This is a genomic window from Uliginosibacterium gangwonense DSM 18521 (assembly GCF_000373965.1).
GTDB lineage: Bacteria > Pseudomonadota > Gammaproteobacteria > Burkholderiales > Rhodocyclaceae > Uliginosibacterium > Uliginosibacterium gangwonense.
The window spans coordinates 1-104,187 of the sequence record NZ_KB892834.1; the positions used below are offsets into that span (position 1 = coordinate 1).

The following is a 104,187-nucleotide window of genomic DNA, read 5'->3' on the forward strand; positions in this document are numbered from 1 at the left end:
ATCCTCGAAAACCCGCTGCTGAACAAAAGCACCGCCTTCACACTCGAAGAGCGTGACGCGTTCCACCTGCATGGGCTGCTGCCGGACCACATTGAAAGCCTGGAAGACCAGGTACAGCGCCGTCTGGAATGCGTGCGGGCCCTGCCGAGTGATCTGGACCGCTATGTCTTCCTGCGGGATCTGCAAGACACCTGCGAGACACTCTACTTCGCACTGATCACCGAACATCTGGAAGAGCTGCTGCCAATCATCTACACCCCCACCGTGGGCGCAGGCTGCCAGCAGTTCAGCCACATCTACCGTCGTCCGCGTGGGCTGTTCCTGAGCCTGCCGAACAAGGATCGTCTGGATCAGATTCTGGCCAACCCGCGTTTTGACAACGTCGAGTGTATCGTCGTCACCGATGGTGAACGTATCCTCGGTCTGGGGGACCAAGGGGTGGGCGGTATGGGCATTCCCATCGGCAAGCTTGCGATCTACTCGGGCTGCGGCGGTATTGATCCGTCGACCACGCTGCCGATCACGCTGGATGTGGGCACCAACAACGAAGAACGTCTGGCTGACCCGCGCTACATTGGCTGGCGCCATGAACGCGTGCGTGGTCAGGAATACGATGACTTCATCGAAGCCTTCGTGGCCGCCGTCCACAAACGCTGGCCGAAAGTGCTGCTGCAGTGGGAAGACTTCCACAAGAACAACGCCAACCGTCTGTTGGACCGTTACCGCGACCGCCTGTGCACCTTCAATGACGACATCCAGGGCACCGCTTCGGTTGCGACCGGCACCTTGTTGTCCGCCATCCAGATCACGGGTGTAGCGCTGACCGAACAACGCATCGCCATCCTCGGCGGTGGTTCAGCCGGCATCGGCATTGCTGATCTGATCAAGCACGCCATGGTTGAAGCTGGCCTGAGCGAAGAAGAAGCCCGCAAGCGCTTCTACATCGTTGGCCGTCATGGCCTGGTGACCGAACAGACCCCGAACCTGGAAGCCTTCCAGAAGGCCTACACCCAGGACAGCGCCCTGCTCAAGAGCTGGAAGCTCGACAGCGCCGACAAGGCCATGCTGCTCGACGTGGCCCGTAACGCCAAACCCACCGTACTGGTTGGCGTTTCTGGTCAGGCCGACTCCTTCAGCGAAGAGATCATCCGCGAAATGGCCCGCCATGTCGCCCGCCCGATCGTCTTCCCGCTCTCCAACCCCACCTCCTGCGTCGAAGCCCAACCGGCCAACATCGTGCGTTGGACCGAAGGACGCGCCATCATCGGCACTGGCAGCCCCTTTGCCTCCATCGACTACGAAGGCAAGACCCACCACTTCGCCCAGACCAACAACTCCTACATCTTCCCCGGAGTCGGTCTGGCTGCGCTGGCGGTCAAGGCCCGTCGCGTCACCGACGGCATGTTCCTCGCCGCAGCGCGCGCACTGGCGGCCATGTCACCCGCCAAGGACGACCCGCAAGGCAAGCTGCTGCCGCCCTTGAACGACATGCGCAAGGTCTCGGCCAACATCGCCGTGGCCGTGGCCAAGCAGGCCCGTGCTGAAGGGCTGACCGAGGCTTATACCGATGCACAGATCGACGAGCTGATCCAGGCCAAGGTCTGGGCTCCTACGTATCGGCCTTACAAGATTCGCCACTAACAGTGGAACGCCACGATGCGGATGCAGACCTTCCAAGGATTCTGCCCCGCATACGGGCAACAGCAGGCATCCCATCGAACGATCCACCCTCCAAGGTGGGTCGTTTGTTTTTATGTGGCCGCGCAAAAAACTGCGCCTGAACGGGTTCTGATACTATCGCCGGAAAGGTAATCCTCCCACCTAAAAATCCGTTCATGGAACAAAGCCGTGAGCGGTTTCGATCTATCCATCTGCCCATGCGTATCGTCATCCCTCCCCTGCTGGTTCGTGCGGTGAACCTGCTGCTCTTCAGTGCCGTGGCGCTGGGGGCAGGCTATGGGGCGTATCGCTGGAGCGAGGCGCGGGAGTACACGGCTCTGCAGCAGATGGGCAAACACAGGCTTGATCTGTATGCCGCAAGCCTGGATCGGGAGATTGAGAAATACGCCTATTTCCCCAACACCCTGGGCCTGGAATCCAGCGTGTTGGAGATGCTGCGTCACCCTGGCGACAAACCTCTGGTGGGAGAGGTCAATCGCTATCTGGAGCAGCTCAATTCCCGTGCCGGAACGCTTTCGATCTATGTGCTGGACCGCAGTGGCAAGGTGCTGGCCACCAGCAACTGGCAACGCCCGGACAGCTTCATGGGCGAAGACCTCTCTTATCGCCCCTACTATCATGACGCCATCAATGAAGGAAACGGACGCTTCTTTGGCGTAGGCACCACGGTAGGGGAGCCGGGTTACTACCTGTCTTCAGCGCTGGGGCGCCCTTCGGACATCCAGGGGGTGGCCGTCGTCAAGGTCGGGCTGGACCTGCTGGAGCATTCCTGGTCGTCTGCCGAAGCGCCGGTACTGGTTGAGGATGAGAATGGCGTTGTCATTCTCTCCTCCATCCCAGACTGGAAGTTCCGCGCCATGCGCCCGCTTGATGCGGCGACCCGGCTTGAATTCGACAACAGCTTCAAATACAACCGGCGCACGCTCACCCCTTTTCCTGGTCGTGCCTTACGCGATCTGGATAGTGACTCGCGCCTGATGCGGCTTGCCGAAGCCCCCAGTTCGGCCAACAGCGCCAAGCCCACGGAAGCTGGCACATTCCTGTCGCAAAGCCGCATTTTGCCGGGCACGGCTTGGCGGCTGACAGTGTTCTCGCATGCCGAACAGGTTGAGCAGATCGCCCGTATTCAAGGTGCATTGGCCACTACCGGAGCGGCTCTGGTGCTGATTTGCCTAGCGATGGCCAACGAACGCCGCCGCCGCACGCGTGACCGCCTTGCCGCACGCGAGGCCCTGCAACGCGCCAATGATGAACTTGAGCGCAAAGTCACCGAGCGTACCGTGGATTTATCCACCGCCAATGAACGTCTGCAGCAAGAGGTGGAAGAGCGCACCCGTGCCGAACGAACGCTACGCAACGCGCAGGACGAACTGGTGCAGGCCAGCAAACTTGCGGTGATCGGGCAGCTTTCCACCGGCATCGCACATGAACTGAATCAGCCCCTGGCAGCGCTTTCCACCCTGTCGCACAATGCCATCCGCTTGCAAAAGCGGGGCGATCATTCAATGGTGGAATCCAACCTGGAACGCATCTGCCAGATGGTTGACCACATGGGGCGGCTGACCAGCCACCTGAAAACATTTGCCCGCAAAACGACCGGGGCGCCACGCGCGGTGGAAGTATCCCAGGCCATCGACAATGCCATTTATGTGCAGGAGCAACGCATCCGCCGCCAGCACATCAGCATAGAGCGGGAAAGCATCCAGGCGGGATTGACCGCGTGGTGCGACCCGGTGCGGCTGGAGCAGGTTCTTATCAACCTGATTGGCAACGCAGTTGACGCGCTGGAAGGGCTTCCTCAACCCCGTCTGCATATCCAGGCCGACCAGCATGGCGCATTCGCCCGCATCCAGATCCAGGACAACGGCCCAGGGCTGGATGAGGACACCTTGCGCCACATGTTCGAGCCGTTCTATACCACCAAGGCGCCGGGCATTGGCCTGGGCCTGGGCCTGTCGATCTCGGCAGGTATCGTCCGTGACTTTGGCGGCACCCTGACAGGCAGCAATGACCCCGAAGGCGGCGCACTATTCACGCTGGATATTCCGGCCCAAGAGAAAGACTGAATCATGACCATGCTGAAACTCCACGCCCTGTTGATCGAAGATGACCCACATGTGCTGTATGGTTGCGAGCAGGCACTCTACATTGATGAAATCGCCTCGGTGGGCGTAGACTCGGCAGAAAAAGCCCTGCGCCTGCTGACCCCGGACTACCCAGGTGTCATCATCAGCGATATTCGTCTACCCGGCATGGATGGGATGGCCCTGCTACGCGAAGTGCATGAACGCGACCCTGATTTGCCCGTGATCCTCATCACCGGGCACGGAGACGTGGCGCTTGCCGTACAGGCCATGAAGGATGGGGCACATGACTTCATCGAAAAGCCCTTCACCCCCGAGGTACTCGTCGACATCACCCGACGGGCACTGGAAAAACGCGCCTTGGTGCTGGAAGTACGCCGCCTGCGCCAACAATTACAGGATCGGGACTTTATCGATCACCGCATCGTTGGCCGAACCCCGGCGATTGAACGGGTGCGGCGGCTGGTGCGCGAACTCGCCCCCACCCATGCCAGCGTACTGATCGAAGGTGAGACCGGCACGGGCAAGGAACTCATCGCCCAGGCGCTGCATGAAGCCAGTGACCGGCGCAAGGGCCATTTTGTGGCCGTCAATTGCGGTGGCCTGCCCGAGAGCCTGTTTGAATCCGAGATGTTCGGCCACGAAGCGGGAGCCTTCACCGGAGCTGCCAAGCGGCGCATCGGCAAGATTGAGCACGCCAATGGCGGCACACTGTTCCTCGATGAAATCGAGAGCATGCCAACGGTCTTGCAGATCAAATTACTGCGTGTTTTGCAGGAGAAAACGCTCGAACGCCTGGGCTCCAACGCCGCCGTACCGGTGGACTGCCGCATCGTGGCCGCCACCAAGGAAGACTTGCGGGCGCTGGCAGACGCCGGGAAATTCCGTGCCGATCTGTATTACCGCCTGAATGTCGCCAGAATCCCCCTGCCGCCGCTACGCGAACGACGGGAGGATATCCCCTTGTTGTTCGAGCATTTTCTGCTCCAGGCCAGCGCCAGCTATGGTCGCCCCACCCCGCAGATCACCCCGGCCCGCATGCGCCAACTCATGAGCCACGCCTGGCCGGGCAATGTGCGTGAGCTGCGGAATGTGGCGGAACTCTGCGTGCTGGGAATTGAGACCGATGCCCCGCCGTTTGGCGATCATCGCACCCCAGACGGGCTTTCGCTGCCCGAGACCATGGACGTGTTTGAGCGCTCCCTGATCCGGGAGTCGCTACGCAAGCATGACGGCAATCTGGTGTTGGCTGCCCAGGCCCTGCAAATCCCCAAGACCACCCTGCGCGACAAAATCCGCAAGCTGGGGCTGGCGGGCGAAGTGCACTAGGCGCCCCACCCGCCAAGTGTATGCCTATGGCAAGCCGTTGATGGCGCTATCCTTGGGCCACACGATCCGGTAATCCACGCTGAAATTCTGCTTGGCGCCGGCGGCGATGCTTTGTTCCCAGGCCACCACACCGGGTTTATCGTCCCAGTTTTCGCGGCTCGGCTTGGGCTGGAATTTGGCTTCCACCTTGATCTGCTCATTGGTGCTTTGCGGCGAGGGTTCGAGTAAGAGCAGGTTGATGGCCTGACGATGGCGATTTTCCACCGTATAGGTATCGGCAATCTGGCGTTCGCTCCGCTGGGTGATCAAGCCACTCTCGGCGCTGTTCTCGCGCACATGGGCCACGCTGACACGCACCAGATCGTCCCGCCCGAAGGGCAGTTGCAGATGCTCACCCGTTTGCGGGTTCCAGTAGGTGGCGCCCACATGGCTGCCATCGCGCAACAACTGGATATTGCCCGCCAGCCATACACCTTCAGGCTGACTGGTTTCCGCTACCAGATAGGCAGTGGTGTCCTGACGCGGTACCACCTGCACACTCAACTTGACCGGTAGTGTCTGGCGCCCCAAAGACACGGTGAGTTTGCGGCCATCGGCAGGCAGACTGACTTGGCCTGGCACTTCGAACTCGGTGGCAAAAGCGCTCTGCACCTCCCTCACATCAAACAGGGGCTCTTCTACTCTGTTCGCCCGCTCTGCCAGCATGGCCTTCGCGGGAGCCGGGGCAGCGGCCATGGCCAAAGGCATGGGGCGGGAGGGCATCAGGATGGATAGGCGCCAGGGGCGCACTTCGCTGCCTTGCGGAGATTGACGGGGTTGGCCAGTAGAGAGTCGCAGGCTGACCTTGCTCCAGTCTTCCCCACTGCTCTGGGCAATCACCGCCTGCCGTTCCAGTTCCACCTTGGCGCCGGTCGAATCCAGCGCTGCACGGTAGGTGGGGCGCCAGCCGGGGCCGTTGACGAGGTAACTCACATGCACGTCCCCTGCCCGATCTGCCGCCAGCCCAATGCTGAGGCGACGACGGGTATCCTGCGCACCACTGCGCACCCGCTCCAGTTCCTGCTGCAGCGCCTGCTTCTGGCGCTCGATCTCGCGTTTCTGCACATCCACCCGCTGGATGCGGGCAAAGGAATCGTTACCCCCCCGGTGGATGGCCTCCAGTACCGCCGCCAGCCCCTTGGCATCCAGCGGTGCAGCCTTGGGGCCGGCCTCCTGTGTGCCCAGACCTTGCAGATACCCCGTGACGAGTTCAGAAGACTTGCGTTCCACGTCCAGCATACCGATCTGGTCGTCGAGTGCCCGGATCTTGGCCACGATCTCCGCCTCACGCCCCCCGGCAGCCTCTGTCCCGCTCACATCCTGCACGCTCAACTCGCCAATGCGAATCCCGTTGTCCGCTTCAACCCGGATGGTCTGCACATCAAAATTCGCAGGCAGCCCCCCGATCTCCAGGCGTGTGGCGCCGGCTGCCACGTGCGCAACACGCTCTACGGCCGCGCTCCCCGGATACAACGTCACCCGTGCAATGCGCGAGGCTTCATCGGCATGTGCTGCCGCGCCCCCTGCCAAAAGCACGGTTACGATCAAGAATGTCTGAATCTTCATGAGCTTGCCCCTCCTGTCTGATCCGCTCAAAATATTAGCAGCATGGGCACGGGCAGCATGGGCTGCCGATACCTTCGTCCACAATGAAACGAATGGCCTTGCCAAAAGGGGTTACGCCCTGTGAGACGCTGCCTCGAAACACCGCATCAGGCAGCACCGCACACCTTGGCCAGCCGCGCGGCGTCTTCAACCAGCGGGTTACCCTCGCCCTGGAAGCGTATGACCTGCTTATCCCGCGCGCGTTCCCAAGTATCCACCGGATAGGTCTTGGCCCAGGCGCACCAGAGTTTGCGATCCTGGTCACTCATACTCAGGGCATAGCGCGTATGCATATACAGGCTGGCGCGCCCCAGGCGGCCTCGTGCTTCCTCACGGGGCTGGAAACGCCGGGTCATGAAGTCCGGCACACTCATGCATCGGCCATACACCGGCTCGGGCGTGCGCGTCCACACTCCATAGTTCATGTTGCTGCGATCCCCGTTGACCTCGCCCACCGAGGGCATCAGGTTGTTCAGGTCCCCTTCCATCATGTCAAACAGGGTATCGTGGCCGCTGCAATTCTTGCGCCCCCCGTTTTGCCAGCACTGGCGCTGGGAGCCAAAATGCTCGGCTGGCACCACGTGTTCCCATTCCAGGCGCGATGCACGCTGGGCATTCTTGCGGGGAACATAGCCGCAGGATTTCAGATTCACGCTCTTGCCGGAATACTTGCAGCCACAGTAGATGTCTTCTTCCAGCCCTTTATAGACCAGGGGCAAAACCTGTTTGGCGGTATCGAAATCACGATGCCCCACCTCTTTCTTGCCTTTTACCAGAGGCTCAGTCTTGACGGAGCCCTGCTGCTTTTGAGCCGTGGCACGCTCCATCTCCTTTGCCAGCTTTTTGGCCGCCTGCTCAAGCTGCCGGGCAAGCTTCTTATCCTCCTTGTTACACCCCACCAAAGTCAGCGCCAACATCAGACAAGCCACCAGGGACACACCGCGCATCTCAGACACTTTCATTGAAACAGGTTGGCAACGCTACCTGCAGCGCGCACTTGCAAGCAAGTGCGACAGATAAACGTGCAAATAGATTCTTGCGCATTCAGCAACAATCATTTGCACAGAACCAGATTTATCCTTTCTTCGGCCCTCTATAAAGTTCATACCGTCCCCACTCGGAATACAGGCATCATGACGAATCCTTCCTCCCCCAGCACTTATACCGGCCCCGCACGCAGCCTGCATTGGCTGGTGGGCCTGGGGATGCTCGCCACGTTCGGAGTGGGCATCTACATGTCTGATCTGCCCTTCTCACCCACCAAGCTGCAGATTTATTCCTGGCACAAGTGGGCGGGCGTCACCCTGTTCCTCCTCTCGGTCATCCGTCTGGCCTGGCGCCTGACCCATCAGGCTCCGGGCGCCGTGGCCGGAATACCCGCCTGGCAACATACTGCCGCCGAGTGGATGCATCGCATTCTGTACGTGCTCATGTTCGCCATCCCCTTGAGTGGCTGGCTGATGAGTTCGGCCAAAGGCTTCCAGACCGTGTATTTCGGCCTGCTGCCCCTGCCTGATCTAGTCGCCAAGAGCAAGGATTTGGGCGACATCCTGGGAAAAGTCCACGGCAGCCTGAACCTGCTGATGGTCACCCTGGTCGCCCTGCACGCCGCCGCAGCGATCAAGCATCACCTGATCGACCGTGACGAAGTGCTGGTCCGCATGCTGCCGTTTTTGAAAACCCGTTGATTTCCCTCCCCCGAGCATAAACATGAAAAAACTGATCGCATTTGCCGCATTGGCCGTACTCGGCGCGGGTTCGGCCCAGGCCGTGGAGTACAACCAGGTTCTGAACGACAAGAGTGCCCTGGCCTTCACCTACAAGCAGATGAATGTGCCCATGGAAGGCAGTTTCAAGCGCTTTCGTGGTCAATTGAGTTTTGACCCGGCCAAGCCCGCTACAGCCACGGCGCAATTCCAGATTGAAGTCGCCAGCATTGATACCGGCTCTGCCGAGGGCAATGACGAAGTGGGCGGCAAGCTGTGGTTCAACAGCAAGGCCTTCCCGACCGCGCAATTCGTTTCCACCGCCATCAAACCGCTGGGCAACAACCGTTTTGAAGTCAGCGGCAAGATGACCATCAAGGGCAAGACGCTGGACGTGAGCACCCCGGCAAGCTTCCGCCAGGATGGCGCGAATGCAGTGTTTGAAGGCGGCTTCGTCCTCAAGCGCGCCGACTATGCCATTGGCGAAGGCGTATGGGCCGACTTCGGTACCGTTGCCAATGAAGTGCAGATCAAATTCCGCCTGACCGCCGCTCCCAAAAAATAAACCTCCAACCCCAACAGCCAACCTGACAGGAACACACCCATGAAGAAAACCGTGATCGCCCTCGCACTCTCTACTGCGGCCATGACTGCCTTTGCCGCGCCCGAGACCTACTCCATCGACCCGACGCACACTGCACCGCGCTTTGAATACACCCACATGGGTTATTCCACCCAAGTACATCGCTTCGACAATACCAGCGGCAAGGTGGTAATTGACCGCGAGACCAAGACCGGCTCAGTGGATGTGAGCATTGATGTCAAATCGGTCAACACCGGTTTCGCAGTATTCAACGGACATTTGCAGGGTGAAGACTTCTTTGATGCAGCCCAGTTCCCGGCAATCACGTTCAAATCAACCCAGGTGAAATTTGAAGGCGACACCCCCAAGGCCGTCGACGGCATACTCACAATCAAGGGTGTATCCAAACCAGTCACCCTTGCGCTCACTTCCTTCCATGCAGCCCCGAATGGCATGCTCAAAAAGGATGAGATTGGCGCCAACGCGGTGGCAAAAATCAAGCGCTCTGAATTCAATATGGGTAAATACGTGCCTTACGTTTCGGATGATGTCACCCTGTCGATCAGCGTGGAAGCCATCAAGGACTGATCTGCGCCATTCAGAATAGGCCCACGATTGTGGGCCTATTTATTTGGTGCGGACCGGAAACACCACCTCTCAAGAACCGTACTGGCTAGGTACGCCGACGCAGACAGTACAGGTGGTATAGCAAGGCGGCGCAACAACGCCAGATGCATTTTGTGGCTTCTTACTCTGATTCTGGTTCAGAAATCTTGCTGGCGACCAAGGGCAGGTTGAGGAAGAATCGCGCGCCTTCCCCCGGCGTGCTTTCCAGGCGCACCGTGCCGCCCAATGCCCCCGTCACCAAGTTGTACAGGATGTGCAAACCCAGGCCACTGCCACCTTGCCCAAGTTTGGTGGTAAAGAACGGATCAAACACGCGTGGCAGGTGTTCAGGTTTGATGCCACAGCCATTGTCGGCAAAAACAAGTTCAACCCGATCTGCCTCGGTACTCGCGGAAATGGTGATCACTCCACTTTGCCTATCCTCAAATCCATGCTTGAGAGCATTGTTGAGGAGGTTGCCGATCACTTGCCCCAGCGGACCGGGATAGCTATCCATCATGATGCCGGCAGGAATCTCGTTATGCAGGCACACGCAGGCACGGCGCAGACTTGGCCCCTGCATCAAGGTGGTTTCGTTGATGATTTCATGCAGATCAAATTTGCGCCGTCTGGAACTGGTCTGATCCACGGCAAGCTCCTTGAAGCTTGCGACCAGTTCGCCCGCCCTGTTCAAGCTGGAGAGCAGGCTGCCAAACCCTTCGCTCAGGTAATCAGTGAATTCGAGCAGGTCGCTTCGGCGCAAGCCTGCTGCAACCTTGGCAGCAAACTCTTCGCGCTTATCCTGCAAGGCGCTGGCCAGCATCAGGCTGTTGCCGATCGGCGTATTCAACTCGTGGGCCACACCTGCCACCAGTGAGCCAAGGGCGGCAAGTTTTTCACCCTGCACGATCTGGTGCTGGGCATTGCGCAGATGTTCCAACAGGGTTGACAGCTCCTGGTTGGCACGTGCCAACTCGTGAGTGCGCCGTTCCACCTTTTCTTCAAGCAGACGATTCGCCTCGATGACCGCCGCTTCGGCACGCTTGCGATCAGTAATATCATGGGTCGTAGTCAGAATACGGCGCTCGCCGCGTATGCTGGCGTACTTAACGGTTACGCCCACCCAGAATTCCGTCCCATCTTTACGCCGGGCAAGCAATTCAAAATACTGGATGTCCGAATTAGTTTGGCTCTCAGTGCCGAACATGGCATCAAGCATGGCATGGGAATCCGGCGCTGCCAAATCTTGCGGAGAGAGTTGCACCGCCTCTTCGCGGGCATAGCCGAACAGATCGGTAAATGCCTGATTGACCTCCAAGACGCGCAAACTCTGCAAATCATGGACGATGATCGCCTCGCCCGATTTGTCGAAGAGTTCCCTGTAATTGGCCTCGCTTTCCTCGGCACGGCGGCGCATGTTCTCCAGCTCTTCCGCTTTGTGCTCCAAGGAACGCTGCGTCGCCTTGAGGGCTTCCACCTGCTGTTGCAGCAGGGGGAAGTAGCTCTTGCGCAAGGCATGCTCTTCCAGGCCGATGATCTGATCCCGAAGCTGGATTTTTTCCTTATCTGGGTTCATCAAGGGCACGCTCGTAGATCAGTTCGATGTCACCCACACTGGGCTGCACAGGGTTGGTGGCCACACAGGGATCATGGAAAGCATGCTGCGCCAGCAAGGGAATATCCTCTTGGCGTACCCCCATTTTCCGCAAACCATGGCCCAAACCAACCGCCTTGCGCAAATTGCACAGTGCTCCGATCAAGGCCGCTTTCTGTGCGTCAGCGCCCACTTCCGGCGGCACACCAAACGCCGCTGCAAGCTGGGCAAAACGCTCTGGAGCCCCCATGTAATTGAACGCCACCACGTATTCCAGTAGCAATGCATTGCACATACCGTGAGGCAGATCCAACAGCCCACCCAGGCTGTGCGCCATAGCGTGGACCAAACCGAGGCTGGCATTGGAAAATGCCAAGCCCGCGAACAGGCTGCCCAGCATCATCGGGTCACGATGGTTCATGTCATTCGGGTTCTGGATCGCTGCAGCCAGATTGGCCGGAATCAGTTGCACAGCTTTGAGGGCGTGCAGATCAGTCACCGGGGAACTGGCGGTGGAGACGTAGGCTTCAATGGCATGAACCAAGGCATCGATCCCCGTGGCGGCAGTTAATTCAGCATCCATCGTGGTGGTGGTGCGTGGATCAATCAGGGCCGCATCCGGCACCATGGCCTTGCTGATGATGGCGATCTTGACCTTGCGTGCGGAGTCATTGACGATGGCGAACTGGGAGACATCAGCCGCCGTCCCTGCCGTGGTCGGAATGCAGATCAAGGGCGGGCCGGGCACCCACACCTGGTCTACACCTTCAAAGCTCAGGATGGATTGCCCACTGGTGGCAACGATGCCGATGCCCTTGGCGGCATCCATCGGGCTGCCACCGCCTACGGCCACAATCACATCGCAGCCTTCGGCCAGAAACATGTCGGCCCCTGCCATGATTTCATCATCACGCGGATTGGGGCTCACGCCTACACACAACACGCTTGGGATATTCGCACCACGCAGAGACGCTATGACCATCTCGGCCCAACCTGCGGCAACCACTCCTGGATCGCTTACGACAAGAACCTTCTTCGCCGCAAAGTTGCTGGCATACCGCCCCACCAGATCAAGCGCACCTGCACCCAGCACGAATTCAGGTGCGACATTCTTGCGGATTTCCATGACAGCCTCCTTTGCCCGAGGGAGGAGAAGCTAACGGGACTCCTTGATGACTCTGTCATTGGCCGATTGCACCGGACGGGCGTTGTTGCGATAGAAGCGCGAAAACACCGCAAGCTGCTCATCCGACAACTGCACCGGCTGCTTGAGCACCAGCCACAGCACGCCCTCGCTACAAGGAGGCGTGGTCAAAGACCCCATATAACTGTAGTACTCCCGACGAGTGGGCAACAAATCCTGCACGTTGATCTGTACGGCTGGCGAGTAGGCTTCGTTGCGCTCAAGCGGCAGGTTGTTCCACAGTGTCTGCACCAGGGCATTGGCGCTGCCGCGCTCCACCAATAGTGCCAACACGGCCAAATGGCCGAAAGGGTCTTTGTGCACAAGGTGTATCGACATGGCAAAACCATGTCCCTCCACCCACTCTTCGGATGGCAGATGGAAATGGAATTGCTGCAAGACGTAGCTGCGCCCCATCACGGAGAGTTGAGAGCCCTCACCGTAATTGATCTGGATGGAGTGACCATTATCCATAATGCTGAAGCGTGCAGGTTTGTAGTCGAACACGATTGCTTCCTGATCCACCTTGATGCCATCCCGGATATCAATGGGGGATTGCCGCGTACCCTTGGCGCAGGCGGCATAGTCGGGTTGGATTGATCCCCAGGCCTGTGGCCCGGTCGCGCCTTCATAACTCCAGGCGCCGTGCCCACCCTCTACGTGGGCGCCCGCAGCCGCAGGAGTTTTATGCCCGGCAGGCACAGTGCCACGCAAGGCAGGCAGCATCTGTGCCTGGGCCTGCCGGATGGAGACCGGCAAAGCGGCATAGCCTGAGCCTGGTTTTACGGAGCCCCCGGCATCTTTCCTGTCTACGGGCTTGTTGAGCGGGGTGTCCGAGTCGGACTCGGCTTTGACGAGCTGGACATCGGCGCGACGAAAGGGCCGGGGATCATCCCCATTGCCCTTGCGCACCTGCTCGGCCCGCCGGGCTGCCTCGGCGGCCAGATTGCGCAAATCTGCCACGCTGGCGGCCTTGCTCCCCGGCTTGCTCACAATGACGGGCGCAGGAGCCGGGCAGACTTCGGTGTAGAAGCGCTCATCCACGGTGCCTGGGCGCACGACCGAAGCCTTCTGTTGCTCCAGTGCCTCTTCACGCAAAACATTGTCGTCGCGCGACAGGTAAAGCCGCTTGATCACCGTGAAACTGCGGTTGCTGCAATCGTAGCGGTTGAGCACCCGCAGGGTTTTGTAGCCTGTCAGCTCGGCATGGGCGTCAGAAATCACGATGCGTCCCCAGGCAACCTTGCTGCCGGCATCGGAATCGATAATGCTGGAGCGATCCAGCTCCACACTGCGCAACTTGTCCTTGGCCACAACCAGCCAGTCTGCGCCTTGTGCCAAGGGCAACAGGCACCCAGCCAGCCAGACTACCAAGGCGATTTTCAAACCCCGCATGCAAGTCACCCCATCAGACTCAGCCCATATCTGCATCATAGCGGCCAAACAGGGGGGCAACTTTAATCTCTGGTCACGATCTGTGACGCGGATACGCGCAAGCCCAAGGGAAGACAAAAAACCGATAAAGCCTGGGCAACCCTTCACGCAGCTGGATGCGCCCACCTTCTGTACGCACCAGCCTGGGGTCGCGCACAAACACCTGGACCCTTGCCGAAGGCTGCACCAGCAGGGTATCCGCATCACACTGTATCGCGCCCCCTGCTTCCACACGCACAGCACAGCGTTGCAACCAGGGGAACTCCCTGAGGATCTGGCTGGAGAGTGCCGGGACTGGTTGCGGCTTGCTCACTACAGGGCTTTCCACTGGTTTGCTCACCGGCTCGGCAGGCGGAGCGGCGGGCTTTTCCTCATTTGCCACCTTACCTACCTTGGCCTGGGGTTTCACCGTAGCGGGAGGCGCTTTGCCCGAAGGATTTGCAGGCTTGGATAGATTCAGCACGGCGCGGGGCTGCGGGATGCTGTCTTCGGTATCCACGGGCTGGGCACTGGGCGTGGTGGCCTGCACCGCCGGTTGCGCAACCCGCTCTTCCACGGGCTCCTCCACACATCCCGCCACAACCCCCAGCATCGCCAGAGCGGGCAACAAACCACCAACACAGGAATGCACAGGCTGCCGCATGACTCAAAAGCCTTCTTCCACAACACTTTCCATATATACCTGATCACCACGCACTTTGCCGTCTCAGCCCGACGTACAGGCAGGCATTGCCAGCGAGCGCGCTTTTCAGTAAGGTGCAGGCATTCGCTGGGGGTCTGTTGGTGCGTGCGCCAATAGTGAGAAACACCCTTGGAACCTGATCCGGGTCATACCGGCGGAGGGAAAGCGAAGCGCACACTGCCCCAGGTGTGTGCCTTGATGCTTCCGTCCGCTTGTCACGCCCCCACACAGAGGACGCATCACCATGAACAGCAAAGACCAATTTCACGCCGCCAGTGCCCATGTCGACGAGGCTGCCGTCGCTCCCCTGCCCAATTCGCGCAAGGTTTTCCTGCCTGGCTCCCGCCCAGACATCCGCGTGCCCATGCGTGAGATCACGCAGGCCGACACCCCCACCGCCTTTGGTGGCGAGAAGAACCCGCCGATCTACGTCTATGACTGCTCCGGCCCCTACACCGACCCGAGCGTGAAGATCGACGTGCGCTCCGGCCTCACGCCGCTGCGCGCCGCCTGGATCGAAGAGCGTGGGGATAGCGAAGTGCTGCCCCATCTGAGCTCAGAATACGGGCGCACCCGCGAAGGCGACCACAGCCTGGACGAACTGCGCTTCAACCTGCAGCGCAAGCCGCGCCGTGCCAAGGCCGGGGCCAATGTCACGCAAATGCACTATGCCCGCCGTGGCATCATCACGCCGGAGATGGAATTCATCGCCATCCGCGAGAACCTGAACCGCGCCGCCTATATTGAGTCACTCAAGGCGACCGGCCCGAATGGCGAGAAGATGGCCGCCTTCATGGGCCGCCGCCATCCGGGGCAGAATTTTGGCGCCGCCATTCCCGATGTGATCACCCCGGAATTCGTGCGTGAAGAGGTAGCCCGTGGCCGCGCCATCATCCCGGCGAACATCAACCACCCGGAATCCGAGCCGATGATCATCGGTCGCAACTTCCTCACCAAGATCAACGCCAACATTGGCAACAGCGCGGTGTCCTCCTCCATTCAGGAAGAAGTGGACAAGCTCACCTGGTCGATCCGCTGGGGCGGCGACACGGTGATGGATTTGTCCACCGGCAAGAACATCCACGAAACCCGGGAATGGATTCTGCGTAATAGCCCGGTGCCCATTGGTACGGTGCCCATCTATCAGGCGCTGGAAAAGGTTAACGGCAAGGCCGAAGACCTGACCTGGGAAATCTTCCGTGACACGCTGATCGAGCAAGCCGAACAGGGCGTGGATTACTTCACCATCCATGCCGGTGTATTGCTGCGCTACGTGCCGATGACCGCCAACCGCATGACCGGCATCGTCAGCCGGGGCGGCTCGATCCTCGCCAAATGGTGTCTCGCGCACCACAAGGAAAACTTCCTCTACACGCATTTCGAGGACATCTGCGAAATCATGAAGGCCTATGACGTTGCCTTCTCGCTGGGCGATGGCCTGCGCCCCGGTTCCATCTGGGATGCCAACGACGAAGCCCAGCTGGGCGAGCTCAAGACACTGGGCGAACTCACCGAGATCGCCTGGAAGCATGACGTGCAGGTCATGATCGAAGGCCCCGGCCACGTGCCGCAGCAATTGATCAAAGAGAATATGGATTTGGAATTGGAGTGGTGCAAGGAAGCGCCCTTCTACACACTCGGCCCGCTGACTACCGACATTGCCCCCGGCTACGACCACATCACCAGCGCGATTGGCGCGGCGCAGATCGGCTGGTATGGCTGTGCCATGCTGTGCTACGTCACCCCGAAGGAGCATTTGGGCCTGCCGAACAAGGACGACGTGAAGGCCGGGATCATCGCCTACAAGATCGCCGCCCATGCCGCCGACCTCGCCAAGGGCCACCCGGCGAGCCAGATCCGTGACAATGCCATGAGCAAGGCGCGCTTTGAATTCCGCTGGGAGGACCAGTTCAATCTGGGGCTGGACCCGGACACCGCCCGCAGCTACCACGATGAAACCCTGCCGCAGGAAGGCGCCAAGGTCGCTCACTTCTGCTCGATGTGCGGGCCGCATTTCTGCTCAATGAAGATCACGCAGGACGTACGCGACTTCGCCGCCGCACAAGGCATCAGCGAAGAAGCCGCCCTGAAAAAAGGCATGGAAGTGAAATCAGTGGAATTCGTGAAGACCGGCGCAGAGGTTTATCACAAGGTCTGATCCACAATAGCGTTTGCTTGCCGGACCATGCTGATTGCATTACCCGGCAAGCCGTCATCTTGAAACCGCGCCGCACGAGCAGGCGCCAAGGAGGAGTCCATGCAAGAACTTTCCGGTGGTTGTATGTGCGGTGCCGTGCGTTACAAGGTGGTGGGTGCTCCAGTCGTATCCCGCATCTGCTGGTGCCGTACTTGTCAGAAGATATCGGGCAACGGTACGGCGAATGCGCTCTTTCCCACTGCCAGTATCACGATCAGCGGTACGCTGAGCAGCTTCACCAGCCCTGCAGACAGTGGCAACGAGATTTCGCGCTACTTCTGCCCAACATGCGGATGCCATATCCTGGGAGGCTCCGCCGCCAATCCACATTTCCGCGTCCTGCGGATCGGCACACTGGATGACCCGAGCGCCATCCAGCCTCAGGTCAACATCTGGGCCTCCAGCGCACCCAATTGGGCCTGTCTGGACCCCGCACTGAAGCTGGAGGCCAAGCAGCCCTCCCCGCCTCAGGCGCCATCAAATGGGTAGGGAGTGCGCCTTGGCGAATCGGCACGTATTAATGCAGGATGGAAGGACCGAGTTCGGCCAGGAGCAGCCCTTCACAGATGAGTCCCGAAAGCCGCCATTTAAAACTGCTCTGGGTATGAATGTCATGTTTCTACACTCTCGCTAGGGATTTCTTGTGTCAGCGCCCGTTTCCCTTTGGCTACTTCTTGGCTCAACGGCCGTAAGCTATGCAACAGTTCCATTTGTTCTTCGGAGTCTACGGGTTCATGCGCCTGATATGTATCAACAGCTAGGAGCACCGAAGTTTAGTCAAATTTTCTCCCGAGATCCTGACAATTGGCACACTCAATTCCGCTTCTTGCGCTTTCTCCTGTCCGGACGTATCGCCGCTGAGATCAAAGGTTGGCCTCGTGTTGTTGCTCTTCTCTGTACGGGTGCCAACGCGATGGTTTTAGTCTGTTTCGTCCTCGTTGTAGCCGCCGCAATCAATGCATCCAATCCCTAACAGTGCATCAGCCAAGCGAGCACCATGTCGCCGCGCAGTTGGTTCCCTCCACCGCTGTTCATTTTCAACACTGAACGACCGCTTTCCCATTCTCTGCGTGACCGCAAAGAGTCGATTTTGAGCCTTGACGGCTTATGGCGCATTGATGCAGCATGGAAGAAAGGCTGAGTTCAGCCATGAACAGACGGTCAGGATTGCTACTCCAAATCGGCCATTCGGTGCTCTGGGGCCGAAATCTGTAAAGTGAGGTTTTTTGTCGATTCTGTTAATTCTGTTCATGCATCCAGTGGAATCGCGTAAAACCAATCAGCAAGCCGCTCTTCGCCATGCGGTCGCGCCATGTTAGGGCGCACGCGACCGTAATCAACGGCAAACCTGCGCCCCATAACAAGTTAGCGCCCAGAGAAATGTCCTTGAGCGAAGAATTCCTAACCGTTGAGCTCATTGTCGCGTCCTCGGCGGAAACGCGTGGCGTAGATGCTTTCGCATTGGCGCTTATTAAGGCAGAGCGTCAAATAAGAAAGATTTTCACGCACTTAGTCTTTCAGTCTCAGCACTTCTCTGCGTCTGATATTTCAATGCTCAGAGAAACGCTCGCCTTGAACAAGAGGGTTTACTTCGAAGGCTTCGAAAAAGGAGTTGATGCACTGTCATCAGTTCCTGTTGCAACAATTGTTGGCAACCGATACCAAGCGCTCAGGGCTAAAGTTGTTGAGTCAATCACTTACCGGAACAAAATATTCCACGGCCAGTTGACTGACAAATCTCTTACCAGAGAGGACTTGCTATCACTAACAAGTGATATCCAAAGTTGGTGCTTGGCGCTCGCCGAAGGGGGCTCAAATCACTACGGATATGATGGCTTCGCGCGGAACTCCTTTAGAAAAGGACTGCTTGCTAACAATCCTGGCTTCTTCAAAATTGTCCTCAACAGTCGCGCTGACTATGAGCAACTACTCCAAAACCATGTTCAACGTCCGCGCTAACAATTTCGTCGAGAGGGACCGCTTGCAAGTTGCGGTTGCAGGTTCCCTTCGCGGCTTCGCCGCTTCGGCGCCTCCTCACGCCATTCGTTGAACGTCCGCTTCCCGATCGCTTGACCGTCGCCTTTGGGGCGGATTCGGAGCGGAGCGTAGCGACAATCCGCCGTAATACAAAAAGCATAACGAATATGGAGCGACAGCGGATTGCTCCGCGAATCCGCCCTACAAATGATCCGCCGTCCGCAGTAGAACTTGTTCCCATTGCTGCCGGTGTCACGCGATCAGGGAGCCTTGCGCCCCATTGCGCGAAACACCAGCACTGAGCCTGCTACGGCCAGCAGCATTGGCACCAGAAAGTCGTGATCCACACGGGTGAATTCAAACGTGAGCATCACGGCTGTCAATGGCATCTGCATGGAGGAGGCCAGAAATGCAGTGGCTCCGACAATCGCAAATGCGCCCACTGCCGTGCCCGGCCAGAACATATTCCATACGCATCCAAGCAGCACCGCCATCAAGGCGCCGTTTGCCAGACCTGGGGTCAGCAGGCCGCCCTCTGCACCCGCCCACAATGAGCTGAGTGTGGTAAGCACACGGAACAGCAGCAGGGCCGCCGCCAGCCCGAACAGCAATTGGTTGTCAAAAGACAAACCCACCACACCTTTGCCATTGCCGGGAATCTGCGGCAGGTAAATGGCGACCACCCCGATCAGCGCAAAATTGAACAGGCCCACCAGCGGCAAGGGCCAGCGCTTGGGCGCGTTGGCGCGGACACGCTTGGCCAGCTCCGAAAATCCCCAAGCCGCTGCGCCGAAGAGCGGGCCGCACACCACGGCCCACACCACCAGCGAAGCGGTGATCTCCAGATGCGGAATCGTATATTGATGCTCGTTGCCCAGCCCGATCCAAGCGACCACCGCAGCAAGCGTGGAAGTCACGATTGCGGGGACTGCAACCGCCCACTCAAAGCTGCCAAGCAGCACTTCCATCGTAAACAGAGTACCTGCCAGCGGCACGTTATACACCGCCGCCAAGCCTGCCCCGGCGCCGCAGGCCACCAGAATCTGGCGCTGGCGGGCACTCATGGGGGTGGCCCGTGTCAGCCAGCCTGCAAAGGCAGAGCCGACTTCACGCGGCGCCACCTCGCGCCCCAAGGGCGAGCCCAGAGCAACCGTAATGATTTGCAAGAGCGCATGCACCAGCGTACTCAGGAAAGGCATGGTCGGGTCTTCTGAGGACACAGCCTTCTTGATGCTCACCAGCGGACGACCGAATCGGTACAAGGCCCACCAGCCGCATCCGGCCACCAGCCCGCATACCGTGAGTGCAGCCAGACGGCGCATGGGGGATGCGGCGCTCACGCCATGCAGAAAGCTCTCGCTGCTGATGACGTGATCCAGACTATAGCCAAACGCCAGATGCTGAATCCAGTGCAGCAGCAGCGCCAGCCCCATGCCAGCAAAACCGGTAATCACGCCCAGCGTGATGGTCGCCAGGGCAAAACTGAGCTGTGGATAGCGCTGCGTACGCTCTGCGCTATCGTTCTTGAGGGTGAGGGAAGAAGTATTCATACCCCGCAGGATAGAGAAAGCGCGCTTTTCCGGCTATCGCCAAAATGCCCACATTTAGCGCAAAACGGCCAATCTCATCCTGCGGACCCACGGCCTTGACAGCGATCAGCCCTCAATCAGGCGCTGGGCACCTTGACCAGCCCATCCGCCTTGAACATATGCTTGATCCCGCGCACCGCCTGCCGGATGCGGGACTCGTTTTCAATCAGCGCAAAGCGCACATGTTCATCGCCATGGTCGCCAAAGCCCACGCCGGGCGACACGGAAACCTTGGCCTTTTCCAGCAGCAGCTTGGCGAATTCCAGCGAGCCCAGATGCCGATAGGGTTCCGGAATCTTCGCCCAGATATACATGGAGGCTTTGGGCAGATCCACTTCCCAGCCCGCTTCGCACAAGCCTTTGTAGAGCACATCGCGGCGGCTCTGGTATTGCGCGCAGATATCCTTGACGCACTGCTGGTCGCCTTCCAGCGCGGCAATGGCCGCCACCTGCAAGGGGGTGAAGGTGCCGTAATCGTGATAGCTCTTCATGCGTGCGAGTGCGGCAACCAGATCGGGGTTGCCGACCATGAAGCCAATCCGCCAGCCTGCCATGTTGTAGCTTTTGGAGAGCGTGAAGAATTCCACCGCCACATCCTTGGCCCCTGGCACCTGCATGATGGAAGGCGCCTTCCAGCCATCGAATACTATATCCGCATAAGCCAGATCATGCACCACGATGATGTCATGCTTGCGGGCCAGCGCCACCACCCGCTCAAAGAAATCCAGCTCCACACACTGCGCGGTGGGGTTGGAGGGGAAGCCGAACACCATCATCTTGGGCTTGGGATAGCTGCCCCGAATGGCCTTTTCCAGTTCGCCAAAAAAATCCACATCCGGCGTGAGCGGCACCGAGCGGATATCCGCACCTGCAATGACTGCGCCATAAATGTGAATGGGATAACTCGGGTCTGGCACCAGCACCGTGTCCCCCCGATCCAGCGTGGCCAACATCAGGTGAGCCAAGCCTTCCTTGGAGCCGATGGTGACAATCGCCTCGGAATCCGGGTCGATATCCACCGCGTAGCGATCCTGATACCAACGCGCAATCGCCCGGCGCAGGCGGGGAATGCCCTTGGAGGCAGAATAGCCGTGGGTATCCGGGCGCTGCGCCACCTCTACCAGCTTGGCCACGATATGCGGTGGCGTTGCCCCATCGGGGTTACCCATGCTCATGTCGATGATATCTTCACCACGACGGCGGGCAGCCAGTTTGAGTTCGGCAGTGATGTTGAAAACGTAGGGGGGGAGGCGATCGATGCGCGCAAAGCGGCGCTTGCCCATCAGAGAGGACATGGAGGGTGTTCCTTCACGTAAGCGCCCGGAACCGTCCGAGCGACGTGAGCCGAAGAAATCGGCTCTTTTTTATGCTACACCTAATGCAGAAATTCTGCCAAGACCCCCATGGTGCGTTCGGTCGCCCCTTGGCTGGCTTGCGCAAAGGCTCGGCCAGCCTCCCCCATGGCCTTGCGGCGCTTGGCGTCGGCAAGAATCCCCCAAGCCGCAATCATGGCTTCCTTCAGATCTTGGCAGCGCACCGCAGCCCCTTCGGCAATCGCCTGCTCGGCGGCATCGGCAAAATTGAAGGTATGCGGCCCCAGGATCACCGGTATGCCAATGGCGCAGGCCTCGATCAGGCTCTGCCCCCCTAGCGGCAACCAGCAACCACCAATGACAGCAACATCAGCCATCTGGCAATAGGCATGCATCTCGCCCATGCTGTCTCCCAGCCAGACCTGGGTTTGCGGCAGCATGTTCAGCCCCTCGCTCCGCCGGGCCATCGTAAAGCCCTGCATGGTAATGAGTGCCGCCACTTCGTCGAACCGCTGCGGATGGCGCGGCACCAACACCAGCAGGGCATCTGCCGGGGCATGCTGGCCGAATGCCGACAGCAAGGGGCCTTCCTCGCCTTCGCGGGTACTGGCCGCCAGAATCACCGGGCGTGTGCCCACCATGGCGCGGAATTCTTTGCCCAGCGCAAGCTTGGCGGGGTCGACCGTCACGTCGAATTTCACATTGCCCAGCACCTGGGGCGCTTTGGCCCCGCATGCCTCCAATCGTTTGGCATGGTCGGCGGTTTGCGCCAGCACCGCAGAGAACGCAGCAAAGGTAGCCTGGGCCAGCCCACCCAAGCGCAGATAGCCGCGTGCCGAACGTTCGGAAAGTCGCGCATTAGCCAATACCATCGGAATACCCTGCTGCTTCGCTGCGACAAGCAAATTCGGCCAGACCTCGGTTTCCATGACAATGCCCAGGTTGGGGCGAACCCGGCGTAAAAAACGACGCACCGCCCACGGCAAGTCGTAAGGCAGGTAACAGCTACTCACGCGAGATTCACGGCCATAGAGTTCCTGCGCAGTCGCCCGGCCCGTAGGCGTCATATGGGTCAGCAGAATGCGGTGTGCCGGGTAACGCGCCAAGATGGCCTTGACCAGGGGTTGCGTCGCACGCGTCTCGCCTACCGAAACGGCATGCAACCAGATCACGGGCTCCCCCCCAAAGCTTGGCGCAGCGCCGAAACGTTCGCCCACATGCTGGAGGTATTCCGGCTGGCGTCGCGCACGCCAGAGCAGGCGCAAACCGACCAGCGGCAAAATCAGATGCCAGAGCAGGGAATAGAGCAGGCGGGCAAACATCAAACTTTCTCCCGGGCCAAGAGCCCTTGCAAACGGTTAAGGACTTCTTCCGGCGGGGGCACCTGTCCCTTGCCCCCCAGGTTGATCGCCAGTGGCCCGGCATGCACGCCGGTCAGGCCCGGATCAGTCGCCACATACAGCGCCACCACCGGGCGCCCCAGGGCGGCGGCGAGATGGGTGAGCCCCGTATCCACGCCCACCACGGCCCGCGCAGCTTCCAGCATGGCCGTCAGGGTATCCAGATCAGAGGCGGGGGCCGCCAGCGCTTCAGGGATCGCCGCAGCGATGCGCTCTGCACGCTCGCGCTCACGCGGGGAGCCGGCCGGCAGCACTACGTGCAGCCCTTGCGCATGCAAGCTGCGCCCCAGTTCCACCCAATGCGCTTCCGGCCACAGCTTGTCGTCCCGACTGGTGGCGCTGAGCAGCACGCAGAATGGCGCCGCAGGCAGCCAATCAGGTGCCGCCACGCGGGCGTGGATGCCGTAGCGCAAGGGCAATTGTTCCAGCGAATACTCGGCCGCAGCCGCTGCCAGCCAGCGGTTGCGCTCAACGGCATGCGCGTTCGTCGGAATGGTGTAGCGGCAATCATAGGCCCAGGCCGCCCAGCGCTCCCGCGCCACCTCGGCCGAATAGCCACAGCGCAAGCCCTGCGCCATGCGGGTGATCAAGGCACTCTTGACCAAGCCCTGGGTGTCGATCACCAGATCGTAATGCGTCTGCCGCAGCGTGCGCACAAAACCGCGCAATTCCCGCCAGGTTCCGCCCTGCGCCAGCTTCTTGCGCCAGCGACGGACCGCCACGGGGATCACCTCGCGCACGCCCGGATGCAGGCGGGGCAAGGCGGCAAAGCCCTCCTCCACCACCCAGTCGATGGCCACCTCCGGCCAGATGCGGCGCAGGTCGCTGACCACGGGCAGGTTGTGGATCACATCGCCCAAAGAGCTTGTTTTGATAAGAAGAATCGAACGCATGAAGGCGAAATGGCGTGACTGGCTTAGAATATAGGCAGCCGAATTGTACCCGCCCCTGCCCATGCCTGCTCGCCTGCCTTTATCTGCCGTCCTGATCACCTTCAACTGTGTGGGGCCACTGCGCGCCACGCTGGAATCGCTACGCTTCTGCGACGAGATCGTCGCCGTGGACTCCGGCAGCACCGATGGCACCGTCGCCCTGCTCGAAGAGTTCGGCGCCCGCGTCATCAGCGAACCCTGGCGTGGCTTTGGCCCGCAGAAGCAATTTGCAGTGGATGCCGCCCGCCACGACTGGGTGCTATGCATCGACTCGGATGAGATCGTCTCGCCCGAGCTGCGCGAAAGCATTGAGCAAGCCTTGACCCAACCCACCGACCCGGCTTACGAATTCCCGCGCCGCAACCGCTTCCTGGGCCGCTACCTGCGCCACGGCGAAGGCTACCCGGATTACTCGCTGCGCCTCTACGACCGCCGCCACTCCCGCTGGACGGACGACGTGGTCCATGAAAAGGTCATCACCCTGGGCCGCGTCAGCCGCCTGACAGGTGACTTGCTGCATCATTCTGAAGACAGCATCGAGAGCTACCTGACCAAGCAGAACCGTTACACCACCCTCGCCGCCCAGGCACTGGCTGCCGAGGGGGCGCAGATTTCGGCCTCCAAGCTGCTCCTGAGCCCGATTTTCCGCTTCATCAAGTTCTACCTTCTGCGCGGTGGCATTCTGGACGGTGTGCCAGGGCTGATCCATATTCTGATCGGCTGCTTCAACAGCTTTTCAAAATATGCAAAAACCATTGAACTGGGGCGCAAGCAGCCCTGAATACTTATTACTGCATAGCGAGACTTCCTCATGAAAATTCTGGTCACCGGCGCAGCCGGATTCATCGGCATGCACTCTTCCCTCGTGCTGCTCGGGCGTGGCGACGAAGTGGTCGGCCTGGATAACCTGAACGACTATTACGACCCGCAGATCAAGCGCGACCGTCTGGCCCGCCTGCAGGCTTACAAGAATTTCCGCTTTGTGGAAATGGACATTGCCGACCGCCCCGGCATCGAAAAGCTCTTCGCAGAAGAGAAGTTTGACAAGGTCATCAACCTCGCTGCTCAGGCAGGGGTGCGCTACTCCATCCAGAATCCGCATGCCTATGTGGATTCAAACATCGTCGGCTTTGTGAACATTCTGGAAGGCTGTCGGCATAACAAGGTCAAGCATTTGGTCTACGCCTCCAGCTCCAGCGTGTATGGCGGCAACGAGAAGATGCCCTTTGCCGAGCATGACAGCGTCGACCACCCGGTGAGCCTGTATGCCGCCACCAAAAAGGCCAACGAACTGATGGCGCACACCTACAGCCACCTGTACGGTCTGCCCACCACCGGGCTGCGCTTCTTCACGGTGTACGGTCCCTGGGGTCGCCCGGACATGGCGCTCTTCCTCTTCACCAAGGCCATGCTCGAAGGCCGCCCCATCAACGTGTTCAACCACGGCAAGATGCAGCGCGACTTCACCTATATTGATGACATTGTGGAAGGCGTGATCCGCACCCTGGATCGCCCCGCCGAACCCGATGCTCAATTCGACCCGCAAGCGCCCAACCCCGGCACCTCCCGCGCGCCTTACCGTGTTTTCAACATCGGCAATCAAGGCCCGGTGGAGTTGATGGCTTTCATCGAAGCCATTGAAAATGCCTTGGGCATCAAGGCAGAAAAGAACCTGCTGCCCCTGCAACCGGGCGACGTACCCGCCACCTACTCAGACGTCAGCGCCCTCACCGCCTGGACCGGCTTCGCCCCCGGCACCCCCATCACCGAAGGCGTCTCCCGCTTCGTGAAGTGGTATCGGGAGTATTTCAAGGCATAGAACGCGTCAAACTCTATGATAGTACGGCAAGGAACTCTTCCTGCCGTACTTGCACCAATACACCTCACCTCAGCACCCATTCCCCAGCTACTCAAACAGCGGATTTGCACGAATTCGACTGATACCAAGCGCAATCCCCTACTTGGCGTCAAGCAACTACCGAAACGCTGAATGCTGCGTAATTGCGAGCGACAAGCGATCTAGTGCAATGCAGCACTTAAGCCCAAAAGGGCATATGAATTTCTGAGAAATTCCATCCACAAGTAATCTTCTACTCCAGCGAATAAAGAAAATTCAGGGGTAGCCATGCCAAACAATCACTCAGAAGCAATTCATCAGCTTTACCAACTAAAAAATGATCTGATCGTCATCGGACTAACAGGCAGAACAGGGAGCGGATGCACGACCGTCGCAAAGGAAATTCTCCTGAAAGAGAAATTTGAAGAACTGCAATATCCGCACCCCACATTTCCGCCCCAAAGCCTTGAAGACAGAAAAGATCAAATAATATCAAACTGGTGCAAAAGCAACTGGACTCCATTTAAACAAATACAAGTCGCTCACCTAATATGCCTCTTATCACTCAACAAAAAGATACTGGCAACAGAAAATCCAAAAATTTCTTCGCTTATAACCGACGAATTCAAGGAGTACTACAAAAATAAAATCTTGCCAAACTTATGTGTTTACAAAGACATAAGAAACAATATTAAACAAAAAGACCCAAACAAAAGACAAGATACAGAAGATTTTATATTTAAACAGCTTCCAGTCATCTATGAGGACATACAAAGAACACTAAGCACAAAAAGAACTGCAACCGAACTATTTCAACAGTTAGGTGATTGCTTAAGAAAAAGCAACACCATGGGGATACCTGAATTTATCTTTGAATGTATAAATTATTTTAAGAACCAAGAAAAACATTTTGCCATTGACGCACTACGACACCCCTATGAAATTAGATACTTAAGGGAAAAAATCGCATCTTTTTTTGTCTTTGCAATCACAACACCCGACCCCGACCGACGCGAAAGACTAACCCTAAAAAATTATACAAAAGACCAAATCGACAACCTAGACCACAAAGAATATCCAGACGAAAAACCAGGCAAGAATGCAAGCAAAGAGGATCTATTTTTTTCACAAAACATTCGAGGCAGTCTAGAGATCGCTGACGTATATATAGCAAACCCCAAACCACTCACGCCATCGCCATACGAGAACCTTACAAGGCAGATTTGTCGGTACATTGCACTAATTCAACACCCAGGACTCATCACGCCGACCAGCACCGAACGATGCATGCAATCGGCATTTTCAGCAAAGGTAAACTCAGGATGCCTTTCTCGACAAGTTGGTGCAGTAGTAACGGATGAATTTCTATCGATAAAATCCGTTGGTTGGAATGACGTACCAAAAGGACAAGTCCCATGCAGCATGAGAAACGTCAAACATCTTATAAGCGGTGCTCTAAACGACGGAACGTTTAGCAAATATGAGTTATCAAATAAATTCCGCCAGAAGTTAATTTACGATCTAAACGAAGAAAATCTAAAAGGAAGAAATATATCATTTTGCTTTAAGCATGTTTATGATGACGGAAAAATCCACACAAGATCATTGCACGCAGAAGAAAATGCATTTCTTCAAATAGTCAAATACGGCGGCCAAGCTATCAAAGGTGGAAGCCTCTTTACCACAGCCAGCCCTTGTGAACTATGTGCAAAAAAAGCCTATCAACTTGAAATAAGAAAAATTTACTACATTGATCCATACCCAGGAATTTCAAGCACTCACATCTTGGACGCTGGCAGCAATAAGCCAGAGATGATTTTGTTTGCGGGCGCTATTGGTCGTGCATACCATGTATTGTTTGAGCCCATAATGCCATTCAAAGACGAACTCAATGAATTAGGAATTAGCTTAAAATTGGACAACGATGAGGAATCAGCAAACTAGCCTGTTGCCACGAAAAGGTTATTTTTGAAAAACTTCCACAAACACCATCACGCAGCGCCCCGGCAGCATATTTTCAGCCGCTGATTCACTGGAGCAGAGTTCGCGCTGCCAGCGGCAGGCGGGGCGGGTTGCGGGGAGGCGCAGTGGCAGGCCGAGTTCGGAGGCGTTGAACCAGAGCAGGATGCGCTCGCCTTCGCGGTACAGGAGCAAGCCGAGTTGTTGCAGGCCGTGCTTGCACCAGTCCTCTTCGCTCATGGCTTGTGCGTCGGGATTCAGCCAGATGGCATCGGGCATGTCACCCGCATCGTCGGCACGGCCTTTGAGGAACACGTCGGCTGAAAGTGCGGGGTGGCTGTGGCGCAGGCGCAAGACCTGGGCAACAAAATCGCAGAGCGCGTAATCGGCATGCTCCCAATCCAGCCAGGTCATCTCGTTGTCCTGGGCGTAGGCGTTGTTGTTACCGTGCTGGGTGCGGCCAAATTCGTCCCCGGCAGTGAGCATTGGGGTGCCGCGTGAGAGGATCAGCGTGGCCAGCAGTGCGCGAATATCGCTACGGCGGCGGGCACGGATGGCCGGATCAGGCGTTTCGCCTTCTACCCCATTATTCCATGCGACTTCATGTTCTTTGCCATCGCGGTTGTTTTCGCCATTGGCATGATTGTGTTTGCTGCTGTAGGACACCATGTCACGCAGGCTGAATCCATCGTGCGCGGCGATGAAATTGACGCTAGCGGAAGGCCGCCGGTAGTTGCCGTGGAAAATATCCGAAGACCCGGCCAAACGCGTGGCCAGTGCGCCAACCATGCCGAAGTCCCCACGCCAGAAGCGGCGCACTTCGTCGCGGTAGCGGTCGTTCCACTCGTGCCAGCGTGCGGGAAAGGCACCAAGCTGATAGCCGCCGGGGCCAATGTCCCAGGGTTCGGCAATCATGATGACGGATGAGAGCAAAGGATCTTGGCGGATCGCTGCGAGCAGTGGGGCTTGCGGATCAAAGCCGTGATTCATGCGCCCGAGCACGGGGGCTAGATCAAAGCGGAAGCCATCTACGCCAGCAGCCTGCACCCAATAACGCAGCGCATCCATCACCAAGAGGATGGCGGGGGTCTGGTCCAGTGCCAGGGTGTTGCCGCAGCCCGTATCATTGACGAGCACACCGCTTGAGGTGTGGCGATAGTACAGGGCATTATCCAACCCGCGCAGACTCAAGCAGGCGCCGAATTTGTCGCTCTCGCCCGTATGGTTGAACACCACATCAAGAATCACCTGAATGCCTTCGGCATGCAAGGCTGCGATGGCATCTCTGATTTCCGCAATGCCCCCAGGTGCCAGACGTGGGTCCGGCGCCATGAAGCAGATGGGGTTGTAGCCCCAGGCGTTGTGCAAGCCCAGTGAATGCAGATGGCGTTCGTCAATCCAGGCCATCAGGGGCATCAGTTCCACCGTATCGGCACCAATACGCTGCAGATGCGCAATGGCTTCGGGATGGCCGAGCGCGGCCACGGTACCACGCAAATGAGCGGGAATCCCGGCGTGGCGGCGCGTGAAGCTGCGGACGGAGACTTCGTAGATCAGGCCGGGTTTGCGCGGCGGTGGCCGAACGGCGACAGGCAGCGCAGCTGAGACAATCGCCTTGGGTACCCAGGCTGCGGTATCCACCGCTGCGGCGCGCACCGTTGCCAATTCTGCGTGCCATGCAAAAGGCCGATCCAGGCTTTTGGCATAGGGGTCCACCAGGAGCTTGGCGGGATCGAAACGATGGCCCTGATCGGGCAGCCAGGGGCCGTCGGCCCGCAAGCCATAGCGTGTACCAAGTGTCACGCCACGGATAAAGCCGTGGTGCACTTCGCCTAACCGCCCCGGCAGGGGCAGGCGGGCGATTTCACGCTGGCCAGTATCGTCAAACAGACAGAACACGATCCGCTCAGCGTGGCGCGAGACGACAGCGATGTTGATGCCGTCTTCATGCACACTCACGCCAAGCGGGTGCGGCAGTCCGAATCCGACCGACTGCGTATCCATGCTGATCAGGTAATCACATCCGGCGTGACACGGCCGGTGTGTTGCTTGATCCCTGCGATGGAATCAGCCAGCGCAATGAGGTCGGCCAGCGCAACTTGCGGGTCGAGATCATGCTTGGCCGGATCGGCTTCGTAACGCTCGATATAGACACGCAGCGTTGCGCCGGAAGTGCCGGTGCCAGACAGCCGGAAGACGATGCGCGTGCCTTCGCCAAACATCAGGCGGATGCCTTGGCCTTCGGTGCGCGAACCATCAATGGGATCGTCATACGCAAAATCATCCACCGCCACGATGCCATGCGACCCCGGCAGGGTGGCAAAGCGGTCACGCAGCCCTTTCATGAGAAGATTGGCGCCGTCGGCATCCACTTCCTCATAGTCGTGGCGCGAATAGTAGTTGCGGCCATAGCTTGCCCAATGGGCCTTGACGATGGTTTCAACGCTTTCACGGCGCACAGCGAGGATATTCAGCCACAGCAGTACGGCCCACAAACCATCTTTTTCGCGCACATGGTTGGAGCCGGTGCCTGCACTCTCTTCACCACAGATGGTGGCCTTATCGGCATCCAGCAGATTGCCGAAGAACTTCCAGCCGGTGGGGGTCTCATAACAACCGATGCCCAGACGTTGCGCCACGCGGTCTGCAGCAGCACTGGTGGGCATGGAGCGGGCGATGCCAACCAAGCCTTTGGCATAGCCAGGGGCGAGATGGGCGTTTGCGGCCAGGAGAGCTAACGAATCGGAAGGATTGACGAAGATGTTGCGGCCGATGATGAGGTTGCGATCCCCATCACCATCCGAAGCAGCGCCCAGATCAGGCGCCTGCGGCGACATCATGAGGTCATACAGTTCCTTGGCATGAACCAGATTGGGGTCGGGATGGTGACCGCCGAAATCCGGCAGCGGGGTGCCGTTGACCACGGTGCCTGCAGGGGCGCCGAGGATGCCTTCAAGAATTTCATGCGCATAGGGGCCGGTAATCGCATGCATGGCGTCAAAGCGCATGCGGAAGCCAGACTGGAACAGCGCACGGATGGCGTCGAAATCAAACAGGCGCTGCATCAATTTGGCATAATCGGCAACGGGGTCGATCACCTCGACCGCCATGCCTTCAACCGTGCTCTTGCCCAGGGTGTTCAGGTCGATATCGGCAGCTTCGGCGATGCGGTACTGGGTGATCTTCTTGCTGTGCTCGAAGATCGCGTTGGTGATTTTTTCCGGCGCCGGGCCACCATTGCTGATGTTGTACTTGATGCCGAAGTCGCCATCCGGGCCGCCGGGGTTGTGGCTGGCGGACAGGATGATGCCGCCGAAGGCCTTGTATTGGCGGATCACGTTCGAGGCGGCAGGCGTCGACAGCAGGCCGCCACGGCCTACCAGCACGCGCCCGAAGCCGTTTGCAGCAGCAATGCGGATGGCGGTCTGAATGACCTGACTGTTGTAGAAACGGCCATCGCCACCGATGACCAGGGTTTGCCCGGCGAAACCTTCCAGCGAGTCGAAAATCGACTGGATGAAGTTTTCCGCATAATTGGGCTGCTGAAATACCGTAACCTTCTTGCGCAGGCCGGACGTGCCGGGTTTCTGCCCTTCAAAGGCGGTGGTGGGTACTACCTTGCTCATGTTGATTGTCCTTCAACGAGTTCCAGATACAGTGCTGCGTACCGTGTCGCACTGGCGTCCCACGATACGTCGGTTTTCATGCCTGCTCTCTGGAGGGCAGCCCACAGCTTGCGATCAGCATACAGCCGGGCAGTGCGCTCCAGCGCTGCGTTGAGCGCTGCGCCATCTGCCGACTGGAACATCACCCCGGTTGCCGCACCAGCGGCAAGTGCGGCCTGATTGGCGTCCACAATGGTATCGGCCAGCCCGCCGGTACGCGCCACCACGGGCACGCAACCATAGCGCAGGGCATAGAGCTGTGTAAGCCCGCAAGGCTCAAACCGCGAGGGCACCAGAATGGCGTCCGAGCCGCCCATCAGCAGATGGGACAAAGCTTCGTCATACCCGGTGACCACTCCGATCCGTCCGGGATGCCGCAAGCAGGCATCGTGGAACTGTTGCTCCAGTTCGGCGTCCCCTGAACCCAGCAGCGCCAAGCGCGCACCGGAGGCGACCAGGGCATCCAGGTTGCTGACCAGGATATCCAGGCCCTTCTGCCAAGTCAGACGGCTGACGACGCAATACAGCAGGCCATCGTCTTCCTGCAGATTGAACCGCTTCTCGATTGCGCGCTTGTTGAACAGGCGCCGCCCCAGAGAACGGATATCGTAGCAATGGGCCAATGCGTCGTCTATTGCGGGATTCCATACCTTGGTATCGATACCATTGACGATGCCGTGCAGCAGTTCGTGACGTGAGCGCAACAAGCCCTGCATGCCCATGCCGAAGGCATGCGTGCAGATTTCTTCGGCATAGGTGGGGCTCACCGTGGTGATGGCATCCGCGCAGGCCAAGCCGCCTTTCAGATAACCCACGCCACCATAGTATTCGACCCCGTGCATGCTAAAAGCATCCACAGGCAGGCCAAGCATGGCAAATTCAGAAGCGGGGAACTGCCCCTGGAAGGCAAGGTTATGCACGGTGACCACCGATTTGACGCGATGGCCGTTGAAATAAAGGTATACGGGGGCCAGGGCCGCCTGCCAGTCGTGTGCGTGCACGATGTCAGGCTGGTAGCCTTCAAGCACGCCTCGCCCTACCTCACTGGCCACGCAAGCCAGGGCGGCAAAGCGCTGTGGATTGTCTGGCCAATCCTTGCCATCCGGACCCAGGTAGGGGTTGCCGGGGCGGCGGAACAGGTGTGGCGCATCCAGCACCAGCAGATCCAGCCCGGCAATTTTCGTGGCGATCAGGTTAGCAGCACCACCGAAGAGGTGGGGAAAGTGGTAGACCTCCTGCCCCTCCACGATGGCTTCGAGTACCTTGGGGTAGCCTGGAATCAGAGTTCGTACCGCCACGCCGTGATCGGCCAGCACACCGGGTAGTGCGCCGGTGACATCCGCCAGCCCACCTGTCTTGATCAGTGGAAAGATTTCCGGAGTAACGGCAAGAACCTTGATTTCACTCATTCTGCAACCTTTCAATCATCGGCTGGGTGATGAGACACACACCATTTTCGGTACGGCGGAAACGCTTGGCGTCGTACTCGGGATCTTCGCCCACCACAAGACCTTCAGGGATGGTGACCCCGCGATCAATAATCACGCGGGACAGGCGCGCATTACGCCCAATGTTGGCAAACGGCAGGATCACCGCTTCTTCCAGCGTACCGTAGGAATTGACGCGCACGCCGGTAAACAGCAGGGTACGCCGCAATAATGAACCTGAGATGATGCACCCACCGGAAATCAGCGAGGTGATGGCCTGGCCACGGCGGCCTTCGGTGTCATGCACAAATTTGGCGGGCGGCACCACTTCGCCGTAGGTCCAGATCGGCCACTCATTGTCATACAGGTCCAGTGCAGGTACCACATCGGTGAGGTCAATGTTGGCCTCCCAATAGGCGTCCAGCGTCCCCACATCGCGCCAGTAGGCCTTGCCCTCAAGGCTGGAGCGCACGCAGGAAGATGAGAAACGGTGTGCGACGGCCTTGCCGTTCTTGACCAGATAGGGAATCAGATCCTTGCCAAAGTCCCGCGAGGAATTGGGGTCAGCCGCATCGCGGCGCAGTTGCTCCACCAGGAATTTAGTCTGAAACACATAGATCCCCATCGAGGCCAGACACTTGTCCGGGTTGCCGGGCATGGGTGGCGGGTCGGCTGGCTTTTCCACAAAATCTATGATGAGGTCATTTTCACCCACATTCATGATGCCGAATTCAGTGCCGTCCTTGCGCGGGATCTCCAGGCAGCCCACGGTAACGTCGGCGCCACTGTCCACGTGCTGCTGCAGCATGAGTTCGTAGTCCATCTTGTAGATGTGGTCACCGGCCAGCACCACGATGTACTCGGTGTCGGCAAACTCGATGGTGTCCAGATTCTGATAGACCGCATCCGTCGTGCCGGCATACCAGTTGCCTTCCGTGAGGCGCTGGCTGGCTGGCAGGATGTCGAAGCTCTCGTTACGCTCCGGGCGCATGAAGTTCCAGCCACGCTGCAGATGGCGGATCAGGCTGTGGGCCATGTATTGGGTGGCAACCGCCATACGGCGGATGCCGGAGTTCATGGCATTTGACAATGCAAAATCAATAATCCGTGACTTGCCGCCAAAATAGACCGCAGGCTTGGCCCGCTTGTCCGTCAGCTCCATCAGGCGGCTGCCGCGCCCGCCTGCCAACACGTAGGCCATGGCGTCACGCGCAAGTGGGCCGTGTTTTCTCTTATTTACTGTCATGGTCTGTCTCCTCGCAAATTCTGTTTTATCTATTCACCTGGGCCGATAAGTGATTCAGCCTTCTTCGCGTACAAAGTACAAAGTTGCCAGCGGCGGCAGGCAGATGCGCGCACTGGCTGGCTTGCCGTGCGTGCCGGGTTCTGTAGCATGTATGCCACCCAGATTGCCTCGCCCCTCGCCCCAGTATTCCTGCGCGTTGGTGTTGAGTACCTCGCGCCAATAGCCGGCTTGTGGCAGGGGAATGACATAGCCATCGCGTGGCACGGGGGTGAAGTTCACCACCACAACCACTGCACCTCGCCCATCTCCCGCATTGCGTTGCCAAGCAAGGACGGAGTTTTCCTTGTCATCCACGATGAGCCACTCAAACCCTTCGCCCTCGCAATCGCGGGCATGAAGCGCCGGCGTCTGTTGATACAGTGCATTGAGGCGGGTCACCAGCGCACGCATCCCTGAGTGGGGCGCATGATCCAGCAGGTGCCAATCGAGGCTGCGCGCCTCGCTCCACTCGGTCCACGGTGCCATTTCCTGCCCCATGAACAGGAGCTTCTTGCCCGGGTAGGCCCACATGAAGGCGTAATAGGCACGCAGCGTGGCAAATTTCTGCCAATCATCTCCAGCCATCTTGTTGAGCAGCGAACCTTTGCCATGTACGACTTCGTCATGCGAGAGCGGCAGAACGAAATTCTCCGTGAAGGCATACAGCAGGCCAAAAGTCAGTTCGTTGTGGTGGTGCTTGCGATGTACCGGATCACGCGCAAGGTAGCCCAGGGTATCGTGCATGAAACCCATGTTCCACTTGAAGCCAAAGCCCAGGCCACCTTCGTGCACGGGTTTGGAGACCCCCGGCCAAGCCGTGGATTCCTCGGCTATGGTGACAATCCCGGCTTGCTTGCCGTAGGCCACCTTGTTCATGCGACGCAGGAAATCGATGGCTTCAAGGTTCTCCCGCCCACCATGGATATTGGGGAGCCATTCGCCTTCCTTGCGCGAATAATCCAGGTAGAGCATGGAGGCCACCGCATCCACGCGCAGCCCATCCAGGTGGTAATGCTCCAGCCAGAACAGGGCGTTGTTGATGAGGTAGTTGGCCACCTCCCGACGCCCGAAGTTGTAGATGGCGGTGTTCCAGTCCGGGTGGTAGCCCAGGCGCGGGTCTTGATGCTCGTAGAGCGCCGTGCCATCGAAGCGCGACAGGCCGTGTGCATCCGTGGGGAAGTGCGCAGGCACCCAATCCAGAATCACCCCGATGCCATGCAGGTGGGCCGTATTGACGAAGCGCGCAAACCCTGCGGCGTCGCCAAAGCGCGAGGTTGGCGCGTACAAGCCGGTGGGTTGATAGCCCCAGGAAGGATCGAAAGGGTGCTCGGTAACCGGCAGGAACTCAATATGCGTGAAGCCCAGCTCGCACACGTAGGGCACAAGGCGCTCGGCCAGCTCATCGTAGCTCAGGAAGCGGCCATCGGCATGGCGTTGCCAGGAACCGGCATGCACTTCGTAAATGCTCATCGGGCTGCGCCGTGCATCGCGCTGGGCGCGTTGCGCCAGATAGGCTTCATCGCTCCAGGTGAAGGTGTGGATATTCCTCACCCTTGAGGCGGTATTGGGGCGCAGTTCGGCAGCGAAGCCGAAGGGATCGCTCTTCAGTGGGAGCAAATGCCCGGCGCCATCGAGAATCTCGAACTTGTAGAGTGCGCCCTCGTCCACACCGGGGAGGAAGATTTCCCACACGCCGGAATCCTGGCGTTTGCGCATGGCATGACGACGACCATCCCAGGCATTGAAATCCCCGATCACCGACACCCGCGAAGCGTTCGGTGCCCAAACTGAAAAATGCGTGCCACTCACCCCTTCATGCTGCAGAATGTGGGCACCCAGCTTGTCATACAGACGCAGGTGCGAACCTTCGGCAGAATAGTAGTCGTCCATCGGCCCCAAGACGGGGCCACAAGCGTAGGGGTCCAGCACACTCCACTGGCCACCGGCATTGCTGACGGCATAACGGATGAGCCCCTGGCGGGTAACCGTCACCAAGCCTTCAAAAAAGCCTTCCTCATGGCGCAGCGCCAGCCGCCCGAGCGACTGGCCCGCCATTGAGAAGGCTTCAACCGCCTCTGCCCCTGGAATGAAGCAGCGTGCCACCCACTGCAGGCCACACTGATGGACGCCGAGAATGGCAAAAGGGTCTGTATGGCGCCCTGTGACTACGTTTGTTACGTCGTGCTCATTCGCACGCCATGCAACCTTGGTCATTGGTTCTTATCCTTGTTTGGTCGACACACCCCATATATCCCGAGCATACTCCCGGATAGTGCGGTCGGAAGAGAACCAGGCCATGTTTGCAGTGTTAAGAATGGTTTTTTCCACCCAGGCGTGGCGATCATGCCACAGCGTGTCCACGCGACGCTGGGCTGCTGCATAATCCTCAAAGTCAGCCGTCAGCATGAACCAGTCGCTATGCCACAGCCCGTCCATCAAGGGGCGGAAGCGGTTGACGTCGTCAGGCGAGAAGGTGCCGTTGCTCACCGCTTCAATGGCTTCGCGCAGCAAAGCAGATTTTTCAATGATTGCCTGTGGCGTATGCCCCTGGGAGCGGCGTAGTTCCACTTCCTCGGCCGTCAGCCCGAAGATCACGATGTTCTCTTCCCCAACACGATCACGGATTTCCACATTGGCACCATCCAGCGTGCCAATCGTCAGGGCGCCATTGAGGGCGAACTTCATATTGCCCGTCCCTGATGCCTCCATCCCGGCGGTAGAGATTTGTTCGGAAAGGTCGGCAGCCGGGATGATGGTCTCGGCCAGACTGACGTTGTAGTTGGGCAGAAATACCACTTTCAACAGACCGCGCACGCTCGGGTCACTGTTGATCGTGTGCGCCACATCATTGATCAGCTTGATGGTGAGTTTGGCATGCCAGTAGCTGGCAGCGGACTTACCGGCGAAAATCTTGACGCGTGGCACCCAGTCTTTCGTGGGCTGCTCCCGGATAGACAGGTAGAGCGAAACAGTTTCCAGGATGTTCAGCAGTTGGCGTTTGTATTCGTGGATACGCTTGATCTGTGCGTCGAACAAGGAGTGCGGATCGCTACGGATGCCGAGGCGATCCGCAATCAGATGAGCCAGTTTTTGCTTGTTTTCCAGCTTGATCTGGGCAAACCGCTCTTGGAAGGCGGCATCCTTGGCGAGCTTCACCAGCCCTTCAAGCTCCTCGGGGTGATCCAGCACCTTGTCGCCCAGCACTTCCTGCAAAAGCCCGGTCAGCCCAGGGTTGCACTGGTAGAGCCAGCGGCGGAAGGCGATCCCGTTGGTCTTGTTGTTGATGCGCCCGGGGAAAAGCCCGTTCAGATCCTTGAAGACGCTGATCTTCATCAGATCGGTATGTAGCGCAGACACCCCATTGATGCTGTGGCTGCCAGCAAAGGCCAGATTGCCCATGCGCACACGCCGCCCCCAATGTTCATCGATGAGGGACACGGAGGAAATGATCGCCTCACTGGCCGACTTGGCGCGCGCCTCGATCATCAACTCTTCGTTGATCGCGTAGATGATTTGCAGATGGCGGGGCAGCAGGCGCTCAAACAAATGCACCGGCCACGCTTCCAGCGCCTCGGGCAGCAGGGTGTGGTTGGTATAGGAGATGGTATCCCGCGTAATTCGCCAGGCATCTTCCCAGTTGATGTGGTATTCGTCGCAGAGCAGGCGCATCAACTCGGCCACGGCGATGGCCGGATGGGTATCGTTGAGCTGGATGGCCACCTTGTCGGCCAGATACAGCACGCTGCCATATTGCAGCAGGTGGCGGCGCAGAATGTCTTGCAGCGAGGCAGAGGTAAAGAAGTATTCCTGGCGCAGACGCAGTTCCTGCCCGGCCGGGGTGGAATCCGAGGGGTACAGCACCCGGGTGAGCAGATCGGCCTGATTGCTATCATGCAAGGCGCCGGCGTAATCGCCGGAATTGAAGGCGTCGAGCTGGATGGGGTTGACCGCACGAGACTTCCACAGCCGCAGGGTATTGACGCGTTCGGCGCGCCAGCCTGGAATTGGCATGTCATAGGCAAAGGCCATGATTTTTTCGGCTGGCTTCCAGATATCCACCGGGCGTTCCGCCCCGTGTACCTGCCTGCGCTCGGTACCGGTGGAACCGCCAAAGCAGATCTCGAAGGTTTCCTCGTAACGTGGCACTTCCCAGTGGTTCCCATGCTCCAGCCAGGTCTCCGGGGTTTCTTTCTGCCAGCCGTCGACAATGTGCTGACGGAACAGGCCATGATCATAGCGTATGCCGTAGCCATATGCAGGAATCCCGACCGTGGCCATGCTTTCCATGAAGCAGGCAGCCAGCCGCCCCAGGCCACCATTGCCCAGTGCTGCATCGGGTTCGAGTTCGGCAAGCACATCGATATCGAGCCCCAGGCGCTTGAGTGCATCGGTCATCGGTACAGTCAGCCCGAGGTTGCACATCGCGTCACGCAGCAGGCGCCCGATCAAAAATTCCAGCGAGAGGTAATACACCCGCTTGGATTCGGCCTTGTAGGCTTCGCGCTTGCTGGTGACCCAGCGATTGATCACATGGTCACGCACCACCATGATGGTAGCCGCCAGCCAGTCTTCCTTCTGCGCAATCTTGAGATCCTTGCCGATGGTGTGAGCCATCTTCTCCACGATCTCGTGCGCCAGATCCTCAGGATCGACACTCAGGGGACGGGGAGAATTCACTTCACGCTCGTTTTCCTTGCTCATGGAGCACCTCTTAGCATCATCAATCATCCGGGCAGTCAACCGGTGTCAAGGCGGATCTTGCGCCGAGCCTCCCGGAAACAGGCCAAGCAACAAAGATACCACTACCAGATTCATGGGGCAGCACGCTGGCCGTACCCGCCCCACCTGCACATCACCACCCGATTATTCAGCGGGAATAATCAGGCAGACTATCCAGAAACGCTCGGCCGCAACCACGCAGGCGCACATAATCCTCGTCGATCCGCTGGGGTGAGAGCAGCCGCGTCCATCCGATGCCAATCACCACGGAGACCAACAGCAACACACTGCCCTCCACCGTCGTCCAGACCTGATCCCCTGTAACGCCATGGATGGTCACGCCAATCCCGGCCAGGGTTCCGATCCAGCCCACGGCCAGCCCCTTCCAGTACTTGCCCCGGTGTTCGGCGCAGAGCGAAAAGGTAATGCGTGCCTTTTTGCGCACCAGCACAGCCACCAGGGCGTAAATCAAAACCTGCAACAGAATCAGCAAATACAAAGCCGGGTGGTGCCAATATACATTGCGGACCTTGGTGCCCTCTGCCACGGGCGCATTACATTTGATGCAGCGATGAGGCAGGGCGGATTCCCTTGCAATCACCAGAATCTTGCCATCCCGCCAACACCCTTTGACTGCGGCAGTCATTCACCTCAACCCGAGGCGGTGCATAGGGATTGTAAGAGTCTTTCAAGGCCCTATCTCCCCGATTCGCCCGGCAGACCACGACGATACTGTATCGCCTCGGCCACATGTGCGGCACCAATTGTTTCCGATAGTGCCAAATCTGCCACGGACCGTGCCACCTTGAGGGTACGGTGATAGGCCCGCGCCGACAGCCCCAGGCGCTCGATTGCCCGTTTGAGCAGTGCCTTGGCCTGCTCATCCATGGGGCAGAAGCGCTCGATATCCGCTGCATCCAGGTGCGCATTGAGCTTGCCTTGGCGCGCTTGCTGGTATTGCTGGGCGGCCACCACGCGGGCCCGCACCTGGGCAGAGGACTCCCCGGCGGGCGCCCCCTGCAATTCATCCACTGACAAGGCCCCGACTTCGATAGACAGGTCAATCCGATCAAGCAGAGGGCCAGAAAGCTTGCCACGATAACGCGCAATCTGATCCGGCGTGCATCGACAAGCCCGCTTGGGATGGCCCAGATAGCCACAAGGGCAGGGATTCATCGCCGCCACGAACTGGAACCGCGCCGGAAAATCGGCCCGCTGTGCGGCGCGCGAAACGGTGATATGCCCGGTTTCCAAGGGCTCGCGCAGGGCTTCGAGCACTCTGCGGTCAAATTCCGGTAATTCGTCCAGAAACAAAACGCCGTGGTGCGCCAGACTGATCTCCCCTGGCCGGGGATTCATGCCGCCGCCTACCAGCGCGGGGGCGGATGCAGAGTGGTGCGGACTGCGGAAGGGGCGTTGCGCAAACCTAGCCGGGTCAAAACGCCCCTCCAGAGACTGGACAGCAGCGCTCTCCAGCGCTTCCGCATCCCCCAAGGGAGGCAAAATACCCGGCAAACGGCTGGCCAGCATGGATTTGCCCGTACCCGGCGGGCCGTAGAGCAGCAGGGAATGCAGGCCGGTGGCGGCAACCTCCAGCATGCGTTTGACTTGTACCTGCCCTTTTACATCTTGTAGATCAGGATAATGCTGCATGCCCTGCATTGGGGCACCAGAATAGGGCTGCAACGCGGAATGCCCATTCAGGTGCGCAACCACTTCGAGCAGGTTGCGCGCGGGCAACACGCTCACCCCTTTGACCAAGGCCGCTTCAGGGGCATTATCGACGGGCAGAATCAGGGTTCGGCCACTGCGCGCCGCATGGCAGGCCATGGCCAAGGCGCCACGCACCGGGCGCAATTCCCCGGTGAGAGAGAGTTCGCCCGCCAATTCATATTCCGCCAGCGCTTCTGTCTTGACCTGGGCAGAGGCAGCGAGAATCCCCAAGGCAATCGGCAGATCAAAGCGCCCGCTTTCCTTGGGCAGATCGGCTGGTGCGAGATTGACGGTGATGCGCTGGTTGGGAAACTCAAACTGGCAGGTCTGCAGCGCGGCCCGCACGCGGTCACGCGCCTCTTTGACTTCAGTATCTGGCAGACCTACCAGCGATACGGCGGGCAGGCCATTGGCAAGGTGCACCTCCACGATCACCTCGGGCGCCTCCATGCCTGCCAGGGCGCGGCTTTTGATCAGCGCCAGACTCAAGTTCAGTCTCCGCCGCCGGTGTGCTTCTCCGCCTCGGCAAGCTTTTTCTCCAGCGCCTCAAGCCGCTCACGGGTGCGTGCCAGCAGCTCGCGCTGTACTTCGAATTCTTCCCTGCTCACCAGATCCAGCTTGGCAAAAGCGCCTGAGAGCATGGCCTTGATGTTTTTTTCCATGTCCTTGGCCGGAGTCGTGGCAAGCAGCTCGGATACTTTGTTGCCAAGCTCTTCGAAAATCTTGGCGGGGGAAACGGGGCTTACCATGGTCATATCTCCTTAAATGCACGTGCGCCGGGCACCACATGCCTGGACGCCAATTCAGTGAGTCTAGCATAGCGGCATGTGCAGACACGATGCACCAAAGCAATGCACGCTCGGAGTGCATGCCCGGCTTTTCATGCGCACGAAACGTGCGCCACTCCCCGCCGCCCCCCTGCCAAACGCAGATAAGTCTTTGTGACAAAAAGATTTTCAGACACTGGCACGATTCCAGCTAATACCCAGGCACCCCACCCTCGTTCCATAGGAGTCATTCAGATGCGCCTCAACACGATTGCAGTCTCCCTGATCGCCATGTTGGTCTCCATCCCCGCCATTGCGGAAGAAGCAGCCGCACCGAGCCCGATCACGGGTAACTTCAGCATTGTGTCGGACTATCGTTTCCGTGGCATTTCGCAAAGCTACAAACAACCTGCCGTGCAAGGCGGGATTGATTTCACGCATTCCAGTGGCGCCTATCTGGGAACCTGGATGTCCAGCGTCAGCGGTAATTCCTACACCAATGGTGCCTCGCTTGAATGGGACATGTATGGCGGCTATCGCGGCACCATCGTAGGCGACTTCGGCTATGACGTTGGCGCCCTGTACTACTACTACCCGAGCGCCCATTACAACGATAACGGCAAAACCAAATACAACACGCTGGAAGCCTATGGCGCACTGACCTACAAGTGGGCCTCGCTGAAGTATTCGCATGCCGTCACCAATTTCTTCGGGACCAAGACCGAAACGGCTGGCGCCTTCGGCAGCGGGGATTCCAAGGGTTCCGGTTACCTGGATCTGAGCGCCAACATCCCGCTGATCGACAAGCTCACCTTCAATGCCCATTTGGGTCATCAGAGTGTCAGACACTACACCAAGATGGCATACACGGACTGGAAGGCTGGCGTGACCTATGACCTGTCTGGCTGGCAGTTGGGTGCAGCAGTCGTCGGCACCAATGCCCGGGATGAGGTCTATACCACCTGCGACGTGGGTGACAGCTCCCACTGCAAGAAGACGGGCAGCAACACACTGGTTTTGTCTGTAGGCAAATCGTTCTGAGCGCATGCGGCGGGGCTGCAAGGCCCCTTATATGAACAGGAGATTTTCATGAAATTCGTAACAGCCATCATCAAGCCCTTCAAGCTCGACGAGGTGCGTGAAGCCTTGTCGGCCATCGGGGTGCAAGGCGTGACGGTGACCGAGGTCAAGGGCTTCGGGCGCCAAAAGGGCCACACCGAGCTGTATCGCGGTGCCGAGTATGTGGTCGATTTTCTCCCCAAGGTGAAGATCGAAGTGGCGATCGACGACAGCCTGGTTGATCAGGTAATCGAGGCTATCGAGAAGTCCGCCAACACCGGCAAGATCGGCGACGGCAAAATTTTTGTTTTCGACCTGTTGCAAGCCATCCGCATTCGTACCGGCGAAACCGGTTCGGAAGCCCTTTGATCCATCGGGAGCCTGGAATTATGAAAAAGTTTCTCGCCATCGCGCTTACGGCCTTGACCGTGGCGTTCTCCGGCGCGGCGTTTGCAGATGACGCCAGTGCGCCTGCTGCGGCCACCGCTGCCTCGGCACCTGCCGTAGCAGCCCCTGCTGCAGTGGATGCCTCCGCCCCGGCCGCTGCGGCACCTGCTGAAGCCGCCTCTGCCCCGGCGGCAGCCACGCCGGCCCCCAACAAGGGCGACACAGCCTGGATGATTGTGGCCACCCTGCTGGTCGCCATGATGACCATCCCGGCGCTAGCCCTGTTCTACGGTGGTCTGGTCCGCTCCAAGAACATGCTGTCGATCCTGATCCAATGTTTCGTCGTGTTCTCGCTGTGTATCGTGCTGTGGGTCCTGTATGGCTACAGCATCGCCTTTACCGAAGGACACGGCAGCCTGGGCGCCTTCTTTGGCAGCTTCGACAAGATTCTGCTCAAGGGCATCACGGTTGACTCTGGCGCGGGCACGTTCAGCAAGGGTGTATATATCCCAGAACTGATCTATGTGTTCTTCCAAGCCACCTTTGCTGCGATTACGCCAGCATTGATCCTGGGTGCCTTTGCTGAACGCATGAAGTTCTCTGCCGTACTGATGTTCATCTTCCTGTGGTTCACGTTCTCCTACCTGCCCATTGCACACATGGTCTGGTTCTGGGCGGGTCCGGATGCCTACACCAGCGCAGCTGCGGGTGATGCGGCCAACGCTACGGCGGGCTTCCTGTTCCAGAAGGGTGCGATCGACTTCGCCGGTGGTACCGTGGTGCACATCAACGCTGCTGTAGCAGGTTTGGTCGGTGCCTTCATGGTTGGCAAGCGGATTGGTTACGGTCGTGAATCGATGGCGCCGCACAGCCTGACGATGACCATGATCGGTGCCTCCCTGCTGTGGATCGGCTGGTTCGGCTTCAACGCGGGTTCCGCTCTGGAAGCCAACGGTGGTGCAGCACTCGCCTTCGGCACCACGATGACGGCTACGGCTGGTGCCACACTCTCCTGGCTGTTTGCTGAATGGATCATCAAGGGCAAGCCCTCCATGCTGGGTGCAGCGTCTGGTGCAGTGGCGGGTCTGGTTGCCATCACCCCGGCCTGCGGCTATGTCGGCATCGGCGGTGGTCTGGTGATCGGTCTGCTGGCTGGCTGCATCTGCCTGTGGGGTGTGAATGGTCTGAAGAAGCTGCTCGGTGCAGATGACGCACTGGACGTGTTCGGTGTCCACGGCGTGGGCGGTATCCTCGGTGCCATGCTGACCGGCGTGTTCGCCAACCCCGATCTGGGCGGCACCGGTGTGTATGACTACGTGGCCAACAAGGTGGGGGAATACTCCACCTCCGCTCAACTGATGAGCCAAGGCACCGCTGTCATCACCACGATTCTGTGGTCCGGTATCGTCTCCTTCATCGCCTACAAGCTGGTCGATATGTTCATCGGTCTGCGTGTGCCGGAAGAGGAAGAACGCGAAGGTCTGGACATCTCCAGCCACGGCGAATCGGCCTACCACTACTAAGCCAACGCGACAGTCCGGCTCGCCGGACTTCTCCTGCCAAACGCCTCCGGAAACGGGGGCGTTTTTTTGCCTCTACACCCACCACCTGCACTTTCGCCACAAACGGGGTTGCGGGTATCCTTGCGCATCAACTGATTCACCCGGATTCCCCCATGTTCAACTCCATTCTCGCCATCAGCCTCGGTGCCTCCCTGGGCGCTGTGCTACGCTGGATATTAGGTACATCACTCAATGCGCTGTTCCCTTCGATTCCACCCGGAACCCTGGCGGCCAACCTGATTGGGGGATATCTGATCGGTCTGGCAGTCGCCTTTTTCGGTCAGCACCCCAGTCTGGCCCCCGAATGGCGCTTGTTTGTAATTACCGGATTCCTGGGCGGGCTGACAACGTTTTCCACCTTCTCGGCAGAAGTCACCACCCTGCTCCAACAAGGGCGCCTGCTCTGGGCTGGGGCAGCCGTATCGGTACATGTGATCGGCTCGTTGATGATGACACTGGCAGGGATGGCAACCATCAGTTTGCTCAAGGCATGAGGAGCATGGCATGCAAGGCTTTCAACTCACATTCTTTACCGAGCAGAATCGCAAACATGCAGGGCACCCGCTGGGTGAATGGCTGATTCAGGAAGCACAGCGGCTGGGGGTGGGGGGTGCAACGATGATTGCCGCCAGCGAAGGCTTCGGCAAGCACCGCACCCTGCATTCGGCACATTTCTTTGAGCTGGCGGACCAACCCATCGAAATCACCATGGCATTGAGCGAGGCGGATTCTGCGCGTCTGTTCGCACGCCTGCGTGAAGAGAAACTCAAGCTCTTCTACATCAAGGCGCCAATTGAATTTGGTTTCACATCGGAGCTCTAGGGTTTCCCCTCCTCCTTTGGCTGCGCCCCACGCCATCGGCCAGAGCCGATCTTTCTTCTCCTGAACTGTGACCTGATACATAAGGGCAGGCTTCCATGTAAGGATAAGTGCTTGCCCAAGGTGTAGAATAAACGCGAGAAAACGTTTTCAAGCATTTCCCGATGTTCGGCATTAGGGGTAATCCCCAGTGCTGCGCATCAAAATGCTTGAAGCAGCAAAAGCACCCCACACACAGGTGCATGTAGAAAGCTTGCGCGCCAGATGGCATGACAGGCTCAGAGCAAAAACACTATAAGCAGCTCGTTTCTCAGGAGGAGACACCATGATCACGGATTCCGTCCGCGTATGCCCGGATTTCCAACGCCGCCGCGTCCTGTGCCTGCTGGGCGGTGCCGCCCTGCTTCTCGGCAGCACGCTGGCCCATGCAGCACCCGCCGCTGCGACCTCGGCACCCGCAGGCCCTGCACTCACCCAGATCGACCTGATCAATCTCGCCGTGCGCCAGCGCACCCTGATCCAGCGCATGACCAAGCTGTACGCACAGATTCTGGTCGGCGCTCGGACCACCGATGCCAAGCGGCTGATACAGGAAGCCATCAGCCGCTTCGACACCCTGCATACCACGCACAAATCAGCCGCCAGCGGCATGGGTTCGACCAACTATCAGGTCACCGCAGTTCTGGACAAGATCTCCAAGGCCTGGGCCAAACTTCATGTGGATATTGCCAAGGCCCCCACAGAAAAAGCCCTGCCCGACATCTGTAGCCAATGCGAGGATCTCTCCCGCCTGATCAACCAGAGCACTGGTGCATCGGCCCAGTTCCTGAGCGGCTCACCGATCGGGCAACTGGTCGACCGCTCGGGCAAGCAGTGCTACCTCTCACAACGCATCGCCAAAAACTACTTCTTGCGCGCCCTGGGCCAGAGCGCAGAAGAAGCCAGCCGCGAAATCAACGATGCCCGCAAGGAGTTCATCGACAACGCCACCTTTCTCGCCAAGGCGCCGGAGAACACCACGGAAATCAAGTTCCTGCTGCAACTGGGCGCCACACAATGGCCCTATTTTGACGACGCAGTAAGCCAAAGCCATAAGAGTTCCACTGATCTTGACTACAACGTGGCCACCACGGCGGAAAACATCCTGGAAGTGCTGGAGCGCACCAACCTGCTGTATTTCAAACTCTCCTCCAGCACCTGAAAACCTGTTCACGATCTGTAGCGAGAGGCTGTCAGCGGGATGAAGAGCAGCGCAGAAACCGGAGTTTATGTGGATAAATGAGGATTTCGAGCAGCACATGAGCCCCGATCACAGCCTCGCAGTAAGATCATGAACAGATTCTGAAAAGGGCACAACAGCCGGACGGGGCCGTCTCTATCCCCATCCGGCTTGCCCGGTTAGCGCCAGTGGGTGGCATTGTCCAGCCTGTCGTGATGTAATGATGGGTTGCAATGGATTGAACAGGATTCCACCATGGTGCTGCATCTGCCACGGCCACAAGCGGTCATTTTTGACATGGATGGCTTGTTGCTCGACTCCGAGCGCATCGCACTGGCCCACTTTGCCCAGGCGGCACACGATATCGGCGCGCCTTGGAGCGAAGAAATCGGCCTGCGCATGGTAGGGCTCACCCCCCAGGATTCTGACGCCATGCTGTGCACCACCTATGGCGACGATTACCCGGTCGACGCCCTGCGGGATCGCTTTGGCGAACTCTACGAGCAAGCCATTCTCAACGGCATCCCGCTCAAACCTTTTGTGCGCGAACTGATCGAGCGCCTGCGCCTGATGGAGATCCCCTGTGCCGTCGCCACCTCCACCCACCGCAAACGCGCCGAAGCCAAGCTGGCACGCAGCCAACTGTTAGCAAACTTCAAGGCCCTGGCCTGTGGTGACGAAGTCATCCGTGGCAAACCCGCCCCGGACATTTTTGAAGTGGCCGCCGCCCGCCTCGGCGTGGCACCGAACACATGCCTTGCGCTGGAAGACTCCAACGCAGGCGTGCGCGCAGCGATCTCGGCGAATATGACGGTCGTCATGGTGCCTGACATGCTGCGCCCCGACCCGGATATCCGCCGCTACGGCGTCGCCTGCGTGGAATCGCTCAAGGATGTCCTCGTCGCCCTAAGCAATTAACCCTAAGCCATTAACATACAGCCTTGTAACTGGAGCCCCCATGATTGGCAGACTCAACGGCATCCTGCTTGAAAAGAACCCGCCCCAGATCCTGCTCGACGTCAACGGTGTGGGGTATGACATAGAAGTTCCCATGAGCACTTTCTACCCGCTGCCCAACCTGGGCGAACGGGTCGCACTCCACACTCACTTGGCCGTGCGTGAAGACGGCCATTTCCTCTACGGTTTTGCCACCGAGGATGAACGCACCACCTTCCGCATGCTACTCAAGGTCTCCGGCATTGGTGCACGAACCGCACTGGCCATCCTCTCCGGCATGTCGGTGACCGAACTCGCAGGCGCCATCACCCTGCAAGAAGCCGGGCGACTGACCCGCGTGCCGGGCATCGGCAAAAAAACCGCCGAACGCCTACTGCTGGAACTCAAGGACAAGCTCGCCAAGACGCTGCCCGCCGTCTCCAACACCGTTGCGCTGGCCCCGCAAGGCGCCCATACCGATATCGCCCATGCCCTGCTGGCACTGGGCTACAACGAAAAAGAAGCCCTCGGCAGCCTCAAACAACTCCCCGCCGAAATCGGTGTGTCCGACGGCATTCGCGCGGCATTGAAACTACTATCCAAGGCATGAGCCTCAGCCCCAAACTCAAACAGGGTTTTCTGCGCAACATCGCCATGCCCGCATGGTGCAGCCGCCTGATGCTCAACGTGTGGCCGCCGATGATCGGCGCCGGTATCCATGTGGAATATATCTCGCCAGACTACCAAGAAGCCCGCGTGCGCATGCGCCAACGGCTTCTGAATACCAACCTGTTCGGCACCCACTTTGGCGGCTCGCTGTTCGCCATGACAGACCCGTTCTACACCTTGCTGGTCCTGCACCGTCTGGGCAAGGAATACGTGGTCTGGGACAAGAGCTCCGCCATCGAATTCCTGCTCCCCGCACGTGGCACCGTTCGCGCCACCTTTCGGGTCAGCGAAGAGATGGTCCAGGACATCCGCACCGCCACCGCAGGGGGCGACAAATACGAACCCACCTACTCCGTGGAAATCGCCGACCCCAAAGGCGAAGTCGTGGCCCGCGTGCTCAAGACTCTTTATGTGAGGCGCAAGCCACAAAAACCATTACAAGAATAGGCCTGCAATCTGTGTGGGCTAATCATGCGCACTTTCTTTGAGCAAATCATCTCCGATTTGCTTCCATTCTTGATTGGAGATCAAAGTAGAGCGGTAAATATTAATCTTTACGTCTGTTCTAGACTTTAGAACAGACTTGACTGATCTGGCTACGGCTGTGTGAAGCCAAGGGCTAAGTGTTATCCGATAAATACAGTCAAGAGTGATGGGAAATTCATGCGCAGCTTTCTCCTCGTTATCGGATTGCCAAATCAGTCGAAACTCCCCTTCCGGTTTGTATGCTTTACGTTTAATAAAGGGGAGTTCATCTAGCGCTATACGAGAACACAGACCATCCCTTGCTTCTTTCAAAGTGAGGTAATTAACATCACCATATCGAATGTCATGTCTATCAGCCAGCTCTAACAACCTGTCTCGATGGAATTCGATGCATACTCCTGCCGTTCCACTCGCAAAAACATGCCAGTGGTGGTAAGTATCCGAGATCTGTGAGAAACACAAAGCCAATAATGATTTGAGCTTTTTATGATTTTTGTACTCGCGTAGATAGTACGAATCGTTTTTGTCATCCCAATTCTCAGGGTCCAACAATGTCAAACTCTCCGTTTCCAGAATGTGAAGAAGAGCCGGCAAATCCGTATAACGACGGAGGTATTTTTTCAATTTTGTGGTCATTCCGCTTTACTCTATAAGCAGCATTCACAGACCCAAGCCACCTACAAGAAAACAACCTCCCTCAGGGTTCATCAGTCCAGTAATCCACGCTGTCGTCAAGATGCCGAATCGCCTGGAAAGCCCGCGTATCTTCACGATCAACCTTGGCGAGATATTTGCCGGAATCGGGGTATTCAACCACTTCAGGCGAATCCATGGTGCTGATCGAGAGGTACTTCAGCGCTTGATCTGAGGTGTTGATGATCTGATGCGGGTACTCCGGGCCGGGCGGGATAAATACCATGTCTCCGGCATGTACCGGCAACACTTCTCCCGCTACACGCAGGCTGCCTGTGCCTTCGAGGATGATGAACATTTCTTCCTGCGCATGGTGGAAATGGTAGGGGCAGGAGCGTTTGCCCGGCGCCAGGATGTCGATGGATGCGCCCAATTTCTGGGCGGCAGTCCCCTTAGCCAAACGCGCCGCCATGGATTCATACAGTGGTTCGCGCACTTCTTGTTGCAGCGTGGCTTCGTTAAAATTGCGGATCAATTTCCGGGATAGTGCCTGGGCCTTGTCATTCATATGCCTATTCCATAAATAAGAATACAACCAGTCTGTAGGCATCGCAGAATTGCACGACGCCTGTGCCAGACCCTATGCTATTCACGAATCAAGGGGTCTTCTGCGGCATGGCGGGTTTCATTGACCCATGCCGTGACCATTCTGAAACTGATAGCCAGAATCAAGGGGCCGAGGAAGATGCCCAGCAGGCCGAAGCCGATCAGCCCACCAATCACGCCGGTCAGGATCAGGATCAGCGGTAGATCAGCGCCACGTTTGATGAGCATGGGGCGCAGCACCGCATCGATATTGCCTACCACCAGTGCCCAGATCAGCATGAAGGTGCCCCAACCGGTATGACCACTCCAGTAGAGCCAGATGCAGGCGGGCACAAGTACGGGCAGTGCGCCAATCTGGGCAATACACAGCATGAAGGTCAGCGCGGTGAGGATGGAAACCGCCGGAATCCCGGCCAGCGCCAGCCCCAGACCAGCGAGCAGTGCCTGAATCAGGGCGGTGACCCCCACCCCCATCGCTACGCCACGAATGGCTTGCGAAGCGAGTATCAGTACATCCTCGCCCCGGTCACCCCCCAGGCGATACATGAAGCGCCGCAAGGCGGTGACCAGTTCAGGAGCGCGGCTGTACATCACCGCCGAAATGACAACAGTAAGCAGGAACTGCACGGCCACGATCCCCAAGCCCCCCACCTTGCCACCCAACCAACGCGCCAACCCATCGGCATAAGGTGCGGCTTTTACGGCGATGGCCCCGATGCCCGACTCGGCCGTCTGACGCCACAGTTCAACCAGCTTGGGGCCCACCGAGGGAATGGACTGGAGCCACTGCGGCGGCGCAGGGATCTGCATGGTCGACAGGGTGCCGACCCACCCGATCAGGGTATCGGCATTGGTCACAAGGGTGCCGATTGCCAGGCTCAGAGGGAGGAACAGGAGGGTGAGCTGCCCGAGGGTCAAAATCACCACTGCGGCCCAGCCGCGCCCGCCCAGGCGGCGTTTGAGCATCAGGAACACCGGCCAGGTCGCCACCACGATCATGCATGCCCAGGTAATCGAGAGCAAAAAGGGGCGCATGATCCACAGCGAGAAAAAGATCAAAAGGCCAACGAAGAGAATCGTGAGCAGGATTCGAGTCAGATCGAAAGTGGGGTCAGTTTTCATAGTTATCCCTGGAGAGGCATGCCTCGCAGTGTTGCATACTCTGATGACAGGCATCAAACAGAGACGGGGTAAATATCCCCCTAAAAAGTCACCCCAAAAGTTTGGCAGCGTCATCCAGGCGCAAACCCACGGGCTGCACAATGGCACGCGGTATCCGTATGGCCACCAGCACCCGTTCCAGCGGAGGGGTTCGATCAACCTTGACGGTGACATAACTGATCGGGTTGCCGTCTGGCAGATCTTCTTCCACCACCCGGTTCATGCTGTCGACACACACCGTATGCTTGTCGATATGCACATATTTTTCGGGCTGCAACAGGGTTTCGGTGAGCATGTTCAGGCGCAGTTCCAGCAGATCGCTGCTCGCCCCCATCTGCGCCAGACGACGTTCATTGTCTTCCAGTTGATGCAGCAGCTTGCGCCCTTCTACCGAGGCATGCACGCTGGAACCTGCGGCCAGGTGGTCGATCCCGGTGCCGCGCCGCTCAAAGGTGCGTAACCTCGCCCGCAGCAGGGCCAGGTCTTCTTCGAGTTCCTTGCGGCTGGTCTGCTCCGCCTCGAAACGCGACAGGGCAATGAAAGCCAGTTCATCCACGATCCGACGGGCGACACTACGCCAGAGTGTGGCAGGCGAATCGCTGAAAATCCGCGCACGGTGCTCGGAAAAACTCAGCGTGGTCTGCACCACATCACGCTGCATCACATCCCCCTGCATCGCCATGCCCAGGGTTTTCTGCTCGCGCAGTGCCATACCCAGGGTGACGACCGCTTCATCATTGGCGGGATTGCGGTTGAGCCACTCCACAAGGTCGGAGCATTGGTTAAAGACCCGCAGCATGTCATCCGGGCTGGCGAAAATCGCCCGCAACAGCGGCGTACCGGGCCACGCATCGGGACTGGCCAGCACGGGCTGCTCAAGCAGGCCATGCTGTTGCTGCACAAATTGCAAGGCGCAGATCATGGGGGGCGCCAGGCGCTCCCGATACCGCCCGAGCAACGCGATCCGGGGGTCGCACATCCGAACCACGTAGTCGGTCGCCTCACGCACCAGCGCTTCAGACAACCCGTCTGTACCCAATTTGGGCGTACTGCGGCGTAACCAGCCCAGAAGTCCCATGATTTATCCGAAAATGATTACGTCCAGTTGCAAGTAGGGCGAAGGCACAAGCCTTCATCCACCAATTTGATCAAGTATATCCCCTCGCGCAGGCCCTTCCTCCGTCTGGATCAAGCGCTTCGCCGAATGGCGCCAGCTGTGCTAAGGTAAGCCCATCATGATCGAGACCGACAAGCTTCAGCCCGGCCGTCTGATCTCCCCCGGCCAAGCCAGCCCGCAGGAAGAGCAGATCGAGCGTGCGCTCCGCCCCAAACGCCTGGCCGAATACGTGGGTCAGGCCAAGATCCGTGAACAGCTGGAGATCTTCATCCACGCTGCCAAAAAACGCGGGGAGGCGCTGGATCACGTGCTGCTCTTCGGCCCTCCCGGCTTGGGCAAGACGACGCTGGCCCACATTGTGGCGGCCGAAATGGGCGTCAATCTGCGCCAGACTTCCGGCCCGGTGCTGGAGCGCGCCGGGGACTTGGCCGCCATGCTCACGAATCTGGAACCGCATGATGTGCTGTTCATTGACGAAATCCATCGTCTCAGCCCGGTGGTGGAAGAAATCCTCTACCCTGCGCTGGAAGATTACCAGATTGACATTATGATCGGTGAAGGCCCAGCGGCACGCTCGGTCAAGCTGGATCTGCCACCATTTACCCTTGTGGGTGCCACCACGCGGGCGGGCATGCTCACCAATCCGCTGCGCGACCGCTTCGGCATCAATGCCCGACTTGAGTTCTATACTGCAGAGGAACTGGCGTTCATCGTCAGCCGCTCGGCACGACTGCTGAATGTAGAGATTGACGACGCCGGGGCGCTGGAAATCGCCCGTCGGGCCCGTGGCACGCCCCGCATCGCCAACCGCCTGTTGCGCCGTTGTCGGGACTATGCCGAGGTCAAGGCCAATGGGCAGATCACCCGCGCCGTGGCAGATGCTGCGCTCATCATGCTGGATGTGGACGGGGTCGGCCTGGATCTGATGGACCGCAAGCTTCTGGGCGCAGTGCTGGAAAAATTCGGCGGTGGCCCGGTGGGGCTCGACAATCTGGCCGCCGCCATTGGTGAGGCACCCGATACCATTGAAGACGTGCTCGAACCTTACCTGATCCAGCAGGGCTACCTGCAACGCACCCCACGCGGGCGCGTGGCTACCCCCGCAATCTGGCGCCACTTTGGCCTGCTGCCCCCTTCGAGCAGCACCGATCTTTTTCAGCAATAAACCTGACAGACGACCGATACATGGAATCCTTGACCCCGACCGCCCCACTGAGCGATGCCGAGTTTGAAGAACTGGATCACCTGCTTGATGCCTTTGAAAACGCCTGCTCGCTGGAAGAGCTGGATGGCCTGTTCTGCTCCCTGATCACAGGCCCGACCGTTGTCATGCCAAGCGAGTGGATGCCCATCGTGATTGGCGAAGGTGAGCCGCTCTGGGAAACCAAGAACGATGCCCACCGGACCATGGAATTGCTGATGCGCCACTGGAACACCGTTGCCAATGGCTTACGCGAGGATTGGAGCGGCCTGAGTACCGAAGAAGGCAGCGAGCTGATGTATTTCCCGCTGCTCGACGAACCCGGAGAAAGCGGCCATCCCCTGGCAGAAGGCTGGGCTCGCGGCTTCCGCGATGGCTTGAACTGGCTGGAAGATGCACACTGGGATGCACTAGAGCAGGATGAGGAATGCATAGCCATTCTCAACCTGATCTCCGCCTATGACAGCGGGGAGAAATCCCCCGGAGCCCCCTTCACTGAGGATGAGCGCGATGAAGTGCTCAGCGCCCTGGTTGCCGGGCTGCAATACTATTACCGCTTCTGGCGGCGTTGGCTACGGGTGGTCAATGCCCCCCGCGAGCCGATCCGCGCACAAGACACGACGGGCCGTAACGACCCGTGCCCCTGTGGCAGCGGCCTGAAGTTCAAGAAGTGTTGTGGCGCGCCCGACAAATTGCATTGATCACTGATATTTGCCGCTTGATTCAGGATAAGGCGCCCACTGTGGCGCCACCGCCAGAATGAGGCTCCGAATATAAAATTGGAGCCAAAAAATGGCCGTGATCCCCATCGATGAACCCCGCCTCAAGCCCAACAAGCCTGTGCGCGGCTTTGCTCTTTTCGCCCTGGGCTTTCGCCCCTTCTACCTGCTCGGCGCCACCCTGGCCGCACTCTTTGTACCGCTGTGGCTGATGATTGCGCTGGGCGGCCCCGCTTTCAGCCCGGCCCTGCCCGCCTTGTTCTGGCATGCTCATGAGATGATTTTCGGTTTTGCCACCGCAATCATTGTGGGTTTTCTGCTCACCGCCGCACGTAACTGGACAGGGCTTGCCACCCCCACAGGCGGCAAGCTTGCGGCCCTGGTAGGGGTGTGGCTGGCCGGTCGCATAGCCATGTTGTGCCTGCCTGCCCTGGCTGCCGCCGTCATTGATTTGGCATTTCTGCCGCTGGCCGCCCTCGTGCTGGCCAGGGTTTTGATTCGCGCTGGCAGCCGCCGCAATTACTTCGTTCTGTTGATCTTGGCCCTGTTGAGTGTGAGCAATCTGCTCTTCCATGCCGCTGCCAATGCCTGGCTGGCCCTGCCGGTGCTCAACACCCTGCATGCGGCGGTGGCCCTGATCGCCACGCTCGCCACGGTGATTGCCGGGCGCATTGTCCCCAGCTTCACGGCCAACGCACTCAAGACAGTCCCCCGCCAATCTGCCCTGCTCGACAGGCTCGCCATCGGCTCGACCGCACTGACCCTGCTGCTGTGGGCCTGCGGTGTAAGTGGCATCGTGGTGGCGCTGATCAGCGTGCTGGCTGCTGCGTCCCAGGCGTGGCGTAGCCTGGGCTGGCGCCCTGGCCCCACGTGGCGGGTGCCGCTGCTGTGGATTCTCCACATCTCCCATGCCTGGCTCGTCCTTGCCCTGCTTGCGGCAGCCAGCGCAGCACTCGGTTTGCCGGGCAGTGCGGCAGTGTTGCACCTGCTCACTGTCGGCATGATCAGCGGCCTGATCCTGGGCATGATCACGCGCACCGCACTGGGCCATACAGGCCGACTCCTGCGGGCAGGCTACATCGAAGCGGCGGCGTACTCGCTGCTGCAACTGGCCGTGCTGGCGCGCATTCTGCCGGTGCTGATGGCGCCAGACTGGTATCGGGCCGGGCTGATGCTTGCGGGCACGGCGTGGTCGCTGGCCTTTGGGCTCTATCTCGTCCGCTATGCCCCCATCCTGATCCAGCCACGCATTGATGGCCGGGAAGGCTAGGCTACCTCTCCGCGTCCTCGGCTCAAAGGAGTTGGCAGCGTCATGAAGATGGGGTAAAACGGGGGCTTCGACACCTTTTGTCAGGAGGCCCATAGATGGCTATCGAGCGCAAACCGATTCGCCGTGGTGGCATCAAGTCTGCCGGTTATGACCGCAACAGCCGCATTCTGGAAGTGGAGTTCGACTCCTGCAGAATCATCCGGCATACAGGAGTGGGCGAAGAAGTGGCTCGCCGCTTTTTGAGCAGTGTAGCCCCGGCAAGCTACTACAAGGACAATATTGAGGAGGAATACTCAATCAAACGTTAGCGCCTGTTACGTAAGGCGCAGGTATTCTTTTTGGGGTGCTGACACGTCTTTACATCTGCCTGCATAACAATGTAATGGATTGGCACTGCTGTAGAATGAGGCCACCATGCTTTCCGACACAGATTTTCAGCACGCCCTGGATTGCTTTACCCAAGGTATCTGCCTGCGCCAGGCGGGGCTTGCGGAAGAGGCGTTGCAGCACTTGGGCGAAGCGCTCCGGCTCGCCCCCCAGCTTCTGCCCGCCCGCTTCGAGCGGGCCACCCTGCTGGCCGAGCGCCATCGTTACGATGATGCCTTGCTGGACTTCGACTTGTGCCTTGCCCAGCAGCCAGAAGATGAAAGCATGCACAGCCTGCGCCAGCAGGCTTGGCAAGCGGGCTTGGCCTATCACGATGACTTGCTCAAGGCCACCTCGGCAGACGCCAATCTGTGGTTCCGCCGGGGCAGGCTGTATGCGCTGGGAGGCTACTACGAGCAGGCCGTGGGCGACCTCACCCAAGCCTTGCTGCTGGATGCCGAGCATCAGGACGCCCTCAATATCCTGGGCGACAGCTTGCTGGCGCTCAACCGCCCTACCGAGGCACTCGCCGGCTACACACGATTGCTGGCGCTGCGCCCAACCGATGCGCATATCTGGTTCAACCACGGCAACGTGCTCCGCCAGCTCAACCTGCTGGATGAAGCCATTCAAAGCTACCGTCACGCCATCGCCCTGAACCCGGACTATGCAGAAGCCCACCTGGAATGGGCGCACTGTCAGTTGGCACAAGGCATGTACCAGGAAGGGTGGGCGCGTTACGAATGGCGCTGGAAAACCGCGCAACTCGCACCGCATTTTCTGCCCAGCCCCGCGCCCCTATGGTTGGGGCGGGAAAACATTCAGGACAAGCGCATCCTGCTCTGGGCTGAACAAGGCTTTGGCGACACGCTCCAGTTCGTCCGCTATGCAAGGGCGGTAGCGGATCTTGGGGCTCAGGTCACCTTGCTCGTCATGTCACCCTTGCTGGAGCTGTTCCAGCAACTGGACCCACGCATCGCGGTGATTGATCCTTCCATGCCGATTCCGGCACACGATTTCCACTGCCCCTTGATGAGCCTGCCCTTGGCGCTGGGTGGAACGGATAGCGATTTTGGCGGCCCTGCGCCCTATCTGCATGCCGACCCGCAGAAAGTGGCACTGTGGCAACAGCGGCTTGGCACGCGTCGTCGCCCACGTATCGGCATCGTCTGGTCTGGCCGCCGTATCGGGCCACGCAACATCACGCGTGACATGAGCCTGGCGCAACTGCAGCCCTTGTTGCAGCAGGATGCAGACTTCATCTGCCTGCAAAAAGAGATTTCGGAAGAAGAACATGCCGTACTGGGCCACTTCCCCAATCTGCGCCATTTCCAGGCAGAACTCAGCAGCTTTGCCGAAACCGCCGCACTCATGGCCTGTCTGGATTGCGTGATCAGCGTTGACACCGCAGCAGCCCATCTGGCAGGTGCGCTGGGCATGCCCTGCCACCTCCTGCTGCGACACTTTGGCGAGTGGCGCTGGCTACAATCCCGCCAGGATTCCCCCTGGTATCCCTCATTGCGCCTCTACCACCAAAAAGCGCTGGGAGACTGGTCAGGCGCGGTCGGGATGCTGTGTTCCTCGCTGGACAACACACTCATCCACCCTGGCGGCATTTCTTGCTGAAGCGCTGAGCCGATCAGCGGCGCTTGCTCGGCCCCGCCCACTCTTCTACCCTGCTCTGTCCTGGGCATAAAGAACCTGTTATTTTGGTGCGTAGCAAGGCAAATGCGCAGAAATCAGAGATAATGCGACACGCCTTGCCGGGGCCTGCCCGGCGAAGCGCATGCTATGCGTAACGGACTCGCCCCGCACACCTGCGTGGCCAGCATATCCAGTTCATTGCAACAGGGAATCTTACGTTCATTTTGAAGCATCAAGGCTAGGTGTTTGCTTGGTAGAGGAGTGGTGTGAACAAGTTCAGCAGATTGTCTCGTTACATTCGATATCTGGTGACCTTTGTGATCCACTTCGCCCACGGCAGTGTCTCGGTCATCGGGGTTCTGATGCTGGCGCTGATCGGCTACCAGTACGCACGCTTCGGCTCTGAGGGCCTCAACCCACGCAGCATGTTTGGCTACGCCCCGGCTGCAACGGTCCACGCTCTGGATACGCCAGAGGCCCAGATCTCTGCGCCCGCAGGCAGCAAGACCGCCCTGCCGCCGCTGACCCGGCAGATGGCCCTGGTGGCAGACGCCATCGCCAAGCGCCATCACCTCTCGCCACTGGCGGTGGATCTGCTGGTCCGTACCGCCCAGCGCGAAGGGACAGCCAATCAGATCGACCCGGTACTGATCCTGTCGATCATCACCGTAGAATCCAGATTCAACCCTTATTCGCAAAGCGCCTACGGTGCTCAGGGACTGATGCAGATCGTACCGCGTTCGCACACCGACAAAATGTCGGCTGAAACAGGGGTCACCGCACTATTCAACCCTGTGGAAAACATCCGCATTGGCGCCCTGGTGCTCAAGGCCTTCATGCGTAACTCGGATAACATGATCGACACCTTGCAAAAGTATGCGGGCGCCAGCAAAGACCCGGAGCAACGCTACGCCACCAAGGTGCTCCAGGAATACACGCGTTTGTGTGAGGCCGCAGGCATCACTCCCAGATTCACCCCGCCCGGAGGAGCCGAAAGTGAGCCCAGCAGCCCCGAATCCTGATGTGTCTTGCGCAAACGTGGCGCAAGGCCTGCTTCTATCTGGCCACTGAGAGATCATGAGCTTCATTTCCCCGGAATTCGCCTTCGCGGCGTTGCTCTTCCTGCCCCTGTTCTGGTCGCTGCATTCAAAGAGGACCTTGCAACTCTGGGTTCTCACCTTATCGAGCTACCTGCTGTACTCGACATGGTCACCTGAAGGGGCGGCCATCCTTCTGGTCTACAGCATCTCGATGTGGGGCTGCGGCAACCTGATCAACAGCATCGCCAAGGAAAAGGCTTGGCGCGTGCTGGCCATGAGCGTGAGCCTGATCTTGTGCACCAGCATCTTGCTGATGACCAAGTATTATGATTTTCTGCGCCAGATCGCCATCGATACCCTGCCTGGCCTGGGGCTGCAGGACTTTCTGCCGCTGACTGATTTTGTGGTGCCTGCGGGGATTTCCTTCTTCACCTTCCAGGCCGTCACCTATTTGGTCTGGCGGTATCGGGCCGAGAAAGCGCCTAGTTCGTTGCTCCATGCCGCGGTCTTCCTGTCGTTCTGGCCCACGCTGTTTGCCGGGCCTATTTTGCGGGCGGAAGATTTTTTCAAGAATATCCAGGACGAAGAATTCGGCCTGCCACGCGAAGTACCACGCGCCATCTACCTGATCCTGCTGGGCATGGCACAGAAGCTGGTATTTTCAAGCTGGCTTGCCGACACTTTTGTGGATACGGCCTTCCGTTACCCGGATGCCCTGGATGGCTTGCAGACGGGTGCTGCCATCTGGGCATACTCTCTGCAGATATTCCTGGATTTTTCGGGCTACTCACTCATCGTGACCGGGCTGGCATTGCTCTTGGGCTATCGGGTTCCGGCCAACTTCACGCAGCCCTATCTGGCCCGCGACCTGCGGGAATTCTGGCGCCGCTGGCATATCACCCTGTCAAGCTTCATCCGTGACTACATCTATATCCCCCTGGGTGGCAGCAAAGCAGGCGGCGTCCGCACCCAGATCAATCTCATGCTTGCCATGCTCATCTCCGGCATCTGGCATGGCGCCAACACCACGTTTTTCGTCTGGGGCGCCCTGCACGGGGCAGGAATGCTGGTCATCAATGCATATGGCAAGCTGGGCCTGGGCAAAATGCCTAGGGTGCTGGCCAACGCGCTGACCTTGCTCTATGTCGCCTTCGCCTGGGTGTTCTTCCGTGCCAATTCTTGCGACAGCGCATGGCAGCTCCTGCAACAATTGGCGGTCCCCCCGAGCGCCTTCCATGCCGATGTGGGGCTGCTGTGCGCCTTCTCGGTCGTATTCTTCTTTCTCAGCGCCCAGGCTGCCACGCTGGAAGCATGGGCCACGGGAATCTTTGAGCGGGCCTGGGGCTGGCGCCTGGTCACAATGATCTGTCTACTCAGTTTTGGCGTGGTGCAATTATGCCCAAGTGGCATTCCCAGCTTCATCTATTACAGGTTTTGAAATGAGCACCTCGGCACGCCAGACTTTTTTGATTCTCGCCTCATCGGTGTGCATCAGCACGCTTTTGTGGCTGGATTCGCTGGATGGGTATCTGAACGCCCGCTACCACGTCCAGCTCACAGACTATCTGCCAGATTCGCTCTTCACGCCTTCGCGCACCCTGGCCAGTGTGTTCCGCACGGACGATGAGGAGGAAAGCACCGCCGCCGCAGAGCAAACCAACACCCCGCCTGACACAGCGGCCAGCGCAGCACCCGGCAGCCAATCCGAGCCGCTTGAGCAACCCGCCCTCCTGGCAGCCCAAGCACGCAAACACAGCCTGGGGGTGGCACAATCCGCCTCGCCAGCCTCGGGCGCACAATCAGGCCCGGTCTCAACAGGCCAGCCACGCATCCTGTTTGCGGGAGACTCCATGATGCAGGGACTGGCCCCCTTCGTGATTGCGGGCCTGCGCAAGACTTATCCCAACGCCTATTTCAGCGATCAGAGCAAGCAAAGCACGGGGCTGACGGTCAAGCGCTATTTCGACTGGCCGACCAGGATCAAGGAAGAAGTCCTGAAGCAGAAGTTCCAGGCCGTAGTCATTTTCCTTGGCCCCAACGACCCGTGGGACATCTATGAAGATGGCGTACGCTACACTTTCCCCAGCGAAAAATGGGTGGAAAAGTACCGCAGCCGGGTGCGCGAAGTGCTCGCCTTCTGCAAGGAACGCAATGTCGATGTCATCTGGGTAGGGCTACCCAATATGCGCGACGGTCGCGTCAAGCAAGGAGCGATTGTGGAAAACAAGGTCTTTCAGGAAGAAGCCTTGCAATATGGTTTTGACTACTTCCCGACCGAGCATCTGGTGGGAAGCCTGGATATGCCGTTCCAAAAGCAGATCGACGACCCGGTCAAGGGCAAGGTTGTGGTGCGGGCGGACGATGGCATTCACTTTACCCCGACGGGGCTGCGCCTGATCAGCTCCCCCTTGGTAGAACTCATGAAAGCGCGGTGGCAGTAAATGAAGATGATTCCAATGCTCGTCCTGATGATGGGCACATGCTGGGCCATGCCAGGGCAGGCGCAGGAGCTGTTTTTCAACACCTCTGGCCTGATCAGCGACCTGCAATGCCCGGCCCGCAAGACCCCTCCCCGGCATGCCACGCAGGTAGCCCCCAGCGACGAGGTGATGGAACCCCCGAGCCAGGATGAACTGGAGGATCTGCCAGCCCCCGAAGCGGATGACACACAGAAGCGCAGCTTGCAGGTACTGGGGGCGCCCAAGGCAGACCACCCCCTCTCGATTGGTTTTTGGGGAGACAGCCACCTTGCCGCCCACTTTTTTGGTGATGAGCTGATCCGCATTTCCGGCTTGCCGCGCGAGAAGGTACTCCCCACCCTCATCCCGGCAACCATGGGCCGGGCGGGGGTGCGACTGCCGATTCGCAAATACTGCCAGAGCGCAGGCTGGAACTATAAATACGCCTATCTGGCCAAGGAAAACCGGGCGGCTTTCTCGCAGACCCTGGCGCAAGCACAGAGCAATACCCCAAACAGTTTCCTCTGGGTGGATTTCCGCATCGGCGCCCAATCTGCCGCAATGAACCAACTGGACGTGCTGTTCTCGCCCAGCGATATGCGCACCGTGGTGGGCATCAGTGTGGATGACGCGGCGGAGCAGGTAGTGGAACTGGATCAGAACGGCAACGGCCTTTTGCAGATCCATGCCGACAAGCCCCTATCGCAACTCAAACTCCGATTGGTGGAAGGCGAGCTGCACCTGGAGGGGTTTGCCCCACGCTACCTGGGAAACCCAGCCTTGCGGATGGATACCTTTGCCATCCCCGGTGCCATGGCACGCGGCTGGGCGATGACCGATAGCGGCTATGTCAAGAATCGGCTCAATGGCTTCCAATACGACTTGGTGGTACTGGAATACGGCACCAACGAGGGCAATGGCAAGCCTTTTTCTGCCTCCAATTATGAAGCAGATCTGCGTGCCACGCTGGGTAATATGCGCCGGACATTTCCTGATGCGCAATGCATCCTGATGGGGCCCACCGATCGCGGCGTGCTGGTCAAGCATCCCCGTGTCAAAAAGAAGAAGGGGAAAACAGTTCGCCCGCCCGCGCAAGACCTGCTGCGCTATGCGCGCATCCATCAAACCATCGGTACTATCCAGCAAAACGTGGGGCGTGAGTTCAAATGCTCATTCTGGAGCTGGCAGGAAGCCATGGGTGGGCCGGGCGCGACCTATCGCTGGTTCTACCACAGCCCCAAGCTGATGGCGGGCGACCTGATCCATCTGACCATCCCTGGCTATCAGCTCAGTGCACGCAAGTTCTCGGACAGCACGGGCTTCCAGAGCTGGGGTTTTGGCAGCTCACGCCCATGATAACGTCCTGCCCATGACAAGATTTTCCGCCCTCTCTCTGCGTTGGCTGTTGGCATGCTGTCTGGCAGGCAGTATGTGTTCGGCATCGTCCGTACAGCAGATCCCGATTGAGGGCACGCGTGACTTGCGCTGGCTGCGCTTTGAACTGCATTTGAAGGAATACCAGTCCGGGCAGGCCAGACAGCCGCTGAATATCTTGCAGATCGGGGATTCGCACACCGCAGGCAACATCCTTCCCCGGCGCTTGCGCCAGCACCTGCTGGGCCGTCAGGGCGACGGTGGAATCGGCCTGCTGCCACCGGGCATGGTCAAAGATCACCCGGCCATGACTGCGCGCCTTGCCCCCAGCCCCCGCTGGGTGACCATACGCGACCGCAGCGGCGCCCGCGCCAGCACTGCTGGCAGCGCGCACACGCTGGGGCTGGGCGGCTTCGTCAGCTATGGCACCACACCTTACCAGAGCATTGGTTATGATCTGGCTGGCAAGCCCGGCCCGTCACGCCTCTACGTGTATGCCAGCAGCAATTCACGGGCGGAAAAGAATTTCAAACTCTATCAGGGCACCACAGAACTGAGCCCGCGCAGCAGCCCGGACAGCCCCGGACGCAGCACCTTCGATCTGCCCGCCGGCACCACCCACCTGACATTGCTCAGCCCAGGCAGCAACAGCGATTTCCAGTTGCTCGGGGTAAGCCTGGTTCCACTGTCGGCCCAGATGAGCTTCAGCAGCATCGGTGTAAATGGGGCGACATTTGAAATCCTACGCGAATGGGATAGCGATATCACACGCATGGAACTCAAGGATCTGGCCCCCGCGCTGATCATTCTGGCCTTTGGCACCAACGACGTGGTCAATGACCGCTTTACGGCCCAACGTTTTGGGGAAACGCTTCGCAACACCGAAGACTGGCTGCATCGCAACGCGCCGGATGCCGCCGTGCTGCTCATGATGCCGCCTCGCGCCCCCGGCTTTGGCACGCAAGCCCGCCAGAATCTGGATAGCGCCCATGCTGTGATGCGTCAGGCAGCGGCAAGCTACCACTGGCGGGTGTGGGATTGGTCGCAACTGGGGCGGGATGGTTGCACCGCTCCATGCACAGGAAATAACCTTTCCGCCTTATTCCAGAGAGATGGCATCCATCTTTCTGCCAGGGGCTACGAAAGCACCGCCGACCTGCTATTCAACGCCATCGTGCAGAGTAGCGGCCAACAATAACGACTCAAGCCGCCTGTTGGGAGGCGGCCGCACCGGCAGACGCGCGCGCATGGAACCAAGCTTCCAGCGAGAACACTACCAGCGCAAGCCAGATGCAGACAAAACCCACCAGCGAGACGTGGTCAAACGCCTCGTGGTACACAAATACCGCCAGCATGAATTGCAGGCTCGGGCCGATGTATTGGGCAAAGCCAAGCGTCGTCAGACTCAACCTGCGCGCACCGTAGGCAAAAAACAGAAAGGGCACCGCCGTGACTACCCCGGTGCCGATCAATGCAAACATGGTAGTGGAATCGGCGCCAAAGTGCCCCATACGGTGCCAGCTCAGCCACGCCAACCAAGCCGCCGCAAAGGGAGCACCCATCAGGGTTTCAACAAACAGGCCATCAAGCGCGCCTACTGGCGCACGCTTGCGCAGCAGACCATAGAGCGCAAAAGTCACTGCCAGACTCAAGGGAATCCAGGGCAGCGTACCCAGATTCCATACCCGCCACAGCACCCCGCCGGTAGCCAACAATACCGCCACGAATTGCGCTGGGCGCAGACGCTCGCCCAAAAACACGCTGCCCAGCAGCACATTGATGAGTGGGGCGATGAAATAACCCAGGCTGGATTCGAGCACATGCCCATTGAGTATGGCCCAGACAAACAGCAGCCAATTGATCGCCGTCAGCGCTGTGGTGGTCGCCAGAATCGCGGCCAGACGCGGCTCCCGCAATAGGCGCCGCAGCACCCCAAAGCCCTGGCTGAAGGCCAGCATGGCCGCCAGCACAAGCAAGGCCCACCATACCCGGTGGGCTACTGTTTCGGCAGCAGGGATACCAACCAGCAATTTCCAGTAGGCCGGGGCCAAGCCCCAGATCGTAAATGCAGACAGTGCGGCAAGCAGGCCCTTGCGGCTGGCGGCGGCCTCACTCATGCTGCGAGTCCGGCGAAAGCGATCACGCCATCCAGATAATCACTCCAGCGCGAAAAACCGTGGTTGCCGCCGGGCAGCACGGTCTGACGACAGCCCTTGTAACGCGCCACCGCCTGCCGGTAATCCAGCACCTCATCGCCCTCTTCGGCCAGCAGCCAGAAGTTGTCCGGCTGGCTCAGGCTTGGGGTATCCAGTACGGTAATCTGGGCGGCATGGGCCGCCGTGAAATTGAAGCGCTCTTCGCTGTAGATCATCTGGTATTCGCCCAGGAAAGATTCCCCCTTGAAACCTGCATGGGGCACAAAGGGGTTGATCAGCACGGTTTTCAAGCCGAAACGCTCGGCCAGATAAGTGGCGTAGAAGCCCCCCAGCGAACTGCCTACCAGTGTAGGCGGCGTATCGCAACGCTCAATCTGCACACGGACCTGGGCAATGGCATCAAACGGAACCGGCGAGAGCTGCTCACACCACAGTTGGGAGGCCAATCCGGCCTGCGCCATGCGGGCAGCAAGCGCCTGCACCTTGGCAGACTGGGGGCCGGAACGAAAACCGTGTAGATAGATGATCATGCATTCACCCACTGGACCCAGCCCATCTGCCATGTGAGCAGAACGAGCAGGCCAAAAGCAATGCGATACCAGGCAAAAACCTTGAAACTGTGCGTGGACACAAAGCGGATCAGCCAACGCACCACGAAAAATGCCGAGATGAATGAAGCCAGCATACCCACCGTCCACATCCCGATATCATCGGCAGAGAGCAGCGCACGCTCCTTATACAGCTCATACAAGGATGCGATGCCCAGGGTGGGAATCGCCAGGAAGAAGGTGAACTCGGTCGCCACCTTGCGCGACAGGCCAAACAGCATGGAGCCGATAATCGTGGAGCCGCTGCGCGAAGTGCCCGGAATCAGGGCAAAGCACTGTGCGATGCCCACCTTGAGCGCATCCAGCGCACTCATGCTGTCGACCGAAATGACACGCTCATGATGATTCTTGCGTTCCACCCACAGGATGATCAGCCCACCCAGAATAAAAGTGGTCGCCACCACCGGGGCATTGAACAGATGCGCCTTGAGCCATTTGCCAAAGATCAGCCCCAATGCGGCCAGGGGCACAAAGGCAATCGCCACATTGATGAGCAGGCGCAGCGAAGCGGCTTCACGCGTCGCGCTCACCACGGCATGAGTCAGGCGTTGCCGGTACTCCCACGCCACGGCCAGGATAGCCGCAGACTGGATCACGATTTCAAACAACTTGCCGCGATCATCGTTGAAGTTCAGCAAAGCCCCCGCCAGGATCAGGTGGCCCGTTGAGGAAATGGGCAGGAATTCGGTCAGCCCCTCGACAACACCGAGGATGGCCGCTTTGAGCAACAGGAGGAGATCCATGAAGATTTGGCAGGGATGGGGAGACACTGATTATACGATCTTGCCCCCAGGCTGCGGAAATTGGAACCACTGACCTTAAGTTCCTGGTCAGGGTCGGGTGAGTTGCTCCATGTGCGCCAACCACGCCATGGCTTGCTCGCGCGAGCCGCCACACATCTCTTGCGAGGCTTGCAGGCCGCCACAAACCGCAGGTCGTTCGGGCTGGCCGAAAATCTTGCAGCGGTCAGCCTCATCAAGCTGCACACAGCGCACCCCTGCCGGTTTGCCCTGGGGCATGCCGGGAATGGGGCTGGAGATCGAAGGGGCGATACAACATGCGGCGCAGTAGGGGCGGCAATCCATGCTGTCACTTTATCATCCTCGTGCAGATTGCGCTGCGCCAGCGCTGCTTGACGCGAGTCAATTACAGCAGTGGGGATAAATTTCCATACTGGCGCCATCTCCCTCCCCCTGAAAGCCCAACATGAGTCACCCGACTTTTGACCAGTACCTGATGGCCGACCACCGTGCCTGCGACGAACACCTCGGTGCCCTGCGTCGCCATGCCAATGCGGGTGACTGGGGTGCTGCGCAACAGGCCTTTGCCACGCTCCAGCACGACCTGCTGGCGCACTTTGCGGCCGAAGAAGAGATCCTCTTCCCCGCATTTGAAACCCGCACGGGCATGCGCAATGGCCCCACCCGGGTGATGCGCATGGAGCATGAAGAGGTGCGCTTCCTGCTCGAAGACCTCACTGAAGCCTTAAGTACCCAGGACGCGGAGGCCATTCGTGGCCACGGCGAAGCATTGCTGATCCTACTGCAACAGCACAACATGAAGGAGGAGAACATCCTCTACCCTGCCTCACGCGATGCAGTAGGGGGCGATCTGGCCAGCCTCAGTGAGCAGATCATCCAGCGCCGGGAGGCGGCATGATCCATCTGGATATGCGCGGCCTGCCACCTTGTGAGCCATTCGAGCGCATTCTGGCCGCAGTCGATGCGCTCCCTCCTGCGGAAACGCTGGAGGTGCTCATCCACCGCGAACCCTTTCCGCTGTATGCATGGCTGGCCGAACATGGTTTTGCGCATCACACGCAGGCTGAAGAGAGCGGCGTTTTCCGCATCCACATCCATCCTGCACCCCCTGCGGCATAGCCGCCTATCCCTATGCAAATGGTTTCAACAGAGGCTTCGCCCGCGCCAGAATTGTCGTTTGCCTACATGCTCGCAGGCGTGTGCGGCATGCTGGGCGCAGCGGCCATGCTGGTCTGGCAGCCGGAAGCCCTGCTCACACGCTGGCACCCCGCAGCACTCGCCGCCGTGCATATCTTTGCGCTGGGTGGGTTGATGCCGGTGATGCTTGGGGCATTGCTCCAGTTCGTGCCGGTTGCCTGCGGGCTGAGTCTCCCCCGCTGGGGTTGGGGGGATCAGCTCTTGCTGGCGGCCCTAATGCTGGGTGTGGCAACCCTGGCAGAGGCCTTCCTGAGTGGCAGCACAACATGGTTTCTGCTTGCAGGCAGCCTGCTCTTGACTTGCCTGGGATTGGCCGGATTGCGTCTGGCATATGCTTTGTGGCAACAGCCCACCAAGGCGGAACTGGTGGCATCCATGCGCCGCAGTACCTGGGCCCTGGGTATGACCCTGACGCTGGCTTGCGTGCTGCTAGGTATTCTGACGCAAGGCTGGGACTTGCCCCTCGTTGTGCTGGTGGATTGGCATGCGCAGTGGGGCATGGCAGGCTGGGTCGGCGGGCTGGTCGCCAGCGTGGCAGGCGTCGTGGTGCCCATGTTCCATGTTACCGATGCCTATCCACGCGGTTGGACCCGCGCCATGCAGATGGCATCATTGCTTCTGCTTGCGGTGGGCGTGGCGGCATGGTGGCAGATGGGTGACGTTGTAACGGGCATCCGGGTGCTGCTCTGCGCCACGCTGGCAGGCTTTGGGGTACTCACGGCATTACGGGTCAGGAAATCCCGGCGGGGCGAACACGATGCGTTTCACTGGGGCTGGCTGGGGCTGGCCGTGATCAGCCTGATTGCGGCGGGTTTGGCCCTGGCAGCCAGTCTGCTGGCCGACCCACGCTGGAGCGTGGCATTTGGCGTGATGATGCTGGCGGGGTTTGGCGGCGGGGCCATCAATGTGATGCTGTATCGCATCGTGCCCTTCCTGAGCTGGCTGCACTGGCAACGCCATAATGCGGCACGGGCAAGGCTGCCACTGCTGCATCAGATCATCCCGGAAAAGTGGCAAAGGGTTCAGTTGGCAGGTGATGCCTTGGGCATTGCCCTGCTCACTACTGCGAGTTTCGCCCCGGAACTGACCCGGCCCGCCGCCCTTTTGCTGATGGCAAGCAAGCTGATGCTGGCGGTGCTGCTAGCCCAGGCGGTGCGAAGCTATCGCAGCCGCCTGGCACTGCTCAAGACTTTACCCCCACGCGTGAGAACCTAGTCATAATCTTACTGCGAGGCCGTGATCGGGGCTCATGCGCTGCTCGAAATCCTCATTTATACGAATAAACTCCGGTTTCTGCGCTGCTCTTCTCCACGGTGTGCTTTGCACAGCACACCGGCTACGCCAGCACAGAGCGGTGCTCTGTGAAACCCTGGCTACGCCCCCGCTGACGGCCTCTCGCTACAGATTCTGAACAGGTTCTGAGGGCATGATCTACATGAACAGGAAGAAGCCGTTGGCGAAATAGACCAAGCCCAGCAGGCCAATCGGCAGCGCCAGTTGCCACATGACCTTGCGCTTGAACAAGCCGGCAATTGAGCAGATCAGGATTGCCACCTGGAGGAAGATCACAGCGATCCCAAAAGGTTGCGAATGGCGCTGGGCATCGTTGCGGGTCTGCTCCAAAGCCTTGGCTGCGGTCTGGATTTCAGCCTTCTCCTTCTCGTAGCGGGCTACCCGATCCTTGTAATCCGCAATCGTTTTGGCATAGTGTTCGCGTACCTCGGCAGGCGCGTTGGCAGGCAACGCGGCCTGCTGAAGTTCCAGGGCTTCGCGCTGGATTTCGTACAGGTTGCCCTTGGTACTCTTGGCCTGGAAAAATGCCCATTGATCCGAAGCCTGCGCCTGGCTGATCACGCTACGCGTGGAATAACCACCGCCCTTGAAGGTCGCCAGCGTGGCGCACACTGCAAAAACAACCGTGGTCAAGGCCAGATAATTGAGCCAGGGTTCTTTCTTCTCTTCTGCCATAACGTTGGAGTTCCTTGAAAATACAGTCTATGAGGAGCAAGCCTAGCGGTTCAAACAGCGCCTGCTCTGCCAAGCGTAAGCGAAGAAAGGCCACATGGCAATGCCACCGATCCTTGCCTAAAGCCAGGGCTTAGAATTCTTTGTAGGGAGTTCGTCAGGCGCCTGACAAGGTGTTCGATTATGATGGCTCTCCCCCTCCGCGATGGAACAAAGGAGCAGAACGTGACCACCGACCCTTCCATGCATTTGCTGCACCATCGCAGCATCTTCATCCGCCAGATCCGGGCACGGCCACGGCTTTCCCTTTCGCTTGCTTTTGGCATAGCAACAGGATTGCTGTTTCCCCTCGCACTTGCGCCGCATCTTGCCAGCCGTCTACTCATCGCGTGGAATGCGGGCATCTGGCTCTACCTACTGCTGGTGGGTGTCATGATCATGCGTTCGTCTTCCGAACGCATGCATTGGCGCGCCAGAGTACAGGACGAAGCCCGGCTGGTCATCCTCAGCGGCGTGATCCTCACCTCACTGGCCTGTTTGGCGGCAATCGTGGCAGAACTGGGTGTAGCCAAGGACACGCAGGGGGCGATACGCGTCGGACACCTGACACTCGCTGCCGCCACGCTCGTGGCATCGTGGTGCTTTGTGCATCTTACATTTGCCCTCCACTATGCCCATGACTATTACATAGACCTGGGGCAAGGGGGCGATGGCGGACTCAACTTCCCCGGCACACGGGAACCCCATTACCTCGATTTTCTGTATTTCTCCTGTGTCATCGGAACATCCGGCCAGACTGCAGATGTGTCTTTCTGCTCCAGCCGGATGCGCCGCACAGGGCTCGTGCATTGCATATTGGCCTACATTTTCAACACAACCGTGCTGGCACTCACCATCAACATTGCATCAGGGCTGTTCTGATGTGTCCACACGCATTGCCCATCAGCCAAATTTAACGAACATCTTGGCATAAGGCGCTTTGACTTTGGCAATCGCCTCCCGGATGCGCGCTGCATCGCGGGTGAGCACGGCGGCCTTGAGATCAGCGACGGACTTTTGCAGTGCGGCCAGCATCACGCCAAACTCGGTTTGTTTGGCATATTCCGGCGGCGCCTCGGTTTTCAGCCGCTCGGCCAGAAACGTCAGCACGCCGGTCTGCGCGATCAGTTCGTCCGCACCCTCGGGCCTGTCAAGCGCTTTCGGCCCTTCTGTCAGCACCCATTCCATCTGGGCGTGGTAGGCGTTCATATGATCACTATAAACCACCACGTTGTTACGGTGGCGCAGCGCAGCGATGATGTCACGCGCATGTTCAAGGGTTTCATGCGCCTCGCCCAGTTGATTGGCCTCAATTTCGTGCTCAGCCTTTTTGTAGACCTTGTCGACCTCGGCGAGTGACTGGGCAAAACCGGCATCCCGATCATAAGGAGCGGGAGGGCTGGCAAATGCAGTGGCAAGCTGCGCCCACCCCTGCTGCGCCTGCTTCACGGCTTGCAAGGCTTCGGCCTGGGCATTGCTGTTCGTTTTGAACAATGCGATCCGATAAGGCACATAGCTGGCCTGTATTGCATCAGTCACGGCATCGGCTGCGTGGGCGGCCCCAAAAGCGCAAAGCAGACCAAGCATTACGGTGGGCTTGAACATGAGATCACTCCTTATCAAATCATTCCATCCTGCCCCCGGCCCACCAGGGTAGCCGGGGGCGGCAGGCGATCATTATTTGATCAGGCCACGGGCCTTGAGGTTGTCACAGGCATTCTGACGCGGGGCAGGCAATGTGACCCCTTTGTCCTTGGCGCGGGATTCCATCGTGCTACGGAATTCGGCCTGCACTGCCTTGCATTCATCATAGGTCTTGACGGCACGCATCTTGGCTTGATGGGCAGTGCGTTCTTCCGAGGTCATGAGCGCGGCGCCACCACGCCCGCCATTCTGACCACCGTGCATGCCGTGACCACCGTGGCGGCCCATGCCACCGCCCTGGTTGCCTGCGCCCTGGCCTGTTCCATTTTGCATGCAGTTGCGGCCCTGCCCCATGCCACAGACGGCGTTGGGGGCGCTTTGCGTCTGGGCCAGCACCGGCACGGTGAGTACGGCGCCAAACAGGGCGATGAGAGCGATACGGGTAATGTTTGTCATGATGATCTCCGTGGTTGTTACACTGGGTAAGGGGAAGGATGTGTTTCGTCCGTCCTTGATGCGTATTTAAGATCACAGATGTAAGCGAGGTGTTGCATCCAGCAGCCGTTTTGCATCGCCCGGTAACACTTGGCGAAGCTGTTACAGTGGGTTACAAACAAGACCACGGAGCCCGCAAAAAGCGCGTTTAATCCACTCAGAACCTGTCGCGATATACCAAGTATGGAAAAAGCCGATTGCATCCTGATTGTTGATGACGACCCGGAAATCCGCCGCCTGCTGGTCGATTACCTGGCCCGCAACGGTTTCGAGGCGCACGCTGCACGCGATGGCCGCGAGATGTGGCGTGAGCTTGAACGCCACGCGGTCGACCTGATCGTGCTGGATCTGATGCTGCCGGATACCGATGGCCTGAGCCTGTGCCGCGATCTGCGCGCCAAGCCGGGGCACGGCAATATCCCGGTGCTGATGCTCACCGCGCGTGGGGAGGATACCGACCGCATCATCGGCATCGAGATGGGGGCGGATGACTATCTGGTCAAACCCTTCAATCCGCGTGAGTTGCTGGCCCGTATCAAGATGATTCTGCGCCGGACCCGAGCGCTGCCGCCCAACCTGCGGCCCGAGCCTGCACGCTGCCTGGGCTTTGCCGGGTGGTGTCTGGACACGGCCACTCGCGTGCTGACTGCGCCGGATGGGGTGGTCACACCGCTGTCCGGTGGTGAATACCGCTTGCTGCGCATCTTTCTGGATCACCCCAACCGGGTGCTCAACCGCGATCAATTGACGGAGATGATCCACGGCCGCGAGGCCGAACCCTATGACCGCGCCATTGATGTGCAGGTCAGCCGCTTGCGCCAGCGCCTGCGTGACGACAGCCGTGAGCCCATGCTGATCAAGACAGTACGCGGCGAAGGCTATGTGCTGGCCAGCTCCATCGAGGTACGCGACTCATGCGCCTGAACTGGCTTCCCTCCAGCCTGTTTGCGCGCCTTGCGCTGATTCTGCTGGCGGGCCTGTTGGCGGCCCAGTGGGTGAGCTTCTGGCTGCAGTCAGATGAACGCGCCGTGGCGGTTTCCCAGGCGCGCGGGCTGAATTTTTCGGATCGCATTGTGGAAGCCGTGCGTGTGCTGGAGGCTGCCCCTGCCTCCCAGCGGGAAGCCACTATCGCTGCCCTGCAATCGGCAGCCCTCCAGGTACGCATGATCAGCGAGGATCAAGTCTCCCCCCACGCCCCGCAAGGCCAGATCCGCATGATGATTGCCGCCCGCCTGGGCAGCGAACGGGAGATCCGCTCACCCGGCGGCCAGGGCGGCATGGGCCACCATCAGCGCGGCAACGCCGCACGCAGCTTCGATGTACGCCTGAACGATGGGCAGTGGGTGCGGATCACCGCCACACTCGAGTCTGACCCGCCCGCCCTCTCCTCCAACCTGATCACCCGCCTGCTGCTTACCTTGGTCATTGTGCTGGCGGTGGTCATACTGGCCCTGCGCCAGATCAGCCAGCCACTACAGCAACTGGCACAGGCGGCAGACAAGCTGGGCTACGATCTGGACGCCCCACCGCTGGCCGAGCAGGGCTCCACCGAAACACGCCGTGCCGCACAGGCCTTCAACCGCATGCAGGGGCGCATCAAGCGCCTGATTGACGAGCGCTCACGTGCGCTGGCGGCGGTCTCGCACGATCTGCGCACCCCCTTGACCCGCCTGCGCCTGCGCGCCGAGCTGGTGGAAGACGATGACTTGCGTGAGCAGATGGCCGCCGACATGGATGGCATGGCCGCCATGCTGGACGCCACCCTGGATTACCTGCGCAGCCTGCAGGAAACCGAGCCCCCATGCCGCATCGACATGAACGCCCTGCTGCAAAGCCTTGCCGAAGACGCCGCCCTGCTGGGCAAGGCTGTCGAGGTAAGCGGCTGCACCACCGCGCCCTATACCGGGCGGCTCACGGCACTGCGGCGGGCTCTGCAGAACCTCATCGACAATGCCATCAAGTACGGCCAATCCGCCCGGATCAGGCTGGAAGACAACCCTGAAGCGCTGCTCATCAGCGTGGAGGACGATGGCCCCGGCATTCCGCCAGAGCAACTGGGGCGGGTTACCGAACCGTATTACCGGGTGGATGCCTCGCGCAACAGCGCAACCGGCGGCATGGGGCTGGGGCTGTCCATCGTCAAGGACATTGCCCTGCTGCACGGCGGGGAGCTTCTGCTTGCCAACCGCGCTGAAGGCGGGCTGCGCGCCACCCTGATACTCCCCCATGTGAGCACAGATCACACACTCAATCCGGCTTGATTGCAGACACCGGCTACAATGGAGCACACCCAGGCCATTTCAACGGGTGCGCCAAACCGCAGTTTCAAGGATAATCCGCGCTCGCATATCTCTGCCCGCAGTGCACATACACATGAATGTTTTGTTTGAAGAGGATGGCGCGTTCAAGACCGCCACTATCCTCAGCGATAACGACACCTCCCTGCAGGTGGAAACCTCCACCGGCAAGCGCGTCAAGCTCAAGACAGCCAACGTGCTGCTGCGCTTTACCACACCCGCCATCGGCGAGTTGCTGGCACGTGCCGAGACCGAAGCACAGGGGATGGAAACCGAGTTTCTGTGGGAAATGTGCGGGGATGATGAATTCGCCTTTGCTGATTTCGCTGCAGACTATTTCGGCCATGCCCCTTCGGCCATTGAAGCCACCTCGGTCCTGCTCAAGCTGTTTTCCTCACCGATCTACTTCCACCGCAAGGGCAAGGGGCGCTTCCGCAAGGCGCCGACCGAAATCCTGCAAGCGGCCCTGGCTGGGGCCGAGAAAAAGCGCCAGCAGCAGGAACAGGTGGAGCGCATGAAGACAGAGCTGCTATCAGACAAGCTCCCGGCAGAGTTCCCACCGATGCTGCAACAGCTACTCTACCGCCCGGATCGCAACCGCCTGGAAACCAAGGCACTGGAAGCCGCAGCAGAAGAAAGCGGGCAGAGCATTCCGCGCCTGCTGCTCAAGGTAGGGGCGCTGCCCTCCAGCCACGACCTGCACCTGGGCCGCTTCCTGTTTGAATACTTCCCGGAAGGCACCGACTTCCCGGCTGTGGTGGCCCCACCGCTGCCAGACGATCTGCCGCTAGCCACTGTGCAGGCCTTCTCGATCGACGACGCCACCACGACCGAAATTGACGACGCCTTCTCGCTCACCCGCCGTGAGGAAGGGGGCTGGAAGGTCGGCATCCACATCGCCGCCCCCGGCCTGGGCATCCGCCCCGGCTGCCCGATTGATGCGATTGCCCGCAAGCGCCTGTCGACGGTGTACATGCCCGGCAACAAGATCACCATGCTGCCCGACGATATTGTCTCCGCCTACACCCTGGGTGAAGGGCAGGCACGCCCTGCCTTGTCGCTGTACGTGGAGGTGAATGCCGACTACAGCATTGCAGGCCAGCACAGCATGATCGAGCGCGTGCCCGTAGTTGCCAACCTGCGCCACCACGACATCGAACCGCTCTTCAACGATGAAACGCTGATGGGCGACCTGCCCGACGCCCCCTACATGCCCGAACTCAAGGTGTTGTGGGAACTGGCTACCGTGCTCGAAGCCGGGCGCGGCAAGCCTTCAGCCAACCAGAACATGCTCGACTACAACTACTACGTGGATTGGGCACAGGAAACGCACGACGGCCCCGGTGTCGTCACCATCGACCGGCGCAAGCGCGGCTCGCCGCTGGACAAACTGGTCGCCGAACTGATGATCCTAGCCAATTCCAGTTGGGGCAAGCTCCTGCACGAAGTGGGCATCCCGGCCATCTACCGGGTGCAAACAGGCGGACGTGTGCGCATGAGTACCGCTGCCGCCCCGCACGACGGGCTGGGGGTAGATTGCTATGCCTGGTCGTCCAGCCCGCTGCGCCGCTATGTGGACCTGTGCAACCAGTGGCAGTTGATCGCCCACCTGCGCGGCGAAGAACCGCCGTTCCCGCCGGGATCTGCCGAACTGGCGGCGGCGATGAACGACTTCGACCTGACCTACTCGGCCTACAACGAATTCCAACGCGGCATGGAGCGCTATTGGTGCCTGCGCTGGCTGAGCCAGAACAAGCTGAAGGAAACCACCGCCAAGGTGCTGCGCGAGAACATCGTGCGCCTGGAGGAAGTGCCCTTCGTGTTCAAGCTGCATTCGCAGCCCGCCGGAGTCAATCCGCACGACCGCGTCCAATTCGCTCTCGAAAAGATCGACCTCATCGATATTGACCTGCGTGGCAAGTACCTCGCCACGCTACCGCCCTTGGTGGCAGACGATGAGACGGGCGGCGAAGAAGGCGAAGAGCCGCTGGCGTAGAATCGCAAGCCATGTCTGCGCCCAAACCACCTTCATCCAAGAGCACCGCTGCCCGCCCGGCAGCGGCACAAGCTCCGCACAAATCGTCGCATAGCGGCAAGGCCCGTCGCGTGCGCAAACCCAGCCCTATCCGGCCCGCTTATGCCCTGCCGGTGGCAGTCGTCATCTCTCTTGTTGCCCACGCGGTGATGCTGGCAACCGGCTTTGTCGGCTTGCCTGCCGGCCCCAAGGTCAACCGCGACCAGGGGCTGCAGATCGTACTGGTCAATGCCAAGCACGCCCAGTCATCCAAAAATGCAAAAGTGCTGGCCCAGGCTGACCTGGATGGTGGGGGCAATACAGACCAGAATGTGATGCCCAGCTCACCGTTGCCGCCAGACCCTGATCGGCGCGAAGGTGATAGCCTGGTGGAAGCGAAAAAGCGCCAGGTGGAACTAGAGGCCGTGCAGCGCGACCTGCTGACCGCAGCCAAGGGCAAGACCGATACTGAAACGGTCGAGAAGAAAAAGAAGTCCGACGAAAACCCCACCGAGACCGACCCCAGCCCGCCGGGGATCGACATGGTCCGAGCCAGTGCCATCGCCCGCCAAGCCGCGATTGTGGACAAGGCGCTCAAGGAATATGCCTCGCGTCCGCGCAAGGCTTTCGTCGCCCCCACCACCAAGTACGCCTCACACGCCCAATATGTAACGGCCTGGAGCACAAAGGTGGCACGCGTGGGCGAGTTGAACTTCCCGCGCAACCAAGTCGGCTCGCTGTATGGCAGCGTGCAGGTACACATCGAACTGAGCGCAGAAGGACGGCTGGTAACGCTGGAAATTGTGCGCCCGGATAAGGACCCGAAGATCAACGATGCCGCCCTGCGGATCATCAAGATCGCCGAGCCCTATGCACCGTTCCCGCCCGAAATCCGCAAGGAATATGACAGGCTGGAATTCGTGCGCACACTGACCTTCACCCGCGACGACGTTACAATGCAGTAAGAAGCCATAACAAAATAGTTCTGGCGTTGTTACGCCGCCTTGCCGTACTACTTGTACTGTCTGCGGTGGCGCGCCTAGCCAGAACCGTTGCACTCCATTTTGTTACGGCTTCTACGCAGGTGCGCCTTCCCGGCGCCCTGTTTGCAACCTTGGCTCACCGCTCCCGGCTCGACAGAGCATGGGAATTGCTACACAATCAGCCTCTTTGCTGATTTTGACGTCATCATGTTTACCCGCCAGTACAGTCGCCCGGTGGCAATTATGGTCATGGTGCTCTGCACCCTGTTGTGGAGCATGGCGGGCGTCATGACGCGGCACCTGGAAGCCGCACGCAGCTTCGAAGTCACATTCTGGCGCAGCACCTTCTGTGCAGTGTTTGTCGTACTCGCCCTAAAGTTCAGTGGCGGAGAACAGGCGCTGGCTTCGCTGCGGCGACCCAGCAAAAGCCTGTTGATTTCCGGTGCCTTGTGGGGCGTGATGTTCTGCTGCTTCATGATCGCACTCACGCTGACCTCCACCAGCAACACCCTGGTTGTCAGCAGCGCATCCCCTTTGCTCACGGCGCTGCTCGCGCGCTTTGTGCTGCGCACACCGATCACGGGCGCAACATGGTTTGCGATTGTGATGGCCGTGGCAGGCATGGCCTGGATTTTCTCAGGCGGGGTGGCAGCAGGTAATCCGCGCGACGTGCTTGGCATGCTGATTGCATTGAGCGTGCCTCTCGCCTCGGCCATCAACATCATCACCTTCAAACACAGCGGTCACGCGGTCGATCTGGTGCCCGCCGTATGCCTGGGTGCTGTGTTTTCGGCATTGGCGATGCTGCCGCTGGCGTGGCCCATACAGGCCTCTGCCCACGATATCGGCATACTCGCCATACTCGGGGCCTTCCAGCTCGGGCTGCCCTGCATGCTGATGGTGGTGGCCTCCCGCAGCCTGAGCGCACCACAGATATCGCTGCTCGGCCTGCTCGAAGCCCTCTTCGGCCCGCTCTGGGCATGGCTGGGCGCTGGGGAAATCCCCACCGCAGCCACCCTGCAAGGTGGCTCGGTGGTGATTGCAGCACTGGTGCTCAATGAACTGCGTCAGTTGCGCCGCACCTGATCGCTACTTGCCATAGGCATCCACACGCCGGATACGCCCTTCGGACTGCACATCCAGCGTAGCCGTGGCACTTTCGGTATACCAGCGGATCGCATCGATATCCAAGCCCAAACCGTGCACATCCGTCCCTTGGGTGAGCACCTTGGCACCATCGCCACCGCCCGCCAGGAAGGCATTCATTGCGACCCGGTAATTGCGCTGCAGATTCAAGGTTTCCCCGCCGATACGCACGTCAAACACCCGATCCTGAATGGGGCGCGCGGCATCCCAATGGTATGTAAGTTCCCTGGAAACCTGCAGAAGTGAAGGGTTCTCCGCTTCATGCCCTTGCCATTGGTCACGCAACAACTGCATGACCTGCACACCACTCAGGCTCATCACCACCAGATTGTTCCTGAAGGGCTGGGCCGCATACAGGTCACCAAAACGCAGCACGATGGGGCGCTCTGTACCGGGTTTGCTAGGCAGATCAGCCCGCAGGCCACCGGAGTTGGTGATGGCGAAATCAACCGGCTCCGTTCTCCGGGCATAGGCGGCTTGCGCATCAGCTACAAGATTCCCCAGCGATGAATCCCCGTAGCCTGCTTGGGCCTGACGGGTCAGCGGATTGGCAAGACGACCGACCACCTGATTGCGCAGGCTCGCGGTCTGTTTGGCGGTTTGCTCAACAAAATCCTGCATGGCCGCGTCCGGCTTCAGCGTGCTCTGATCCACCACGTGATTGGTGGCCTCTGTGGCCAATACATCGCCGGTGCGACGGTCGATCTTGAGACGGATCTCGGAAACCAGCGCGCCGTAGCTATAGCCCTGCGTAACCAAACGCCCATTGATCTTACAGGTATAAGCATTATGGGTATGCGCGGACATCACCACGTCGACTTCAGGGTCCAAACGTTTGACGATATCGATGATCGGCCCTTTCAGCCCCTCACAGCGATAGGTCGGATCGTTGAAATCCCCCGCGTATTCGCCCCCCTGATGCACCAGTGCAACAATCGTGCGCACGCCTTGGGCCCGGATTTCCGGCACGTAGTGATTGATGGTCTGCACTTCATCCTCAAACCGCAGGGTTTTAATACCCGCAGCCATCACCATATCAGGCACTTCATGCAGCGGTGTTCCGATGAAGGCAATCTTGACGCCGCCGACCTCACGTATGACATACGGCTTGAGAAATGGCTTACCATTGGCCTTGTCGATCACGTTGGCAGCCAGATACTCAAACCTTGCGCCGGAGAAACCGGGCATGGCACAACCATTGGCGGGGCACTCCCCCTTGATGCGGCGCAGCAAGGCATCGCTGCCGGCATCAAATTCGTGATTGCCGACCACGCTGAGGCTCAGCCCCATGCGGTTGAGCGCCTCGATTGTCGGTTCGTCATTGAGCAATGAAGAGGACGCGGGTGAAGCCCCAATCAGATCGCCCACGCCAACCGTAATGCTATTGGCGTTGTCCTTGCGCAAAATGGCCAATTCGCTTGCCACATAGGCCGCCCCCCCTGTGGGCACCGCAATCTTGCGGCTGGGGTCTGCTGGATCGGGCAGATTGAGCACACGCGGGGTCGGGTCGGCAGACTGGATATGACCATGGAAATCATTGATCCCCAGGATGGCAACCTCTGCCACAGCGGTCTGGGCGGGCGGCGCAGAAGCGCACCCGGCCAGCGCCAGTATCACAAGGGCCGGGGTCACCTTCAAAACTGCATGCATAAAGCACTCCTCAAGCCTGGGTGGAGATCCGCAGGATCAAAATCTTCAAATGATCGCTGATGCGTTCAACGCGGTCGTTGAAATGGTTCAAGAATACCAGCACAAACAAGGCCGTGGAAATCCCCAGCGCGGTTGCAAACAGCGCCGTACCGATCCCTGCAGACACGCCCTTGGGGTCTGACACCCCGGCACTGGCCAGCGAAGTGAAGGTTTCGATGATGCCCAGGATCGTGCCCAGCAGGCCCAGCAAGGGGGCCGCCGTCACAATGGTATCCAGCACCCACAGATGACGGGTCAATTTGGCCCGCAAATCGAGGTAGATGGCCTGGGAGAGATTTTCCATCTGCTCATCCGTGCGCGCCTGCTTGCGTTCTTCAATCAAGGCGCGCAGGGCCTCAGCGGGGATGTTGTCTTGCCCGCCAACGTGGGCAGCCAATTCATCCAGCGATTTGGATTGCCCGATCACCGTACCTTCCAACGCCCGTGCATGCCTGAGGGTATGCAGAAAAAATACGATGCGCTCCACGCTGATGAACAACGCCAACGTAAGGCAGGCATACATGAGATAGAACGAAATCTGGTGCAGGAGTTGATAGTTCATGGCGCAGGCAATCTCAGAAAAACAGGGGCCACCAGTGCAGCCCCTTGGGGGTGGAGAGAAGAATCAGAAATCAACCGACAGACTGAGCGTGGTCATGCGCGGTGCGCCGAGGTAGTAGTACACCGTGCTTGTACTCGTGACGCCATTGACCGCATAGGCATTACTCTGCGAGCTTTGCGGGTTGCGATAGCGTTTGTTCCACAGGTTGCTGACGTTCAAACGCAAGGTCGGTTTTTTCAGGAAGCCGACATCATCAAACTGATAGCCTGCATCGAAATCAAACAGCCAATAGCAAGGCACCTTTTCATCATTCATCAAGGTTGCATATTGCGTGCCCGTATATTTGCCCTGCAGGCGCAAATAGTATTGCGACCAGGCATATTGTGCAGAAAGCCCGGCCATCCAGGTCGGCGTGAGCACAAACTTCTTGCCCGTGGTGGGCAGATTACCATTGGAGCTGGCGCTGGAGCCTGCCAGCAGATCGTTCTTGATCTTGCTGTTGTTGTAAGTCAGCGAAGAATAGAACGACCAGCCATCCACGGGGCGTGTTCCCAACTCCAATTCCAGGCCACGGTTACGCACTGCCCCGGCATTGGTGTAGATGTTTTTCTGCACCACCGGATCATAGGCGTTGGCCTGACGATTCTTGAACTCCACCCAGAACAGCGAACCAGAGAGCGTGAGCCACTCGCCCTGGAAGCGATAGCCCAAATCGGTATTGATCGAGGTTTCCGGCTTCACGTTACCAATCAACTCTGCCTGCCCATTGACCAACCCCACATTGTTGTTGCTGGGGGTGAAGGCATAGTTGGGCGGCGCCTTGAAGTTCTTGGCCGTATTGAAGAAGATCTGGTGCTCAGGCGTGAAGTTATAGCGTGCGCCCACCTGCGGCAGCACGGCAGAGTAGGACTTCGTGATGCTGTAGTTGGTCGCGGCCAGGGTGCCCGTGCCTTCATTGGCATAGTTGGTGAAGTCGCGCTCGATATGCGGGAGGCGTACCCCGGCAGTCAGGTTCAGGCGATCATCGATCAGTGAGACGCTATCTTGCAGGAATGCTTGCCATGCCGGACTGATCGTCTTCCAGTCGCGTGATTCATAGTCGGAACCATCCGGGCGCGTGATATGGTCGTTCTTGAGCCAGATATCGACAGGGTTGCCATTGTTATCCACCGCCACGGCAGGGCCGGTCTGGCGGTGTTCGGCGCGTTCATACCACAGCCCGGTCTGCACGGTGTGGTTGGCGAGGTTCAGCGTCAAGGAGCTGTTGACGCCGGGGCGATATGTCTTTGTCACAGAGCTGCTAGCCACTACGATGGTATCCAGCGTGTCACCATCGCCATTGAGGTCGACCTTGCCGGTCTTGGTCCCCGCAGCCGTCAGGAAACTGCTTTCAGACAGCTTGGCCTGTTGCGTACCACCGGTGCCGTAGCCATACCAGTAATAGGGCTGCACGCGCAATTGAGCATTATCGGCCAGCTTGAATACGCCATCGAAAGAAACTACGGCATTCTCAAACGGATTGCGCGCCAGGTTGTAGTAAATCGGATTCGGGCCCGTTTCGTTCTGTGCCGTACCATTTACCGGGGTAAGATGCCCGGGTGTAAAGGCGCTGGAATAATCAGTCCAATAGCCACTTTGATCCAGCGTCTTGAGGCTGATAGTTCCGATATTATTGTTCACCGCCCGGTTGTAGAGCACCGAGCCAGAAATATGGCTGCCCTTGGACAAATCCCAGCGCATGCCAGTGTCCAGGTGATTCTTATCTGCGCCCCCCTCACCCTTCCACTTATTCGCCTCTGCATGAGACGCAGAGACGAAGAACTTGAGCTTGTCGTTATAGAAGCGCCCGGTATCAACGCGCAGATAAGTCTTGTTCAGGCTCAATTCGCCAATGGTATAGCTCAGGCGGATGCGTGCCTTGTCTTCCGGGTCACAGCTGGAAATGCCCACGTTGCCACCCGTAGCGCCAACGTGAGGGGCATCTACATCGGTTGAACCTTGGGTCACAAATTCCTGGCAGACGTTTTCGTTATCCACATACTCCTGCGGATAGACGGCAAAGCTGCCGGAATCATTCACGGGAGCGCCATTGACAGTAAAGCCGAGCTGATCACTGTTGAACCCGCGCATGGTCATGCCGCCACCAAATAAGCCCGTGGCATCATGGTTAAAAGAATTCACCCCTGGTAGCATGTTCAAGGATTGGAAGGGGTTGCCCGTTGCACGCTCCTTGGCCAATTCCGCACGCGTAACGTTGCTGCGTGCCTTGGTGGCGTCTTCCTGGATGATTCGGCCAGTGCCCAGCTTGTCGCCTTCACCGGTAATGGTCACCGTGCCTAGATCGGTTGTGGTCTGCGCATAAGCGGGCGCCAAGGCCAACAGCAAGATTTGCGAAGCGATCACGCGCAGGCGGAAAGCGCCAGCGTGCGGATGGGTTCCCCGAGTACGATTTTTCATGACATCAGCTCCTAGTCAATTTTTGGGTACTTCGTATTTGAGCCGGATGCAGAATTCATGCTGCGCCTGGCCTCTGAAAGCGCTCTCGTCAAAAGCCGGATACCGCAATCGTGCCACCAAGCGTTTCCCCGTCTGGTCAAGCAGGATCGAACCCGAACTCTCCTTGACATTGGCATCCACATAATCTCCATTGCGCGCCAGCGTTACACAAACCTCCACTGTGCCTTCGGGTTTTTGCGTCATCGCCTCCCGTCCGCTTGGGTAAGCCTTGGCCGCATTGATCAACTGGCGGATCTTGTCGGCAAAGCTGGCATTCGTATTGGCTGCTGGCGCCGGGGGAGCAGGAGGTGGCTCCGCCACGGATGGCGTCTGCACAGGCGGCTCGGAGCGCATCGGCGCAGGTTTTGGCAGCGGTGGCGTTTCTGTGACATCGGCATGAGCCGCCTCGGTTGCCGTGGGCACCACAGGCTCCGGTCGGCTCACAGGCGTAGGGGCAACCGGCTTGGCCTGCACTTCCTTGGGCTGTACGGGTTGCACCTTTTGCGGCTCTGGCGGCGGAGGCTCAGGTGTCGGCTTGGGCGGTTCTTCAATCGGCGCAAGCTCAACAAGCTGGGCCTTTTCAGGCTCGACCTGTGCCGCCTGCAACAAGCGCCAAGGCACAGCCGCACCAAGCAAGGCTGCACCACATGTGACTACAAAGGCCACTTTCCGCCTATGCAGATACAATACAGACAAGGCCATGTCGATTTAGCCTTGCGTGCGGGCGCGCGTTGCAATCGACACCTTGCTGATACCACCGGTACGCAGCAGGTCCATCACGTCGATCACTTTCTGCATCACCGCTTCACCATCGCTCTTGATGATGACTTGCGGCTCAACCGCCCCCTTTGCCAATTCCTTGACCTGTGCAGCCACGCTCTCCGCCTGCGTCTCATGCCCATTAACCTGAATGGCCCCTTCCTTGCTGATTGTCACAATGACAGGCTGATCCAGGCTGACCTTTGCAGTGGTGCTGGAACTGGGTAGATTGGTGGTCACACCAAAAGAGGGGATAACGTTGATGCTGATGAGTACAAAGAACACCAGCAGGAACATCATCACATCGATCATGGGGATGATTTCGATGCGGGCGTGGCGTTTGGGCGGGGAATCAAAGTGAATCATGATGACGACACAGTCACGGCTTGTAATTCAAGCCGGTCATCATGTCGTCATCTTGTTTCAGAAACGTTAAGAGAATAATGCTGACGCATGACTGGTCATGAAAGCGTCACACCCCGGAATTCCCCTTTTGTAATGAAGCCCACTCAAGGCCAAAGCGGGCCAGATATTTTCTGAGGCGATCCGCATCATTGGCTACTTTCTTCTCTTGACGCGAAACCGCAAAGAGTCGGCGCCCGGCTTCAGAAAGGCTTTCCGAGGTACGACATGTATCTATGACAATAGCAAGCTGGCAACGATCAAACAGGTCCAGCGCCTCGGCCTGCTCACCCAGCACTTCGCTCACAATGTCCGTCTTCGGTTTCCCCACCCACCCCCAGCGCAAGCGCTCGATTTCTGCGCCCACCAGTTTTTCGGTAATGCGCCCTGATTCGGCCAGCGTTGCCATGCGCGTCACCGAGGCGCCCAGCTCACGGAAATTCCCCCGCCATAATGCTTCTGCAGAACTGGCAAAAGCTAAGTAACGCTGGCGCGCCTCGACATTGAAGCGCACAAGCTGACCGTTTTCCTGGGCAAAACGTTCCAGCTCAAACTCAAGGTTGGGTTCGATATCTTCCGGGCGCTGCGCCAAGCCAGGCAGATCAAAGGTCCACAAATTGATGCGGGCATACAGGTCTTCGCGGAAGCGCCCTTCTGCCACCCACTGGCGCAAGTCGCGGTGGGTACCGGCAATCAGTTGGAAATCACTTTCTACTTCCCGATCTCCGCCAAAGGGGAAAAAGTGCTTCTCCTCAATGGCTTTCAGAAGCATCGCCTGTTCATCCAGCCCCAATTCACCGATTTCATCCAGAAATAACAGGCCACCATCCGCCGCACGCAGCAAGCCGGGGCGCTCGCTCTGGGCACCGGTAAAAGCCCCTTTCACATGACCAAAGAGCGTTGACATCGCAGAATCCCCGCGTAAGGTCGCACAGTTGACCTCCACAAAGCGCCCTGCAAGGTGTTGGCGCTGCCGCTTGAGCTCATACACCCGGCGCGCCAGAAACGATTTGCCCGCCCCGGTGGGCCCCACCATCAGCATCGGCGCTTTGGATCGCCCGGCAACATGCTCGATCTCATCAATCATTCGATTAAAACCTGCATTACGCGTAGCGATTCCAGATTTAAGAAAGCTCACCTTCTCAGCCTGCTCGCGCTGAAAACGCTGGGCAATCTTGTTGTAACGCGACAGATCCAGATCGATCAGGGTATAGCTCCCCACCACATCTGCAGCCTCCTTCTTACGTGGCGGTGAAGTCTGCACCAGACGTGCAGGCAGGTAATGCGCCTCAGCCAGCAGGAACCAGCAGATCTGCGCCACGTGGGTCCCCGTGGTGATGTGGATCAGGTAGTCCTCGTTTTCCAGGTCAAACGGATAACTGCGGGCAAAATCATGCAGCAGGGTATAGACCTCTTCGAAATCCCAGGGGTCGCGCAGGCTGACGTCCACATGGCGTACCACGGTGTCTGGCGACACGGCGGCAATGTCCCCTTCAATCCGGTCCGCGAGACTCTTGCTGCGCACATCGTGCAGCAACTCTAGGCGATGCACGATCAGGTCTTCCTGCTGGCACAGGCTCAAGGTCGGGCGCCAGCGCTCCCAGCGGGCTGCGCCCTTGCCTGCGTAATCAAGCTGGGTTCCCAGAAAGCCGATCACCACCGTCTTCTTCATGAACTATCCAATTTTATATATTACTGGATATCAGTATATAAAATTATCGAAACGGAGGCATCTCCCCCAAACGCCAGAAAAGCGAAAAACATAAAAATGCCATTATTTTTCAATATGTTAATAAATGGCTTTTAGAAAAATAAAGAAGCTGGCACGCCTCCTGCAGTATATAGCTCATCCAGACGATTGCTGATAAGAAGAAAGTGAGAAACGAGATGGCCAACTTGCAACTGTTCAATACGCTAGTCGCGAAACTGCCGATGGCAAACACCACCAACGCAGCCGCAGCACCCGCTTATAAATTGACGCCGCGCCATAAACTGGCACAGTTGGCCATGACAGGCTGCCTGAACAACACTTTTTACGCTGATGCGCAGGCCCAATTGACGGATGTGCTGACGCTGTGCCAAGGCTTGGATGACGAATTCATTGCCAAGACCGCTGTATATGCCCGCGAAAAAGGCCACATGAAGGACATGGCCGCCCTGCTGACTGCTGTGCTGGCAACCCGCCGCTCTGCCCTGTTGCCCGGGTGCTTTGCCCGCGTGATTGATAGCGGAAAAATGCTGCGCAACTTTGTGCAGATTCTGCGCAGCGGAGCAACCGGCCGCAAGTCCCTGGGAACGCGCCCCAAGAAACTGGTGCAAACCTGGTTGAATACGGCAACGGAATATCAACTGCTGAGCGCCGCGGTGGGTAACCAGCCCTCCCTGGCGGATGTGGTCAAGATGGTTCACCCGAAGCCTGCCGAAGCATGGCGTCAAGCCTTCTTCGCATGGTTGATCGGTAAGCCCTTCGATCAGGCCACCATGCCAGAAGCAACGCGAGCCTTGTTGAACTTCCGTGAGCACGGAGGCGAATTGCCGCAAGTGCCCTTCCTGTTGCTGAGCAACGAGAAGCTGGATGCGCAGCAATGGGCAACGCTGGCGATGCGTATGAGCTGGCAGGCCCTGCGGATGAATCTAAACACGCTGGCACGTAATGGCGTTTTCGAAATTCCCGCCATGGCTGCCAAGGTGGCACAGCGACTAGCTGACGCCAAGGCGATCAGCAAGGCACGGGCCTATCCGTACCAGTTGCTGTCGGCATACAAGATGACGGGTGAAGACATCCCCGCCAAAGTGCGCGAAGCCTTGCAGGATGCACTGGAAGTATCGTTGCGCAATGTGCCACAGCTTGAAGGCCAGGTGGTTGTGTGCCCGGACGTATCCGGGTCGATGAGCAGCTCGGTAACCGGCTATCGCAAAGGCGCAACGAGCGCGGTACGCTGTATTGATGTAGCGGCATTGCTGGCTGCAGCAATCCTGCGCAAGCACTCGGATGCCCGTGTGCTGCCGTTTGAAAATCATGTTGTGCGGGTTGAACTCAACCCACGCGACAGCGTGATGAGCAACGCAGCAAAACTGGCCGCGATTGGCGGTGGTGGCACCAACTGCAGCGCACCTTTGGCGCAACTGGTGCATGAAAAGGCCAAGGTCGATGTATTGATCATGGTCTCGGACAACCAGTCGTGGATGGATGCGCGAAACCATGGCGCGACGGAAACGATGCGGCAATGGGCACTGATCAAGCGTCAGAACCCGAAGGCACGGATGGTCTGTATCGACATCCAGCCCTACGGAACAACGCAGGCTCAGGAACAGGCCGACATCCTGAACGTAGGTGGCTTTGGGGATGCGGTATTTGATGTGATCAGCCAGTTTGCCTCCGGGCAATTCGGCGCAGCACATTGGGTAGAAGCCATCAATGCCATCGAGCTATAAACTGTTACCCCTCCGTCCTCAGGACGGAGGGCTTCAAGAATAGACATGTGAGTTGAAAGAGTTTCCGTATCTCATGAATACTGGCGGAACTACATCAAATTGGATAGACATTCGAAGCGGAACAATCCGCAGCGGATGCGGGTTCGAATCCCGTGCGGGTAACCGCAAAGCCTCGCCGCTTTTGTCATGAAATACTGAAGGTACGAATGCCTGCGGGTGTACATCCTGGTATACAGTTGGTTCAAATCCAACCCATGCCTTCGGGCATGAGAAAAAGCCACCCGCCATTCTTGTCGTACCGCCCGGTTTTTATTACTGTTTTTTGGCGAATGCCGACAGAACTACACCCTTTCACGGTCGAGACGCGGGTTCGAATCCCGCCGCAGCCCTCAAGGCAGCGTAGTTCAGCGGATTAGAACACGAAAAACGTTCTGTCATTCTTGTCGCCACCCTTTTACGGCGAATGCCGGTGAAACTACACCTTAGGGAGGTCGTGGTCGTGGGTTCGATTCCCACCAGCCCAATACAGTGGGGCTGTAGCTCAGTGGCAGAGCACGAAAAACGTTTCACCAATCTTGTCGCCGCCCGCTATTTTGAAGGCAATGATGTAACAATAAGTTTTCGGCGAATGCCGATGGAACTACAGCACTCATAACGCCCTGGTCGTGGGTTTGAGCCCCACCGCAGGCAGCCATGCTGCATGCGTAGCTCAGTTGGTAGAGCAGGATCATTCCATCACACCTTGTCGCCACCCACGCTTTGATAGTTGAATGAATTATTTGTTTTAAGGAGCTGTAACAAAATGGAGTAAATCGCTTCTGGCCCGATGCAACAACGCCAGAACCATTTTGTTACAGCTTCCAAGGCGAATGCCGACGAAACTACACCCATCCAAGGTCGTAACCGCGTGATCGCTGTTCGCGGGTTCGAATCCCGCCATGGTCGCAAGGCCATGTGGTCGAGTGGTTGAAGACACGAAAACGTTTCGTCATAACTTGTCGCTCCATTTTTTGACATGAGCATGGCAACAGAGCAAGCATCTCTTCTCTACTTGCCATGAAAGACTTTGGTGAATGCTTGGGTAACTACAGGGTAGAGCATCGGCTGCAAGGCCGGAGGTTCCGGGTTCAAATCCCGGGGGAGCAATCAACTAGCTCAAGATCAACACGTTACCTACCCCCTTGTCACCACCCTACTCCACTACCATTATCGGGTAGCGGAATTTGACAGCAACACCCCTTTACGGAACCAAGTTTCCGGCGAATGCTTGCAGAACTACACATGTCGCAGGTTCGAGCCCTGCCAGAGATTGCATCTCTGTAGCCCAGTTGGTAGAGCAGTTCATTGTTTTGCCTGGCCCTTGTCGCCCCCACTCCACAGCACCCACTCAGCATGAAAAGCAACAAGCAACGTAAAGCCGAGATCAAAGCCAAGAGAAGCAAGGCGCCCAAACCAGAGCGTCTGCCGCCCCTGGATTCGGTTCCCTGTTGCATATCCAAGCTTGCCCTCAGCGCGGGCTACTATGGCGACTTGCCGCGATTTGCCCAGCGTGGCTATTACGTGGATATCAGCTATCGCTGCCGGGATTGCGGAAGCGCTGAAATCTGGACGGCCAAGCAGCAGCAATGGTGGTATGAAGTCGCCAAAGGCAGGTTGGATACATGCGCAGTACGATGCCGCGCTTGCCGCCAGAAGAAACGGGGGCACGACGCAAAATCGCAGGCAGGGCAGATTAAATCTATCCAAAAATCTAAATAGCTATCCATATATATACACAATACAGCTTGTTACTGCGTACGAAAAAGCCTGCGCCTAAAATTAATTCTTTTACAAACAATAACATATATAAATCATTCCAGACTACAACCCAACTGGCACGCTATTCGCAATATACGTATTGTGAAAACGAGGAGAGTTGAGAAATGACGCGAGAAACGCTGCCAGAAAAACACTCAGAAATCGATCTGCACTGTGCGGCCTGTGGCGTGCTGATTGCCGCTGGTTTGGATGCCTTGCCCGCCGAGCAGTTGCAGACCATGGACGGGGAAGATGCACTCCCCCAGGGGCGCTATAGTGTCGCCAACGCAGATAACGATTGCGGCTTCACGCCGGGCGCCTACCTGATCAACCTTGCAGACGCACACAACACACTTCCCCACGCCGACCCAAGTCGCCGCTGCGGATGCTGTGGCGTGGATGGCGGGAACGGGCTCAACACCCTGTGCGCCAATGGCCACGAAATCGGCACAGAGTACAGTGACTGCTGGATGTCGCACCACCTGACGCTGGACCCGGCACGGGTCACCATCAAAGAACATACAAACAAGGAAGCAGCATAATGGATTACCAACTTCTTGAAGTTGCCAACGGAAAACCCATCAAGATGTGGACGCAAGGCGTGCCTGTGGAAGACGACGCCCGCGATCAATTGATGAACACGGCGAGAATGCCCTTTATCTTCCACCATATGGCGGTGATGCCGGACGTGCACCTGGGTAAGGGTTCCACCATCGGTAGCGTGATTCCCACCCAGGGTGCAATCATCCCCGCAGCAGTGGGTGTAGATATCGGCTGTGGAATGATGGCAGCATGTACCACGCTGACCGCTTCCGACTTGCCTGATAACCTGCACGCCTTGCGCTGCGCCATCGAGGCTGCCGTGCCGCATGGCCGCACCCCTGGTGCCCGCGATAAAGGCGCCTGGAATACGCCGCCTGCCACCGTTGATGCCATGTGGGCAGGCTTGTACGAAGGCTTCAAGCGCATCACGGATAAGCATCCGCGTTTGAAGAACACCAACAACCATAAGCACCTGGGAACCTTGGGAACGGGTAACCACTTCATCGAAGTCTGCCTGGACGAAGCCAACCGTGTATGGTTCATGCTGCACTCCGGTTCACGTGGTGTGGGAAACGCCATCGGCTCCCACTTCATCGAGCTTGCGCAGAAGGATATGCAACAACATATCGCCAACCTGCCTCACCGCGATCTGGCCTATTTTGAAGAAGGAAGCGAACACTTCAACGACTACGTGGAAGCCGTGGGTTGGGCGCAGGACTTTGCACGACGCAACCGTCTGGTGATGATGCAGAACGTAATCGCCGCCGTGCGTAGCGTGATTATCAAGCCCTTTGAAGCCAGCGTGGAAGCCGTAAACTGCCACCATAACTATGTGCAGCGCGAAACCCACTTCGGCGCCAATATATTCGTAACCCGTAAGGGTGCCGTATCGGCCAAGAAGGGTGAGTTGGGAATCATTCCTGGTTCCATGGGAGCCAAGAGCTTCATCGTACGCGGATTGGGTAACGAGGAATCGTTCTGCTCCTGCAGCCACGGCGCAGGCCGTACCATGAGCCGTACCAAGGCCAAGAAGATGTTCACGATTGCCGACCAAGAACGCGCCACCGCCCACGTAGAGTGTCGAAAGGACGCTGAGGTGATCGATGAAATCCCGATGGCCTACAAGGACATCGACGCCGTAATGCACGCTCAACGCGAGTTGGTGGAAATCGTGCATACCTTGCGTCAGGTGGTATGTGTGAAGGGATAGGCCGTGTGCCTGACAATCATTGCCATTCTCCCGTGCTCAGCCAATCTGGACGCAACACGGGAGATTGCCAGTACATATGACTATGCGATGACGCCACTTGCCAAGCTCAGCATATCGGGCATGGCAAGCGAAACGGAATTGGCTTGCTTGGCAACGGGCAGAATGTGTGATTGTGACACTTCACTGGGACGCAATTCCCGTCAACAAGCCACACTGACACGTGGAAAAAGTGCGGAGGATTTACGGCGCAAGGGCTGGAGCGACACGAAAATCCAACGCCATTTTGAACAACTCAACAGAGCACAAAACAAGCAGAAATCCAAACCGCAAGATCTGGAAGGGTGGCTTTCGTTTCTCGACGCCCTGTTGGCAAGCGACATCACACCATACATCGGCCTGGTGATAGAGAACGTGGCAAAAACTAGCGATAATGCAGTCTCTACAACGGAAAGAGAGATTGTTCAGTTAGCCAGACATGATTTGGCAGATGCACTACTTAATATGCAAGAAGACGTAATTTATCAATTTCAGATTACCTGAAAGATAGATTTGTCGTACAGGGCATAGGTACAGGAACTTTTCTTAATTATTTGAAACCGATCATTATCGTTTCACGTAAAAGTACAAATATGAACACGAACGCAATCAAGATACTCAGTGCCCATCCTATTGATGATGCGATACGTGCACGCGTACTCGAAACGCTTGAGCAGATCGAACATGATCACGACGTAAAGGTGCTGTTTGCCTGCGAGTCCGGCAGCCGTGGCTGGGGGTTTGCCTCGCCGGACAGTGACTATGACGTACGCTTCGTCTACGTCCATCGCCTGCCCTGGTACTTACGTGTTGAAGCGCAGCGGGATGTGATTGAACTGCCGATCAACGATGAGCTGGATGTGAACGGCTGGGAGTTGCGCAAGGCGCTGCGCCTGCTGCGCAAATCCAACCCGACCCTGTTGGAGTGGCTTGATTCGCCCGTGCTATACAGGGAAGAGGCCGGTGCTGCCAAACGGATGCGCTCTCTGGCTACACAGTTCTTCTCCACCGCCAAAGGGCGTTATCATTACCTGGCGATGGCGAAGAAGAATTTTCGCGAACACTTGCAGGGTGAATCGGTAAGGCTGAAAAAGTACCTCTACGTGCTGCGCCCTTTGCTGGCGATGCAATGGATTGACGCTGGCCGGGGCATGCCGCCAATGCGTTTTGCCGAACTCGCTGAAGCAATGGTGGATGATCTTGATCTGCTCGATGAGATCAACCGCCTGCTGGCAATCAAGATGCAGGCTGGAGAGACAGAATACAGCCCCCGTTGGCCGCTGATCCATGCGTTCATAGAAAAGACGCTGGCTGTCGCTGAACACGACCCGAACTACAGGAAGCCGGAAGGCAATGCAGAGGAACTGGACGCGTTTCTGATGGCTACAGTCATGAATATCCGGAAAGACTGAAGCTAAAAAGAAGGACAGATGACTACATTGAATCCGGCATTCGTGTAGATAAATACCAACAAAAATAAAATGACAAATTCATTCATTGAACTCGATGGCTCGCATGGCGAAGGCGGCGGGCAGATTTTGCGCTCCGCGCTGAGCTTGTCGATGATTACCGGCATTCCTTTCCGCATTGAACGTATCCGCGCCAAGCGCCAGAAGCCAGGGCTGCTGCGCCAGCACCTGACCGCAGTCAACGCGGCTGCACAGATCTGTGGCGCACAGCTCAAGGGGGCGGAACCGGGCTCACTGCAGCTGGAGTTTGTTCCGGGGCCGATACAGGGTGGCCAGTATCAGCACGCCATTGGTTCTGCCGGTAGCTGCACGCTGGTTTTGCAGACCGTGCTGCCCGCCTTGTGGTTTGCCAACACGCCGAGCAGCTTCACCATCAACGGGGGGACGCATAACCCTGCTGCTCCACCGGCTGATTTTCTGCAAGCGGCTTGGTTGCCACTACTACGCCGCATGGGAATCGACATGAAGCTGGAGGTGTTGCGCCATGGCTTCTACCCGGCAGGTGGAGGGGGATTGCGGGTTGAGCTCACGCCTGTACAAGCGCTTCAGCCCTTGCATCTGCAAAGCCAAGGCAGGCCAAAGTCCGCCCATGCCACTGCCATTGTGGCGGCAGTCACCAACAATGTGGCGCAGCGCGAACTGCTCACACTGCAGGATGAGTTGAGCAGCGAACTCGGGGAGATCGGGCGTGTTGTACGCGCCCTGTCCTCCCGCGAGGGGCCGGGGAACGCGCTCTTGCTTGCACTGGATTATGGGGACTTTCACGAAGTGTTTACGGCATTTGGCGAAAAAGGCATTGCAGCCGAAAAGGTTGCTAGCGATCTCGCTCAGGAGGTTCGCCAGCATCTGGCCAGTGGCGTGAATGTGGGTGAATATCTGGCCGACCAACTGCTGCTGCCCATGGCTTTGGCAGGAGGAGGCAGCTTTGCCACCTCGGTTGCCTCGGATCACCTTCGCACCAACATCGCCGTGATCGAGAAGTTCCTGGAGGTGGAAATCGATGTAAAACCCATCGATTCTGCATACTACGTCAGCATCATCGGCGAGGCATGGCGCTATAATGGGATGACACAATAAACCAACAAGACTCAGGAGACCGGGATGCGCAGTGAACGTGAAAAGATGCTTGCAGGCGAAGCCTATAGCGCCATCGACCCCGAACTGATGGCCGCCCGGCAACGCGCCCGCCGCCTGTGCCATGAGCTCAACGCTGCAGATGCGGATGACCAGATGCGGCGCAAACACATCATCCGCGAGCTGTTCGGCGCAGTCAGTGACCGGGTATTTATCCAGACCCCGTTCCACTGCGACTATGGCAACAACATCTATGCCGGGGATCTGGTTTTCTTCAATTTCAACTGCGTGATCCTCGACTGCGCCGAGGTACGCATTGGCAACAACGTTTTCATTGGCCCGGCCGTGCAGATCTACACGGCAGAGCACCCGTTGGATGCTGCCGAACGTGCCACAGGCAAGAGCAGTGCGCGGCCGGTGGAAATCGGTTCGGATGTCTGGATCGGGGGCGGCGCCATCATCTGCCCCGGCATCAAGATCGGCAACCGCAGTGTGATTGGCGCGGGCAGCGTCGTTACCCATGACGTACCCGAGGATGTGGTGGTGGCAGGCAACCCCGCGAGAGTGATTCGTCAGTTGACCAAATAAGAGACTGCAGGGTAGGTCTGTATTCATGCCCCTGCGTCTACAACCAATTTGCAGACGGCAAATACATGGACAAAACCATCAACAAATTCCGACTCGCCAGTAGAGAGTTATTTAACAACTTCTTTCTGGAAGAGTTTTGGAAAACTGACGATGAGGATTTCTATGAACAGTTTACGATCATAGAAGAGCAGCTCTTTTTCGCATTGGTTACGACAAAGTTTGATCTTACAAAAGTCGTCTACGGCTTTCCTCAGCCGGAAATATTGGTAAAGGCCAAAGAAGCTAGCCTCTGCGGGGTTCCAATCATGATTAATCGCGAGATTGATTCTGGTTACTGGGATTATCCAATAAGTATCGTAAGCCCCGACTGTGTCTTTACGTTTGTAAAATTATTCGATTGGTATCAAAAGTCTTACAAAGACAATCGCTACGTCAGCGTCATTATTCAAGAGTGGCCCGCAGACCCAGATCTCGTCGGCAAGCATGCGCTGATCGAAACAATTTACATATCGTACAACCAAGCATAGGGCACTCTCATCGCTAATCAGACATAGCGTTGGTGCTTTGCAAAGACGTCTAACCAGTGGCGTGCGTCAGTAATATTTGTATGCTTCTTCTGGCGAGAGCGGGTAGATCTGGTTATAGCACTGCTGGTACTTGTCCTTGCGCTGGAAACGCAGTGAATCGATCTCTGCAGACCAGCCACGGATATTTTCCTTTTCTTGTGCAGAATCCATCGCCACGGGGGTTTCGGTGCATTCGGTCTTGTAGCGTTTGGGGCGGGTTTCAACGCATTGCACCTGATTTTCGGTCTTGGTGCAGTTGGTGATCTTGGTGTCGCCTGGGATTTCAATTTCATGGCATTCCCTGGGCACCCTATAGCCTCGGGCCAATGCGTTGCGACTGCCATCAATGCTATTTTGCAGGGCCGCTATCTTGCTGTCGATGTTCCGCAACACCTGCTGTTTGCTGCACACGGTCTCTGCACGCTGCTGCGCGGACATCTGCTTGAAGTCATCCAACGTCACACAGCTGGTCAAAACAAGCAGCAGACATATTGTGATTTTTTTCATACTCAGCATCCCCGATATTGCCAACTGGTCAATGCCCACATTTTTCACACAACCCAGATCATCCTATATGCATGCTGCAATAAAAAAGCCACTCTTGCGAGTGGCTTTGTACTTTAGGGCTATGTAAATCAGCCGATCTTGAATTCCAGCGTGGCAGCAGCATCGTTCAGGGCCACCGAGATGGGGATCTGGCGAGCGGCCGGCCCCCACAGTTGGCGCGGGCCGGGGGATGCGAAGAGGTCGTCTGCCGCCCACACATCACGACGGGAAATGAAGTATTGCATGGCCGGGGAATCGGTCTTGACCAGTGCCTTCTCGATCACATATTCATCCTTGCCATGGCGGCGTTCCACATTCAGCAGGCCGGGCAGCGGAATGGCGAGCGGTTCGCCACCGGTGGTCAAGCCGTTGATGCTGGCCATGTAGCCGGTCTTGCCTGCCAGGATCAGCGCACCTGCGGTCAGGCCCAGGTTGAAGGTGTAGGCGGCGTCGAACAGGGTCGGGGCACCGCAGCGGCCTTCGTAGCCCAGGAAGTGGTTCTGGGTGTTGAAGGGCACTTCGGCATCCAGTTCCTTGATCCGGGCGCGGGTCATGTCGATGAGCAGCAGTTCAGTGGGGATCAGCGACACTTGCAGGTTGCCGTGGGAATCGCGTTCAGCCAGCAGCATCTTCACGACGTAGCCCGGCAGCGACGCCAGCAGGCGGGCGTTGTCAGCCGAGAGCTTGCTCTGGATGAAGGCAGCACGATCAGCCTCCGGCAGCTTGGCAAAGGCGTCAGCATGGTGAGCCAGTGCGTCGTTCAGTTCAGCGATCAGGGCATTCATCTCAGGGATGAATTCGATCACGCCTTCGGGCACCAGCACCACGCCATGCTTGAGGCTCTTGTTGCGGTAGCGGGCGATCACGGTCTTGGCGATTTGGTCGACGATGGCTGCCAGAGAGAGCTTCTTCTCGGCGATTTCTTCGGAGATCAGGGTGAAGGCGGGCTTGGTCTGCAGCGCGACTTCGATGGTGACGTGCGAAGCGGAACGGCCCATCAGCTTGATGAAGTGCCAGTACTTCAGCGAGGAAGCGGTGTCTTGCAGGATGTTGCCGACCATTTCCGCGTAGATGCGGGTGGCTGTGTCGAAGCCGAAGGAGATCGGCAGCAGGCCACGGATTTGCAGGTCGCCGTCGATGGTCTTGGGGGCGCCGATCACTTGCACGCCGGAGCCATCGGCCTTGATGCCGGTGTAGAGGTATTCGGCCAGGATGGCGGCATTGGTGTTGGAGTCATCCCCACCAACGATCACGATGGCGTCGAGCTTGTGGTCGATACAGGTCTTCTTGACCTGTTCGAACTGCTCGGGGGTCTTGATCTTGGTACGGTCGGAGCCGAGGAAGTCGAACCCGCCGGTGTTCAGAATCTTCTGCACGTCGGCTTCGGTCACTTCAAACAGCTTGCCTTCCAGCAGACCCTTGGGGCCGCCACGCACACCGAATACAGTGTTGCCTGCACCCAGCATGCGCTTGATGCCACACAGCACGTTATGCCCACCCGCAGCCGGGCCGCCGGAGAACAGCACGGCCACGCGCTTGCCGGTTACGGCAGCCGTAGCAGCACCGGCCTTCAGCACGGTGTTGGCAGAGGCCTTGACGGTATTGGGGAAGGCTGCGGCCACGGTGGCGGCATCCTTGGTGCCCAGCACCTTGTCGGTATTGACGAAGCTGACCAGCGTGGGCTTCTCGGCACTGCCGAAGGCCTTGCAGACCGGTAGCGGAAGCTTGCGGACTTCATTTTCGAAAATCGACCGATGGGCTTCGGTGCTGATGAGTTGTTCGTTAAGAGTGCTCATATATGTTGTTTCCTGAGTGGAACTGGATCTAAGAAAACCTGTACGCAGTCTATCTGCCGCCTTCTGCATCCTGATGATGCAGGGGGGATGGACTGGGAGTTCAACTACACGAAAAGCTCATAAAAGTTGATTCGCGTATTGAACTAATTCATAGGAATTATACAGAAGTATGCAAAATCCTCGCGCCCGAAGCCCAAGGGATAACCCTTATACAACAAGGCGTTGCGTCAAAAAAACGGCACCCGTAAGGGTGCCGTTCCACATACATGCGCGTATTTTACGCTTAGTCCTTAAAGATCTGGTGCGGAATGAGCTTCCAGTAATCTTCTTGCGTGGCGTCGTCCATGCAGGCCTGGATGATCTTGCGGCCCAGCGGGTCCAGATCAGGCGTGAGGAACGGAGCCAGTTCGCGCTTGAAGAATTCGCGCCATTGACGCGCGCCTTCTTCGTACACTTCCTTGCCGCCTTCTTGCTGGTTCTGCACGTGCAGGAAGACCGGCGGAATCAGCGAGCCTTCCACGCGCAGTTGCTTCGGAATGTAGCCGAGCACCGAGCAGGAGGGTTCGACCAACTGGTCACGACGGAAACGGGCGCTACCACGGCGGGCCAGATACTCACGGGCAATCCACTCGGACATGAAGCCGACGTGCCATGCACCGATGTACTGGTTCGGGATCAGCACGTGGCGGGTGTCGGTGTTCTGCACGATCTGACGCAGCAACAGGTTGGCCTGGTCAACACGGCGACCGGTACAGAAGGCCCAGTAGGAGCCCACGCCTTCGGTCTGCATCCCCTTGGAGTCCTGAATCGAGGGGTTGGCGTGGCCGCGCGGAGCCACCAGACGCCACAGCCATGCCAGTGCGGGTGAGAGGATGTGCAGCATGCCGAGGATGCCGTACTGCGGGCTATCCTTGTGGGTGGGTGGGCAACGCACACCGAAGCTGCGGATGTTGATGGAGACCGGGCCTTCCTGCACGTCATGGACCATGTCACGCGGAATGATCAGGCGCGGGTTCGGGCACAGCTTGCCGGGGGCATCTTCCACATGTTCCCAGATCAGACATTGGCCGCCGGGCACGATGTAGTGGTTCAGGAAGATCAGCGGGCGATCCGGGTGCATCACCAGACGTTCCAGGTGCGGGTCGGTACCGTAACCCTTGATGTGGTCAACGCGCACGAACCAGCCAGCTTCAGCATCCTTGATGGCGAGCTTGGTCTGGCCTTCGTTGTAATGCGGGTGGGCACAGGCCATGTCGTCGGCCATCGGCTCAAGATGACAGGCTTCAGGCAGCACCACGGTGCGTTCTTCACCGGTAACGACGTTGCGGCCCAGCAGCAGGCGGCCGTCTTCCATCCGGTGGATGTGTTCGGTCATCTCGCTCTTGCCGCCGCCGGAGGCGCCTTCGTGCATGATGACGATCTGGTTTTCGTACGGGGTGACCACGCCCACTGCGGCACAGTGGTTGGTGGTCCAGCCTTCGCGCTCACCAATGTCGAGCAGCAGCGAGTACACGCCCTTCTTGGCAGAAGGTCCGGGGTAGAGGTTGTAGGCGAAGATTTCCTGATGGGTGGGGGTGCGGGCATGCACCACCACTTGGCGGCCTTCAAAATGGGTGTGGCGGAACGGCGGGGCGATGAACAGCACGCCACCAGTGAGCTTGAAGTTGGCAGGCACCTGGCTGTTGGCGATCATGCCTTGCAAGTCAGCCAGCGCACCGGCGAAGAAGCCTGCGACCTTCGGCACGATGGCCAAGGCGCCATAACCCAGCTCATCGGGGCCGGCGTAGAACGGCACCACGATCAGTTCCTGGGTCTTGAGCCAGTCCAGAGTCTTCTGACGTACCGGCTCAAACTTTTCGCCAAAGCGCTGTTGATAGGTGGGCTTGTCGGTCGGCAGGTTGTCACCGATCACCATGGCATCCGGGTCCCGACGGCGCATCTTGGGGTCGACGAAGTTGACGGCCAAGCCGTTGCGGGCCTTGGTTACGACAGCTTCGACCACACGGCCTTTACCGGGCACTTCGAAGCCGACTTCGAATTCGCCTTTGTCCTCGCGGTTGGCATGGCGCCAGTCGGTGGTGCCCGGCTCGCGGCCCAGCGCCCAGTTCAGCAAGTCTTCACGATGCTCGGCAACATGAATTGCTGGCGCCGCACTCAGTACTTCGATGACGTGGGAGGGAAGGTTCAACTTCGCCCAGTCGTTCTTGAAATTGATGGTCTTGGTAACGTGATCCATGGAGGAGGCCTTTGCCCAACGAAACAAAAAAACCGGTGCAGCGGGCACGAGCCTGATAAAAACATCGTGCCAACGAGGCGCCCGCACTTAGTGCGAACATCCAACAAAAGTATAAGGATACAAGGAGTTTATTTGCTTTAGTTGACCGGGCTTAATTTTTTTGGCCCTGTTCGAGATAACGGTGGGTTTGTCCGGTTGCACGGCACCGCATCAGGAGAGGGCGCCGGGCAAGAACAGCGCAGGCGATGGCGTGATGCACATTGTTGAACTAGGTGGGCTGAGCAATCCAACGGGGCACAGCACAATTGAAGGTTACGAAGCAGACGGATAGGCGGGAGTACCCGCCCGAGCAGAAAACAGCGATCCAGCGGCAGATCGGCGACGAGCGCCCCGATCAACGGAAGAGGAGGTTTGCCCCTATGGAGCCGTGCGACCGCGCCGCAGCGGCTCGAGCAGGAATAGGGCATCGAACTGTCGATTCGCGGCGTGGGCAGCCACCTAAAACATTCGGGCTCCACGCCGCGAAAACCGATCAAACGCGCCTGCAAACAACACCCGGAAGCGGTTCAGAAATGGCTCACCGCAGCGTATCCCACCGTTGAGCAACGCCCTTCTGTACCGCATCCGCCATGGGCAACCAAACACCCCCTACTCGAAGCTCTTTCTGACATTGGCGCCAAAGGATTGCACTCGCGTGGCCTGCGACCCCTTGCTGAGTTGATAGCGTAGATCCAGGGTCCAATTCCTGCGGAATGCGAAACTGCTGCCAAAGCCCAGCACTGCCGCATTGCGGTCGGAGCCATCCATTTCCAGCTGATAGATTTGCCCGGAAGGTAGGCTTGCATACCGCAGATCGGTTGTGCCCGGCTTCTCGAAGTCATGTTGATACTCTAAGCGGAAATAGGGCTTTGCCAAAACGCTGGCGAGGTAGACACTGGTTTCTCCACGCAAGCCGAAGGCAATCCTGTTTGTCGCAATATGCTGTTTGGAATAAATGAGGTTATAGAGCCCGGCGTCGTTTTCCGTGGTCGAGTTCAGTGTTGTCGACACAAGATCCAAGCGTATGTAGGGTGAGAACAGTAACTTCCCATTTACATACTCAAACCCGCCACTGACGGAGGAGAACCACTGGGAACCGGACCGGCTGGAAGTGGCCATGGCATCCGCTGCACTGGAATAGCGCTGGGAGTCAAAATTTAGGCGACCATATCCAAAAACCCCGTCCAGGAAGAAACGCTCTGCCGGTTGGTAGCTTCCATATAGCACGATTGAATAATTATTCCCCGTATCCCGAGTGCCTTGTGTGCCTATTTTTTGACGAATATGGCCCAGGCCGACCCCGGCTCCCAGCACAAGCTCGTCACTGAAGCGCTTATCGCTCCCGATTGAGATGCCGCTGGTGGTAAACCGGCTGTCAGTTGCCCCAACACGCCCAAGGCTGATCACCCCGGCAGTCCAGACATCAATCCCTTTGCCCAGGGCATCCGTCGTCTTTCCGCTTAAGTTCAGGCTGGACCACGGCAAATCCAGCGCGCCCGATGTTTTCCTGGTGGGCAATACAAATGGGTTTGCTGTTTGCGTATCGTTCAACACAGATTCAAGTTTTGCCATTGTAATCCGGTTGGTATCCGTGCTGGCGGCGGAAGATGGCAGGTTGGCGCTGGGCGAATCCGCACTCCCGGTTTGCGTGGGACGAGACGTTTTCGACCTGTTCCCTTGTGCAAGACCCGTTTCCGCATTGGCACGCGACGGCCGAGTATGCAAACCTTCCAGATGGCGTTGGAAGTTAGTGGTCTGCGTCAAGGCAAAACGCTTGACGGTATCCACCTGCGCGTTAACCAGGCTGATGACTTCCTGATCCTTGGCAGGGTTGGGCCAGGTCTGGATGACAATGCTGACCGTCGCCGCAGACGAAGTGCCCCCTGCGTTGCTTGCGGTATAGGTAAAGCTGTCGTTGCCCGTATACCCGTTTGTTGGCGTGTAGGTAATCGTGGCACCACTAACGGCAGTCGTCCCATGGCTCGGTGCGGTCACCACCGCAGCGCTTGTGGCAACCCCGCCAGTCAAGACAAGGGGGACCACATTGTTGGTGCTGTTGGTTTCAACTGTCATATGCACGGCAGCTGCGCCAGGCGCTTGCGGATTGACCGTGATCGTAACCGTGGCCGCAGCAGAAGTTCCCCCTGCGTTGGTAGCAGTGTAGGTAAAGCTGTCGCTCCCCGAATAGGTATTGGTTGGCGTGTAGATCAGGGTTAGACCGCTCACGCTTGCCGTTCCGTGGGCAGGTTGATGGGCTACGCTCATGCTGGCTGCGGTGCCACCGCCCAGTGTCGGCGTAATGACGTTGGCACTGCTCCCGAAGGCAACCGTAGCGCTGACTGCATTGGCAACCGGCGCACCGGGAACAGGGGTCACACTATTCGAAGCGCCGGATGCAGCGCCGATCCCTGCGCTATTGGTTGCCCGTACCGTGAAGGTATAGGCGGTGCTATTGGTCAGGCCTGTGACGGTTATCGGGCTCGCCGTCCCCGTTGCAGTCAAGTTACCCGGACTGGATGTCACGGTATAGCTGGTAATGGCGCTTCCCCCGGTGAAACTCGGCGCTGTAAAACTCACTGTAGCCTGCGTATTCCCTGCACTAGCCGTTCCAATGCTTGGCGCGCCGGGTAGCACGGCCGCAACGGTAAAGCTTTGGCTCACCGTACTCGCGGCGGCATAGCTGCCATTACCGACCTGATCAGCATTGATCGTACAAGTGCCTGCTGCCAGGAAGCTCAGCGAACCGCCCGTCGTGATGGTGCATACCCCAGTGGTTCCTGACGAGAAACTCACCGATAGCCCAGAGCTGGACGTTGCACTCAATGTTGGCGTGGTGCCAAAATTTTGTGCTCCCGGATTGGCGAAGCTAATGGTCTGATTCGCTTTGGGCGTGGCACTGTTTGAGGCGCTGGATGCAGTGCTCGTGCCGGCGCTGTTGCTTGCCGTCACCGTAAAGGTATAGGCCGTGCCATTAGTCAGCCCTGTCACTGTAATCGGGCTGGAGCTACCGGTAGCCGTGAAACCACCAGGGCTGGACGCCACCGTATAGCTGGTGATTGAGGCTCCACCTGTAAAGCTGGGCGCGGTAAAGCTCACCGTCACCTGCGCGGCCCCTGCGGTTGCCGTCCCGATCGTAGGCGCCCCTGGTACCACTGCATTCACAGCAAAACTATGCGTGACTGTGGCAGCCGCACCGTTGACGCTGTTACCCGCTTGATCCGCATTAATCGTACATGTGCCGGTACTCAGGAAAGCCAAGGTGCCGCCCGCCGTCACGGTACACACCCCGGTTGTGCTGGAGGTGAAGGTCACTGCCAGCCCGGAACTCGCTGTAGCCGTCAGCGTTGGCGTTGTACCGAAGTTCTGCGCGCCAGGATTGGCAAAAGTAATGGTCTGAGTGGCTTTCGGTGTGACACTGTTCGAGGCGCTGGAAGCCACACTGACGCCTGCACTGTTGGTGGCAGTTACCGTAAAGGTATAGGCAGTACCATTGGTCAAGCCTGTTACCGTTAAGGGGCTGGCGGCACCCGTAACAGTCAGGCCGCCAGGGCTGGAAGTCACGGTATAAGCGGTAATGCTTGCTCCACCTGTGGCAGAGGGCGCCGTAAAGCTCACCGTCGCCTGCCCATTACCTGCCGTGGCTGTGCCGATTGAGGGCGCACCGGGCGCCACCGCACCAACCGAGAAACTCCGCGTCACGGTCGTTGCTGCCGCATAGCTGCCATTGCCAGCCTGATCAGCATTGATCGTGCAGGTGCCAATCGTGACGAAAGTGAGCGCGCCACCAGTCGTCACTGTGCATACCCCGGTGGTGCTGGACGTAAAGCTCACCGTGAGCCCTGAGCTGGCCGTCGCGCTCAGCGTTGGGGTTGTGCCAAAATTCTGCGAACCCGGATTGGCAAATGTAATGGTCTGCACGGCCTGGGGCACAACACTATTCGAGGCGGCTGAAGCAGGACCAGTCCCAACACTGTTGGTGGCCGTCACAGTGAAGGTATATGACGTTCCATTAGTCAGACCTGTCACAACAAGCGGGCTACCCGTACCTGTCCCTGTAAAACCACCAGGGCTGGATGTCACCGTATACCCCGTGATACTGGCCCCGCCGGTAAAGGCTGGGGCAGAGAAACTCACAGAGGCTTGTGCTGCACCCGTCGCAGCCGTACCAATCGTAGGTGAGCCCGGTACAACTGCGTTGACCGTAAAGCTGCGCGTCACAGTCGCGGCCGCCAGATAGGAGCCATTACCCGCCTGATCCGCATTAATGGTGCATGTGCCGGTCGTGACAAATGTCAATGCCCCGCCACTGGTAATCGTACACACCCCTGTTGTGCTGGAGGTAAAACTCACCGTGAGCCCAGAATCGGATGTTGCCGATAATGTCGGTGTGGTACCGAAATTCTGTGCCCCTGGGTTGGCAAACGTGATGGTCTGCGTCACCATTGGCGTCACGCTATTGGAGGCTGCCGAGGCCGGACCCGTACCGGCACTATTGGTTGCTCTCACTGTAAAAGTATAGGCCGTGCTGTTGTTCAAGCCCGTTACCGTAATCGGGCTGGTAGCACCTGTGCCCGTAAATCCACCGGGGCTGGAGGTCACGGTATAGCTTGTAATGGAGGCACCACCCGTGAATGCAGGCGCGGTAAAGCTCACCGAAGCCTGCCCTGCTCCGGCAGTTGCCGTCCCAATCGTGGGCGCGCCGGGCACCACTGCATTGACCGTAAAGCTGCGGCTGACCGTTGTAGCAGGCAAATAGGTGCCATTCCCAACCTGATCGGCATCAATGGTGCATGTGCCAATCGTGACGAATGTCAACGCCCCGCCACTGGTAATCGTACACACCCCTGTTGTGCTGGAGGCAAAGCTCACCGTGAGCCCGGAACTGGAAGTCGCCGTCAATGTCGGTGTCGTACCGAAATTCTGTGCCCCAGGATTGGCAAAAGTGATGGTTTGGGACGTTCTGGGTGTCGCACTATTCGAAGCCGCCGAAGCCGAGCCCGTGCCCGCGCTATTCGTAGCCGTTACCGTAAAGGTATATGCCGTTCCATTGGTCAGCCCCGTCACGGTAATCGGGCTCGTCCCGCCTGTGCCAGTAAAACCACCTGGGTTGGAAGTCACCGTATAACCCGTGATGGATGCTCCCCCCGTGAAGGCGGGCGCAGTGAAAGTCACCGTGGCCTGCGTATCGCCTGCTGTTGCAGTTCCGATTGAAGGTGCGCCCGGAACCACTGCATTGACCGAAAAACTCCGGCTGACTGTTGTTGCAGGCAAATAGGTGCCATTACCAGCCTGATCGGCATTGATAGTGCATGTGCCCGTCGTCACAAATGTCAAGGCCCCGCCACTGGTAATCGTACACACCCCTGTTGTGCTAGAGGTAAAGCTCACCGTGAGCCCGGAACCTGAAGTCGCCGTCAATGTCGGTGTCGTACCGAAATTCTGTGCCCCAGGATTGGCAAAGGTGATGGTCTGTGATGTTTTGGGCGTTACGCTATTCGAAGCCGCCGAAGCCGAGCCCGTGCCCGCGCTATTCGTGGCCGTTACCGTAAAGGTATATGCCGTTCCATTGGTCAGCCCCGTCACGGTAATCGGGCTCGTCCCGCCTGT

Annotated in this window: 91 protein-coding genes and 1 riboswitch; of the genes, 51 read left to right on the top strand and 40 right to left on the bottom strand. The window is 58.5% G+C overall.

The features are described from left to right. The 3 genes from B145_RS0100005 to B145_RS0100015 all read left to right on the top strand — a co-directional run. Positions 1 to 1,641: NAD-dependent malic enzyme (locus tag B145_RS0100005; RefSeq protein ID WP_018604318.1), on the top strand; the 1,641-nt coding region annotated here is incomplete at its 5' end. Between the two features lie 194 nt (positions 1,642 to 1,835). Beyond that, complete coding sequence (locus tag B145_RS0100010; protein ID WP_018604320.1) at positions 1,836 to 3,746, top strand: sensor histidine kinase; 1,911 nt, start codon at positions 1,836 to 1,838, stop codon at positions 3,744 to 3,746. 3 nt (positions 3,747 to 3,749) lie between these two features. Then, positions 3,750 to 5,093, top strand: coding sequence for a sigma-54-dependent transcriptional regulator (locus B145_RS0100015; protein ID WP_018604323.1), 1,344 nt, complete (start codon positions 3,750 to 3,752; stop codon positions 5,091 to 5,093). A gap of 24 nt (positions 5,094 to 5,117) precedes the next feature. Here the strand turns inward: B145_RS0100015 and B145_RS23805 are convergent, their stop codons facing one another. Further along, positions 5,118 to 6,698 carry a mucoidy inhibitor MuiA family protein gene (locus B145_RS23805; RefSeq protein ID WP_018604325.1) on the bottom strand — a complete coding sequence of 527 codons (1,581 nt, stop codon included), beginning with the start codon at positions 6,696 to 6,698 and terminating at the stop codon, positions 5,118 to 5,120. 146 nt (positions 6,699 to 6,844) lie between these two features. Continuing rightward, the gene (locus B145_RS0100025; protein WP_211209724.1) at positions 6,845 to 7,699 is read right to left on the bottom strand and encodes an endonuclease; all 855 of its coding nucleotides are present in this window, start codon (positions 7,697 to 7,699) and stop codon (positions 6,845 to 6,847) included. Positions 7,700 to 7,870: 171 nt separating this feature from the next. Here B145_RS0100025 and B145_RS0100030 point away from each other — a divergent pair, with 171 nt between their 5' ends. From B145_RS0100030 to B145_RS0100040, 3 genes are read left to right on the top strand one after another with little or no spacing between them, the layout of a single operon-like run. Next, complete coding sequence (locus B145_RS0100030; protein WP_018604328.1) at positions 7,871 to 8,425, top strand: cytochrome b; 555 nt, start codon at positions 7,871 to 7,873, stop codon at positions 8,423 to 8,425. A 22-nt stretch (positions 8,426 to 8,447) separates the two neighbouring features. Further along, a complete protein-coding gene (locus B145_RS0100035; RefSeq protein ID WP_018604329.1) occupies positions 8,448 to 9,008 on the top strand; it encodes a YceI family protein in 561 nt (186 codons plus the stop codon). 39 nt (positions 9,009 to 9,047) lie between these two features. Then, positions 9,048 to 9,614 carry a YceI family protein gene (locus B145_RS0100040; protein ID WP_018604330.1) on the top strand — a complete coding sequence of 189 codons (567 nt, stop codon included), beginning with the start codon at positions 9,048 to 9,050 and terminating at the stop codon, positions 9,612 to 9,614. 160 nt (positions 9,615 to 9,774) lie between these two features. Here the strand turns inward: B145_RS0100040 and B145_RS27065 are convergent, their stop codons facing one another. The 4 genes from B145_RS27065 to B145_RS28475 all read right to left on the bottom strand — a co-directional run bounded on the left by B145_RS27065 (position 9,775) and on the right by B145_RS28475 (position 14,486). Then, positions 9,775 to 11,208, bottom strand: a complete 1,434-nt coding sequence (locus tag B145_RS27065) for a PAS domain-containing sensor histidine kinase (RefSeq protein WP_018604331.1) — start codon at positions 11,206 to 11,208, stop codon at positions 9,775 to 9,777. Next, positions 11,195 to 12,352 (bottom strand): alcohol dehydrogenase-like regulatory protein ErcA, encoded by a 1,158-nt coding sequence (gene ercA, locus B145_RS0100050; RefSeq protein WP_018604332.1) that lies wholly within the window; start codon positions 12,350 to 12,352, stop codon positions 11,195 to 11,197. The genes B145_RS27065 and ercA overlap by 14 nt, the downstream gene beginning before the upstream one ends. A 30-nt stretch (positions 12,353 to 12,382) precedes the next feature. Next, positions 12,383 to 13,804: a carbonic anhydrase gene (locus B145_RS0100055; protein WP_018604333.1), complete on the bottom strand. Its 1,422-nt coding sequence runs from the start codon at positions 13,802 to 13,804 to the stop codon at positions 12,383 to 12,385. 73 nt (positions 13,805 to 13,877) lie between these two features. Next, positions 13,878 to 14,486, bottom strand: a complete 609-nt coding sequence (locus B145_RS28475) for a hypothetical protein (RefSeq protein WP_018604334.1) — start codon at positions 14,484 to 14,486, stop codon at positions 13,878 to 13,880. Between the two features lie 118 nt (positions 14,487 to 14,604). Continuing rightward, a riboswitch (TPP riboswitch) is annotated at positions 14,605 to 14,706 on the top strand. 63 nt (positions 14,707 to 14,769) lie between these two features. Between B145_RS28475 and thiC the strand changes: the two genes are divergently transcribed. The 3 genes from thiC (at position 14,770) to B145_RS0100085 (ending at position 18,681) form a co-directional block, all read left to right on the top strand. Then, a complete protein-coding gene (gene thiC / locus B145_RS0100065) occupies positions 14,770 to 16,683 on the top strand; it encodes a phosphomethylpyrimidine synthase ThiC (RefSeq protein WP_018604335.1) in 1,914 nt (637 codons plus the stop codon). A 99-nt stretch (positions 16,684 to 16,782) separates the two neighbouring features. Continuing rightward, a complete protein-coding gene (locus tag B145_RS0100075; protein WP_018604337.1) occupies positions 16,783 to 17,211 on the top strand; it encodes a GFA family protein in 429 nt (142 codons plus the stop codon). Positions 17,212 to 18,108: 897 nt separating this feature from the next. Then, positions 18,109 to 18,681, top strand: coding sequence for a hypothetical protein (locus B145_RS0100085; protein ID WP_157288205.1), 573 nt, complete (start codon positions 18,109 to 18,111; stop codon positions 18,679 to 18,681). Between the two features lie 278 nt (positions 18,682 to 18,959). Here the strand turns inward: B145_RS0100085 and B145_RS23815 are convergent, their stop codons facing one another. The 4 genes from B145_RS23815 to waaC form a co-directional block, all read right to left on the bottom strand. After that, a complete protein-coding gene (locus B145_RS23815) occupies positions 18,960 to 20,249 on the bottom strand; it encodes a chloride channel protein (protein ID WP_018604340.1) in 1,290 nt (429 codons plus the stop codon). 116 nt (positions 20,250 to 20,365) lie between these two features. Beyond that, positions 20,366 to 21,583: an alanine transaminase gene (gene alaC, locus B145_RS0100095; protein ID WP_018604341.1), complete on the bottom strand. Its 1,218-nt coding sequence runs from the start codon at positions 21,581 to 21,583 to the stop codon at positions 20,366 to 20,368. Between the two features lie 80 nt (positions 21,584 to 21,663). Next, positions 21,664 to 22,923: a lipid IV(A) 3-deoxy-D-manno-octulosonic acid transferase gene (gene waaA / locus B145_RS0100100; RefSeq protein WP_018604342.1), complete on the bottom strand. Its 1,260-nt coding sequence runs from the start codon at positions 22,921 to 22,923 to the stop codon at positions 21,664 to 21,666. Next, positions 22,923 to 23,894: a lipopolysaccharide heptosyltransferase I gene (gene waaC, locus B145_RS0100105; protein ID WP_033405962.1), complete on the bottom strand. Its 972-nt coding sequence runs from the start codon at positions 23,892 to 23,894 to the stop codon at positions 22,923 to 22,925. The genes waaA and waaC overlap by 1 nt, the downstream gene beginning before the upstream one ends. A 43-nt stretch (positions 23,895 to 23,937) precedes the next feature. On the opposite strand from waaC, the gene B145_RS0100110 reads away from it, so the two are divergent. The 3 genes from B145_RS0100110 to B145_RS23820 all read left to right on the top strand — a co-directional run bounded on the left by B145_RS0100110 (position 23,938) and on the right by B145_RS23820 (position 27,714). After that, positions 23,938 to 24,714 (top strand): glycosyltransferase family 2 protein, encoded by a 777-nt coding sequence (locus tag B145_RS0100110; RefSeq protein WP_245541807.1) that lies wholly within the window; start codon positions 23,938 to 23,940, stop codon positions 24,712 to 24,714. Between the two features lie 30 nt (positions 24,715 to 24,744). After that, positions 24,745 to 25,752 carry an NAD-dependent epimerase gene (locus tag B145_RS0100115; RefSeq protein WP_018604345.1) on the top strand — a complete coding sequence of 336 codons (1,008 nt, stop codon included), beginning with the start codon at positions 24,745 to 24,747 and terminating at the stop codon, positions 25,750 to 25,752. A gap of 306 nt (positions 25,753 to 26,058) precedes the next feature. Then, positions 26,059 to 27,714: a cytidine/deoxycytidylate deaminase family protein gene (locus B145_RS23820; RefSeq protein ID WP_018604346.1), complete on the top strand. Its 1,656-nt coding sequence runs from the start codon at positions 26,059 to 26,061 to the stop codon at positions 27,712 to 27,714. Positions 27,715 to 27,732: 18 nt separating this feature from the next. On the opposite strand, the gene glgX is transcribed toward B145_RS23820, so the two are convergent. From glgX to B145_RS0100165, 9 genes are all read right to left on the bottom strand, one after another. After that, positions 27,733 to 29,733, bottom strand: coding sequence for a glycogen debranching protein GlgX (gene glgX, locus B145_RS0100125; RefSeq protein ID WP_018604347.1), 2,001 nt, complete (start codon positions 29,731 to 29,733; stop codon positions 27,733 to 27,735). Positions 29,734 to 29,738: 5 nt separating this feature from the next. Beyond that, positions 29,739 to 31,355 carry an alpha-D-glucose phosphate-specific phosphoglucomutase gene (locus tag B145_RS0100130; RefSeq protein ID WP_018604348.1) on the bottom strand — a complete coding sequence of 539 codons (1,617 nt, stop codon included), beginning with the start codon at positions 31,353 to 31,355 and terminating at the stop codon, positions 29,739 to 29,741. Continuing rightward, entirely contained in the window at positions 31,352 to 32,803 is a 1,452-nt protein-coding gene (glgA, locus tag B145_RS0100135; RefSeq protein WP_018604349.1) for a glycogen synthase GlgA, read from the bottom strand. Before glgA ends, B145_RS0100130 begins: the two co-directional genes overlap by 4 nt. After that, complete coding sequence (gene glgC / locus B145_RS0100140) at positions 32,796 to 34,067, bottom strand: glucose-1-phosphate adenylyltransferase (RefSeq protein WP_018604350.1); 1,272 nt, start codon at positions 34,065 to 34,067, stop codon at positions 32,796 to 32,798. The genes glgA and glgC overlap by 8 nt, the downstream gene beginning before the upstream one ends. Positions 34,068 to 34,121: 54 nt before the next feature. Then, the gene (gene glgB / locus B145_RS0100145) at positions 34,122 to 36,320 is read right to left on the bottom strand and encodes a 1,4-alpha-glucan branching protein GlgB (protein WP_018604351.1); all 2,199 of its coding nucleotides are present in this window, start codon (positions 36,318 to 36,320) and stop codon (positions 34,122 to 34,124) included. A gap of 6 nt (positions 36,321 to 36,326) precedes the next feature. Beyond that, positions 36,327 to 38,807: a glycogen/starch/alpha-glucan phosphorylase gene (locus B145_RS0100150; protein WP_018604352.1), complete on the bottom strand. Its 2,481-nt coding sequence runs from the start codon at positions 38,805 to 38,807 to the stop codon at positions 36,327 to 36,329. Between the two features lie 166 nt (positions 38,808 to 38,973). Next, entirely contained in the window at positions 38,974 to 39,471 is a 498-nt protein-coding gene (locus B145_RS0100155) for a hypothetical protein (protein ID WP_018604353.1), read from the bottom strand. A 50-nt stretch (positions 39,472 to 39,521) separates the two neighbouring features. Next, the gene (locus B145_RS0100160) at positions 39,522 to 41,027 is read right to left on the bottom strand and encodes a YifB family Mg chelatase-like AAA ATPase (protein WP_018604354.1); all 1,506 of its coding nucleotides are present in this window, start codon (positions 41,025 to 41,027) and stop codon (positions 39,522 to 39,524) included. 2 nt (positions 41,028 to 41,029) lie between these two features. Then, positions 41,030 to 41,293, bottom strand: a complete 264-nt coding sequence (locus B145_RS0100165; protein WP_018604355.1) for an accessory factor UbiK family protein — start codon at positions 41,291 to 41,293, stop codon at positions 41,030 to 41,032. Between the two features lie 267 nt (positions 41,294 to 41,560). Here B145_RS0100165 and B145_RS0100170 point away from each other — a divergent pair, with 267 nt between their 5' ends. From B145_RS0100170 to B145_RS0100210, 9 genes are all read left to right on the top strand, one after another. Next, entirely contained in the window at positions 41,561 to 42,346 is a 786-nt protein-coding gene (locus tag B145_RS0100170; protein WP_018604356.1) for a TorF family putative porin, read from the top strand. Between the two features lie 48 nt (positions 42,347 to 42,394). Next, positions 42,395 to 42,733, top strand: coding sequence for a P-II family nitrogen regulator (gene glnK / locus B145_RS0100175; protein WP_018604357.1), 339 nt, complete (start codon positions 42,395 to 42,397; stop codon positions 42,731 to 42,733). A gap of 20 nt (positions 42,734 to 42,753) precedes the next feature. Beyond that, a complete protein-coding gene (locus B145_RS0100180) occupies positions 42,754 to 44,274 on the top strand; it encodes an ammonium transporter (protein ID WP_018604358.1) in 1,521 nt (506 codons plus the stop codon). 152 nt (positions 44,275 to 44,426) lie between these two features. Beyond that, on the top strand, positions 44,427 to 44,807 hold the full coding sequence (gene crcB / locus B145_RS0100185) for a fluoride efflux transporter CrcB (RefSeq protein ID WP_018604359.1): 381 nt from the start codon (positions 44,427 to 44,429) through the stop codon (positions 44,805 to 44,807). A 10-nt stretch (positions 44,808 to 44,817) separates the two neighbouring features. Beyond that, positions 44,818 to 45,135, top strand: a complete 318-nt coding sequence (locus tag B145_RS0100190) for a DUF190 domain-containing protein (RefSeq protein WP_018604360.1) — start codon at positions 44,818 to 44,820, stop codon at positions 45,133 to 45,135. A gap of 322 nt (positions 45,136 to 45,457) precedes the next feature. Then, positions 45,458 to 46,333 carry a type IV pili methyl-accepting chemotaxis transducer N-terminal domain-containing protein gene (locus tag B145_RS0100195; RefSeq protein ID WP_018604361.1) on the top strand — a complete coding sequence of 292 codons (876 nt, stop codon included), beginning with the start codon at positions 45,458 to 45,460 and terminating at the stop codon, positions 46,331 to 46,333. Positions 46,334 to 46,606: 273 nt separating this feature from the next. After that, positions 46,607 to 47,269 carry an HAD family hydrolase gene (locus B145_RS0100200; RefSeq protein WP_026258680.1) on the top strand — a complete coding sequence of 221 codons (663 nt, stop codon included), beginning with the start codon at positions 46,607 to 46,609 and terminating at the stop codon, positions 47,267 to 47,269. A gap of 40 nt (positions 47,270 to 47,309) precedes the next feature. Next, positions 47,310 to 47,897 (top strand): Holliday junction branch migration protein RuvA, encoded by a 588-nt coding sequence (gene ruvA / locus B145_RS0100205; protein WP_018604363.1) that lies wholly within the window; start codon positions 47,310 to 47,312, stop codon positions 47,895 to 47,897. After that, on the top strand, positions 47,894 to 48,403 hold the full coding sequence (locus B145_RS0100210) for a DUF4442 domain-containing protein (RefSeq protein WP_018604364.1): 510 nt from the start codon (positions 47,894 to 47,896) through the stop codon (positions 48,401 to 48,403). The genes ruvA and B145_RS0100210 overlap by 4 nt, the downstream gene beginning before the upstream one ends. 18 nt (positions 48,404 to 48,421) lie before the next feature. On the opposite strand, the gene B145_RS0100215 is transcribed toward B145_RS0100210, so the two are convergent. The 4 genes from B145_RS0100215 to B145_RS0100230 all read right to left on the bottom strand — a co-directional run bounded on the left by B145_RS0100215 (position 48,422) and on the right by B145_RS0100230 (position 51,920). Further along, positions 48,422 to 49,078 carry a hypothetical protein gene (locus B145_RS0100215; protein WP_018604365.1) on the bottom strand — a complete coding sequence of 219 codons (657 nt, stop codon included), beginning with the start codon at positions 49,076 to 49,078 and terminating at the stop codon, positions 48,422 to 48,424. Between the two features lie 61 nt (positions 49,079 to 49,139). Continuing rightward, on the bottom strand, positions 49,140 to 49,643 hold the full coding sequence (locus tag B145_RS0100220; protein ID WP_018604366.1) for a cupin domain-containing protein: 504 nt from the start codon (positions 49,641 to 49,643) through the stop codon (positions 49,140 to 49,142). 77 nt (positions 49,644 to 49,720) lie between these two features. Next, complete coding sequence (gene ydiK / locus B145_RS0100225) at positions 49,721 to 50,803, bottom strand: AI-2E family transporter YdiK (protein ID WP_018604367.1); 1,083 nt, start codon at positions 50,801 to 50,803, stop codon at positions 49,721 to 49,723. A gap of 88 nt (positions 50,804 to 50,891) precedes the next feature. Next, the gene (locus B145_RS0100230; RefSeq protein WP_018604368.1) at positions 50,892 to 51,920 is read right to left on the bottom strand and encodes a hypothetical protein; all 1,029 of its coding nucleotides are present in this window, start codon (positions 51,918 to 51,920) and stop codon (positions 50,892 to 50,894) included. A gap of 157 nt (positions 51,921 to 52,077) precedes the next feature. On the opposite strand from B145_RS0100230, the gene ruvB reads away from it, so the two are divergent. From ruvB to B145_RS0100285, 10 genes are all read left to right on the top strand, one after another. Beyond that, positions 52,078 to 53,124 (top strand): Holliday junction branch migration DNA helicase RuvB, encoded by a 1,047-nt coding sequence (ruvB, locus tag B145_RS0100235; RefSeq protein WP_018604369.1) that lies wholly within the window; start codon positions 52,078 to 52,080, stop codon positions 53,122 to 53,124. A gap of 20 nt (positions 53,125 to 53,144) precedes the next feature. Beyond that, entirely contained in the window at positions 53,145 to 53,861 is a 717-nt protein-coding gene (locus B145_RS0100240) for a UPF0149 family protein (RefSeq protein WP_018604370.1), read from the top strand. Between the two features lie 91 nt (positions 53,862 to 53,952). Then, entirely contained in the window at positions 53,953 to 55,149 is a 1,197-nt protein-coding gene (locus B145_RS0100250; protein ID WP_018604372.1) for an NnrS family protein, read from the top strand. Between the two features lie 95 nt (positions 55,150 to 55,244). Next, positions 55,245 to 55,457, top strand: coding sequence for a KTSC domain-containing protein (locus tag B145_RS23825; protein WP_018604373.1), 213 nt, complete (start codon positions 55,245 to 55,247; stop codon positions 55,455 to 55,457). A 106-nt stretch (positions 55,458 to 55,563) separates the two neighbouring features. Further along, a complete protein-coding gene (locus tag B145_RS23830; protein WP_018604374.1) occupies positions 55,564 to 57,141 on the top strand; it encodes a tetratricopeptide repeat protein in 1,578 nt (525 codons plus the stop codon). A 284-nt stretch (positions 57,142 to 57,425) separates the two neighbouring features. Beyond that, positions 57,426 to 58,181 (top strand): lytic transglycosylase domain-containing protein, encoded by a 756-nt coding sequence (locus B145_RS27070; protein WP_018604375.1) that lies wholly within the window; start codon positions 57,426 to 57,428, stop codon positions 58,179 to 58,181. Positions 58,182 to 58,236: 55 nt separating this feature from the next. Continuing rightward, positions 58,237 to 59,637: an MBOAT family O-acyltransferase gene (locus B145_RS0100270; RefSeq protein ID WP_018604376.1), complete on the top strand. Its 1,401-nt coding sequence runs from the start codon at positions 58,237 to 58,239 to the stop codon at positions 59,635 to 59,637. A 1-nt stretch (position 59,638) separates the two neighbouring features. Next, a complete protein-coding gene (locus B145_RS27075) occupies positions 59,639 to 60,640 on the top strand; it encodes an SGNH/GDSL hydrolase family protein (protein WP_018604377.1) in 1,002 nt (333 codons plus the stop codon). After that, on the top strand, positions 60,641 to 62,014 hold the full coding sequence (locus tag B145_RS0100280) for an SGNH/GDSL hydrolase family protein (RefSeq protein ID WP_018604378.1): 1,374 nt from the start codon (positions 60,641 to 60,643) through the stop codon (positions 62,012 to 62,014). Positions 62,015 to 62,027: 13 nt separating this feature from the next. Further along, positions 62,028 to 63,230 (top strand): GDSL-type esterase/lipase family protein, encoded by a 1,203-nt coding sequence (locus B145_RS0100285; RefSeq protein WP_083917554.1) that lies wholly within the window; start codon positions 62,028 to 62,030, stop codon positions 63,228 to 63,230. Between the two features lie 4 nt (positions 63,231 to 63,234). Here the strand turns inward: B145_RS0100285 and rarD are convergent, their stop codons facing one another. From rarD to B145_RS0100305, 4 genes are all read right to left on the bottom strand, one after another. After that, a complete protein-coding gene (gene rarD / locus B145_RS0100290) occupies positions 63,235 to 64,149 on the bottom strand; it encodes an EamA family transporter RarD (protein WP_018604380.1) in 915 nt (304 codons plus the stop codon). Continuing rightward, a complete protein-coding gene (locus B145_RS0100295) occupies positions 64,146 to 64,718 on the bottom strand; it encodes a YqiA/YcfP family alpha/beta fold hydrolase (protein WP_018604381.1) in 573 nt (190 codons plus the stop codon). Before B145_RS0100295 ends, rarD begins: the two co-directional genes overlap by 4 nt. Beyond that, positions 64,715 to 65,539 (bottom strand): undecaprenyl-diphosphate phosphatase, encoded by an 825-nt coding sequence (locus B145_RS0100300; protein ID WP_018604382.1) that lies wholly within the window; start codon positions 65,537 to 65,539, stop codon positions 64,715 to 64,717. The genes B145_RS0100295 and B145_RS0100300 overlap by 4 nt, the downstream gene beginning before the upstream one ends. An 87-nt stretch (positions 65,540 to 65,626) precedes the next feature. Beyond that, positions 65,627 to 65,881, bottom strand: a complete 255-nt coding sequence (locus B145_RS0100305) for a YkgJ family cysteine cluster protein (protein ID WP_018604383.1) — start codon at positions 65,879 to 65,881, stop codon at positions 65,627 to 65,629. 121 nt (positions 65,882 to 66,002) lie between these two features. Here B145_RS0100305 and B145_RS23845 point away from each other — a divergent pair, with 121 nt between their 5' ends. Genes B145_RS23845 through B145_RS0100320 form a run of 3 tightly spaced genes read left to right on the top strand, consistent with a single transcriptional unit; the run spans position 66,003 to position 67,969 of the window. Beyond that, positions 66,003 to 66,455, top strand: a complete 453-nt coding sequence (locus tag B145_RS23845; protein ID WP_018604384.1) for a hemerythrin domain-containing protein — start codon at positions 66,003 to 66,005, stop codon at positions 66,453 to 66,455. After that, entirely contained in the window at positions 66,452 to 66,676 is a 225-nt protein-coding gene (locus B145_RS23850) for a DUF2249 domain-containing protein (protein ID WP_018604385.1), read from the top strand. Before B145_RS23845 ends, B145_RS23850 begins: the two co-directional genes overlap by 4 nt. A 12-nt stretch (positions 66,677 to 66,688) precedes the next feature. Continuing rightward, entirely contained in the window at positions 66,689 to 67,969 is a 1,281-nt protein-coding gene (locus tag B145_RS0100320) for a hypothetical protein (protein WP_018604386.1), read from the top strand. A 216-nt stretch (positions 67,970 to 68,185) separates the two neighbouring features. Here B145_RS0100320 and B145_RS0100325 read toward each other — a convergent pair whose 3' ends face one another. Next, entirely contained in the window at positions 68,186 to 68,722 is a 537-nt protein-coding gene (locus B145_RS0100325; protein WP_018604387.1) for a DUF4337 domain-containing protein, read from the bottom strand. A 180-nt stretch (positions 68,723 to 68,902) separates the two neighbouring features. On the opposite strand from B145_RS0100325, the gene B145_RS0100330 reads away from it, so the two are divergent. Continuing rightward, positions 68,903 to 69,640 carry a DUF1345 domain-containing protein gene (locus tag B145_RS0100330; protein WP_018604388.1) on the top strand — a complete coding sequence of 246 codons (738 nt, stop codon included), beginning with the start codon at positions 68,903 to 68,905 and terminating at the stop codon, positions 69,638 to 69,640. Positions 69,641 to 69,661: 21 nt separating this feature from the next. On the opposite strand, the gene B145_RS0100335 is transcribed toward B145_RS0100330, so the two are convergent. Both B145_RS0100335 and B145_RS0100340 read right to left on the bottom strand, forming a co-directional pair. Then, positions 69,662 to 70,363: a hypothetical protein gene (locus tag B145_RS0100335; RefSeq protein WP_018604389.1), complete on the bottom strand. Its 702-nt coding sequence runs from the start codon at positions 70,361 to 70,363 to the stop codon at positions 69,662 to 69,664. Between the two features lie 72 nt (positions 70,364 to 70,435). Continuing rightward, positions 70,436 to 70,858 carry a hypothetical protein gene (locus B145_RS0100340; RefSeq protein ID WP_018604390.1) on the bottom strand — a complete coding sequence of 141 codons (423 nt, stop codon included), beginning with the start codon at positions 70,856 to 70,858 and terminating at the stop codon, positions 70,436 to 70,438. A 222-nt stretch (positions 70,859 to 71,080) separates the two neighbouring features. On the opposite strand from B145_RS0100340, the gene B145_RS0100345 reads away from it, so the two are divergent. The 5 genes from B145_RS0100345 to B145_RS0100365 all read left to right on the top strand — a co-directional run bounded on the left by B145_RS0100345 (position 71,081) and on the right by B145_RS0100365 (position 77,277). Next, a complete protein-coding gene (locus tag B145_RS0100345; RefSeq protein ID WP_018604391.1) occupies positions 71,081 to 71,821 on the top strand; it encodes a response regulator in 741 nt (246 codons plus the stop codon). Further along, entirely contained in the window at positions 71,812 to 73,158 is a 1,347-nt protein-coding gene (locus tag B145_RS0100350) for an ATP-binding protein (protein WP_018604392.1), read from the top strand. Before B145_RS0100345 ends, B145_RS0100350 begins: the two co-directional genes overlap by 10 nt. A gap of 112 nt (positions 73,159 to 73,270) precedes the next feature. Then, positions 73,271 to 75,190 carry a ribonuclease catalytic domain-containing protein gene (locus tag B145_RS23855; RefSeq protein WP_018604393.1) on the top strand — a complete coding sequence of 640 codons (1,920 nt, stop codon included), beginning with the start codon at positions 73,271 to 73,273 and terminating at the stop codon, positions 75,188 to 75,190. A gap of 11 nt (positions 75,191 to 75,201) precedes the next feature. Beyond that, positions 75,202 to 76,173 carry an energy transducer TonB family protein gene (locus tag B145_RS23860; RefSeq protein ID WP_018604394.1) on the top strand — a complete coding sequence of 324 codons (972 nt, stop codon included), beginning with the start codon at positions 75,202 to 75,204 and terminating at the stop codon, positions 76,171 to 76,173. 225 nt (positions 76,174 to 76,398) lie between these two features. Continuing rightward, entirely contained in the window at positions 76,399 to 77,277 is an 879-nt protein-coding gene (locus tag B145_RS0100365; RefSeq protein WP_026258683.1) for a DMT family transporter, read from the top strand. A 3-nt stretch (positions 77,278 to 77,280) separates the two neighbouring features. Here B145_RS0100365 and B145_RS0100370 read toward each other — a convergent pair whose 3' ends face one another. The 6 genes from B145_RS0100370 to rtcR form a co-directional block, all read right to left on the bottom strand. Next, a complete protein-coding gene (locus tag B145_RS0100370) occupies positions 77,281 to 78,987 on the bottom strand; it encodes a bifunctional metallophosphatase/5'-nucleotidase (protein ID WP_018604396.1) in 1,707 nt (568 codons plus the stop codon). A gap of 10 nt (positions 78,988 to 78,997) precedes the next feature. Next, entirely contained in the window at positions 78,998 to 79,588 is a 591-nt protein-coding gene (locus tag B145_RS0100375) for a MotA/TolQ/ExbB proton channel family protein (protein WP_018604397.1), read from the bottom strand. Positions 79,589 to 79,651: 63 nt separating this feature from the next. Continuing rightward, positions 79,652 to 82,045 (bottom strand): TonB-dependent receptor, encoded by a 2,394-nt coding sequence (locus B145_RS0100380; RefSeq protein ID WP_018604398.1) that lies wholly within the window; start codon positions 82,043 to 82,045, stop codon positions 79,652 to 79,654. Between the two features lie 15 nt (positions 82,046 to 82,060). After that, positions 82,061 to 82,750: an energy transducer TonB gene (locus B145_RS0100385; RefSeq protein WP_157288206.1), complete on the bottom strand. Its 690-nt coding sequence runs from the start codon at positions 82,748 to 82,750 to the stop codon at positions 82,061 to 82,063. A 42-nt stretch (positions 82,751 to 82,792) separates the two neighbouring features. Beyond that, a complete protein-coding gene (locus B145_RS0100390; protein WP_018604400.1) occupies positions 82,793 to 83,209 on the bottom strand; it encodes an ExbD/TolR family protein in 417 nt (138 codons plus the stop codon). 106 nt (positions 83,210 to 83,315) lie between these two features. Then, complete coding sequence (gene rtcR / locus B145_RS0100395) at positions 83,316 to 84,917, bottom strand: RNA repair transcriptional activator RtcR (RefSeq protein ID WP_018604401.1); 1,602 nt, start codon at positions 84,915 to 84,917, stop codon at positions 83,316 to 83,318. 215 nt (positions 84,918 to 85,132) lie between these two features. Here rtcR and B145_RS0100400 point away from each other — a divergent pair, with 215 nt between their 5' ends. From B145_RS0100400 to B145_RS0100440, 9 genes are all read left to right on the top strand, one after another. After that, the gene (locus B145_RS0100400; protein ID WP_018604402.1) at positions 85,133 to 86,680 is read left to right on the top strand and encodes a TROVE domain-containing protein; all 1,548 of its coding nucleotides are present in this window, start codon (positions 85,133 to 85,135) and stop codon (positions 86,678 to 86,680) included. Positions 86,681 to 88,072: 1,392 nt separating this feature from the next. After that, positions 88,073 to 88,438 (top strand): zinc-ribbon domain containing protein, encoded by a 366-nt coding sequence (locus B145_RS27955; RefSeq protein ID WP_083917579.1) that lies wholly within the window; start codon positions 88,073 to 88,075, stop codon positions 88,436 to 88,438. 164 nt (positions 88,439 to 88,602) lie between these two features. Further along, positions 88,603 to 89,019 carry a hypothetical protein gene (locus tag B145_RS23865; RefSeq protein ID WP_018604404.1) on the top strand — a complete coding sequence of 139 codons (417 nt, stop codon included), beginning with the start codon at positions 88,603 to 88,605 and terminating at the stop codon, positions 89,017 to 89,019. Then, positions 89,019 to 90,230, top strand: a complete 1,212-nt coding sequence (locus B145_RS0100415; RefSeq protein ID WP_018604405.1) for an RtcB family protein — start codon at positions 89,019 to 89,021, stop codon at positions 90,228 to 90,230. Before B145_RS23865 ends, B145_RS0100415 begins: the two co-directional genes overlap by 1 nt. Positions 90,231 to 90,233: 3 nt before the next feature. Next, positions 90,234 to 90,770 (top strand): hypothetical protein, encoded by a 537-nt coding sequence (locus tag B145_RS0100420; protein ID WP_018604406.1) that lies wholly within the window; start codon positions 90,234 to 90,236, stop codon positions 90,768 to 90,770. Between the two features lie 89 nt (positions 90,771 to 90,859). Then, a complete protein-coding gene (locus tag B145_RS0100425; RefSeq protein WP_018604407.1) occupies positions 90,860 to 91,678 on the top strand; it encodes a nucleotidyltransferase domain-containing protein in 819 nt (272 codons plus the stop codon). Between the two features lie 69 nt (positions 91,679 to 91,747). Continuing rightward, positions 91,748 to 92,812 carry an RNA 3'-terminal phosphate cyclase gene (gene rtcA / locus B145_RS0100430; protein ID WP_018604408.1) on the top strand — a complete coding sequence of 355 codons (1,065 nt, stop codon included), beginning with the start codon at positions 91,748 to 91,750 and terminating at the stop codon, positions 92,810 to 92,812. Between the two features lie 24 nt (positions 92,813 to 92,836). After that, positions 92,837 to 93,397 carry a sugar O-acetyltransferase gene (locus B145_RS0100435; protein ID WP_018604409.1) on the top strand — a complete coding sequence of 187 codons (561 nt, stop codon included), beginning with the start codon at positions 92,837 to 92,839 and terminating at the stop codon, positions 93,395 to 93,397. Positions 93,398 to 93,462: 65 nt separating this feature from the next. Further along, a complete protein-coding gene (locus tag B145_RS0100440; protein WP_018604410.1) occupies positions 93,463 to 93,924 on the top strand; it encodes a hypothetical protein in 462 nt (153 codons plus the stop codon). Positions 93,925 to 93,990: 66 nt separating this feature from the next. Here B145_RS0100440 and B145_RS0100445 read toward each other — a convergent pair whose 3' ends face one another. The 3 genes from B145_RS0100445 to B145_RS0100455 form a co-directional block, all read right to left on the bottom strand. Continuing rightward, positions 93,991 to 94,470: a hypothetical protein gene (locus B145_RS0100445; RefSeq protein WP_157288207.1), complete on the bottom strand. Its 480-nt coding sequence runs from the start codon at positions 94,468 to 94,470 to the stop codon at positions 93,991 to 93,993. A gap of 128 nt (positions 94,471 to 94,598) precedes the next feature. After that, entirely contained in the window at positions 94,599 to 96,305 is a 1,707-nt protein-coding gene (locus tag B145_RS0100450; RefSeq protein WP_018604412.1) for a diphosphate--fructose-6-phosphate 1-phosphotransferase, read from the bottom strand. A gap of 283 nt (positions 96,306 to 96,588) precedes the next feature. Continuing rightward, a complete protein-coding gene (locus B145_RS0100455; protein ID WP_018604413.1) occupies positions 96,589 to 98,541 on the bottom strand; it encodes a DUF4914 family protein in 1,953 nt (650 codons plus the stop codon). Positions 98,542 to 99,012: 471 nt separating this feature from the next. Here B145_RS0100455 and B145_RS29570 point away from each other — a divergent pair, with 471 nt between their 5' ends. Next, positions 99,013 to 99,270: a winged helix-turn-helix domain-containing protein gene (locus tag B145_RS29570; RefSeq protein WP_425425537.1), complete on the top strand. Its 258-nt coding sequence runs from the start codon at positions 99,013 to 99,015 to the stop codon at positions 99,268 to 99,270. On the opposite strand, the gene B145_RS27080 is transcribed toward B145_RS29570, so the two are convergent. Further along, positions 99,190 to 103,968, bottom strand: a complete 4,779-nt coding sequence (locus B145_RS27080; protein WP_211209725.1) for a beta strand repeat-containing protein — start codon at positions 103,966 to 103,968, stop codon at positions 99,190 to 99,192. The genes B145_RS29570 and B145_RS27080 overlap by 81 nt on opposite strands. 1 nt (position 103,969) lies before the next feature. Here B145_RS27080 and B145_RS28975 point away from each other — a divergent pair. Then, positions 103,970 to 104,187, top strand: a 218-nt coding sequence (locus B145_RS28975) for a hypothetical protein (RefSeq protein WP_211209726.1), incomplete at its 3' end; no start/stop codon positions are given.

What these genes read in the sequence shown, in the direction of transcription:
- B145_RS0100010 (WP_018604320.1), top strand. Translation starts at nt 1,836, where the DNA reads ATGGAACAAAGCCGTGAGCGGTTTCGATCTATCCATCTGCCCATGCGT.
- B145_RS0100015 (WP_018604323.1), top strand. Translation starts at nt 3,750, where the DNA reads ATGACCATGCTGAAACTCCACGCCCTGTTGATCGAAGATGACCCACAT.
- B145_RS23805 (WP_018604325.1), bottom strand. Translation starts at nt 6,698, where the DNA reads ATGAAGATTCAGACATTCTTGATCGTAACCGTGCTTTTGGCAGGGGGC.
- B145_RS0100025 (WP_211209724.1), bottom strand. Translation starts at nt 7,699, where the DNA reads ATGAAAGTGTCTGAGATGCGCGGTGTGTCCCTGGTGGCTTGTCTGATG.
- B145_RS0100030 (WP_018604328.1), top strand. Translation starts at nt 7,871, where the DNA reads ATGACGAATCCTTCCTCCCCCAGCACTTATACCGGCCCCGCACGCAGC.
- B145_RS0100035 (WP_018604329.1), top strand. Translation starts at nt 8,448, where the DNA reads ATGAAAAAACTGATCGCATTTGCCGCATTGGCCGTACTCGGCGCGGGT.
- B145_RS0100040 (WP_018604330.1), top strand. Translation starts at nt 9,048, where the DNA reads ATGAAGAAAACCGTGATCGCCCTCGCACTCTCTACTGCGGCCATGACT.
- B145_RS27065 (WP_018604331.1), bottom strand. Translation starts at nt 11,208, where the DNA reads ATGAACCCAGATAAGGAAAAAATCCAGCTTCGGGATCAGATCATCGGC.
- ercA (WP_018604332.1), bottom strand. Translation starts at nt 12,352, where the DNA reads ATGGAAATCCGCAAGAATGTCGCACCTGAATTCGTGCTGGGTGCAGGT.
- B145_RS0100055 (WP_018604333.1), bottom strand. Translation starts at nt 13,804, where the DNA reads ATGCGGGGTTTGAAAATCGCCTTGGTAGTCTGGCTGGCTGGGTGCCTG.
- B145_RS28475 (WP_018604334.1), bottom strand. Translation starts at nt 14,486, where the DNA reads ATGCGGCAGCCTGTGCATTCCTGTGTTGGTGGTTTGTTGCCCGCTCTG.
- thiC (WP_018604335.1), top strand. Translation starts at nt 14,770, where the DNA reads ATGAACAGCAAAGACCAATTTCACGCCGCCAGTGCCCATGTCGACGAG.
- B145_RS0100075 (WP_018604337.1), top strand. Translation starts at nt 16,783, where the DNA reads ATGCAAGAACTTTCCGGTGGTTGTATGTGCGGTGCCGTGCGTTACAAG.
- B145_RS23815 (WP_018604340.1), bottom strand. Translation starts at nt 20,249, where the DNA reads ATGAATACTTCTTCCCTCACCCTCAAGAACGATAGCGCAGAGCGTACG.
- alaC (WP_018604341.1), bottom strand. Translation starts at nt 21,583, where the DNA reads ATGTCCTCTCTGATGGGCAAGCGCCGCTTTGCGCGCATCGATCGCCTC.
- waaA (WP_018604342.1), bottom strand. Translation starts at nt 22,923, where the DNA reads ATGTTTGCCCGCCTGCTCTATTCCCTGCTCTGGCATCTGATTTTGCCG.
- waaC (WP_033405962.1), bottom strand. Translation starts at nt 23,894, where the DNA reads ATGCGTTCGATTCTTCTTATCAAAACAAGCTCTTTGGGCGATGTGATC.
- B145_RS0100115 (WP_018604345.1), top strand. Translation starts at nt 24,745, where the DNA reads ATGAAAATTCTGGTCACCGGCGCAGCCGGATTCATCGGCATGCACTCT.
- B145_RS23820 (WP_018604346.1), top strand. Translation starts at nt 26,059, where the DNA reads ATGCCAAACAATCACTCAGAAGCAATTCATCAGCTTTACCAACTAAAA.
- glgX (WP_018604347.1), bottom strand. Translation starts at nt 29,733, where the DNA reads ATGGATACGCAGTCGGTCGGATTCGGACTGCCGCACCCGCTTGGCGTG.
- B145_RS0100130 (WP_018604348.1), bottom strand. Translation starts at nt 31,355, where the DNA reads ATGAGCAAGGTAGTACCCACCACCGCCTTTGAAGGGCAGAAACCCGGC.
- glgA (WP_018604349.1), bottom strand. Translation starts at nt 32,803, where the DNA reads ATGAGTGAAATCAAGGTTCTTGCCGTTACTCCGGAAATCTTTCCACTG.
- glgC (WP_018604350.1), bottom strand. Translation starts at nt 34,067, where the DNA reads ATGACAGTAAATAAGAGAAAACACGGCCCACTTGCGCGTGACGCCATG.
- glgB (WP_018604351.1), bottom strand. Translation starts at nt 36,320, where the DNA reads ATGACCAAGGTTGCATGGCGTGCGAATGAGCACGACGTAACAAACGTA.
- B145_RS0100150 (WP_018604352.1), bottom strand. Translation starts at nt 38,807, where the DNA reads ATGAGCAAGGAAAACGAGCGTGAAGTGAATTCTCCCCGTCCCCTGAGT.
- B145_RS0100155 (WP_018604353.1), bottom strand. Translation starts at nt 39,471, where the DNA reads ATGACTGCCGCAGTCAAAGGGTGTTGGCGGGATGGCAAGATTCTGGTG.
- B145_RS0100165 (WP_018604355.1), bottom strand. Translation starts at nt 41,293, where the DNA reads ATGACCATGGTAAGCCCCGTTTCCCCCGCCAAGATTTTCGAAGAGCTT.
- B145_RS0100170 (WP_018604356.1), top strand. Translation starts at nt 41,561, where the DNA reads ATGCGCCTCAACACGATTGCAGTCTCCCTGATCGCCATGTTGGTCTCC.
- glnK (WP_018604357.1), top strand. Translation starts at nt 42,395, where the DNA reads ATGAAATTCGTAACAGCCATCATCAAGCCCTTCAAGCTCGACGAGGTG.
- B145_RS0100180 (WP_018604358.1), top strand. Translation starts at nt 42,754, where the DNA reads ATGAAAAAGTTTCTCGCCATCGCGCTTACGGCCTTGACCGTGGCGTTC.
- crcB (WP_018604359.1), top strand. Translation starts at nt 44,427, where the DNA reads ATGTTCAACTCCATTCTCGCCATCAGCCTCGGTGCCTCCCTGGGCGCT.
- B145_RS0100190 (WP_018604360.1), top strand. Translation starts at nt 44,818, where the DNA reads ATGCAAGGCTTTCAACTCACATTCTTTACCGAGCAGAATCGCAAACAT.
- B145_RS0100195 (WP_018604361.1), top strand. Translation starts at nt 45,458, where the DNA reads ATGATCACGGATTCCGTCCGCGTATGCCCGGATTTCCAACGCCGCCGC.
- B145_RS0100200 (WP_026258680.1), top strand. Translation starts at nt 46,607, where the DNA reads ATGGTGCTGCATCTGCCACGGCCACAAGCGGTCATTTTTGACATGGAT.
- ruvA (WP_018604363.1), top strand. Translation starts at nt 47,310, where the DNA reads ATGATTGGCAGACTCAACGGCATCCTGCTTGAAAAGAACCCGCCCCAG.
- B145_RS0100210 (WP_018604364.1), top strand. Translation starts at nt 47,894, where the DNA reads ATGAGCCTCAGCCCCAAACTCAAACAGGGTTTTCTGCGCAACATCGCC.
- B145_RS0100215 (WP_018604365.1), bottom strand. Translation starts at nt 49,078, where the DNA reads ATGACCACAAAATTGAAAAAATACCTCCGTCGTTATACGGATTTGCCG.
- B145_RS0100220 (WP_018604366.1), bottom strand. Translation starts at nt 49,643, where the DNA reads ATGAATGACAAGGCCCAGGCACTATCCCGGAAATTGATCCGCAATTTT.
- ydiK (WP_018604367.1), bottom strand. Translation starts at nt 50,803, where the DNA reads ATGAAAACTGACCCCACTTTCGATCTGACTCGAATCCTGCTCACGATT.
- B145_RS0100230 (WP_018604368.1), bottom strand. Translation starts at nt 51,920, where the DNA reads ATGGGACTTCTGGGCTGGTTACGCCGCAGTACGCCCAAATTGGGTACA.
- ruvB (WP_018604369.1), top strand. Translation starts at nt 52,078, where the DNA reads ATGATCGAGACCGACAAGCTTCAGCCCGGCCGTCTGATCTCCCCCGGC.
- B145_RS0100240 (WP_018604370.1), top strand. Translation starts at nt 53,145, where the DNA reads ATGGAATCCTTGACCCCGACCGCCCCACTGAGCGATGCCGAGTTTGAA.
- B145_RS0100250 (WP_018604372.1), top strand. Translation starts at nt 53,953, where the DNA reads ATGGCCGTGATCCCCATCGATGAACCCCGCCTCAAGCCCAACAAGCCT.
- B145_RS23825 (WP_018604373.1), top strand. Translation starts at nt 55,245, where the DNA reads ATGGCTATCGAGCGCAAACCGATTCGCCGTGGTGGCATCAAGTCTGCC.
- B145_RS23830 (WP_018604374.1), top strand. Translation starts at nt 55,564, where the DNA reads ATGCTTTCCGACACAGATTTTCAGCACGCCCTGGATTGCTTTACCCAA.
- B145_RS0100270 (WP_018604376.1), top strand. Translation starts at nt 58,237, where the DNA reads ATGAGCTTCATTTCCCCGGAATTCGCCTTCGCGGCGTTGCTCTTCCTG.
- B145_RS27075 (WP_018604377.1), top strand. Translation starts at nt 59,639, where the DNA reads ATGAGCACCTCGGCACGCCAGACTTTTTTGATTCTCGCCTCATCGGTG.
- B145_RS0100280 (WP_018604378.1), top strand. Translation starts at nt 60,641, where the DNA reads ATGAAGATGATTCCAATGCTCGTCCTGATGATGGGCACATGCTGGGCC.
- B145_RS0100285 (WP_083917554.1), top strand. Translation starts at nt 62,028, where the DNA reads ATGACAAGATTTTCCGCCCTCTCTCTGCGTTGGCTGTTGGCATGCTGT.
- rarD (WP_018604380.1), bottom strand. Translation starts at nt 64,149, where the DNA reads ATGAGTGAGGCCGCCGCCAGCCGCAAGGGCCTGCTTGCCGCACTGTCT.
- B145_RS0100295 (WP_018604381.1), bottom strand. Translation starts at nt 64,718, where the DNA reads ATGATCATCTATCTACACGGTTTTCGTTCCGGCCCCCAGTCTGCCAAG.
- B145_RS0100300 (WP_018604382.1), bottom strand. Translation starts at nt 65,539, where the DNA reads ATGGATCTCCTCCTGTTGCTCAAAGCGGCCATCCTCGGTGTTGTCGAG.
- B145_RS0100305 (WP_018604383.1), bottom strand. Translation starts at nt 65,881, where the DNA reads ATGGATTGCCGCCCCTACTGCGCCGCATGTTGTATCGCCCCTTCGATC.
- B145_RS23845 (WP_018604384.1), top strand. Translation starts at nt 66,003, where the DNA reads ATGAGTCACCCGACTTTTGACCAGTACCTGATGGCCGACCACCGTGCC.
- B145_RS23850 (WP_018604385.1), top strand. Translation starts at nt 66,452, where the DNA reads ATGATCCATCTGGATATGCGCGGCCTGCCACCTTGTGAGCCATTCGAG.
- B145_RS0100320 (WP_018604386.1), top strand. Translation starts at nt 66,689, where the DNA reads ATGCAAATGGTTTCAACAGAGGCTTCGCCCGCGCCAGAATTGTCGTTT.
- B145_RS0100325 (WP_018604387.1), bottom strand. Translation starts at nt 68,722, where the DNA reads ATGGCAGAAGAGAAGAAAGAACCCTGGCTCAATTATCTGGCCTTGACC.
- B145_RS0100330 (WP_018604388.1), top strand. Translation starts at nt 68,903, where the DNA reads ATGATGGCTCTCCCCCTCCGCGATGGAACAAAGGAGCAGAACGTGACC.
- B145_RS0100335 (WP_018604389.1), bottom strand. Translation starts at nt 70,363, where the DNA reads ATGTTCAAGCCCACCGTAATGCTTGGTCTGCTTTGCGCTTTTGGGGCC.
- B145_RS0100340 (WP_018604390.1), bottom strand. Translation starts at nt 70,858, where the DNA reads ATGACAAACATTACCCGTATCGCTCTCATCGCCCTGTTTGGCGCCGTA.
- B145_RS0100345 (WP_018604391.1), top strand. Translation starts at nt 71,081, where the DNA reads ATGGAAAAAGCCGATTGCATCCTGATTGTTGATGACGACCCGGAAATC.
- B145_RS0100350 (WP_018604392.1), top strand. Translation starts at nt 71,812, where the DNA reads ATGCGCCTGAACTGGCTTCCCTCCAGCCTGTTTGCGCGCCTTGCGCTG.
- B145_RS23855 (WP_018604393.1), top strand. Translation starts at nt 73,271, where the DNA reads ATGAATGTTTTGTTTGAAGAGGATGGCGCGTTCAAGACCGCCACTATC.
- B145_RS23860 (WP_018604394.1), top strand. Translation starts at nt 75,202, where the DNA reads ATGTCTGCGCCCAAACCACCTTCATCCAAGAGCACCGCTGCCCGCCCG.
- B145_RS0100365 (WP_026258683.1), top strand. Translation starts at nt 76,399, where the DNA reads ATGTTTACCCGCCAGTACAGTCGCCCGGTGGCAATTATGGTCATGGTG.
- B145_RS0100370 (WP_018604396.1), bottom strand. Translation starts at nt 78,987, where the DNA reads ATGCATGCAGTTTTGAAGGTGACCCCGGCCCTTGTGATACTGGCGCTG.
- B145_RS0100375 (WP_018604397.1), bottom strand. Translation starts at nt 79,588, where the DNA reads ATGAACTATCAACTCCTGCACCAGATTTCGTTCTATCTCATGTATGCC.
- B145_RS0100380 (WP_018604398.1), bottom strand. Translation starts at nt 82,045, where the DNA reads ATGAAAAATCGTACTCGGGGAACCCATCCGCACGCTGGCGCTTTCCGC.
- B145_RS0100390 (WP_018604400.1), bottom strand. Translation starts at nt 83,209, where the DNA reads ATGATTCACTTTGATTCCCCGCCCAAACGCCACGCCCGCATCGAAATC.
- rtcR (WP_018604401.1), bottom strand. Translation starts at nt 84,917, where the DNA reads ATGAAGAAGACGGTGGTGATCGGCTTTCTGGGAACCCAGCTTGATTAC.
- B145_RS0100400 (WP_018604402.1), top strand. Translation starts at nt 85,133, where the DNA reads ATGGCCAACTTGCAACTGTTCAATACGCTAGTCGCGAAACTGCCGATG.
- B145_RS27955 (WP_083917579.1), top strand. Translation starts at nt 88,073, where the DNA reads ATGAAAAGCAACAAGCAACGTAAAGCCGAGATCAAAGCCAAGAGAAGC.
- B145_RS23865 (WP_018604404.1), top strand. Translation starts at nt 88,603, where the DNA reads ATGACGCGAGAAACGCTGCCAGAAAAACACTCAGAAATCGATCTGCAC.
- B145_RS0100415 (WP_018604405.1), top strand. Translation starts at nt 89,019, where the DNA reads ATGGATTACCAACTTCTTGAAGTTGCCAACGGAAAACCCATCAAGATG.
- B145_RS0100425 (WP_018604407.1), top strand. Translation starts at nt 90,860, where the DNA reads ATGAACACGAACGCAATCAAGATACTCAGTGCCCATCCTATTGATGAT.
- rtcA (WP_018604408.1), top strand. Translation starts at nt 91,748, where the DNA reads ATGACAAATTCATTCATTGAACTCGATGGCTCGCATGGCGAAGGCGGC.
- B145_RS0100435 (WP_018604409.1), top strand. Translation starts at nt 92,837, where the DNA reads ATGCGCAGTGAACGTGAAAAGATGCTTGCAGGCGAAGCCTATAGCGCC.
- B145_RS0100440 (WP_018604410.1), top strand. Translation starts at nt 93,463, where the DNA reads ATGGACAAAACCATCAACAAATTCCGACTCGCCAGTAGAGAGTTATTT.
- B145_RS0100445 (WP_157288207.1), bottom strand. Translation starts at nt 94,470, where the DNA reads ATGAAAAAAATCACAATATGTCTGCTGCTTGTTTTGACCAGCTGTGTG.
- B145_RS0100450 (WP_018604412.1), bottom strand. Translation starts at nt 96,305, where the DNA reads ATGAGCACTCTTAACGAACAACTCATCAGCACCGAAGCCCATCGGTCG.
- B145_RS0100455 (WP_018604413.1), bottom strand. Translation starts at nt 98,541, where the DNA reads ATGGATCACGTTACCAAGACCATCAATTTCAAGAACGACTGGGCGAAG.